The 113,132-nt window shown below is 69.1% G+C and carries 113 protein-coding genes (1 of these 113 running past the window's edge); 65 read left to right on the forward strand and 48 right to left on the reverse strand.

Annotated elements, in window-relative coordinates:
• The first annotated feature begins 197 nt into the window (after window positions 1–197).
• Entirely contained in the window at window positions 198–1,133 is a 936-nt protein-coding gene (locus tag A5773_RS03750; protein WP_066946282.1) for a lysophospholipid acyltransferase family protein, read from the forward strand.
• A gap of 47 nt (window positions 1,134–1,180) precedes the next feature.
• On the opposite strand, the gene A5773_RS03755 is transcribed toward A5773_RS03750, so the two are convergent.
• Both A5773_RS03755 and A5773_RS03760 read right to left on the reverse strand, forming a co-directional pair.
• Window positions 1,181–1,918 carry a response regulator transcription factor gene (locus A5773_RS03755; protein WP_067789520.1) on the reverse strand — a complete coding sequence of 246 codons (738 nt, stop codon included), beginning with the start codon at window positions 1,916–1,918 and terminating at the stop codon, window positions 1,181–1,183.
• A gap of 224 nt (window positions 1,919–2,142) precedes the next feature.
• Window positions 2,143–2,379 carry a CsbD family protein gene (locus tag A5773_RS03760; protein WP_066946288.1) on the reverse strand — a complete coding sequence of 79 codons (237 nt, stop codon included), beginning with the start codon at window positions 2,377–2,379 and terminating at the stop codon, window positions 2,143–2,145.
• Between the two features lie 357 nt (window positions 2,380–2,736).
• Here A5773_RS03760 and pyrH point away from each other — a divergent pair, with 357 nt between their 5' ends.
• From pyrH to rlmN, 4 genes are all read left to right on the forward strand, one after another.
• Window positions 2,737–3,507, forward strand: a complete 771-nt coding sequence (gene pyrH, locus A5773_RS03765) for a UMP kinase (RefSeq protein ID WP_082939483.1) — start codon at window positions 2,737–2,739, stop codon at window positions 3,505–3,507.
• A gap of 91 nt (window positions 3,508–3,598) precedes the next feature.
• On the forward strand, window positions 3,599–4,156 hold the full coding sequence (gene frr / locus A5773_RS03770; RefSeq protein WP_066946298.1) for a ribosome recycling factor: 558 nt from the start codon (window positions 3,599–3,601) through the stop codon (window positions 4,154–4,156).
• A gap of 32 nt (window positions 4,157–4,188) precedes the next feature.
• Window positions 4,189–5,112 (forward strand): phosphatidate cytidylyltransferase, encoded by a 924-nt coding sequence (locus A5773_RS03775; RefSeq protein WP_066946301.1) that lies wholly within the window; start codon window positions 4,189–4,191, stop codon window positions 5,110–5,112.
• Window positions 5,113–5,134: 22 nt separating this feature from the next.
• On the forward strand, window positions 5,135–6,229 hold the full coding sequence (gene rlmN / locus A5773_RS03780; RefSeq protein WP_067262691.1) for a 23S rRNA (adenine(2503)-C(2))-methyltransferase RlmN: 1,095 nt from the start codon (window positions 5,135–5,137) through the stop codon (window positions 6,227–6,229).
• Between the two features lie 61 nt (window positions 6,230–6,290).
• Here rlmN and A5773_RS26225 read toward each other — a convergent pair whose 3' ends face one another.
• A complete protein-coding gene (locus tag A5773_RS26225; protein WP_066946307.1) occupies window positions 6,291–6,545 on the reverse strand; it encodes a DUF2631 domain-containing protein in 255 nt (84 codons plus the stop codon).
• Window positions 6,546–6,623: 78 nt separating this feature from the next.
• On the opposite strand from A5773_RS26225, the gene dxr reads away from it, so the two are divergent.
• The 10 genes from dxr (at window position 6,624) to A5773_RS03835 (ending at window position 17,655) form a co-directional block, all read left to right on the forward strand.
• The gene (gene dxr / locus A5773_RS03790) at window positions 6,624–7,820 is read left to right on the forward strand and encodes a 1-deoxy-D-xylulose-5-phosphate reductoisomerase (protein ID WP_066946310.1); all 1,197 of its coding nucleotides are present in this window, start codon (window positions 6,624–6,626) and stop codon (window positions 7,818–7,820) included.
• Between the two features lie 19 nt (window positions 7,821–7,839).
• Window positions 7,840–9,063: an RIP metalloprotease gene (locus tag A5773_RS03795; RefSeq protein ID WP_067789523.1), complete on the forward strand. Its 1,224-nt coding sequence runs from the start codon at window positions 7,840–7,842 to the stop codon at window positions 9,061–9,063.
• 19 nt (window positions 9,064–9,082) lie between these two features.
• On the forward strand, window positions 9,083–10,249 hold the full coding sequence (gene ispG / locus A5773_RS03800; RefSeq protein WP_067262680.1) for a flavodoxin-dependent (E)-4-hydroxy-3-methylbut-2-enyl-diphosphate synthase: 1,167 nt from the start codon (window positions 9,083–9,085) through the stop codon (window positions 10,247–10,249).
• A 55-nt stretch (window positions 10,250–10,304) separates the two neighbouring features.
• The gene (locus tag A5773_RS03805; RefSeq protein WP_066946318.1) at window positions 10,305–11,159 is read left to right on the forward strand and encodes a GNAT family N-acetyltransferase; all 855 of its coding nucleotides are present in this window, start codon (window positions 10,305–10,307) and stop codon (window positions 11,157–11,159) included.
• A 100-nt stretch (window positions 11,160–11,259) separates the two neighbouring features.
• On the forward strand, window positions 11,260–13,077 hold the full coding sequence (locus tag A5773_RS03810; protein ID WP_067789525.1) for a penicillin-binding transpeptidase domain-containing protein: 1,818 nt from the start codon (window positions 11,260–11,262) through the stop codon (window positions 13,075–13,077).
• Between the two features lie 40 nt (window positions 13,078–13,117).
• Window positions 13,118–13,723 (forward strand): DUF1707 domain-containing protein, encoded by a 606-nt coding sequence (locus A5773_RS03815; protein WP_066946325.1) that lies wholly within the window; start codon window positions 13,118–13,120, stop codon window positions 13,721–13,723.
• A 10-nt stretch (window positions 13,724–13,733) separates the two neighbouring features.
• Window positions 13,734–14,591, forward strand: a complete 858-nt coding sequence (map, locus tag A5773_RS03820) for a type I methionyl aminopeptidase (RefSeq protein ID WP_066946328.1) — start codon at window positions 13,734–13,736, stop codon at window positions 14,589–14,591.
• A 14-nt stretch (window positions 14,592–14,605) separates the two neighbouring features.
• A complete protein-coding gene (locus A5773_RS03825; protein ID WP_066946331.1) occupies window positions 14,606–16,117 on the forward strand; it encodes a cobyric acid synthase in 1,512 nt (503 codons plus the stop codon).
• Window positions 16,118–16,260: 143 nt separating this feature from the next.
• Window positions 16,261–16,821: an alpha/beta hydrolase gene (locus A5773_RS03830; RefSeq protein WP_197505407.1), complete on the forward strand. Its 561-nt coding sequence runs from the start codon at window positions 16,261–16,263 to the stop codon at window positions 16,819–16,821.
• 99 nt (window positions 16,822–16,920) lie between these two features.
• Complete coding sequence (locus A5773_RS03835) at window positions 16,921–17,655, forward strand: gamma-glutamyl-gamma-aminobutyrate hydrolase family protein (RefSeq protein ID WP_231989170.1); 735 nt, start codon at window positions 16,921–16,923, stop codon at window positions 17,653–17,655.
• Window positions 17,656–17,663: 8 nt separating this feature from the next.
• Here A5773_RS03835 and A5773_RS03840 read toward each other — a convergent pair whose 3' ends face one another.
• The 22 genes from A5773_RS03840 to A5773_RS03945 all read right to left on the reverse strand — a co-directional run bounded on the left by A5773_RS03840 (window position 17,664) and on the right by A5773_RS03945 (window position 38,966).
• The gene (locus A5773_RS03840; RefSeq protein WP_067262678.1) at window positions 17,664–18,551 is read right to left on the reverse strand and encodes a PPE family protein; all 888 of its coding nucleotides are present in this window, start codon (window positions 18,549–18,551) and stop codon (window positions 17,664–17,666) included.
• A gap of 571 nt (window positions 18,552–19,122) precedes the next feature.
• Window positions 19,123–20,025, reverse strand: coding sequence for a PPE family protein (locus A5773_RS03845; protein ID WP_156664309.1), 903 nt, complete (start codon window positions 20,023–20,025; stop codon window positions 19,123–19,125).
• 226 nt (window positions 20,026–20,251) lie between these two features.
• Entirely contained in the window at window positions 20,252–20,698 is a 447-nt protein-coding gene (locus A5773_RS03850; protein ID WP_066946343.1) for a hypothetical protein, read from the reverse strand.
• A gap of 126 nt (window positions 20,699–20,824) precedes the next feature.
• On the reverse strand, window positions 20,825–21,967 hold the full coding sequence (locus A5773_RS03855) for an alkaline phosphatase family protein (protein WP_067262674.1): 1,143 nt from the start codon (window positions 21,965–21,967) through the stop codon (window positions 20,825–20,827).
• Window positions 21,968–22,019: 52 nt separating this feature from the next.
• Window positions 22,020–22,757, reverse strand: a complete 738-nt coding sequence (locus A5773_RS03860; RefSeq protein WP_255377455.1) for a DUF6390 family protein — start codon at window positions 22,755–22,757, stop codon at window positions 22,020–22,022.
• Complete coding sequence (gene hypD, locus A5773_RS03865) at window positions 22,754–23,884, reverse strand: hydrogenase formation protein HypD (RefSeq protein ID WP_067789527.1); 1,131 nt, start codon at window positions 23,882–23,884, stop codon at window positions 22,754–22,756. Before hypD ends, A5773_RS03860 begins: the two co-directional genes overlap by 4 nt.
• A gap of 16 nt (window positions 23,885–23,900) precedes the next feature.
• Window positions 23,901–24,173 (reverse strand): HypC/HybG/HupF family hydrogenase formation chaperone, encoded by a 273-nt coding sequence (locus A5773_RS03870; RefSeq protein ID WP_066946355.1) that lies wholly within the window; start codon window positions 24,171–24,173, stop codon window positions 23,901–23,903.
• A gap of 40 nt (window positions 24,174–24,213) precedes the next feature.
• Window positions 24,214–25,326, reverse strand: coding sequence for a hydrogenase expression/formation protein HypE (gene hypE, locus A5773_RS03875; protein WP_067262662.1), 1,113 nt, complete (start codon window positions 25,324–25,326; stop codon window positions 24,214–24,216).
• Entirely contained in the window at window positions 25,323–25,997 is a 675-nt protein-coding gene (locus A5773_RS03880) for an SIS domain-containing protein (protein ID WP_066946363.1), read from the reverse strand. The genes hypE and A5773_RS03880 overlap by 4 nt, the downstream gene beginning before the upstream one ends.
• The gene (locus A5773_RS03885) at window positions 25,994–26,713 is read right to left on the reverse strand and encodes a hydrogenase assembly protein HupF (RefSeq protein ID WP_067262659.1); all 720 of its coding nucleotides are present in this window, start codon (window positions 26,711–26,713) and stop codon (window positions 25,994–25,996) included. Before A5773_RS03885 ends, A5773_RS03880 begins: the two co-directional genes overlap by 4 nt.
• A gap of 3 nt (window positions 26,714–26,716) precedes the next feature.
• Window positions 26,717–29,062 (reverse strand): carbamoyltransferase HypF, encoded by a 2,346-nt coding sequence (gene hypF / locus A5773_RS03890; protein WP_067789529.1) that lies wholly within the window; start codon window positions 29,060–29,062, stop codon window positions 26,717–26,719.
• 1 nt (window position 29,063) lies between these two features.
• On the reverse strand, window positions 29,064–29,330 hold the full coding sequence (locus A5773_RS03895; RefSeq protein ID WP_067789532.1) for a HypC/HybG/HupF family hydrogenase formation chaperone: 267 nt from the start codon (window positions 29,328–29,330) through the stop codon (window positions 29,064–29,066).
• Complete coding sequence (locus A5773_RS03900) at window positions 29,321–29,830, reverse strand: hydrogenase maturation protease (protein WP_067789536.1); 510 nt, start codon at window positions 29,828–29,830, stop codon at window positions 29,321–29,323. The genes A5773_RS03895 and A5773_RS03900 overlap by 10 nt, the downstream gene beginning before the upstream one ends.
• A gap of 143 nt (window positions 29,831–29,973) precedes the next feature.
• Window positions 29,974–31,299, reverse strand: coding sequence for a hypothetical protein (locus tag A5773_RS03905; protein WP_066946378.1), 1,326 nt, complete (start codon window positions 31,297–31,299; stop codon window positions 29,974–29,976).
• Window positions 31,296–31,943, reverse strand: a complete 648-nt coding sequence (locus A5773_RS03910) for a DUF6084 family protein (RefSeq protein ID WP_066946381.1) — start codon at window positions 31,941–31,943, stop codon at window positions 31,296–31,298. The genes A5773_RS03905 and A5773_RS03910 overlap by 4 nt, the downstream gene beginning before the upstream one ends.
• The gene (locus tag A5773_RS03915) at window positions 31,940–32,569 is read right to left on the reverse strand and encodes a DUF5947 family protein (RefSeq protein WP_066946383.1); all 630 of its coding nucleotides are present in this window, start codon (window positions 32,567–32,569) and stop codon (window positions 31,940–31,942) included. Before A5773_RS03915 ends, A5773_RS03910 begins: the two co-directional genes overlap by 4 nt.
• Window positions 32,566–33,465, reverse strand: a complete 900-nt coding sequence (locus A5773_RS03920) for a NifU family protein (protein ID WP_082948094.1) — start codon at window positions 33,463–33,465, stop codon at window positions 32,566–32,568. Before A5773_RS03920 ends, A5773_RS03915 begins: the two co-directional genes overlap by 4 nt.
• A 2-nt stretch (window positions 33,466–33,467) precedes the next feature.
• Window positions 33,468–35,267: a nickel-dependent hydrogenase large subunit gene (locus A5773_RS03925; protein WP_066946391.1), complete on the reverse strand. Its 1,800-nt coding sequence runs from the start codon at window positions 35,265–35,267 to the stop codon at window positions 33,468–33,470.
• 78 nt (window positions 35,268–35,345) lie between these two features.
• Entirely contained in the window at window positions 35,346–36,401 is a 1,056-nt protein-coding gene (locus tag A5773_RS03930) for a hydrogenase expression protein HypE (protein ID WP_066946394.1), read from the reverse strand.
• Between the two features lie 229 nt (window positions 36,402–36,630).
• Window positions 36,631–37,401, reverse strand: a complete 771-nt coding sequence (hypB, locus tag A5773_RS03935) for a hydrogenase nickel incorporation protein HypB (protein WP_066946396.1) — start codon at window positions 37,399–37,401, stop codon at window positions 36,631–36,633.
• A 28-nt stretch (window positions 37,402–37,429) separates the two neighbouring features.
• Window positions 37,430–37,765, reverse strand: coding sequence for a hydrogenase maturation nickel metallochaperone HypA (locus tag A5773_RS03940; RefSeq protein ID WP_067789540.1), 336 nt, complete (start codon window positions 37,763–37,765; stop codon window positions 37,430–37,432).
• Between the two features lie 85 nt (window positions 37,766–37,850).
• Window positions 37,851–38,966 carry a HoxN/HupN/NixA family nickel/cobalt transporter gene (locus A5773_RS03945; protein WP_067789543.1) on the reverse strand — a complete coding sequence of 372 codons (1,116 nt, stop codon included), beginning with the start codon at window positions 38,964–38,966 and terminating at the stop codon, window positions 37,851–37,853.
• Window positions 38,967–39,135: 169 nt separating this feature from the next.
• Here A5773_RS03945 and A5773_RS03950 point away from each other — a divergent pair, with 169 nt between their 5' ends.
• Window positions 39,136–39,600, forward strand: coding sequence for a Fur family transcriptional regulator (locus A5773_RS03950; protein WP_066946404.1), 465 nt, complete (start codon window positions 39,136–39,138; stop codon window positions 39,598–39,600).
• 57 nt (window positions 39,601–39,657) lie between these two features.
• Here the strand turns inward: A5773_RS03950 and mtr are convergent, their stop codons facing one another.
• Both mtr and A5773_RS03960 read right to left on the reverse strand, forming a co-directional pair.
• Complete coding sequence (mtr, locus tag A5773_RS03955; protein ID WP_066946407.1) at window positions 39,658–41,037, reverse strand: mycothione reductase; 1,380 nt, start codon at window positions 41,035–41,037, stop codon at window positions 39,658–39,660.
• Window positions 41,038–41,041: 4 nt separating this feature from the next.
• Window positions 41,042–42,058, reverse strand: coding sequence for an alpha/beta hydrolase (locus A5773_RS03960; protein ID WP_067789547.1), 1,017 nt, complete (start codon window positions 42,056–42,058; stop codon window positions 41,042–41,044).
• Between the two features lie 110 nt (window positions 42,059–42,168).
• Here A5773_RS03960 and mqo point away from each other — a divergent pair, with 110 nt between their 5' ends.
• From mqo to A5773_RS04000, 8 genes are all read left to right on the forward strand, one after another.
• Window positions 42,169–43,671, forward strand: coding sequence for a malate dehydrogenase (quinone) (mqo, locus tag A5773_RS03965; RefSeq protein ID WP_082948081.1), 1,503 nt, complete (start codon window positions 42,169–42,171; stop codon window positions 43,669–43,671).
• Entirely contained in the window at window positions 43,668–44,192 is a 525-nt protein-coding gene (locus A5773_RS03970; protein ID WP_066946413.1) for a GNAT family N-acetyltransferase, read from the forward strand. Before mqo ends, A5773_RS03970 begins: the two co-directional genes overlap by 4 nt.
• Window positions 44,189–46,024: a VWA domain-containing protein gene (locus tag A5773_RS03975; RefSeq protein ID WP_067789550.1), complete on the forward strand. Its 1,836-nt coding sequence runs from the start codon at window positions 44,189–44,191 to the stop codon at window positions 46,022–46,024. Before A5773_RS03970 ends, A5773_RS03975 begins: the two co-directional genes overlap by 4 nt.
• 15 nt (window positions 46,025–46,039) lie before the next feature.
• The gene (gene cobO, locus A5773_RS03980; RefSeq protein ID WP_066946419.1) at window positions 46,040–46,654 is read left to right on the forward strand and encodes a cob(I)yrinic acid a,c-diamide adenosyltransferase; all 615 of its coding nucleotides are present in this window, start codon (window positions 46,040–46,042) and stop codon (window positions 46,652–46,654) included.
• Window positions 46,651–48,045: a cobyrinate a,c-diamide synthase gene (locus A5773_RS03985; RefSeq protein ID WP_067789553.1), complete on the forward strand. Its 1,395-nt coding sequence runs from the start codon at window positions 46,651–46,653 to the stop codon at window positions 48,043–48,045. Before cobO ends, A5773_RS03985 begins: the two co-directional genes overlap by 4 nt.
• 88 nt (window positions 48,046–48,133) lie before the next feature.
• Entirely contained in the window at window positions 48,134–49,339 is a 1,206-nt protein-coding gene (cobA, locus tag A5773_RS03990) for a uroporphyrinogen-III C-methyltransferase (protein WP_067789556.1), read from the forward strand.
• Between the two features lie 33 nt (window positions 49,340–49,372).
• Entirely contained in the window at window positions 49,373–50,965 is a 1,593-nt protein-coding gene (locus tag A5773_RS03995) for an MFS transporter (protein ID WP_066946428.1), read from the forward strand.
• A gap of 102 nt (window positions 50,966–51,067) precedes the next feature.
• Window positions 51,068–52,816, forward strand: coding sequence for a proline--tRNA ligase (locus tag A5773_RS04000; protein ID WP_067789558.1), 1,749 nt, complete (start codon window positions 51,068–51,070; stop codon window positions 52,814–52,816).
• Between the two features lie 20 nt (window positions 52,817–52,836).
• On the opposite strand, the gene A5773_RS04005 is transcribed toward A5773_RS04000, so the two are convergent.
• Window positions 52,837–53,283, reverse strand: a complete 447-nt coding sequence (locus tag A5773_RS04005; protein ID WP_066946437.1) for a ferritin-like domain-containing protein — start codon at window positions 53,281–53,283, stop codon at window positions 52,837–52,839.
• Window positions 53,280–53,816 (reverse strand): hypothetical protein, encoded by a 537-nt coding sequence (locus A5773_RS04010; protein ID WP_066946440.1) that lies wholly within the window; start codon window positions 53,814–53,816, stop codon window positions 53,280–53,282. The genes A5773_RS04005 and A5773_RS04010 overlap by 4 nt, the downstream gene beginning before the upstream one ends.
• Window positions 53,817–54,019: 203 nt before the next feature.
• Here A5773_RS04010 and rimP point away from each other — a divergent pair, with 203 nt between their 5' ends.
• From rimP to A5773_RS04040, 6 genes are all read left to right on the forward strand, one after another.
• Window positions 54,020–54,547 (forward strand): ribosome maturation factor RimP, encoded by a 528-nt coding sequence (gene rimP, locus A5773_RS04015; protein WP_067789561.1) that lies wholly within the window; start codon window positions 54,020–54,022, stop codon window positions 54,545–54,547.
• A gap of 106 nt (window positions 54,548–54,653) precedes the next feature.
• A complete protein-coding gene (gene nusA / locus A5773_RS04020) occupies window positions 54,654–55,709 on the forward strand; it encodes a transcription termination factor NusA (protein ID WP_066946445.1) in 1,056 nt (351 codons plus the stop codon).
• 175 nt (window positions 55,710–55,884) lie between these two features.
• Window positions 55,885–56,133: a DUF448 domain-containing protein gene (locus A5773_RS04025; RefSeq protein WP_369817312.1), complete on the forward strand. Its 249-nt coding sequence runs from the start codon at window positions 55,885–55,887 to the stop codon at window positions 56,131–56,133.
• Window positions 56,134–56,197: 64 nt separating this feature from the next.
• Window positions 56,198–58,969 carry a translation initiation factor IF-2 gene (gene infB / locus A5773_RS04030; RefSeq protein ID WP_067789564.1) on the forward strand — a complete coding sequence of 924 codons (2,772 nt, stop codon included), beginning with the start codon at window positions 56,198–56,200 and terminating at the stop codon, window positions 58,967–58,969.
• Entirely contained in the window at window positions 58,969–59,436 is a 468-nt protein-coding gene (gene rbfA / locus A5773_RS04035; protein WP_067789567.1) for a 30S ribosome-binding factor RbfA, read from the forward strand. The genes infB and rbfA overlap by 1 nt, the downstream gene beginning before the upstream one ends.
• The gene (locus A5773_RS04040) at window positions 59,411–60,421 is read left to right on the forward strand and encodes a bifunctional oligoribonuclease/PAP phosphatase NrnA (protein ID WP_156744713.1); all 1,011 of its coding nucleotides are present in this window, start codon (window positions 59,411–59,413) and stop codon (window positions 60,419–60,421) included. The genes rbfA and A5773_RS04040 overlap by 26 nt, the downstream gene beginning before the upstream one ends.
• Here A5773_RS04040 and A5773_RS04045 read toward each other — a convergent pair.
• The 3 genes from A5773_RS04045 to A5773_RS04055 are packed head-to-tail and all read right to left on the reverse strand — an operon-like array spanning window position 60,418 to window position 62,175.
• Window positions 60,418–61,014 carry a hypothetical protein gene (locus A5773_RS04045; RefSeq protein WP_067789570.1) on the reverse strand — a complete coding sequence of 199 codons (597 nt, stop codon included), beginning with the start codon at window positions 61,012–61,014 and terminating at the stop codon, window positions 60,418–60,420. The two genes, A5773_RS04040 and A5773_RS04045, sit on opposite strands and share 4 nt — an antisense overlap.
• 22 nt (window positions 61,015–61,036) lie before the next feature.
• Window positions 61,037–61,408 carry a hypothetical protein gene (locus tag A5773_RS04050; RefSeq protein ID WP_067789573.1) on the reverse strand — a complete coding sequence of 124 codons (372 nt, stop codon included), beginning with the start codon at window positions 61,406–61,408 and terminating at the stop codon, window positions 61,037–61,039.
• A gap of 17 nt (window positions 61,409–61,425) precedes the next feature.
• Window positions 61,426–62,175: an enoyl-CoA hydratase gene (locus A5773_RS04055; protein WP_067262422.1), complete on the reverse strand. Its 750-nt coding sequence runs from the start codon at window positions 62,173–62,175 to the stop codon at window positions 61,426–61,428.
• A 44-nt stretch (window positions 62,176–62,219) separates the two neighbouring features.
• Here A5773_RS04055 and A5773_RS04060 point away from each other — a divergent pair, with 44 nt between their 5' ends.
• Both A5773_RS04060 and A5773_RS04065 read left to right on the forward strand, forming a co-directional pair.
• Window positions 62,220–62,489, forward strand: a complete 270-nt coding sequence (locus A5773_RS04060) for a DUF2277 family protein (RefSeq protein WP_066950557.1) — start codon at window positions 62,220–62,222, stop codon at window positions 62,487–62,489.
• Complete coding sequence (locus A5773_RS04065) at window positions 62,486–63,046, forward strand: DUF1802 family protein (RefSeq protein WP_066950555.1); 561 nt, start codon at window positions 62,486–62,488, stop codon at window positions 63,044–63,046. The genes A5773_RS04060 and A5773_RS04065 overlap by 4 nt, the downstream gene beginning before the upstream one ends.
• On the opposite strand, the gene A5773_RS04070 is transcribed toward A5773_RS04065, so the two are convergent.
• Complete coding sequence (locus tag A5773_RS04070) at window positions 63,005–64,723, reverse strand: CocE/NonD family hydrolase (protein WP_067789576.1); 1,719 nt, start codon at window positions 64,721–64,723, stop codon at window positions 63,005–63,007. The genes A5773_RS04065 and A5773_RS04070 overlap by 42 nt on opposite strands.
• Window positions 64,724–64,751: 28 nt before the next feature.
• A complete protein-coding gene (locus tag A5773_RS04075; protein ID WP_066950550.1) occupies window positions 64,752–65,336 on the reverse strand; it encodes a DUF3558 domain-containing protein in 585 nt (194 codons plus the stop codon).
• Window positions 65,337–65,484: 148 nt separating this feature from the next.
• Here A5773_RS04075 and A5773_RS04080 point away from each other — a divergent pair, with 148 nt between their 5' ends.
• The 4 genes from A5773_RS04080 to A5773_RS04095 all read left to right on the forward strand — a co-directional run bounded on the left by A5773_RS04080 (window position 65,485) and on the right by A5773_RS04095 (window position 69,302).
• Window positions 65,485–66,462 carry a metallophosphoesterase gene (locus A5773_RS04080; protein WP_066950548.1) on the forward strand — a complete coding sequence of 326 codons (978 nt, stop codon included), beginning with the start codon at window positions 65,485–65,487 and terminating at the stop codon, window positions 66,460–66,462.
• The gene (locus tag A5773_RS04085) at window positions 66,459–67,136 is read left to right on the forward strand and encodes a 4'-phosphopantetheinyl transferase (RefSeq protein WP_067199535.1); all 678 of its coding nucleotides are present in this window, start codon (window positions 66,459–66,461) and stop codon (window positions 67,134–67,136) included. Before A5773_RS04080 ends, A5773_RS04085 begins: the two co-directional genes overlap by 4 nt.
• Window positions 67,133–68,032 (forward strand): tRNA pseudouridine(55) synthase TruB, encoded by a 900-nt coding sequence (gene truB / locus A5773_RS04090; protein ID WP_067789578.1) that lies wholly within the window; start codon window positions 67,133–67,135, stop codon window positions 68,030–68,032. Before A5773_RS04085 ends, truB begins: the two co-directional genes overlap by 4 nt.
• A 79-nt stretch (window positions 68,033–68,111) precedes the next feature.
• A complete protein-coding gene (locus A5773_RS04095; RefSeq protein ID WP_066950538.1) occupies window positions 68,112–69,302 on the forward strand; it encodes a lipid-transfer protein in 1,191 nt (396 codons plus the stop codon).
• Between the two features lie 135 nt (window positions 69,303–69,437).
• Here A5773_RS04095 and mntR read toward each other — a convergent pair whose 3' ends face one another.
• Entirely contained in the window at window positions 69,438–70,130 is a 693-nt protein-coding gene (mntR, locus tag A5773_RS04100) for a manganese-binding transcriptional regulator MntR (RefSeq protein ID WP_066950535.1), read from the reverse strand.
• Between the two features lie 101 nt (window positions 70,131–70,231).
• On the opposite strand from mntR, the gene A5773_RS04105 reads away from it, so the two are divergent.
• Entirely contained in the window at window positions 70,232–71,209 is a 978-nt protein-coding gene (locus tag A5773_RS04105) for a bifunctional riboflavin kinase/FAD synthetase (RefSeq protein ID WP_066950532.1), read from the forward strand.
• A 12-nt stretch (window positions 71,210–71,221) separates the two neighbouring features.
• Here A5773_RS04105 and A5773_RS04110 read toward each other — a convergent pair whose 3' ends face one another.
• Window positions 71,222–71,707 (reverse strand): SRPBCC domain-containing protein, encoded by a 486-nt coding sequence (locus A5773_RS04110; protein ID WP_067262394.1) that lies wholly within the window; start codon window positions 71,705–71,707, stop codon window positions 71,222–71,224.
• A 3-nt stretch (window positions 71,708–71,710) separates the two neighbouring features.
• Complete coding sequence (locus A5773_RS04115; RefSeq protein WP_067262390.1) at window positions 71,711–72,052, reverse strand: helix-turn-helix transcriptional regulator; 342 nt, start codon at window positions 72,050–72,052, stop codon at window positions 71,711–71,713.
• A gap of 167 nt (window positions 72,053–72,219) precedes the next feature.
• Between A5773_RS04115 and rpsO the strand changes: the two genes are divergently transcribed.
• The 4 genes from rpsO to A5773_RS04135 all read left to right on the forward strand — a co-directional run bounded on the left by rpsO (window position 72,220) and on the right by A5773_RS04135 (window position 77,455).
• The gene (rpsO, locus tag A5773_RS04120; RefSeq protein ID WP_066950523.1) at window positions 72,220–72,489 is read left to right on the forward strand and encodes a 30S ribosomal protein S15; all 270 of its coding nucleotides are present in this window, start codon (window positions 72,220–72,222) and stop codon (window positions 72,487–72,489) included.
• A gap of 311 nt (window positions 72,490–72,800) precedes the next feature.
• Window positions 72,801–75,065, forward strand: coding sequence for a polyribonucleotide nucleotidyltransferase (locus tag A5773_RS04125; RefSeq protein WP_197505397.1), 2,265 nt, complete (start codon window positions 72,801–72,803; stop codon window positions 75,063–75,065).
• Window positions 75,043–76,425: a pitrilysin family protein gene (locus A5773_RS04130; protein WP_066950674.1), complete on the forward strand. Its 1,383-nt coding sequence runs from the start codon at window positions 75,043–75,045 to the stop codon at window positions 76,423–76,425. The genes A5773_RS04125 and A5773_RS04130 overlap by 23 nt, the downstream gene beginning before the upstream one ends.
• A 4-nt stretch (window positions 76,426–76,429) precedes the next feature.
• Window positions 76,430–77,455, forward strand: coding sequence for a nitronate monooxygenase (locus tag A5773_RS04135; protein WP_066950508.1), 1,026 nt, complete (start codon window positions 76,430–76,432; stop codon window positions 77,453–77,455).
• Here A5773_RS04135 and ald read toward each other — a convergent pair.
• On the reverse strand, window positions 77,452–78,567 hold the full coding sequence (ald, locus tag A5773_RS04140) for an alanine dehydrogenase (RefSeq protein ID WP_066950505.1): 1,116 nt from the start codon (window positions 78,565–78,567) through the stop codon (window positions 77,452–77,454). The two genes, A5773_RS04135 and ald, sit on opposite strands and share 4 nt — an antisense overlap.
• A 100-nt stretch (window positions 78,568–78,667) precedes the next feature.
• Between ald and A5773_RS04145 the strand changes: the two genes are divergently transcribed.
• Window positions 78,668–79,129, forward strand: coding sequence for an SRPBCC family protein (locus A5773_RS04145; protein ID WP_067789580.1), 462 nt, complete (start codon window positions 78,668–78,670; stop codon window positions 79,127–79,129).
• 9 nt (window positions 79,130–79,138) lie between these two features.
• Complete coding sequence (locus A5773_RS04150) at window positions 79,139–80,599, forward strand: NAD(P)/FAD-dependent oxidoreductase (protein WP_067262383.1); 1,461 nt, start codon at window positions 79,139–79,141, stop codon at window positions 80,597–80,599.
• On the opposite strand, the gene A5773_RS04155 is transcribed toward A5773_RS04150, so the two are convergent.
• Complete coding sequence (locus A5773_RS04155; RefSeq protein ID WP_067789582.1) at window positions 80,586–81,098, reverse strand: GNAT family N-acetyltransferase; 513 nt, start codon at window positions 81,096–81,098, stop codon at window positions 80,586–80,588. The genes A5773_RS04150 and A5773_RS04155 overlap by 14 nt on opposite strands.
• Window positions 81,095–81,670, reverse strand: coding sequence for a TetR/AcrR family transcriptional regulator (locus A5773_RS04160; RefSeq protein ID WP_369817318.1), 576 nt, complete (start codon window positions 81,668–81,670; stop codon window positions 81,095–81,097). The genes A5773_RS04155 and A5773_RS04160 overlap by 4 nt, the downstream gene beginning before the upstream one ends.
• A gap of 168 nt (window positions 81,671–81,838) precedes the next feature.
• Here A5773_RS04160 and A5773_RS04165 point away from each other — a divergent pair, with 168 nt between their 5' ends.
• Entirely contained in the window at window positions 81,839–82,846 is a 1,008-nt protein-coding gene (locus A5773_RS04165; RefSeq protein ID WP_066950495.1) for a Rieske 2Fe-2S domain-containing protein, read from the forward strand.
• Complete coding sequence (locus tag A5773_RS04170) at window positions 82,843–83,925, forward strand: dihydrodipicolinate reductase (protein WP_067789584.1); 1,083 nt, start codon at window positions 82,843–82,845, stop codon at window positions 83,923–83,925. The genes A5773_RS04165 and A5773_RS04170 overlap by 4 nt, the downstream gene beginning before the upstream one ends.
• A 1-nt stretch (window position 83,926) precedes the next feature.
• Here A5773_RS04170 and A5773_RS04175 read toward each other — a convergent pair whose 3' ends face one another.
• Window positions 83,927–85,273 (reverse strand): HNH endonuclease signature motif containing protein, encoded by a 1,347-nt coding sequence (locus A5773_RS04175; protein ID WP_067789587.1) that lies wholly within the window; start codon window positions 85,271–85,273, stop codon window positions 83,927–83,929.
• Between the two features lie 103 nt (window positions 85,274–85,376).
• Between A5773_RS04175 and dapB the strand changes: the two genes are divergently transcribed.
• Genes dapB through A5773_RS04190 form a run of 3 tightly spaced genes read left to right on the forward strand, consistent with a single transcriptional unit; the run spans window position 85,377 to window position 87,029 of the window.
• Window positions 85,377–86,114: a 4-hydroxy-tetrahydrodipicolinate reductase gene (gene dapB / locus A5773_RS04180; protein WP_067789804.1), complete on the forward strand. Its 738-nt coding sequence runs from the start codon at window positions 85,377–85,379 to the stop codon at window positions 86,112–86,114.
• A gap of 7 nt (window positions 86,115–86,121) precedes the next feature.
• Window positions 86,122–86,577 carry a hypothetical protein gene (locus tag A5773_RS04185; protein ID WP_066950487.1) on the forward strand — a complete coding sequence of 152 codons (456 nt, stop codon included), beginning with the start codon at window positions 86,122–86,124 and terminating at the stop codon, window positions 86,575–86,577.
• Window positions 86,574–87,029 (forward strand): flavodoxin family protein, encoded by a 456-nt coding sequence (locus A5773_RS04190; protein WP_066950485.1) that lies wholly within the window; start codon window positions 86,574–86,576, stop codon window positions 87,027–87,029. Before A5773_RS04185 ends, A5773_RS04190 begins: the two co-directional genes overlap by 4 nt.
• A gap of 5 nt (window positions 87,030–87,034) precedes the next feature.
• Here A5773_RS04190 and A5773_RS04195 read toward each other — a convergent pair whose 3' ends face one another.
• A complete protein-coding gene (locus A5773_RS04195; protein WP_197507845.1) occupies window positions 87,035–87,868 on the reverse strand; it encodes an acyl-CoA thioesterase domain-containing protein in 834 nt (277 codons plus the stop codon).
• Window positions 87,869–87,907: 39 nt separating this feature from the next.
• Here A5773_RS04195 and A5773_RS04200 point away from each other — a divergent pair, with 39 nt between their 5' ends.
• Both A5773_RS04200 and A5773_RS04205 read left to right on the forward strand, forming a co-directional pair.
• Window positions 87,908–89,443, forward strand: a complete 1,536-nt coding sequence (locus A5773_RS04200) for a class I adenylate-forming enzyme family protein (protein WP_197507846.1) — start codon at window positions 87,908–87,910, stop codon at window positions 89,441–89,443.
• The gene (locus tag A5773_RS04205) at window positions 89,440–92,679 is read left to right on the forward strand and encodes a carboxyl transferase domain-containing protein (protein ID WP_067789592.1); all 3,240 of its coding nucleotides are present in this window, start codon (window positions 89,440–89,442) and stop codon (window positions 92,677–92,679) included. Before A5773_RS04200 ends, A5773_RS04205 begins: the two co-directional genes overlap by 4 nt.
• Here A5773_RS04205 and A5773_RS04210 read toward each other — a convergent pair whose 3' ends face one another.
• A complete protein-coding gene (locus A5773_RS04210) occupies window positions 92,680–93,027 on the reverse strand; it encodes a PE-PGRS family protein (protein ID WP_066950657.1) in 348 nt (115 codons plus the stop codon).
• Window positions 93,028–93,116: 89 nt separating this feature from the next.
• Between A5773_RS04210 and A5773_RS04215 the strand changes: the two genes are divergently transcribed.
• The 4 genes from A5773_RS04215 (at window position 93,117) to A5773_RS04230 (ending at window position 97,580) form a co-directional block, all read left to right on the forward strand.
• Entirely contained in the window at window positions 93,117–93,887 is a 771-nt protein-coding gene (locus A5773_RS04215; RefSeq protein WP_066950475.1) for an SDR family oxidoreductase, read from the forward strand.
• Window positions 93,888–93,889: 2 nt separating this feature from the next.
• Complete coding sequence (locus A5773_RS04220; protein WP_067789594.1) at window positions 93,890–95,083, forward strand: acyl-CoA dehydrogenase family protein; 1,194 nt, start codon at window positions 93,890–93,892, stop codon at window positions 95,081–95,083.
• Window positions 95,080–96,171: an acyl-CoA dehydrogenase family protein gene (locus A5773_RS04225; protein WP_067789596.1), complete on the forward strand. Its 1,092-nt coding sequence runs from the start codon at window positions 95,080–95,082 to the stop codon at window positions 96,169–96,171. Before A5773_RS04220 ends, A5773_RS04225 begins: the two co-directional genes overlap by 4 nt.
• 194 nt (window positions 96,172–96,365) lie before the next feature.
• Window positions 96,366–97,580, forward strand: a complete 1,215-nt coding sequence (locus A5773_RS04230) for a glycosyltransferase (protein ID WP_067789809.1) — start codon at window positions 96,366–96,368, stop codon at window positions 97,578–97,580.
• Here A5773_RS04230 and A5773_RS04235 read toward each other — a convergent pair.
• Entirely contained in the window at window positions 97,569–98,318 is a 750-nt protein-coding gene (locus A5773_RS04235; protein ID WP_066950465.1) for a dienelactone hydrolase family protein, read from the reverse strand. The genes A5773_RS04230 and A5773_RS04235 overlap by 12 nt on opposite strands.
• A gap of 42 nt (window positions 98,319–98,360) precedes the next feature.
• Here A5773_RS04235 and A5773_RS04240 point away from each other — a divergent pair, with 42 nt between their 5' ends.
• The 9 genes from A5773_RS04240 to A5773_RS04280 all read left to right on the forward strand — a co-directional run bounded on the left by A5773_RS04240 (window position 98,361) and on the right by A5773_RS04280 (window position 107,580).
• A complete protein-coding gene (locus A5773_RS04240; RefSeq protein ID WP_067789598.1) occupies window positions 98,361–99,161 on the forward strand; it encodes a thymidylate synthase in 801 nt (266 codons plus the stop codon).
• Entirely contained in the window at window positions 99,158–99,655 is a 498-nt protein-coding gene (locus tag A5773_RS04245) for a dihydrofolate reductase (RefSeq protein WP_066950459.1), read from the forward strand. Before A5773_RS04240 ends, A5773_RS04245 begins: the two co-directional genes overlap by 4 nt.
• Window positions 99,656–99,741: 86 nt before the next feature.
• The gene (locus A5773_RS04250) at window positions 99,742–100,443 is read left to right on the forward strand and encodes a DivIVA domain-containing protein (protein WP_066950456.1); all 702 of its coding nucleotides are present in this window, start codon (window positions 99,742–99,744) and stop codon (window positions 100,441–100,443) included.
• An 18-nt stretch (window positions 100,444–100,461) separates the two neighbouring features.
• Window positions 100,462–101,709 (forward strand): winged helix-turn-helix domain-containing protein, encoded by a 1,248-nt coding sequence (locus A5773_RS04255; protein WP_197507849.1) that lies wholly within the window; start codon window positions 100,462–100,464, stop codon window positions 101,707–101,709.
• A complete protein-coding gene (locus A5773_RS04260; RefSeq protein WP_067789605.1) occupies window positions 101,709–103,085 on the forward strand; it encodes a type I restriction-modification system subunit M in 1,377 nt (458 codons plus the stop codon). Before A5773_RS04255 ends, A5773_RS04260 begins: the two co-directional genes overlap by 1 nt.
• Entirely contained in the window at window positions 103,082–104,137 is a 1,056-nt protein-coding gene (locus tag A5773_RS04265; RefSeq protein WP_067789608.1) for a restriction endonuclease subunit S, read from the forward strand. Before A5773_RS04260 ends, A5773_RS04265 begins: the two co-directional genes overlap by 4 nt.
• Window positions 104,138–104,147: 10 nt before the next feature.
• The gene (gene thyX / locus A5773_RS04270) at window positions 104,148–104,900 is read left to right on the forward strand and encodes an FAD-dependent thymidylate synthase (protein WP_067789814.1); all 753 of its coding nucleotides are present in this window, start codon (window positions 104,148–104,150) and stop codon (window positions 104,898–104,900) included.
• An 81-nt stretch (window positions 104,901–104,981) separates the two neighbouring features.
• Window positions 104,982–105,884 (forward strand): 4-hydroxy-tetrahydrodipicolinate synthase, encoded by a 903-nt coding sequence (gene dapA, locus A5773_RS04275; protein WP_067789611.1) that lies wholly within the window; start codon window positions 104,982–104,984, stop codon window positions 105,882–105,884.
• Between the two features lie 19 nt (window positions 105,885–105,903).
• A complete protein-coding gene (locus A5773_RS04280; protein WP_067789613.1) occupies window positions 105,904–107,580 on the forward strand; it encodes a ribonuclease J in 1,677 nt (558 codons plus the stop codon).
• A gap of 6 nt (window positions 107,581–107,586) precedes the next feature.
• Here the strand turns inward: A5773_RS04280 and A5773_RS04285 are convergent, their stop codons facing one another.
• From A5773_RS04285 to A5773_RS04295, 3 genes are read right to left on the reverse strand one after another with little or no spacing between them, the layout of a single operon-like run.
• A complete protein-coding gene (locus A5773_RS04285; protein ID WP_066950441.1) occupies window positions 107,587–108,459 on the reverse strand; it encodes an SAM-dependent methyltransferase in 873 nt (290 codons plus the stop codon).
• A gap of 4 nt (window positions 108,460–108,463) precedes the next feature.
• On the reverse strand, window positions 108,464–109,285 hold the full coding sequence (locus A5773_RS04290; protein ID WP_066950641.1) for a mycofactocin-coupled SDR family oxidoreductase: 822 nt from the start codon (window positions 109,283–109,285) through the stop codon (window positions 108,464–108,466).
• A complete protein-coding gene (locus A5773_RS04295) occupies window positions 109,282–109,596 on the reverse strand; it encodes a putative quinol monooxygenase (protein ID WP_066950438.1) in 315 nt (104 codons plus the stop codon). Before A5773_RS04295 ends, A5773_RS04290 begins: the two co-directional genes overlap by 4 nt.
• Before the next feature lie 177 nt (window positions 109,597–109,773).
• Between A5773_RS04295 and A5773_RS04300 the strand changes: the two genes are divergently transcribed.
• Window positions 109,774–112,254 carry a DNA translocase FtsK gene (locus tag A5773_RS04300; protein ID WP_156744715.1) on the forward strand — a complete coding sequence of 827 codons (2,481 nt, stop codon included), beginning with the start codon at window positions 109,774–109,776 and terminating at the stop codon, window positions 112,252–112,254.
• 10 nt (window positions 112,255–112,264) lie between these two features.
• On the opposite strand, the gene A5773_RS04305 is transcribed toward A5773_RS04300, so the two are convergent.
• A complete protein-coding gene (locus tag A5773_RS04305; protein ID WP_197505395.1) occupies window positions 112,265–112,780 on the reverse strand; it encodes an amino-acid N-acetyltransferase in 516 nt (171 codons plus the stop codon).
• Window positions 112,781–112,836: 56 nt separating this feature from the next.
• Between A5773_RS04305 and pgsA the strand changes: the two genes are divergently transcribed.
• Window positions 112,837–113,132: the start of a CDP-diacylglycerol--glycerol-3-phosphate 3-phosphatidyltransferase gene (gene pgsA, locus A5773_RS04310; RefSeq protein WP_067789619.1), read on the forward strand. Its footprint extends 304 nt past the window's final position; 296 of the gene's 600 nt are visible here — the first part of the coding sequence; the start codon lies at window positions 112,837–112,839; its stop codon lies beyond the right edge, outside the window.

Here is a 113,132-nt window from a genome sequence, read left to right on the forward strand (position 1 = left end):
CCCCCCCCCCCCCCCCCCCCCCCCCCCCCGCCCCCCCCCCCCCCCGCCCCCCCCCCCCCGCGCCCCCCCCCCCCCCCCCCCCCCCCCCCCCCCCCCCCCCCCCCCCCCCCCCCCCCCCCCCCCCCCCCCCCCGGGGAGGTGCGTTTTCGGCCCCTCGGTGGTGCGTCGTGCGGGCATGAATCGGGTACACCGTACCCATGGGTAACCCGGATCACAGGCCAGCCGAAGTACGCGAACAAGCGCAGCTGAACGCCGAGCGGGCGCGGGCGGCGATGGAGGATCGGCGCAGCGGTCAGGGCGGAGGACTGAGCGGCTGGGTCGCCGAGCGCGCCGGTCGGTGGGACCTCCGCGGCCAGGAAGAGGCCAGCCTACAGCGGCAGAAGTATCTGTGGAATGTGCTGGTGGACTATTGGTTTCGCATGGAGATCGACGGCTGGGAGAACGTCCCGGAGCCGCCGGTTCTGCTCGTGGGGATCCACTCCGGCGCTCCCTTCGTCTGGGATGCCTGGACCGTCGGCCTGCAATGGTGGCGGCGCTTCGGGCAGGAACGCCCCCTGCACGGCACGGCCCATGACGCGTTGATGGCGATTCCGGTGATCGGCCGGTACTTCCGGTCGATGGGTGTGCTTCCGGCGGCCCCGGACGCGATCGCCACGGCCCTGGCCGAAGGACGCGACGTTGCGCTGTGGCCCGGCGGGGAAGTGGACTCGCTGCGCCCGTGGACCGAGCGCGACCAGGCCAACCTGGCGGGCCGAAAAGGCTTCGTGAAGATGGCGATTCGGGCCGGGGTGCCCGTCGTGCCGATCGCGACGGTCGGCGGCGCCGACGCCATGCCCGTGCTTATCCGCGGCGACAAGCTGTCGAAGGCCTTGCAGCTGGACCGCCTGCTGCGCCTCAAAGTGTTTCCCTTGGCGATCTCGCTGCCGTGGGGGATCGCGCCGGCGGCGCTTCCGCAGCTGCCGCTACCGGCCAAGATCAGGACCCGGTTCATGCCCGCCGTGGAGCTCGACCACGATCCCGCACGCGCGGAGGACGAAGCGTACATCGATCGCAAGTACCGCGAGATCCAAGACGCGATCCAAGACGGCATGGACGCGCTCGCGCGAAAGCGCGCCTTCCCGCTCTTCGGCTGATCAATCCCCGAAGTCCCTCTCGGACAGTGCGATTCGGGCTCAGTGCGTCACTGCGCGACCGGGTCCCAGGCGGAATCCGTCGGCACCGATGTCAGCGTCGGCTCGCTGATGATCCATTCCGGATGCGGTGGGGTCGCGGCCATGTAGCCGACACCGCGGACGGTGTCCACCATCGACTGATGTCGGGGTCCGAGCTTGGCGCGCAGGCGCCGGACATGGACGTCGACCGAACGGACTCGGCCGTTGCTGTCATAGCCCCACGCCTCATGCATCAGGCGGGTCCGGGTGAATGCCCGACCGGCATGCTGCACAAGGAAACTCAGCAGTTTAAACTCGGTCAGCGTCAAACCCAGGTCCTTGCCTTCCAGTGATCCGGTGAGGCTGGTCGGGTGCAAGAGCAGGGCGCCGAACCGCAGACTGCCGTTGATTGCCCTGCGCCGCAACGCAATCGCCCGCTGCAGCCGCTCCTGCAGCTCGTCGAAGTCGGTTCCCGGTGGTATGACGTCGTCGACATTCCAGTCCACGTCTGCCGGTACGCCGTCGGCCGGCGCCACCAACGCCACCACTGCGGTGGCGGGGGCATTGGTTGTCAGGCGCCGGCAGGCCGCCGCCGCGGCCGCGAGGTTGCCGCGAGCGTCGACGATGGCGACGTCGCCGGCTTCGCCCGGCCCCTGGCCGTCGCCTATCAGGGGCGCGCGCCGCATGATCCGCCCGAACGAAGTCAGGGGCGGCAGGGCGCGCTCGAAGTCCTCCGCGTCGGTCAGCAGCAGAACGTCCAACGACATCTCCCGAAGAACATGGGTCCGTTTTCGGCCTCGGCCCGTAGGCATCTCCTGGGGAGATGTCAGCCAGCGCAGCGGTGATTACCCACTCGCGGCGAAAGTATGCAAACGATTTTTGTGCGGCTCGCGGACCGCGCCGGCCCTGCTAGCCGGACGGGATCGTCTTGACCCGGAAAAGTCGATGGGCCCGGTCCGTTTCCACAGACCGGACCCATCCTCCCAGCAAGCTACTGATTGTCCTTCTGGCGCTGTTCAGCGGCTTCGGCGCCGCCGCGGGCCGCCTCGGCCTCGGCTTCCTTCTTCGCCGCGTCGCGCTGCGCTTCCGCCTTGTCCTGCTGGGCCTGGCCCTCGCGGGTGAGGTCGTCTTGACCCGTCACCGCACCAACGGCCTCCTTCGCCCTGCCTTTGACGTCCTCGACGACGCCCTTGACGGCTTCTGCAGGTCCCGAGTTGTTGTCCGCCATGGATTCAATTCCTCCTCGTAGGCGTACCTGAGCGATTCGCGCTCACCACCGATCGCCAACGCGATCGATCCGGTCATACGGCGACAATGGGCCCTTCTTTCTCAAGACCGTGAATTCCCGCCGCGTTGGTGCGGATTCCCCACTACGGTCATGCCTCAAACATGCGTAGCGACAAGCCGACGAGGCGTAGCGCCGCCGCTGGACACATGGGTCGATCGCCGCGAAAGATCGTCCGCATCGCCAACTCGGCGCATAACGCACCCCACCGACGCCGGCGTGTGCTGCGATGAGGCAGGATGTGAAATGCCGTTCCGGAGGAGTTAACCCCCGGGATGGCACTCTCATGCGAGGAGCGTGATGACGGAGTCCAGGGAGCCCACGGCACCGGAGAATGGATCAGCTGCCGGGCAGCCGCGGACGCGGCCCAAGTACTCCAGGGTGTTGCTCAAGCTTGGCGGCGAGATGTTCGGCGGTGGCCAGGTCGGGCTGGACCCCGATGTCGTGGCGCGGGTGGCCCGCCAAATCGCCGAGGTGGTTCGCGACGGTGTCCAAGTCGCGGTCGTGATCGGCGGCGGCAACTTCTTCCGTGGCGCGCAACTGCAGCAGCGCGGCATGGAACGCACCCGCTCGGACTACATGGGCATGCTCGGCACGGTGATGAACAGCCTGGCGCTGCAAGACTTCCTGGAAAAGGAAGGCATCGTCACGCGCGTCCAGACGGCGATCACCATGGGACAGGTCGCCGAGCCGTATCTGCCATTGCGCGCCGTCCGCCACCTCGAGAAGGGCCGGGTGGTCATCTTCGGGGCCGGCATGGGGCTGCCGTACTTCTCCACCGACACCACGGCCGCGCAGCGGGCACTGGAGATCGGGGCGGAGGTGGTCTTGATGGCGAAGGCGGTCGACGGGGTGTTCTCAGCGGACCCGCGGCAGAATCCGCACGCCGAGCTGATCGCCGCGATCAGCCATCGCGAGGTCATCGACCGGGGGCTCCGAGTGGCCGATGCCACGGCGTTCAGCCTCTGCATGGACAATGGCATGCCGATCCTGGTGTTCAACCTGCTGACCAATGGCAATATCGCCCGCGCGGTCGCCGGTGAGAAAATCGGGACACTGGTCACCACCTGAGGGGAAGAGCGAACGATGATTCGCGCTGGCGACGATGCAGAACGCAGTGATGTGGGGGTACCTCCCGCTTGCGGGGGAGAGGAGCGGCGCAATGATTGACGAGGCTCTCTTCGACGCGGAAGAGAAAATGGAGAAGGCCGTAGCGGTGGCCCGCGACGACTTGTCAACCATCCGGACCGGCCGCGCCAATCCCGGCATGTTCTCCCGGATCGTCATCGACTACTACGGTGCCACCACCCCCATCACGCAGTTGGCCAGCATCAACGTGCCCGAGGCGCGGCTCGTCGTCATCAAGCCCTACGAATCCAGTCAGCTCGGCGCGATCGAGACGGCGATCCGCAACTCCGACCTGGGTGTCAACCCGACCAATGACGGCACCCTGATCCGGGTGGCGGTGCCGCAACTGACCGAGGAGCGGCGCCGCGAGCTGGTCAAGCAGGCCAAGGGCAAAGGGGAGGACGCCAAGGTTTCGGTGCGCAACATCCGCCGCAAGGCGATGGAAGAGCTGCACCGCATCCGCAAGGACGGCGAGGCCGGCGAGGACGAGGTCGGTCGGGCCGAAAAAGACCTGGACAAGGCCACGCACCAGTACGTCACCCAGATCGAAGAGCTGGTCAAGCACAAAGAAGGCGAGCTGCTGGAGGTCTAGCGGCCGCCCAGCAGCTGAGTTCACCCAGGTCCGTGGCAACCACCGGCGCAGCCAGCACGCCCGACGAACCGGCGCGTGACGCCGAGAACATCGTGCAGCAGCCGGCCAAGACGACGTCCCGCGCGGGACGCGACCTGCGGGCCGCCATCGCGGTGGGCGCGGGCATCGGCGGCGTGCTCATCGTGACGCTGATTTTCGCGCCCCGCTTCTGGGTTGCCATCGTCGCGATCGCCATCCCCGTCGCTACCCATGAGGTGGTACGGCGGCTGCGCGAGGCCGGATACGTCATCCCGCTGATCCCCTTGCTCCTCGGCGGTCAGGCCACCGTCTGGCTGACGTGGCCGTTCCACGCCGCCGGCGCCCTGGCCGGCTTCGGCGCCACCGTGGTGGTGTGCAACGTCTGGCGGCTGTTCATGCAGGACAACAGCAAGCGGCCCGAGCCGTTCGCCGGGTCTCCGTCGGCCAACTACCTGCGCGACGCCTCGGCGACGGTGTTCCTGGCCGCGTGGGTGCCGCTGTTCGCCTCCTTCGGCGCGTTGCTCGTCTACCCGAAGGACGGCGCGGGCCGGGTGTTCTGTCTGATGGTCACCGTCGTCGCCTCCGACGTGGGCGGGTACGCGGTGGGCGTGCTGCTCGGCAAGCACCCGATGGTTCCCGCCATCAGCCCGAAGAAGTCGTGGGAGGGCTTCGCGGGTTCGCTCTTCTTCGGGATCACCGCGGCCATCCTGACGGCGACGTTCCTGGCCGGCAAACCGCCGTGGATCGGAGCGCTGCTGGGTGTGGTCCTGGTGCTCACCGGTACCCTTGGCGATCTGGTCGAGTCCCAGATCAAGCGTGACCTCGGCATCAAAGACATGGGCCGCTTGCTGCCCGGCCACGGCGGTCTGATGGACCGGCTCGACGGGGTGCTCCCGTCGGCGGTCGCCGCGTGGACGGTGCTGACACTCGTCCCCTGAGGGGGCCGATACTGGACTGGTCATGGTCCAAGAACTGGTTTTCACCGAACCCCGCCCGAGCAAGCCGCCGCGGCACCTGGCCGACCTCGACGCGGAAGGCCGCGCGTCGGCCGTCGCCGAGCTGGGGCTGCCGGCGTTCCGCGCCAAGCAGCTCGCCCATCAGTACTACGGTCGCCTGATCGCCGACCCCCGCGACATGACCGACCTGCCGGCGGCCGTGCGCGACCGGGTCGCCGAGGCGTTGTTCCCGCCCCTGCTCACCTCGGCCGCCGACGTCACCTGCGACGCCGGGCAGACCCGAAAGACGTTGTGGCGCGGCACCGATGGGACGACCTTCGAGTCGGTGCTGATGCGCTACCCGCAGCGCAACACCGTGTGCATCTCGTCGCAGGCCGGCTGCGGCATGGCCTGCCCGTTCTGTGCGACCGGGCAGGGCGGATTGACCCGTAACCTGTCGACCGCGGAGATTCTGGAGCAGGTCCGTTCCGCCGCCGTCGCCCTGCGCGACGAGTTCGGCGATCGGCTCTCCAACATCGTGTTCATGGGCATGGGCGAGCCGCTGGCCAACTACGCCAGGGTGGTTGCCGCGGTGCGCCGCATCACCGAAGCGCCGCCGCACGGCTTCGGCATCTCGGCCCGCTCGGTCACGGTCTCGACCGTCGGCCTGGCTCCGGCCATTCGCAACCTGGCCGACGAACGGCTCGGGGTGACGCTGGCGCTGTCGTTGCACGCACCCGACGACGAACTGCGCGACACGCTCGTGCCGGTCAACAACCGGTGGAAGATCGCCGAGGCGCTCGACGCCGCCCGCTACTACGCCGACGTCACCGGTCGCCGCGTATCGGTGGAGTACGCGCTGATCCGCGGCGTCAACGACCAGCCGTGGCGGGCCGATCTGCTCGGCAAACGCCTGCATCGGGCGCTCGGCCCGCTGGTGCACGTCAACCTGATCCCGCTCAACCCGACGCCGGGCAGCGAATGGGACGCCAGCCCCAAGCCGGTGGAGCGGGAGTTCGTCCGGCGGGTTCGGGCGCAGGGGGTTTCCTGCACGGTCCGCGACACGCGCGGCCGCGAGATCAGCGCCGCCTGCGGACAGCTGGCCGCCGAAGGCGGGTAGCTGGAGCGCGGGCGAATCAGCGGGGGCCTGCGGACAGCTGGCCGCCGCGAAGAAGTAGTGGCTACCTGATCCAGCCGCGCCGGCGGCCCCACAGGTCGCGGACCAGGGCGACGAGCACCAGCGCGGCGAACCCGATCAGGAACCAGTTCTCGATGTGGCCGACGTGGTTACCGCGCAGCATCGCCAGCAGGAACACGATGATGACCAGGCCGGTGATGTGCCACGTGCGGTGATTGATCCTGCTCCAGCCCCACGCCGCGGACGGCACCTCAACGGTGTCGACGCCGGTGAACTGTTCCACCTCGGTACTGGCCACGGTGAATCCCTTTCGTGATCGGCTGGTACGGAGATTCTGGCACACCCCCTCGCGAGACCGAGCGGGCACAATGAGTGAGTGACAATCGCGACACCCGAGGGCCGCCTGCGCGTGCTGGTGCTGGGCAGTACCGGCTCGATCGGCACCCAGGCCCTGGAGGTGATCGCGGCCCATCCGGACCGCTTCGAGGTGGTCGGCCTGGCCGCGGGGGGTGCGAACCTGGACACCCTGCAGCGCCAGCGCGCCGAGACCGGGGTCACTAACATCGCCGTCGCCGACGAACGCGCGGCGCAGGCCGCCGACGTCCCCTACCGGGGTCCCGACGCGGTGACCCGCCTGGTCGAGGACACCGAGGCCGACGTCGTCCTCAACGCGCTGGTGGGCGCGCTGGGCCTGCGCCCGACGCTGGCCGCTCTGGAATCGGGCGCCCGGCTGGCGCTGGCCAACAAGGAATCCCTGGTCGCCGGTGGTCCGCTGGTCTTGCGGGCGGCGCGGCCGGGTCAGATCGTGCCCGTCGACTCCGAACACTCCGCGCTGGCCCAGTGCCTGCGCGGGGGCTCCCCCGAGGAAGTCGCCAAGCTGGTGTTGACCGCCTCCGGCGGGCCGTTTCGCGGCTGGACCGCCGCCCAGCTCGAGGGTGTCACCCCGGAACAGGCCGGCGCCCATCCGACCTGGTCGATGGGCCCGATGAACACGCTGAACTCGGCCTCGCTGGTCAACAAGGGGCTCGAACTCATCGAGACGCACCTGCTGTTCGGCGTCCCGTACGACCGCATCGAGGTCGTCGTGCACCCGCAGTCGATTGTTCATTCGATGGTCACGTTCGTTGACGGCTCGACCATCGCCCAAGCGAGCCCCCCGGACATGAAGCTGCCGATCTCCCTGGCGCTGGGCTGGCCGGACCGGGTTCCCGGGGTGGCCGCCCCCTGCGACTTCAGCACCGCGTCTAGCTGGGAATTCGAGCCGCTGGACGGCGACGTTTTTCCCGCCGTGGAACTGGCCCGGTATGCCGGCCAGACCGGCGGTTGCATGACCGCGGTCTACAACGCGGCAAACGAAGAAGCCGCGGCGGCGTTCCTCGCGGGCCAGGTGGGATTCCCCGTCATCGTGAAAACCATCGCCGACGTGCTGCACGCCGCAGACCAATGGGCGGTTTCACCCGCTAACGTGGATGAGGTACTAGACGCGCAGCGCTGGGCGCGGGAGCGAGCGCGACGCGCCGTCGCACACGCGCGGCCCACCGAGGCCACCGTCAACGCCTCCGGAATGGTGTGAGAAAGGTCCTGCAGCGGAGATGATGTTCGTTATCGGCATTGTGCTGTTCGCCCTTGCCATCCTGATCTCGGTGGCCCTGCACGAGTGCGGCCACATGTGGGTCGCCCGCGCCACCGGCATGAAGGTCCGTCGCTATTTCGTCGGGTTCGGGCCCACGCTGTGGTCGACGCGGCGTGGTGAGACCGAATACGGCCTCAAGGGCGTGCCGCTGGGCGGCTTCTGCGACATCGCCGGGATGACCTCGGTCGAGGAGCTGGCTCCCGACGAGACCGACCGTGCGATGTACAAGCAGGCCGTGTGGAGGCGGGTCGCGGTGTTGTTCGCCGGTCCGGCCATGAACTTCGTCATCTGCCTGGTGCTGATCTATGCGATCGCGCTGGTGTGGGGGTTGCCCAACCTGCACCCCCCGACCAGGGCGGTGATCGGCGAAACCGCCTGTGTCGCACCGGAAGTGGCTCCGGGTAAGGTCGCGGACTGCACCGGCCCCGGTCCGGCTGCGGCGGCCGGCATCCGCGCCGGCGACGTCGTGGTCAAGGTCGGCGACACCCCGGTGTCCACCTTCGAGGACATGGCCGCCGCGGTTCGCAAGGTGCACGGCACCGTCCCGGTCGTCGTCGAGCGTGGCGGCAACGCGATCACCACCTACGTCGACGTCACGCCCACCCAGCGCTTCCTGAGCACCGGCGCCAACGGGCAGGGCGGTCAGCCGGCGCCGTCGACGGTCGGTGCCATCGGCGTCGCGGCGGTCAAACTCGCACCCGCGCACTACGGGGTGCTCTCCGCGGTGCCGGCCACCTTCGCGTTCACCGGTGACCTGACCCGTGAGGTGGGCAAGGCGCTGGTCACCATCCCGACCAAGGTGGGTGCGCTGGTGCACGCCATCGGGGGCGGACAGCGTGATCCCCAGACCCCGATGAGCGTGGTGGGCGCCAGCATCATCGGCGGCGACACCGTCGACCACGGGCTCTGGGTGGCGTTCTGGTTCTTCCTGGCCCAGCTGAACCTCATTCTGGGTGCCATCAACCTGGTGCCGCTGCTGCCCTTCGACGGCGGCCACATCGCCATCGCGGTGTTCGAGAAGATCCGCAACCTGGTCCGGTCGGCCCGCGGCAAGGTCGCGGCCGCACCGGTGAACTACCTCAAGTTGATGCCCGCCACCTACGTGGTGTTGGTGTTCGTGGTCGGGTACATGTTGCTGACCGTGACCGCCGATCTGGTCAATCCGATCAGGCTCTTCCAATAGCAAGTAAGGAATTAGAACAGTGACCATTGGCCTGGGCATGCCGGACGCACCGGTGCCCACGCTCGCCCCCCGGCGTAAGACGCGCCAACTGATGGTCCGCGACGTCGGGGTGGGCAGCGACTATCGGATTTCGGTGCAGTCGATGTGCACCACCAAAACCCACGACGTCAACACGACGCTGCAACAGATCGCGGAACTGACCGCCGCCGGCTGCGACATCGTGCGGGTGGCCTGTCCCCGTCAAGAGGATGCCGACGCGCTGGCCGAGATCGCCCGGCACAGCCAGATCCCGGTGATCGCCGACATCCACTTCCAGCCGAAGTACATCTTCGCCGCGATCGACGCCGGGTGCGCTGCGGTGCGGGTAAACCCGGGCAACATCAAGGAATTTGACGGCCGGGTCGGCGAGGTGGCCAAGGCCGCCGCCGCCGCGGGCATCCCGATCCGCATCGGCGTCAACGCCGGCTCGCTGGACAAGCGGTTCATGGAGAAGTACGGCAAGGCCACGCCCGAGGCGCTGGTCGAGTCGGCGCTGTGGGAGGCCTCGCTGTTCGAGGAGCACGGCTTCGGCGACATCAAGATCAGCGTCAAGCACAACGATCCCGTCGTGATGGTCGCCGCCTACGAGCAGCTGGCCGCCCAGTGCGACTACCCGCTGCACCTCGGCGTCACCGAGGCCGGTCCGGCCTTCCAGGGCACCATCAAGTCCGCGGTCGCCTTCGGTGCGTTGCTCTCGCGCGGCATCGGCGACACCATCCGGGTGTCGCTGTCGGCCCCGCCCGTCGAGGAGGTCAAGGTCGGCACCCAGATCCTCGAGTCGCTGAACCTGCGGCCACGCGGGCTGGAGATCGTGTCCTGCCCGTCGTGTGGCCGCGCGCAGGTCGACGTCTACACCCTGGCCAACGAGGTCACCGCTGGCCTGGACGGTCTGGACGTTCCGCTGCGGGTTGCCGTGATGGGCTGCGTGGTGAACGGTCCGGGCGAGGCGCGAGAGGCCGACCTGGGCGTCGCGTCGGGAAATGGCAAGGGGCAGATCTTCGTTCGCGGCGAAGTCATCAAGACCGTGCCGGAAGCCCAGATCGTCGAGACGCTCATCGAGGAGGCCATGCGTCTCGCCTCGGAGATGGGGACCGATCACGGTCCTGACACAACATCAAGCGGTTCGCCGATCGTGACCGTAAGCTGATGGGGGCCGTTTCCCGCTTGCAAGTCCGTTAATCGCATCACAGAGAGTTCGCCAGATGTCGGCTCCGCCCCTCTTCCGCCTTGTCGGTGAGCGACGGGTTTCTGTGGTGCGCGACGCCGCGGCCGTTTGGCGGGTTTTCGACGAGGATCCCGTCGGATCCTGCATGGTCGCGGCCCGGGTGGCGGACCACGGCATCGACCCCAATTCCATCGGCGGGGAACTGTGGACCCTGCGCGGCGCGGAAGAGTCGCTGTGCTTCGCCGGCGCCAACCTGATCCCACTGCGCGGCGCACCGCAGGACATGGACGCCTTCGCCGACGAGGCGATGAGTGGGACGCGCCGCTGTTCGTCGCTGGTCGGCCGGTCCGATCTGGTGATGCGGATGTGGGAGCGGCTCGAGTCGGCGTGGGGCCCGGCCCGGGACGTGCGCGACCACCAGCCGTTGCTGTCGCTGTCGAGGCACCCCAACTGCGAGATCGACCCCGGGGTGCGCCAGGTTCGGCCGGACGAGCTGGACGCCTATTTGGTGGCCGCCGTGGACATGTTCATCGGCGAGGTGGGCGTCGACCCGCGGATCGGCGACGGCGGTCGGGGTTACCGGCGCCGGGTGGCCAGCCTCATCGCGGCCGGTCGCGCCTGGGCCCGCTTCGAGCACGGCCAGGTCGTCTTCAAGGCCGAAGTCGGCTCGCAGTCGCCGGGCGTCGGCCAGATCCAAGGGGTGTGGGTGCATCCCGAGTGGCGCGGCCTGGGGCTCGGTACCGCCGGCACCGCGACCGTTGCCGCCGTCATCGTCGGGAGCGGGCGCACCGCCAGCCTGTACGTGAACAGCTTCAACACCGTGGCCCGCGCCGCATACGCCCGAGTCGGCTTCGCCGAGGTCGGCACCTTCGCGACGGTGCTGCTGGACTAGGGGTAAGGCGCCCCCCGCTCGGGGCGCCCTGTGCACGTAACGGCTCGGTCTCGGAGTGTCTGCGCAGGTGTTGGCCCCGCAGTTCATAACATCTGTACCGATGGTCACAAAAGCCTCATTGGTATCAACCGCTTCCGGCCTGCTGCTCGTCGGCGTCGTCGCCCTGTCCGGATGCACACCGCGGCCCGACGGCCCCGGTCCCGCGGCCGAAAAGTTCTTCGGCGCCCTGGCGATCGGTGACACCGCCACGGCCGCCCAACTCAGCGACAACCCCAACGAGGCCCGCGAAGCGTTGAACGCGGCCTGGGCGGGCCTGCAGGCGACCCACCTGGACACGCAGATTCTCAACGCCAAGTACGCCGAGGACACCGGCACGATCGGCTACCGCTTCACCTGGCACCTGCCCAAGAACCGGACCTGGGCCTACGACGGCCAGCTGAAAATGGCCCGCGACGAGGGGCGCTGGGAGGTCCGGTGGACCCCCACCGACCTGCACCCCAAGCTGGGCGAGCACCAGACGTTCGCATTGCGCGCGGATCGACCGCGGCGCGCCTCGGTCAACGAACTCGGCGGCAGCGACGTCTTGGTGCCCGGCTACCTGTACCACTACACGCTGGACGCCACCCAGGCCGGATCCGGAGCAGCCCTGAGCGGGACGGCGCACGCGATCGTGGACGTCCTGCACCCCTTCAACGGCACGCTGAACGACCCGCAGTTGCTGGCCGAGCAGGCCAGCTCGGCGACCCAGCCGGTGGACCTGGTGACGCTGCATCCCGACGACAACGACAAGGTCTTCCCGGCGATCGGCCGGCTGCCCGGGGTGGTGGTCACGCCCCAGCCCGAGATGCTGCCGACGGACCCGCATTTCGCGTCGGCGGTCATGTCCGAGGTGAAGAAGGCCGTGGTCGACCAACTCGACGGCGAGGCGGGCTGGCGGGTGGTCAGCGTCAACCAGAACGGGGTCGAAGTCGAAGTCCTGCACGAGGTGCAGGGATCACCGGCGCCGTCGATCTCCATCACGCTGGACCGGGTGGTGCAGAACGCCGCCCAGCGCGCGGTCGACAACAAGGGCGGCAAGGCGATGATCGTCGTGATCAAGCCGTCGACCGGGGAGATCCTTGCCATCGCGCAGAACGGGGGCGCCGATGCTGACGGCCTGCTGGCGACCACCGGCCTGTTTCCGCCCGGGTCGACGTTCAAGATGGTCACCGCCGGCGCCGCCGTCGATCGCGACATGGCCACGCCCAACTCGATGCTGGGCTGCCCGGGCCATCTCGACATCGGGCACCGCACCATCCCCAACTACGGTGGCTTCGACCTGGGCGTGGTGCCGATGGCGCGCGCTTTCGCCAGCTCGTGCAACACGACATTCGCGGAGTTGAGCAGCCGGCTGCCGCCTCGGGGTCTGACCCAGACGGCCGCCCAATACGGGATCGGGCTCGACTACGCGGTGGACGGCATCACCACGGTGACCGGGTCGGTGCCACCCACGGTGGATCTGGCCGAGCGCACGGAGGACGGCTTCGGCCAGGGCAAGGTGCTGGCCACCCCGTTCGGCATGGCCCTGGTGGCGGCGACCATTGCCGCCGGCAAGACCCCGACGCCGCAGCTCATCGCCGGTCGGCCGACCGCGGTCCAGGGCGATACCACGCCGATCAGCCCGAAGATGGTGGACGCGCTGCGGCCCATGATGCGGCTGGTGGTAACCAACGGGACCGCCAAGGAGATCGCCGGCTGCGGCGCGGTCTACGGGAAGACGGGTGAGGCCGAGTTCCCGGGCGGATCGCACTCATGGTTCGCCGGATATCGCGGCGACCTGGCGTTCGCCTCGCTGATCGTCGGGGGCGGTAGCTCAGAGTGGGCCGTGCGGATGACGAAGTTCATGTTCGAATCGCTGCCGCCGGACTTCCTGGCCTAGCGCGCGATCCGTGGGGCCGCTTCGGCGGTAAATTGCGAACATGACGGATACCGGCGGCGACATGGTGGCATTACGGGTCTCCGACGCCGACCGCAACGGCACGATGCGGCGACTGCACAACGCCGTCGCGCTCGGGCTGATCGATATCGACGAGTTCGAGCAGCGCTCGTCGCAGGTGTCCTACGCGCGCACCCGGGGAGAGCTCGACGGGCTGGTCGGCGACCTGCCCGGTCCTGGCGCGATCGTCACCTCCGCGGCCGACCGGGTCGAGCTGCGCGGCTGGGCCGGCTCGCTCAAGCGCCAGGGCGAATGGACGGTGCCCACCCGGCTGGCGTTGGTCCGCCGGCTGGGCTCCATCGAGCTCGACCTCACCAAGGCCCGGTTCGCGGGCCCGGTCGTGGTCGTCGAACTCGACATGCGGTTCGGCTCGGTGGAGATCCGGTTGCCGGACGGCGCCAGCGCGTCGATCGACGACGTGGAGGTCTACGTGGGCAGCGCCAGCGACCGCCGCAAGGACGCGCCGGGCGAAGGCCGGCCGCACGTCGTGCTGACGGGACGGGTGGTGTGCGGCTCGGTGATCATCCGCGGGCCGCGGCGCTCGTTGATCCGCGGCCGCTTCGGCGGAGCCGCCGCGCGGCGCGATTAAGCTGGTCGCCATGCCTGCTCGCACTGCGCTTTCCCCCGGAGAGTTGTCCCCGACTCTGCCGGTGCCCGGCCGCATTCCCCGTCCGGAGTATGCCTGGCAGCCCACCGTGCGGGAGGGCAGCGAGCCGTGGGTACAGACCCCCGAGGTGATCGAGAAGATGCGGGTCGCCGGCCGGATCGCGGCCGGCGCGCTGCAGGAGGCGGGCAAAGCGGTGGCGCCCGGGGTGACGACCGACGAATTGGACCGGATCGCCCACGAGTACATGATCGACCACGGCGCCTACCCGTCGACCCTGGGCTACAAGGGCTTCCCGAAGTCGTGCTGCACGTCGCTCAACGAGGTCATCTGCCACGGGATCCCGGACTCGACGGTGGTCGAGGACGGCGACATCGTCAACATCGACGTCACGGCCTACATCGACGGGGTGCACGGCGACACCAACGCGACTTTCCTGGCCGGCGACGTCGCGCAGGAGCACCGGCTGCTCGTGGAGCGCACCCACGAGGCGACGATGCGCGCGATCAACGCCGTCAAGCCGGGGCGGGCGCTGTCGGTCGTCGGCCGCGTCATCGAGGCGTACGCGAATCGGTTCGGGTACAACGTGGTTCGTGACTTCACCGGTCACGGCATCGGCACGACGTTTCACAACGGGCTGGTCGTGTTGCACTACGACCAGCCCTCGGTGACGACGGTCATGCAGCCGGGGATGACGTTCACCATCGAACCGATGATCAACCTCGGCGGCCTGGACTACGAGATCTGGGACGACGGCTGGACGGTGGTCACCAAGGACCGCAAGTGGACCGCGCAGTTCGAGCACACGTTGCTGGTGACCGACACCGGCGTTGAAATCCTCACCTCGATATAACAAGCCGTGAATCCTTGAGCGGGGCGCTGCTGGTCGCCGGCACCAGCTCCGACGCCGGGAAATCGGTGGTAGTCGCCGGCCTGTGTCGATTGCTGGCACGCCGCGGCGTTCGGGTGGCGCCGTTCAAGGCGCAGAACATGTCCAACAATTCCGTGGTCACCGTGGAAGGCGGCGAGATCGGCCGGGCCCAGGCCCTCCAGGCGCGGGCGGCGGGGCTGCAGCCCAGCGTGCGGTTCAATCCGATCCTGCTCAAACCCGGCAGTGACCGGACGTCGCAATTGGTGATTCGCGGCCAGGTCGCGGATTCGGTCACGGCGGCAAGCTATGTGCGGCATCGCGAGCGCCTGGCGGGGATCGTCGCCGACGAATTGTCTTGCCTGCGCAATGATTTCGATGCCGTCATCTGCGAGGGGGCCGGCTCGCCGGCCGAAATCAACCTGCGTGCCACGGATTTGGCGAACATGGGCCTGGCCCGGGCCGCGAACCTGCCGGTGATCCTGGTCGGAGACATCGACCGGGGCGGCCTGCTCGCCCATCTATTCGGAACGGTCGCGGTGCTCGAGCCCGACGACCAGGCACTGATTGCCGGGTTCGTGGTCAACAAATTCCGCGGCGACCCCGCACTGCTGGAACCCGGATTGCGGCAATTGCACGCGATGACCGGCCGTCCGACCTACGGCGTGCTGCCCTACGCCGACGAACTCTGGCTGGACGCCGAGGACTCGCTGTCGGTGGTCGCGCGCCGCCTCGTCGGCACCCCGGAACCGCCGCGCGGGAGCGAGTGGCTGCGGGTGGCCGCGATCCGGTTGCCCCGGATCTCCAACTCCACCGACGTGGAGGCGCTGGCGTGCGAGCCTGGCGTCGCGGTCCGCTGGAGCGCCGACCCCGCCGACCTGGCCGACACCGACCTGATCGTGATTCCCGGCAGCAAATCCACCGTCGCCGACCTGACCTGGCTACGCGATCACGGCCTGGCCGAGGCGATCACCGCGCACGCCGCGGCCGGCAAGCCGGTGCTCGGGATCTGCGGCGGTTTTCAAATGCTGTGCCGGCGCCTCGACGACCCGGTGGAATCGGGACTCGGCGAAGTCGCCGGGCTGGGGCTGCTGGACGCGGACATCGCCTTCGGCGAAACCAAGATCCTGCGCCGGTGGCCGCCGCCGCTCGCCGGATACGAGATCCATCACGGCCGGGTGTCGCGCTGCGCGGAGGACATCTGGTTCGGCGCGCAGGGCGGGCGCGACTGCCAACCGCACGGCCTGGTTCGCGGCGCGGTCTTCGGCACCCATTGGCACGGCCTGCTCGACAACGACGACTTCCGCCGCGCGTGGCTCACCGGCGTCGCGGCCGCGGCAGGCCGTGACGGGTTCGTCGTCGCCGACACCAACGTGGCCGCGCGGCGCGATGCCCAGCTCGATGTGATCGCCGATCTGCTGGCTGCCCACCTCGACACCGACGCTGTCCTCGGCCTGCTGGACGGTCCGCCGCCCCGCCGCCCGCACCTGGCAACTCGGTTGTGGCCGTAGGGCATTCGCCGAGGCCCGGCGGTATGCCGACCGAATTGACGGCGACGCAAAACGCGTCGCGCGAGCCCGCCGGGATAGCCGCTGAACGCGGGGATGTGGAGAAATCGTCGCGCGCGTGGGCCGGTCGGTTGTAGCGTGCGTAGATGCCCTCAATGATGACCACGCTCGACGGGTTCCCCGTCCCGGTAGCGGTGGCCGGTCCGGAACAGGGCGTCGTGGTCGTCATTCTGGGCGACGAGGAGCGCATCCCCGCCGCGTACGACGCGGTCTGCGAACGGCTGCACACCGCGTCGCTTCGGACGGTCGTCATCGGTCTCGATCCGCGCCTGACCCCCAAGTCGGTCGTCGGCATCCTCGACGTGCTGGGAATCGGGTGGGCCGTGGTGGTCGGCGACCGTGCCGGCGGCGAACTGGCCTGGGAACTCGCCGCGACGAAGCTGGGCCGGTTCGTCGGCCTGGTGGTGATCGATCGCGGCCATCCGCGGGCGGCCGATCGCGACGGCGCGGTTCGCGACGGGCATTGCCCGCCGGTGGAGATCGGCACCACGGTCCTGGTCAGCTCCCCGGCCGCGCGGGCGGTGGCGCGCGCCAGCCAGCAGTATGTCTACGCCGAGTACCGCGTGGTGCATTTGGGCCGGCGGACGGTGCAGGAGTCGACGGCACAGTTGGCCGCCGAGATCGTGTTGCGCACCAGTACCTGGTAATCCCGGCGGGCACGCCGAACACTAACTCGCACAAGCGGTTTGCCGCGACCTCGTGGATGGCGGGCGGTACCGTGTCGGTCGGGGAAAGGATACGCGGTTGTGAACGCCTCTGAGCGCCCGGTAGTGGGCCTGACTTCGTACCTGGAGCGGGTGCGGACCGGGATCTGGGACGTGCCGGCGGGTTATCTGCCTGCCGATTACTTCCAGGGTGTCGTGATGGCCGGCGGGGCCGCGGTGTTGCTACCGCCGCAGCCGGCGGAACCGGAGGCGGTCGGGTCGGTGCTCGACAGTCTGCACGCGCTGGTGATCACGGGCGGCTACGACGTGGATCCCGCCGCGTATGGCCAACAGCCGCATCCGACCACCGATCGGCCGCGCGCCGCCCGCGACGAATGGGAATTCGCGCTGTTGCGCGGCGCGCTGGACCGGGGACTGCCGGTGCTGGGCATCTGTCGCGGTGCGCAGGTGCTCAATGTGGCGCTGGGCGGCACCCTGCATCAGCACCTGCCGGAGGTTCTCGGGCACGACGGACATCGGGCGGGCAACGCGGTGTTCAACAGGTTGACGGTGCGCACCGCCGCCGGCAGCCGGCTGGCCGCGCTGGTCGGGGAGTCCACCGATGCGCCGTGCTACCACCATCAGGCGATCGACAAGGTCGGTGAAGGGCTGATGGTCAGCGCCTGGGACGCCGACGGCGTCATCGAGGCGCTGGAGTTGCCCGGGGACCGTTTTGTGCTTGCGGTGCAATGGCATCCGGAACAGTCCCTGGACGACTTGCGCCTCTTCGCCGCGATCGTGGACGCCGCGCGGTCGTACGCCGGGCGCGCGGGCTGACCCGCGCGCTACGCAACCGTTCCACGGTAGACGGCCATCGGCGCCGCGGCCGTCGCCCAGACCCGTGGCACCGACAACGCCCCGGCCGACGTTGCGCGGCCGACCCGCGCGGTGATTGCCGCGCCGCGAACAGCACGATGGTCGGGCGCCAGGCAGCGCAACGCCGCCGCCTTGTTGAGCGAATTCAGGTAGTCGATCGCGATACCCGACGGCGCGGTGAGCGAGCTCAGCTTTGACAGGGCGCAGGTCGCCGGCGCGAGGGAGACGTCGAACGTGGCCAGCGGCGACAGGGACAGCGCCCGCAGCGCGCCGGGCGCGGCTGCGAGCAGCTGCCGGCCCGCCGACACGACCTCCGGCCCCGACTCCAGTGCCCACGTGCCCCGGCTTGCGCTGCCGGGCGGCAACGTGAACGGCACGATGGCCGCGGCATCCGCCGACGCCGCGGCGTAGGCGTGCATGGCCGCGGCGTCCTGCGCCCACATCCGTTCGTAGTCGGCCTCGGTGGCGGCGATCGCCGGGCTCGCCAGACCCAGGGAGTTCGCCATGGTCAGCGACCTGCGCTGCACCCGGTTGGTGGCGATCGACGACGGTGGCACCGTTGCCGCTAACGCCCTTTCGTGTGCGCTCGCCGCAGCGGCGGCCTGGGTGGCCGCTTGCTCGGCGCGTATCGCGGTGGCGTCGAGCCAGGCGATGTAGGACGCCGCGGCATCGTGCCCGGGGGCGGGGTCCTCCCAGTCGGCCAGCTTCGAGGTCACCGCCCGGTAGTCCGCGACCGCGGTGTGCAGCCGAGTGGCCAGGCGGGCCCACGCCGTCGCGGCTTCGGCCATCGAGCCAGAGCCGGGGCCGGCATGCAGTTGTCCGGAAATGATTTCGGGCGGGAGCATCGTGAAATTCATCGCTATCTCTGCCTAACGACGGCGGTGGGGCCGCGGTTCGAACGGGACTCTTCTGTTGGGACGTAGGCCAGGGGGTTACAGGCCTACCTGCCAAGGAGCCCTCAGCAGCGGGCGACGCAGAGCAGCGTCAACAGATCCCGGTCTGACGGAACCGCCCCGGGCGCACGGGATGGTGCGCGGGGCAGCCGAAATACCGTGGCCGCAAACGAAGTCGGTAATGCCGACCCGATCGATGGCGGCGACGAGCGGGCCCACGTCGGCGGCCGATCCCGCGTCATCCACGCGGTCTTGGTGGTCTTGTGATGTGTCGGCGAGGAGCCGGCGGAAAAGCCCGGCGCGGCAGCGCTCGCGTTATGCGCTTGCACGTGTGTGGCATTCACGCGGGCGAGTCCGGAGACCGCGCCCCCACGCGATGCCCAACCCGCGGTGACCGCACAGGACACGCCGAGCACCGCGACGATTGCGATGACCGACCGCCATCGTCGAGTTCCACGGGTGTCGCCGACTGTCACAGTGGCCCGAACCTACAACACGAGGCTTGGCCGACAAGCCCAGCGAGCTGTGAAAACGATCAAAGTCCGGTGTGGGTTCGCGGCTGCCCGCCCAGGCGGCGTCGGGGTTCGGTTGGCTGCTTGCCCACCCCATTCGATTTCGCCGCGGGCAGCCACGCCCGCGGGACCGACAACCCGCCAATTGAGATCGCGCGTCCGAAATCCACCAGCACCGCAGCGCGATTACCCCTGCCCGCCTTCGCCGCCGCAGCACCGATGGCCACGGCGAGCGGGATGCTGGCCTGCCGGGCAAACCCGGTGCGCAGGGAACTCAGCTTGGACAGCGGCGACGACATCGACAGCACCGCCGTACGGAATCGCCGGCAAGATGCCGACGATAACCCGTCGAGCGCTGCGGGCAGCATCGAAATCAGTTCCGCGCCAGCCGATATCACATCGTCGCCGTCCTCGGCGGCGGGCGGGGACGTAAAGGGCGTCACGGTCGAGGCGGCCGCAGCGGCAGTGGCGTAGGCGTACATGGCGGCGGCGTTCTGCGCCCACAGCTGGTCGTAGTGGCACTCCGCGGACGCAATGGCCGGGGTGTTTTGGCGCAGCTGGTTCGTCGCCGCCAGCGACATTCGCAATGCCCGGTTGGCGAGGATGGTCTGCGGCGGCGCGGTCGCGGCCAACGCCCACTCGTACGCGTCGGCCGCCGCGCCGGCGCGGGCGGCGGTTTGCTCCGCTAATGCGGCGGTCGCCTGCAGCCACGCTATGTACGGCGCCGTCGTTTCGCCCATCTGCACCGCCGCGGGGCCGCGCAAGCCGTCCAGCAGCCCCGCGGAAACGAGGTACTTCGTCGCGGCCTCGCGGAGCTGGTCGGCCAGCCGCTGCCATGTTGTGGCCGCGCTCAGCAGTGATGCGGGGCCGGGGCCGCAATACATTCGCGCGGTGTTGATTTCTGGGGGTAACGCGCCGAAGTCCACCGCTATCTGCCCCCGGCGGGGGCGGGGTGGGTGGCCGCGGATCCAGCGGGCGTGCGGGAGTTGGCTGCAAACATGACTTCCTTGGGTGGGTAGCGACCGACGTTCAGCGTCGGGTCGGGAGTTGCGGGCATGCCGACGGGGTTGGCCGCTTTCGGGCTAACGCGGTCGGCTGTCGGCCGGCGCGCGGCGCCGGCCAGACATGGCTACGAGTGGCTCGGAATGCCGATCAGCGCCTGGACACGCAAAGCTTGGTCAAGAGGTCTTGTCCTGCGAGGACAGTCGAGGGTGCGCGTGACGGCCCTACGTCGAGGGGCCGCTGTGCCCCAGTGGCCGAGGCAAGTGAGGACAGCGTCCACGACCAGCGCGGCACGGACAGCGAGAAGGTCGTCGGCCGGTCGCGCTTCAATCCGGCGCTCTTGAATGCCTTGTCGTCGTTGAGGGTGGAGCCGAAGTCGGGATGGCTGCGCGGTGCGGAGCCGTCCCGGAACTCAAGGGTCCCGGTGCGGGTGGTGGTCGCCACCGACGCCGCCACGTGCTGCGGTGGGCCGGCCGCCGCCTCGACCTGCAACGCCCAGAATCCGAAGGCAGCGGCGAAAAGGGACAGTGCAGCAACTACGGCCAGAGCCGAGGGGCGTGGCCGTCGTGAAGGTCTGCCCGCACCACGGAAACTCACAGTGCTGCCACCGTAGCAGCGCGGGTGAGTGCCGGCCCTGCCAGTCCGCTTTGAAAAGGCTTAGAGGTAGCGCAATTTGGGCTGTGAGCGATTCGCGGAAGAAGCTGCGAGGCGGCGCCGCGGCGACTAGTGAGCCGCGGCAGGGGATTTGAAGGCGATCAGCGGGATGGCCATCTCGGCGGCCGTCGCCGCGCCGTGAAAGCCTATGAGTCGAGCCGTTTCCGGCGGCTCGTGCCCGGTTGCCAGCACGGCCGCATCGCCGGTGCAGACGGCGACGACGTCACCGATCCGCGTCAGGTGCGCCGGGCTGACCGGTCCGAACATCCCGGTGGCTACCGCCTGCTCGCGGCTGTAGACGTGCGCCCTGCCGCCGAGTACCTCGCTCCAGGCCGCCTGCACGTCAGCCGCGGCGCCGGGCTCGGTGTGCAGGTAGCGAACCCTCGGTTCGCCGGCGACCACGCGGACTCCCGCGGCGAGCCGCGGGTCGGTGTCGAGGTCGACCCGCGCGTCCGGTGGAACGTTGAAACCGCCGTGGTCGGCGGTCACCAGCAGCGCCGCGTTCGGCGGCAGCGCCTCGACCAACCGGCTGAGCAGCGTGTCCACCTGGGCGGCCGCTTCGTGCCAACGGGACGATCCGACGCCGAATACGTGGGCCGCGGTGTCGAGGGCCGCGGTGTAGCCGTAGACGAGGCCCGGCGCCGCGCGCAGCTCGTCGGCCACCGCCTGCGCGTTGTCGTCCGTCGGCTGGATCGGGCGAAACTCGGCGCCGCGGTATGCCGCCTCGGTCAGCCCGCTACCCATGAACGCGGCCGGCAAGACGGCGCGTGCGCTCACGCCGGCTTCGTTGAGCCGCCCGAACCAGGTGGGCAAGGGCTGCCACTCGGCGTGCGGTGGGTCGTCACGCCACAGGATGTGGTTGAGCACCCGATCGGTGCCCGGCACGTTCAGCGTGAAGCCCAGGATCCCGTGCTCGCCGGGCTGTGCCCCCGTACCCAGCGAGACCAAACTGGTCGGGGTGGTCGACGGGAAGGTGCAGGTGAGCTCCGTGAGGTGGCCGGTCTGCCCGGCGAGCACGGAGGCCAGTAGCGGGGCGCTGCCGGCCAGCTCCGCAAGCAGGTGCCAGCCCAGTCCGTCCACCAGCACCACCGCGACGCGATCGACCTGGTCCGCCCCGCCGACCCGGTCGGCCAAACCCAGCTCGTCGACGGCGCCCGGCGCGCCGAGCAGAGCGGCGGCCGCGGGCAGCACGTCGCAAAGGGAACCGGGCACGGGGGCCAGTCTGGCACGAGCCGACCCCCGATGGCGGCGATCCACTTCGCCGCTAGACGCGCGCCAGGCGGTGGCTCGTCACCCGCAGTTGACGCTCGGTTCCGTCGGCGAGGGTGCGGACCTGCGGCGGCGACAGGCGGCCGCACAGCCGCCCCCAGTGCAGCGCGACCTCGTCGCCCGCGGCGGCATCCGGCACCGCGCTGTACCCGTCGATCCAGACGTCGAACACAGCGGACGACGGTTCGGACAGCGCCAGCCCCTCACCGTCGAGCACCAGCCTTCGGCGCAGCACCTCGATCCGGTCGCGGTCGCGGGACAGCACGGTTCCCCAGGTGATGCGGCAGTTGTCGAGCACGTTCAGGGGATGTTCGTCCATACCCCGCCCCAGGAACCGGGTCCACGGGTACACGCCGAACACGTGGAAACAGTGGTTGGCGGCGGCCTCGCCGGAAAGGTCCGGCGTCAGGTGCGACCAGTAGCGGCCCGCCTGCGGGCCGATGATCGCCAGCAACGCCTTGAAGAAGTCCAGGGGGTCCAGGTCGGCGCCGACGCCGCCGCCCAGCCAGTACGACTCCACGAGCCGGTAGTCCAGGGGGTCGGCGATCCCGGTCAGCGTCGACAGCACCCGCAGGTACGGCCACGCCCCGGAGAACTTCGTCGCCGCCCGGCGTACCTCGTCGACCGAACCGTCGCGCAGGGTCGCCCCCAGCGGGGGACCGCAATAGCCCAGCGCGTTGGGCGCGTAGGCGTAGCGCGCGAACATGTCTGGGCCGTCGGTTTTACCGGTCAAGCGCGCCCCACCAGCTTGACCGCGTCGCGGTGCATCCGGCCGAAGTTGTAGTAGGCGGCGCACGCCCCCTCGGGGGACACCATGCACGTGCCGATCGGTGTCTCCGGGGTGCACGCCGTGCCGAAAACCTTGCACTCCCATGGCTTGAGCACACCCTTGAGCACCTCGCCGCACTGGCACGCCTTGGGATCGGCGACCCGCACGCCCGGCATCGCGAACCGCAGCTCGGCGTCGAATCCCGAAAAGTCGTCGTGCAGCCGCAGTGCGCTTTGCGAGATGAAACCAAGCCCGCGCCACTCGAAGTGCGGGCGCAGCGCAAAAACCTTGCCCATCAACGCCAAAGCGGCGGGATTGCCCCGCTCGGGCACCACGCGCGTGTACTGGTTTTCCACCTCGCAACGGCCCTCGCGGATCTGGGTCAACAGCATCGCGACCGCGGCCAGAATATCCAAGGGCTCAAAACCGGCCACCACCAATGGCTTTCGGTACACCTCGGGCACGAACCGGTAGGGGCGGTTGCCGACCACCGTGGACACGTGCCCGGGGCCGATGAAACCCGACAGGCGCAGGTCCGGCGACTCCAGGATGGCCTTGATCGGCGGGACGATCATGACGTGGTTGCAGAACACGCTGAAGTTGCTCAGCTTCAGGTCGCGCGCCCGGACCAGGGTGACCGCCGTCGACGGCGCGGTGGTTTCGAAACCGATGGCGAAGAACACGACGTGCTTGTCGGGATTGTCGAGCGCGATCTTCAGCGCGTCCAGCGGGGAGTAGACGAACCGCACGTCGGCGCCGCGCGCCTTGGCGTCCAGCAGGCTGCCGTGCGATCCGGGCACGCGCATCATGTCGCCGAAGCAGGTGAAGATCACCTCGGGTTGGCCGGCCAGCCACATGGCGTCGTCGATGCGGCCCATCGGGATCACGCAGACCGGGCAGCCGGGGCCGTGCACCAGCTCGACGTTGTCGGGCAGCAGGTGCTCGATGCCGTGCCGGTAGATCGTGTGCGTGTGCCCGCCACACACTTCCATGAATTTGAACAGTTCGCCGTCGGCGCCGGCCAAGCGTTCGATGGCGCCCAGCAGCTTGCGGGCCGCGGCCGGATCACGGAACTCGTCAACGAATTTCATGACGGTCCTTTCCTTCTCAGACGATCGATGAGGAGTCGAAGGCTTGGATTTCGGTGTCGTAGGCGTCGCCGAGCTTCTTGACGGCGGCCAGGGTGAGCAGCGCCTCCGTCTCGTCGATCTTGGCCATCGCGAACCCGACATGAACCAGGACCCAGTCGTCGGGTTCGGGCATGTCGTCGGCGAGCAGCCGCACGCTGATGGTGCGCTGCACGCCGCTGACGTCGACCTTCGCCAAATAGTCGGCGGGATCGGTGATCTCGACGATCCGGCCCGGAATTCCCAAACACATGTGCGGCCTCCCTTCCTTTCTGGTGGCGACGCGCTACGCCCTAGCAGATCCGCGGCAGCGGGTCGCCGACGAGCATGTCGACGATCCGTGTTCCGCCGAATCCGGTTCGCAGCACCACGCTTTCGGCTGGTTCGGTGACGATCTCCCCGACCTCGGCGGCGTCGGCACCCAACGGATGCGAGCGCAGGGCGTCGAGCCCGGCCGCCGCCTCGTCCGGCGCGACGACCGCGACGAACTTGCCCTCGTTGGCGACGTACAGCGGATCGATGCCGAGCAGCTCACAGGCGCCGTTCACCATGGGCGCCACGGGAAGTCGTTCCTCTTCGAGCAGCACCCCCAGACCGCAGGCCTGGGCCAGTTCGTTGCAGACGGTGCCCACTCCGCCCCTGGTCGCATCACGCAGCCAGCGGGTGGACGGCGCGGCCGCCATCAGCAGCTCCACCAGCGGGCTGAGGCACGCGGTGTCGGAGTGGATGTCGGCCTCGATGGCCAGGTCGCCCCGCGCCAGCATGACCGCCATGCCGTGGTCGCCCATCGTTCCCGACAGCAGCAGCTTGTCACCGGGCCGCACCGACGCCGCGGACAGCTCGCGTCCCGTGGGAATGACACCGGTCCCGGCGGTCGTGACGAACATGCCGTCGGCGGCGCCCTTGGGCACCACCTTGGTGTCGCCGGTGATGATCTGCACGCCCGCCTCCGCGGCCGCCGCCGCCATGTCGGCGACGACCTCTTTCAATTCGGTGATGGGGAAACCCTCTTCGAGCACGAACGCCGCCGAGATCCACGACGGCACGGCGCCGGCCATCGCGAGGTCGTTGCAGGTGCCGTGCACCGCGAGCGCGCCGATGGAGCCGCCCGGGAAGCGCCTGGGCTGCACCACGAATGAATCCGTGGACATCGCCAGGCGTTCGCCGCTCGGCAGAGTCAGGACCGCGCTGTCTCCGAGTGACTCCAGCAGCGGGTTGCGGAACGCCTCCACGAACACCGCGTCCACCAGCGCCGCCGAGGCCTTGCCGCCCGCGCCGTGCGCCAGCGTCACATGGTCGTCGAGCAACCGGGGCCGGCGCCTGCGGAACGATTCGATCCGCTCGATCACTTCACCCTCGGCGAATCGTGGCCCCGAGGAAAGGTATTCACCCGCCGACTTATTCATGCCGCCCCCATGCCTTGCTTGCCACCGAGCTGTTGGTGCACACTCAGCCACAGCTGGTAGCCCAGCAGCGCTTGCGATTCCTGGATCCGGTGCACGCTCTGCGAGCGAACGACGAAGCAGGCGTCCACATTCGGATTGTTCGCGAACGCGCCGCCGTCGTAGCCGGCGAATCCGATGGTGTACAGGCCGCGTTGACGCGCCTCGGCCAGCGCGGCGAGCAGGTTGGGCGAACCGCCGCTGGTCGACATGGCGATCGCGATGTCACCGGTCCTGGCGCGGGCGATCAACTGCCGGGCGAACACCAACTCGAATCCGACGTCGTTGCCCAGCGCGGTCAGGATCGCCTGATCGGTGGTCAAGGGCCACGCGGGCAGCGGCATGCCGACCGGCGGCCGGGCGAACAGCCTCGCCAAGGTGGTGGAATCGGTGCAGCTGCCGCCGTTTCCGAAGGTGAACATGCGGCCGCCCGCCGCGAAACGGCGCGCCAGCTCGGCGGCGGCCGCACCGAGCAGCGCGGCGTTGGCTTCCAGTGTCGAGCGCCGCAGCGCCAGACTTTCGGCCGCCTTCGCCTGCGCCGACGCGGCCAGGTCGGCCAGCAGCGAGGCGGGGTCGTCTTCCTGGGCGTCGATGAACGGATACAGGAAGTTGGTGGGTTCGTCGGCGGTGCTCATCGGCCCTCCTCGTCTTCCAGTCTGCCGATCGCCATGCCCGCGTGCACCAACATCAGCTCCCCGGCTTCGACCGGGTCGATCAGGGTGGTCACCACGTTTTCGATGCCTCGCGCGGTGCGCACCGTGGCGTGCCCGTCGGCCGACGCGGTCACCGCCTCGGCGGGGCGCCCCTCGTCGCTGCAGGTGACGCAAACCGACTCGGCGCATTCGGGTTTGAGCAGGCCGGGGTGCTCGAAGCACACGTGGGTCAGTTCCCACAGCACGTGATAGAACAGCACGAAGCCACCCGTCGCGGGCACGCGCGGATCGGGGTCGTCGAGCCACAGCACGTGGTCCGCCATGCCCGCGCCGGGGCGGTCGCCGCTGCCGATCCAGATGGTGGTGGCGCCCCATGCGGGGGCCCGCCGCATGACCGAGCGGACCTGCGGGTCGTCGGCTCCAGAAACCGCGACCACGATGTCGCCCGGCCGCACCGACACTCGCACCAGGTCAACCAGGTCGGGTCCGGTCAGCGCCACCGCGGGCAGGGCCCGTTTGCCCATGATCACCGGGTGCACGAACTCGACCGCGATGTGCAGGGCGTGCGGTTCCCACGACGGCGCGATGGACCACATGGTCGCGCCCGCCGCGAAGCGCTTGGCGAGCGTGAAAGCAGTGGCGGCGAGGTCTTCGGCCAATTCGGCGCCGAGCCCGCGATCGATGGCTGTGGTGGTCATGGGTCAGCCCTCCTCCCGCGCGGTCAGCATGGAGATCGCGGCCTGCCCCAGGGCGAGCCCGCCGTCGTTGGGCGGAACGACGTGGTGGGTCAGCACCTCGAATCCCGCCAGCCGCAACCGCTGACGACACGCTCTCAGCAACAACACATTCTGGAATACCCCACCGGTGAGGCCCACCAATCGGGTGGTACCGGCCACCTGACCGACCACCTTGGCGACGGCGTCCGCGACGGCCTCGTGAAAAGCCGCGGCCAGCAGCGCGGGTCGCGTGCCGGTGTAGAGCGCCGACACCAACGTCTGCACCATCGGGGCGGGATCGATCACCCCGTCGGCGCCCACCATGAGCGGTAGCGACGGCCCGGCGTTCGTGCCCGCCGACTGCGCCAGCGCCTCCAGTTCGATGGCGGCCTGGCCTTCGTAGTCGATGCGGTGCCGCACGCCGAGCAACGAGGCGACCGCGTCGAACAGGCGGCCCATGCTCGAGCAGGGCACGCATCCGGTTCCCGTCTCCAATTGCGAACGGGTCAGGCGCAATTCGTCGGGTGTCGCGGCCGCGACGGGGGCCAGGTCGGGGGTCCAGTCGATGCCGGCCGACCACAGCTGCGAGAGCGCCATCCGCCACGGGTTGCGGACAGCCGCATCACCGCCGGGCAGTGGTACCGGTAACAGGTGGCCGGCCCGGACGAATCGCTGGCTGTCGCGGCCGAGCCGGAGAATCTCCCCGCCCCAGATGGTCTGGTCGCATCCGTAACCCGTGCCGTCGAAGGAGACCCCGACGACGGGTTCGCCGATTCGCCCGTGCTCGGCCAGCAGCGACACCACGTGCGCGTGGTGGTGCTGGACGAGGTCCAGCGGTCGACCGTCCGCGCGGCGCTCCGCCCAGCTTCGGGTGTGATAACCAGGGTGCAGGTCGGCGGCCAACCGGGCCGGCTCACCGCGCATTTCGCTGAGTTGGTGCACCGCCCGCTCGAACGCGCGCAGCGTCTCCCAGGTGCCCATGTCGCCGATGTGCCCGGACAGGTAGGCGCGCGCGCCGTCGGTGAGGCAGAAGGTGTTCTTCAATTCCCCGCCAACGGCCAGCACTGCCGGGCCCGCGAAGTTCAAGTCGACCGGCAGCGGCGCATACCCGCGGGACCGCCGGATCGGCAGTTCGCATGCGGCCCCCTCGTCCTTCAACACCCGCACCACCGAGTCGTCGCACGGGACGTGGATCGGGCGGTCGTGGTCGAGCACTGCATCGCACAGCGCCGGAAGGCGCTGTGCCGCATCGTCATCGGTGAAACAGATGGGCTCGTCGGACCGGTTGGCGCTGGTGAGCACCAGCGCGTCGGGCACAAGCGCGGCAGAGGCGGGTACGGGCGCCAGCAGCAGATGATGAATGGGGGAGTACGGCAGCATCAGGCCCAGCAACGGGCTGCCGGGCGCGACGGCGTCGGCAACGGGTGCGTCCGGTCGGCGTCCCAGCAACACGATCGGCCGGGCGGGGCCCAGCAGCACGGCGGCCTCGTCGTCGTCGACGTAGGCGTAGCGGCGCGCGACGTCCAGATCACGGACCAGCATGGCAAACGGCTTGGCGCCACGCGCCTTTCGCGCCCGCAGCGCGGCGACGGCCGCGCCGTCGCTGACGGAGCAGGCCAAGTGGTTCCCGCCGACGCCCTTGACGGCCACCACCGCGCCGGCGGCCAGCGCGCGTTGGGTGGCCGCCAGCGCCGCGTCCGCTCCGTCGAGGCGTCCGCTCGCCGACCGGAACCACAGGGACGGCCCGCATTCGGGGCAGGCGATCGGCTGCGCGTGGAAGCGCCGATCCGCCGGGTCGTGATATTCGGCGGCGCAGCGCGCACACATGGGGAACCCGGACATGGTGGTGGACGGGCGGTCGTAGGGCAGCTCGCGGATGATGGTGAATCGCGGCCCGCAGTTGGTGCAGGTCACGAAGGGGTGGCGGTAGCGCCGGTCGCGTGGGTCGAAGAGTTCGGCGACGCAGTCGTCGCACGCCGCGATGTCGGGCGGAATCGGCGTCGTCTCGCCCGGGACGTCCCGGCTGGCCACGATCCGGAACCCGCGGCCGCCGCCGGCGTCGGCGGCAAGCTCGCTGACCGTGACGTCGCGGATCCGGGCCAGCGGCGGCGCCTCGGTGCGGAGACGCCGGCCGAATTCGGCGATGCGGGTGCGCTCGCCCTGGACCTCGAGGAAGACGGCGCCCGAATCGTTGCCGACAAAGCCGGACAGGCCGAGTTCGGTCGCGATGCGGTGGACGAAGGGCCGGAAGCCAACCCCCTGCACGACACCGGTCACGGTGAAGCGCTGCCGAACGTCGCGGTGTCGCAGCAGCAGGGGGGACGAGGTCATCTCAGCCGACCTCCGGAAAGTCCGTTGGGTCCGTGCGGCCCCGGCCCATCAGCTCCAGGCCCGCCAGCGCTTGTTCCGCGCCCGCGCGGTCCGTCTTCTCGACGGCGAAGCCCATGTGAATGATTATCCAGTCGCCCGGGGCGAATGTCTCCTCCGGCAGCATGCCGACGTTGACCCTGCGCGGTTCGCCTGTGACGTCGACCAGGGCCAGCTGCCCTTCGAAGCCGTCGAGCATCCGGATCACTTGGCCGGAGATCCCTAGACACATGGCTCAGTACCCCCTCGGCTGGTTGCCACCGAGTGCGTCTGCAACGCCGCGACGATCTCCTCGACGGCCCGCGCGGCGCGGGGAACCGCCTGGGCCACCGGCTCGCTGAGGCCGATGCCCTCCTCGACGCTGCCCGCCTCGCACCCGACGACGACCGTGTAGGGCGGATTGCCGCCCAGCGCCCGGAGGCCGGCGAACACCGCGGCCGGATCCATGCTGTGGCCGTCGAAACCCATTGCGGTGGGATCTGATTCATGATCGGCCTGGAACACATGCAATGTGCCGGGGTTGCCACGGCTGGGGACCGCGTCGACGAGCACCAGGGTGTCCCAGTCCTCGAGCAGGTCGTAGGCGAGGTGCATCCCGCTGATGCCGTAGTCGGTGACGCGCACGCTCGCGCCGTCCTGCGGGATCTCGGCGGTTCGGATCACTTCGGATCCGAATCCGTCGTCGCCCAGGAAGATGTTGCCGATGCCCGCTACCAGAATGCGCGCTGTCATGTCCGGGCCGGTTACATCCGCCTCAGTTTCAGGTAGCGGCGGGCATCGGGCAGGGATGTCACCCCTAGCGCCAATCCGACCGCGACCACCAACGCGATGATCGCGAGGAATATCCAACCCAGGATCTCCATCTCGGACTCCTTTCACGAGTTTGCCGGGCTGCGTTGAGCTTCCAGAGGCTCGATTTCGTCGGGGGAGAAGTACAGGTAACGGCCGTACCAGTCATGCAGGTCGGCGGCCGGGTCGTCCTCGACGACGACCGCGACGTGCTTGGTGCCCTCGACGTCCTCGTGCACCGAGGTGACGCGTGCCGTCTTGCCGGCGACGAAAATGTCCTGCGCGTCGGCGTTGCGCCTCGGCCGCAATCGGACCCGGCTGCCGCGCGCTACCCGGACCCCGTTCACCAGCACCGCATCGATTTCCGGGCGTACCGCGTTGTCGGCCAGCGGATCCCACCAATCGACCCCCTCGGGGATCTCCGGGACCAGGCCCGAGATCGCGTGGGGATCGCGCAGCACGCCGTGCAGGCGAGCCATCGCGTCGGGAGACATGGCGTCACATTGGTCGATGATCCGCGCCGCCCGTGGATCGGTGGCCCGGGCCTGCGCCTTCTCCTCGTCCGTCATGGTCATCACGCGCAGGGTGAGGATCTCGTCGATCTCGGTGCAGTCATAGAGGGCGGTGTCGCTCTGCTCGGCGACGTCCGGGTGGTCGTAGAGGATGATCGGCGAGACCAACAGCAGGTCCCGGGTGCCGGGCGGGCCGGCCAGCACCGGAAAGCAGCGGTGCTGGCTGCACCGGGATGCCGCGTCGACCGCCGCGGGCGGCGGCTCGAGCAGCGAAACGAACTGGCCGCCCTCGAGTTCGGCGATGAGGTGCGTTCCGATCATGGATCGCGCGATCGAGTCGTTCTTGTCCGCTGCACCGTCGCCGATGTTGCTGACCCGCACCGACACCCGGCGCAGATCGCCGTCCGCCTCGCTGGCGACCGTGAGCACGCCGCGAACCTCCCGTCGTTGCCGCACGAGCCGCCCGCCATCGAGGAATTCGATATCGGTGCCCGCGTCCGCCGTCACCGCCAGTGTCCACGGCCGGCCGTCGAGGGCGACAGGGCCGAAGGACCTTTCGCATTCGACCGCTTCGTCCCAGGTCAGCCACGATCCGCCCGGGGTGGCGAGCTCGTCGACCGGCTCGTATTCCCCTCGGGTGACTTCGCGCTCGGCCCGGCGATGCTGCAGCTGCAGGAATCGCACCATCAGGGTCAGCTCCCCGGCCCCGTCGACCAGGAACTGTGCCGCCAGGGTGTCGTCCTCGCCCAGGCCGGCCTCCGCGGCCCCGGGCGGGCCCAGAACGCCGAATTGCCAGCGTGACTGATTCTTGCTCGAGGTGCCGCGATAGGGGTAGAGCAGGTAGCCCTCGTAAAGCACCGCGTCTGCGACGGCCCGGGCCCGGGCCCGATCCTCGTTCACCGCGCCGTCTCCCGGTCCGTGTCCAGCAGCGCGATGATCGCGTGGTCGAGGTCGAGCAGCCCGTGCGCCGACTTGTAGGCGGCCAGGGCGGTGATGGTTTCGTGGCTGAGCCGCAGCCAGCCGGCGTTCGGGTAGTGCTGGGCCATCAGCTGCCGCCAGACCGTGACCGGCATGTCGTAGCGGCCTTCACAGTCCCACGGGACTTGCTGGACGGAGAACCCGCTTTCGGATTTGACGAAAATAGTTCCGCTGAAGAGGAATTGGAGCGGCAGCGCGCCATCGCGCAGGGCATGCAGGTATTTGGCCGCGGTGACCTCGAAGTCGTAGGTGCAGTCCAGCGGCAGCGCCACCGTCGTGTTGCCGGTGAAGCCCTGCACCATCGCCGTGCAATGCTGCCAGAGAAAGGTGCGTTGGGTGCTCGCCCAGCGTTCGCGCGGCCCGAACAGGTCGAGCAACCCCTCTGCTTCGGCGTCGGAGTAGGACCGCCGCAACGGCTCGATGCGGACCTGGCAACGCAACGCGATCGCGTGCACCGGGTCGCCCGCACTTCCGCCGGTGTCGATGGCGACTCGTGCGGTCAGCACGGGGCTGACGGTGTACGGCTCGGGAACCACGTCGAGGACCGAGAAGTCGACGTCCATCATGGCGGCGGCGTCCTCACGGCGCGCGCTTCGAGGTGGGAGAAGAACCCGTCGATGAACTCGCGCGCCTCCTGCCCTCCGTCGAACCCACGCCACAGCATGCGCAGCCGACCGACGAATTCGTAGCAGGCGTCGATCGGTACGAGATAGCTCTGCGGCGCACCGGATTCGGGGACGCGGACCAACAGCGCCTCCACGTCGTCCGTCAGCAGACCCACCCGGGCGTCGGCGCCGCTGAGCGCGTCCCAGACGTCCAGCGCGAGCTCGGATTCGCATGCGCCCGCCGGCCCGGGGTAGAAGGCGACGGTGCGCCCGAGCGCGGAGTTTCTGAAGAAGAAGGCGACGCCCACCGGTATCTGCAGCGCCTCCCAGGCGCGGCGATCCAGCGCGAAGTCCGGGAATGACAGATACCGATCGGGCACCGCGCGGTAGCGGAGTTCCGCCCGGGAGTCGGTGAACAGCAGATAGCAGGCGCGGCACACGCACATGAGCTGGCGGTCAGCCACATTGACCACGTGCTGGTGTGCGTCCGCGATCGATTCCGAGCACATCTCACACCGCTCGCCGGCCGGTTCGGGGGCCGGCCGCTCGCTGCGGATGCGGGTCAGAACCTCGTACGGGGTCGTCATGCGCCGGCGCCCATCGGTTCGGCCAGCGCTACCGATGGCACCCCGTCGCGAAGCAGCACGGGGAGCGGCTCGAGATGGGCCCCGTTGGGGCCGGCACCCGCATGCACAATGTCGAACTGCGTGCCGCAGCGCGGGCAGGCCAGCAGGGTCTCGCGCAGTCGCGCACCCGCCAACGAGTCATCACACACCGGACAGTGGTCACGATAGGCCAGTGGCAGGTCGCCGATCCTGCACACCAGCAGCGTGGTGTCCGAGACCAGGAACCCTGCCACCTCGCCGAGCTCCAGTTCGGCCAGCTCGGGTACCGGATACCAGGTCGAGCCACTCGAATGCAGATGGGACATCAGCGAATCGGCGGGTATCACGGCCGGACCGGGCGCGGATTCGGCGGTCACCACCTCGATCGAGCCGACCTCGGGTGCGGCGGCGCGCACCGCGTCCTCGACCGCCAATTCCAGCGTCACCGCCGACGACGGACAGCTCTTGCAACTGCCGGTGAACGCCAGCCGCACGGTATCGCCGTCGACTTCGATGAGATCGACGTCCCCGCCGTGCGAGCCCAGGTACGGCCGCACCCGGTCGAGTGCGTCGGACACCCGGCGGTGCACGTCGTGCGGGTGCAGACCGTGGACCAGGAGCAGGCTGGCCACCAGGTCGTCGGTGGCCAGCCGCTCGGCCAGGCCAGTGCCTTGGCCGTCCCGAGCCAGCAGCATGATCCGTTCCAGCCCGGCCCCGTAGAGCCCGACCACTTCCCGGACCAACTGCTGGGCGCGCTCCTGCGCGGCCGCCCCACCCGCCGCGCAGGAATCCAGCAGGGTCTGGATTCGATCGCCCGCCGTGCGCCATTGCGCGTCTGTGTCTGAGGTCATCAGGGGTTCCTCCGGGCGATCCGCGATCATCACTCCCCGACGGGTGACTGCGTTGGTGTGTGCAATCTCTCCAGGGTCTTGCCCTTACCCAGGTACATGTGCACACCGCAGGGCAGGCACGGATCGAAGCTGCGCACCGTGCGCATGACGTCGATCCCCTTGAAGTTCTCCCGGCTGTTCTCCTCGAAGATCGGCTGACCCTGCACCGCGTCCTCGTACGGCCCGGGCGTGCCGTAGCTGTCACGCGGGTTGGCGTTCCAGGGGGTGGGCGGGTACGGGTGATAGTTGGCGATCTTGCCGTCGCGGATCACCATGTGGTGACTGAGCACGCCGCGGACCGCCTCGGTGAAGCCGCAACCGATGGCTTCGTCGGGCACCTCGAACTTCTCCCAGGTCTTGGTGCGTCCGGCCCGGATTTCCCCGAGCGCCTTCTCGGCGAAGTGCAGCGCGCACGCTGCCGCGTAGGCCTGGAAGTAGGTGCGCGCCCGGTCGCGCTCGATCGTGTTGCTGCCGTATTTCGGGATCTTCCACTCGAACTCGACCGGACCCTTGAGCGCGGTCTTGGGCAAATTGATCTTGACGCTGTTGCCGGTCGCCTTGACGTAGCCGATGTCGACCAGGCCGGCCAGCGCGGTGGCCCACAACCGGGCCAGCGGGCCGCCGCCGGTGTCCAGCGCCAGGTGGTCCTTGCCGTCGAACCAGCGCGGCGACATCACCCAGCTGTACTTGCCGCCGTCCAAGTCCCGCTTCTGCGGGTGCGGGTTGGTGTGCTGATTCCACGGGTGGCGCCGGTCCACCGCGTTGCCCAGTGGGTCGGTCTTGACGAACATCTCCTGCTCGGTCCAGTCGTCGTAATACGAACTGCCCAACAGGATCCGGATGCCGAGGTTGATGTCCACCAGGGAGTGGGTGACCAGCTTGCCGTCGACCACCACGCCCGGGGTCACGAACATGGCGTTACCCCAGCGCTCCATGTCCTTGTACGCGAAGTTGCACACCTCGGGGTCCTGGAAGGAGCCCCAGCAGCCGAGCAGGGTGCGGCGCAGCCCGACCTTCTCGTAACCCGGCAGTGCCTCGTAGAAGAAGTCGAACAGGTCGTCGTGCATCGGCACGACCTTCTTCATGAACTCCACATACCGCATCAACCGCGTCATGTAGTCGGTCATCAGCTGGATGGTCGCAACGGTGCCGACCCCGCCGGGGTACAGCGTGGACGGATGCACGTGGCGACCTTCCATGAGGCAGAACATCTCTCGCGTCCAGCGGCTGACCACCAGTGCCTCGCGGTAGAACTCGCCGCTGAAGGGGTTGAGCGAACGCATGATGTCGGCGATCGTCTTGTAACCGTGCGCGTCGGCGTGCGGCGCCGGGGTCTTCTCCGCCAGCGAAAGCACGCTCGGGTTGGTCTCGGAGACCATCTTTTCGCAGAAGTCCACCCCGACCAGGTTTTCCTGGAAGATGTTGTGGTCGAACATGTATTCCGCGGCCTCACCTAGGTTGACGATCCACTCGCCGAGGTGCGGCGGCTTGACCCCGTACGCCATGTTCTGCGTGTAGCACGAACAGGTGGCGTGGTTGTCGCCGCAGATGCCGCAAATGCGGCTGGTGATGAAGTGGGCGTCGCGGGGATCCTTGCCTTTCATGAAGATCGAGTAGCCGCGGAAGATCGACGACGTGCTGTGGCACTCGACGACTTCGCGGTTCTCGAAGTCGATCTTGGTGTAGATGCCCAAGCTGCCCACGATCCTGGTGATGGGGTCCCAGGCCATGTCGACCAGTTGGCCGGGTTCCCGCTTGGCGTGGGTGGGCTCCGGAATGATGGTTGTCATCGCACTTCTTCTTCCCGCTGTGGGCTCTTGAGCTCGAAGGCTCAGATTTGAGACGAAGCGCGCCGACCCGGTAGCGAGCTACCAGGTCCGGCGCGCTCCGGTGGTGAGTTGGTTGCCGTTGTGGCGCCACCGCGGTTCCTTGTCGACGGTGCGCGCCGTGATACCCCTCAAATTGCGAATCACGGTGCCGTAAAGACCCGAAGCGGTGGTGGAGACCTTGCCGCCCGGCGGTTCGTCCATGAATGGCATGAACTTGTCGGGGAAGCCCGGCATCGTGCATCCGATGCAGATCCCGCCCACATTGGGGCAGCCACCGATGCCGTTGATCCATCCCCGCTTGGGCACGTTGCACTTGACGACCGGGCCCCAACACCCAAGTTTGACAATGCATTTCGGCGATCCGTATTCGGTGGCGAAGTCGCCCTGCTCGTAGTATCCGGCCCGGTCACAACCTTCGTGGACAGTGTTGCCGAACAACCATTTAGGGCGCAGCGCATCGTCGAGCGGAATCATCGGCGCCTGACCCGTCGCCATGTAGAGCAGGTAGGTCAGCGTCTCCGACAGGTTGTCGGGATGGATCGGGCAACCGGGCACGCACACGATCGGAATGCCGGCCTTGCTCTTCCATTCCCACCCCAGGTAGTCGGGAACCCCCATCGCCCCCGTCGGATTGCCGGCCATGGCGTGGATGCCGCCGTAGGTGGCGCAGGTCCCGACCGCGACGATCGCGGTGGCCTTGGGCGCCAGCCGGTCGAGCCACTCGCTGGTGGTCATCGGCTGGTTGGTGGCGGGGTTGTTGCCGAACCCGCACCAATAGCCCTCGTCCTTGATCTTCTCGTTGGGGATGGACCCTTCGACGACGAGCACGAACGGTTCCAGCTCGCCGCGGTCGGCTTTGAAGAACCACGAGAGGAAGTCGTCCGCCCCTCCGTTGGGCCCACATTCGAAATCGATGAGCGGCCAGTGCACGGCGACCTGCGGAAGCCCCGGCAGTGCCCCCAGGGCGATCTCTTCGACAGAGGGTTGGGTGGCGGCAGTCAACGCCACCGAATCGCCATCACAACTGAGCCCCGCGTTGATCCATAGAACGTGGATCAATGTTTCTTCTGCTTTGACGGCTGCTTCTGTTGGCATGCTGCAGCTTTCCGGAGCCGGGCTGAGGCTCCTGCGCCGCCGGAGTCGACCGTCGGCCCACTTGCGCAGCGCTGATTTTGGGTCTACTCCTCACCGCCGGGTGTGTCAACGATTCTGCGGTACCAAGTAATTAGACAACCGTTGCATAGTCTCTTCGCGAAGCGAGCGGCGATCGGCGGCCCGGCCGATGGCGCCGCCATCATGCAAATCCCTTGCAAGAAGGGACCCGTCAGGCCGCCGGTTCCGCCGCGAATCGTCGCAACCAGCCGAACCAGGCGCCCATCCCGGCGCCGGTGCGCGCACTGAGCGGCAGGATGGTCGCCGTCGCATTGACCTTGCGCACGTGGGCGATGTACTCGTCGACGTCGACGTCCAGGTGTGGAACCAAGTCAATCTTGTTGAGTAACACCACATCCACCGATCGGAACATCACCGGGTACTTCAGCGGCTTGTCCTCGCCCTCGGTTACGGAGTAGACCATGGCCTTGGCGTGCTCGCCGACGTCGAACTCGGCCGGGCAGACCAGATTGCCCACGTTCTCGATGATCACCAGGTCCAGCACGGGCAGGTCGAGCCCGGGCAGCGCGCGGTTCACCATCGGCGCGTCGAGATGGCATTCGCCGCCAAAACCGTTGCTGGTGTTGAGGAGTGAGATCTGGGCGCCGCGGCCACGAAGCTTGGCCGCGTCGAGATCGGTGGCGATGTCACCTTCGATCACCCCGATGGCAAGCTCGCCGGCGAGCTCGTCGAGCGTGGCCTGCAGGATGGTCGTCTTGCCCGATCCGGGTGAGCTCATCAGGTTCAGCGTGCGCACCCCGTTGCCCTCGAACGCCGCCCGGTTGGCTTCGGCGAGCAGATCGTTCTCGGCGAAGATCGCCTCCAACACGTCGACCCGCTGCTTACCGGTCCGGTACTGGCCGTGGTCGCCGTGCTCGTGATCCGGATCGTCGTGCTCGTGGGTGTGCACCGTTCCGTCGTCATGCCGATGAAATCTGCCCATGGTCAAATCCGTTCGGGGATAGCGCGTTTCACGAGACGTCCAGCGACGTCACCAGGAATTCGTTGCCGTGCAGCACCTCGACGTCGGAACTGTCGCACCGCGGGCACCAGATCGACCAGGCCGACGTGATCTCCGATCGCCGGCCGCAGGCGTGACAGCTCACCTCGGCGCCGACGCACTCGAGCTCCAGCTTGGCCTCCGGCATGTTCTCGGCGTCGCGCACCAGCGTCCAGCAGAACGAGAGCGATTCGGGCACCACCTGACGCAGCGCCCCGATCCGCACGCGCACCACATCGACGTGCCGACCGTCGGCATGTGTCTTGACCACACCGGCGATCGCTTCGCACAGCGACAGTTCATGCACCGCCGATCACTCCGGCCGCAGCGAGGCTCATGAGCACTGTTCTACACCGAAGGCCCCGGATGCGCAGCCGCTCTCCGGGCTCGCGTTAGGACGGCGTCCACTTCTGTTCGAGGCGCCCGTAGCGCCAGACGAGCAGCGCCACCGCCCAGGTGATGACGAACGCGCCGACGATGAAATAGCCGACGGCGCCCAGGTCCAGCCCGCCGATCCAGCGCCAGAACGTGCCCCGCCAGCCGAACTGCTCGGCGAACAACGTGAGCAGCTCGACGCTGCCGATCAGCAGCGCGACGACCACCGACAGCGCGGTGATGGTGATGTTGTAGTAGATCTTGCGCACCGGATTCGAAAAGGCCCAGCCGTAGGCGAAGTTCATGAACGAGCCGTCGATCGTGTCCAGGAGGCACATGCCGGCGGTGAACAGCACGGGCAGACACAGGATGGCGTACCACGGCAACCCGGCCGCCGCGCTGGTGCCCGCCAGAACCAGGAGTGCGATCTCGGTGGCGGTATCGAAGCCGAGACCGAACAGCAGCCCGACGGGGTAGGAGTGCCACGACTTGGTGACCGACTTGGTGAAGCGGCCGAGGACTCGATTCATCAGCCCCCGATTGTCCAACTGCCGTTCCAGTTCGGCCCCGTCCGTGTCCGGGTCATATCCGCCGCGGCGCACCCGCGCGAACACCCGCAGGATACCCACCAGCACGACGACGTTGAGGACGGCGATCGAATAGAGGAATACACCGGAGACGCCCGTCCCGATCAGTCCCGTGTAGTGATGCAGCTTCGAGGAGTCGTCGCGGACCGGTCCCACAATCGTCTTGACCCCGGACGCCAGCAGCACCGCCAGCGCGAAGACCACCGTGGAATGCCCCAGCGAGAAGAAGAATCCGACCGCGAGCGGCCGCTGCCCGTCGTTCATCAGCTTGCGGGTGGTGTTGTCGATGGCGGCGATGTGGTCGGCGTCGAAGGCGTGCCGCATTCCCAGGGTGTAGGCGGTCAACCCGACGCCGACCCCGAATGCCTTGCCCCCCAGGCTGAATTGCGTCGGGGCGACGAAAGCCACCAGGGTGAACCAGCCGACCACGTGCAGCGCGACGATGATCGCCGACATCGATGTCAGCCGCCCCCACTCCGCCGGTGTCAGGGCGCTGCGCAGCCTGGTCGTCCATGACGGGCGCCGGCCGAACTCAGTACTGACCACTGGGTTCCTCCAGGGTCCTTCGAGCATCGGGCATGGAACGCAACAACCGGCACGACTGTATGTGCCGTCGTCAGGCAGATGCAAGTGGGTTGCAGGAATCCCGGGGCCGGTGCGGGGCGAATTCGGCAGAAGACTGGCGCGCCCACCGCGGCGGCGCGACACTGAACGGGTGACGCCCAAGCCGCCGGCACTGGACCCGTCCGCCACCGCACGGATCGGCGATCTCCTGCGCGCCCGGGGGCTGCGGCGGATGTCCTCGCGGATCCAGGTGCTGGCGGTGCTCGAGCCGGTCGACGGCCACCTGCCGGTGGCGGAGATCCACAAGCGGGTGCGGGCGTGCCTGCCGCACGGATCACACGCTCCCGACGTGGCGACCATCTATCGCACGGTGACCACCCTGGTCGGCCAGGGAGTGCTGCACCCGTTGACCCTCGACGGCGGTGTCACCACCTACGGGATGGCCACCGCGCCACACCACCACGCCGTATGTACCGAATGCGGCTCGATCATCGAGGTGCCCGCCCGGCAGCTCAGTTCGGCGCTCGAACACGCGATGGCGGGCAGTTCGTTCGCGCTGTCCGAGGCAGCGGGTCTGACGCTGCGCGGCCTGTGCCCGCAGTGTCAAAAGCGCTGAGCTTCCGCCAATGGTGGCGATCCGCTTCGCCCGGCTTCGCCGCGCTTGCGATCGCCACTAGTCCAGGTCGAGTAGCGCGTTCTCGACCACCTCGGGCAGCGCCGGATGAATCCAGTACTGGCCGCGGGCCATCTCGTGGGCGGTGAGCCCGAAGCTCATCGCCTGGATCAGCGGTTGGATGATCGACGACGCCTGGTGGCCCATGATGTGCGCGCCCAGCAGGCGGCCGCTGCTGCGCTCGGCGATCAGCTTGACTATCCCGGTGGTGTCCTCCATGGCCCAGCCGTAGGCGACGTCGCCGTAGTCGTGTATCGCGACCGAGACCTCGAATCCCTGTGCGATGGCCTGGTTTTCGGTCAGGCCGACGGATGCCAGCTGAGGGTCGGTGAACACCGCCGACGGCACATGGCGGTGGTTGGTCATCAGCATCGACTCGGTGTCGTCCCAGTTGCAGTGCAGGTTGTGCTGTACGACGCGGGCCTCGTGGTTGGCGACGTGCTTGAGCTGGTATGGCGACGAAACGTCGCCGAGGGCGAAAACACCACGCGCCGAGGTCCGTTGGTATTCGTCGACCACCACCCGGCCGCTCTCGACCTCGACACCGGCCTGTTCGGCGTCCAGCAGGTCGGCGTTGGACACCCGCCCGGTCGCGACCAGCAGCAGGTCGGCGTCCAATGTCGACCCGTCGTCGAGCCGCAGCGCGACGCCAGAGCCGTTGTTGGTGCCGCCCACGACGTTTCGGTGCGTGCGCAGTTCCCATTTGGCCGCGACGATGCGGGTGAAGCGTTTACAGATGGTGTCGTCACAGTGCCGCAGCATCGAGCTGCCGCGGATGACCAATGTCACCCGGACGCCGAGGGCGGAAAAGATATGGGCGAATTCCGCTGCCACGAAGCCACTCCCGACGATCACCAGGTGCTCGGGCAATTCCGGGATCCGCATGATCGTGTCGCTGGTGTGATAGGCGACGCCGCAGTCGAGGATCGCGGGAGGGATGACCGGGCGGGACCCCGCCGCGATCACCACCTGATCGGCGGTGAATTCGTCACCGCCGTCCGTGCGCAACAGGTAGCGCCCGTCGGGTTGAACCGGTCCGAACCGGGTGTGCTGGTCGTACAAGTCGACGCTGGGTGACGCGCGGCGGTAGTCCTCGCCGCTCATCGAGATCGGATCGATTCGTCCGAAGATCCGCGAGACGATGTCGTCCCAGCGGATCCGGTCGACGTGCGCGTCGACACCGAAGCGTGCCGCGTCCCGGATCGTCGTGGCGACCTCGGCGGCGTAGACGAACATCTTGGTCGGGATGCATCCGACGTTCAGGCAGGTGCCGCCGAACGTGCCGTGCTCGCACAGCGCCGCACGCTTGCCGGCGAACCGATCGTCGAGAAGGGTATTGCCCGAACCGGTTCCGATGATGGCGATGTCATAGGTCTCCAACTCCTCACCCCATCCTCGAAGAGGGCTCGGTGCGGTCGGTGTGGAGGTAGCGGTCCAGCCAGAGGTCGAGCTGGCGGTAGGCCGCCCGCCGAGGCTGCGGCAGCGAGAGGAAGACGTCGTGTTTGGCGTCGCCGATCGGCACGATGGTGCTGTGATTCCCGATGCAGCCGGCCCGCCTGGCAATTTGGGTGACGTCGAGAACCGCGTCGCCGCACTGCATGGACGCCGCATCGCTGGTTTCCCGCACGGTGTGGTCCGAGCGCAGGATGAGGTTCGGCACCCCGACGTCGAGCCCGCGGTGCAGCCGGGCGTGGCCGCGGCGGATGGCGTGCAGCCATCCGACCGTGATCGGGAAGCCGCCCACCGGTTTCCACTGCAGGTTGTAGTCGAACTCGCCGTGGTAGTCGCGGTGCAGGGTGGTGCCGTAGCCGCCCTCGGTGGGCGTCCGGACCACCCTCCTGGAGCGCACCCGGGACAGGCCGGCGATCAGCGCCGAGGTCACCGAATGACGCAGCACCGCGGGGCCGTGCAGGTCCAAAAACGGGCTGTTGAGCACTAAACCGCCGATGCCGGCGTGGGCTGCGGCGTCGCGACGGCGGAGCCGGTCCAGCCATAACGACACGATGAGCCCACCGGAGGAATGGCCGTACACCAAAACCTTGGCGGGTCGGTGGTGCTCGCGGATCACCGCCAGGGCGTAGTCGAGTTCGGCGTCGTAATCGTCGAGGTTGGTGATGAAGTGCGGTGTCTGGCCGTCGCGGCGCGACCGGCCGCATTTCTGCAGGTCCAGCGCGTAGAAGGCAAAGCCGCGGTCGGCGAAGTGCTCGGCCAGCGCCGTGTTGAAGAAGTAGTCGGTGTAGCCATGCACGGCCAGCACCGCGTGACCCGCACCGGAGGGTCCGGCGGGCTCACCGCGCCGGATCAGCGTCGCGACAATCTCGCCCTCGCCGACCGGGTCGGGCCCAAGGGGGATGGTGCGCTGCCAATAACCGGGCAGGACATCGGGCACCCAGCCAGTCACGAGGCAAGCTTAGAGGTTTTGCTGGCCACAGGGAGGCGCACGCCGTCCGGGCCGGGTTTGCCTCGGGATAGCCTGGGAACCGGCACAGTCGACGGAAGGACCAGGAGCAGGTGTCATCGCTAGCCCGAACCGCACGGACGGACGTCGTGCTGGTGGGCGCGGGCATCATGAGCGCAACCCTGGGTGCGTTGCTGCGGCGGCTGCAACCCGACTGGTCCATGACCATCGTCGAACGCCTGGACGCCGTCGCCGCCGAAAGCAGCAGTCCGTGGAACAACGCCGGCACCGGGCACTCCGCGCTGTGCGAGCTCAACTACACCCCGCAGAATCCGGACGGCTCGATCGACATCACCAAAGCGGTGCGCATCAACGAGCAGTTCCAGGTGACCCGCCAATTCTGGGCCTACGCCGCCGAGAACGGGATCCTGACCGACACCGGTTTCCTCAACCCGCTCCCGCACGTGAGCTTTGTGCGCGGGGCGCAGCGCGTCGAGTTCTTGCGCCGACGGCAGCGGGCCCTGGCTCCCAACCCGCTGTTCGCCGGCACCGAATTCATCGACGACCCGCAGGAGTTCGCCCGCCGGCTGCCGTTCATGGGCGCCAGGCGCGACTTCTCCGAACCGACCGCGCTCCACTGGGCCCCCCACGGCACCGACGTCGACTTCGGTGCGCTGGCCAGACAGCTCATCGGCCACTGCGTGCAGGGCGGTGCCACCGCGTTGTTCGGCCACGAGGTCCGCGACCTGACCCGGCAATCGGACGGCAGCTGGACGCTGCTGATCCGCAATCGGCGCACCGGTGAAAAACGCCGGCTGAATGCCAAATTCGTCTTCGTCGGGGCCGGCGGCGGCGCGCTGCCGTTGCTGCAGAAGGCCGGCATTCACGAGGTCAGGGGCTTCGCCGGGTTCCCCATCGGCGGACGGTTTCTGCGCACCGACAATCCCGCGCTCACCGCCGCGCACCGGGCCAAGGTGTACGGGGTCCCGGCACCGGGGGCCCCGCCGCTCGGCGCGCTGCATCTGGACCTCCGATTCGTCAACGGCAAATCCTGGCTCGTGTTCGGGCCGTACGCCGGCTGGTCACCCAAGTTCTTGAAACACGGCCGCCTCAGCGACCTGCCCCGCTCGGTGAAGCCGGACAACGCACTGTCCATGCTCGGGGTTGGCCTCACCCAGCTGACACTGCTCAACTACTTGATTCACCAGCTGCGGTTGTCCGATCCGGATCGCATCCACGCGCTGCGCGAATTCGCCCCCAGCGCAATGGGTTCCGACTGGGAGCTGACCGTGGCCGGTCAGCGCGTGCAGGTGATCAGGCGGGACGGGCGCAAGGGAGGCGTGCTGGACTTCAGCACCACCGTGCTGGCCGCCGCCGACGGCAGCATCGCCGGGCTGCTGGGAGCATCGCCGGGAGCATCGACGGCAGTGTCGGCCATGCTCGAGGTGTTGCAGCGGTGCTTCGCCGGCCGCTATCAATCCTGGCTGCCCACGCTCAAAGAGATGGTGCCGTCGCTGGGGGTGGAGCTGTCCCGTGAGCCGGCGTTGTACGACGAGGTGTGGTCCTGGGGTACCGAGGTGTTGGGGTTGAAGTCCGATTCGGGGGTTCGGTCATGAGTGAAGCGTTGCGTCGGTCGTGGGCGAAAGACCTTGACGCCCGGACCCTTTACGAGCTGCTCAAGTTGCGGGTGGAGGTGTTCGTGGTGGAGCAGGCCTGCCCGTACCCGGAGCTGGACGGCCGCGACCTGCTCGCCGAGACGCGGCACTTCTGGCTGGAGACGCCCGACGGCGAGGTGATCTGCACGTTGCGGTTGATGGAGGAGCACGCCGGCGGCCGAAAGACGTTCCGGATCGGCCGGTTGTGCACCAAACGCAGCGCGCGCGGGCAGGGCCACACCACCCGGTTGCTGCGCGCCGCCCTGGCCGAGGTCGGCGACTACCCGTGCCGGATCGACGCGCAGACCTACTTGTCCGACATGTACGCCCAGCACGGGTTCGTCCGAGCCGGTGACGATTTCGTCGACGACGGCGTGCCGCACGTGCCGATGCTGAAGCCGCCACGCCCGCCCCCTCAGGCGGAGACCCCGACCGCATCGTCGCAGGGCGGGCCGGGCGCGGGCCTGACGGAGCTACCGTGAAGCCGTATCCGTTCAGCGCGATCGTCGGGCATGACCAGCTGCGCCTGGCGCTGCTGCTGTGCGCCGTGCGGCCGGAGATCGGCGGTGCGCTCATCCGGGGCGAGAAGGGCACGGCCAAGTCGACGGCGGTGCGCGGCCTGGCGGCGTTGCTGTCCGAGGCGACCGGTGACGCGGGCGCCGGCCTTGTCGAAATGCCGCTCGGCGCAACCGAAGACCGGGTGATCGGCTCGCTGGACCTACAGCGGGTGCTGCGCGACGGCGAGCACGCGTTCTCGCCGGGACTGTTGGCGCGCGCGCACGGCGGCGTGCTGTACGTCGACGAAGTCAACCTGCTGCACGACCATCTGGTGGACGTGCTGCTCGACGCCGCGGCGATGGGCCGGGTGCACATCGAACGCGACGGCATCTCGCATTCGCACGAGGCCCGGTTCGTGCTGATCGGCACCATGAATCCCGAGGAGGGCGAACTGCGTCCGCAGCTGCTGGACCGGTTCGGCCTCACCGTCGACGTGCACGCGTCTCGTGACGTCGACGTGCGGGTGGAGGTCGTCCGACAGCGCATGGCCTACGAGGCCGACCCGGACGCATTCGCCGAGCGCTACGTCGACGCCGAGGCCGAACTGGCCCGGCGCATCGCCGCCGCGCGGGCGCTCGTCGGCGAAGTGGTATTGCCGGACAACGAGTTACGGCGCATCGCTGCGGTATGCGCGGCGTTCGACGTCGATGGGATGCGGGCCGATCTGGTGGTGGCCCGCACCGCCGCCGCGCACGCCGCGTGGCGTGGGGCCAAGTCGGTCGAAGAGCAAGACGTCCGGGTGGCCGCCGAGCTGGCGCTGCCGCATCGGCGCCGCCGCGACCCGTTCGACGACCCCGGCATCGACCGTGACCAGCTCGACGAGGCGCTGGCGCAAGCCGACGATGACGACCGCGAGCCGGAGCCCGACCCTCCGGGCGGCGGTCGGGCCGCGGAAGACCCTGCAACGCAGCCGAACTCATCGGCGCCGTCGAAGCCGCGGCCACCGCGTCCCAGCGCGCCGCCAGCGAAGACCTTCCGCGCCCGAGCGCTGACGGTGCCCGGGGTCGGCGCGGGCGCGCCGGGGCGGCGATCGCGCGCCCGCAACTCCAGCGGCAGCGTGATCGCGGCGACCGACGGAAACGACACGAGTTCCGGCGCACACGGGCTGCACCTGTTCGCCACCCTGCTGTCGGCCGCCGAGCGCGCCGGGTCGGGCCCCCTGCGCCCGGGGCCGGATGACGTGCGACGGGCGATCCGGGAGGGGCGTGAAGGCAACCTGGTCATCTTCGTCGTGGACGCGTCGGGCTCGATGGCCGCGCGCGACCGGATGGCCGCGGTGAGCGGTGCGACGCTGTCGCTGCTGCGCGACGCCTACCAGCGCCGCGACAAGGTCGCCGTGATCACGTTCCGCCAGCAGGAGGCACGGCTGCTGTTGCCGCCGACATCGTCGGCGCACATCGCCGGCCGGCGGCTGGCCCGGTTCGATACCGGCGGCAAGACTCCGCTCGCCGAGGGCCTGCTCGCCGCGCGTGAACTGATCGTCCGGGAGAAGGCTCGCGACCGGGCCCGGCGTTCCCTGGTGGTGGTGCTGACCGACGGCCGAGCCACCGCCGGAACCGACCCGTTGCGCCGCAGTCGCGCCGCGGCCGCCCGGTTGGTGGCCGAGGGCGTGGCCGCCGTGGTCGTCGACTGCGAAACCTCCTATGTGCGGCTGGGTTTGGCCGAGCAACTGGCCCGCCACCTCGGCGCGCCGGCCGTGCGCCTGGAGCAGCTACACGCGGACTCTCTGACGCGCGCCGTGCGCAACGCGGCCTGAGAAAGGTAACCGCCGATGCCACAAGGCCGCCCACTGCAGGTCCCCGAGGATGGACTCAGCACCAGGGCCCGGCGCAACACCCCGGTGCTGGCGGTGCACACCGGCCCCGGCAAGGGGAAGTCCACCGCCGCATTCGGAATGGCGTTGCGGGCCTGGAATGTCGGGCTCTCCGTAGCGGTCTTCCAGTTCGTCAAGAGCGCCAAATGGAGGGTGGGCGAGGAGAGCGCCTTCGCTCAACTCGGTCAGGTGCACCAACAGCACAACATCGGTGGGCCGGTGGAATGGCACAAGATGGGCGCGGGCTGGTCGTGGTCGCGAAAGGCGGGCAGCGAACTCGATCACGCCGCGGCCGCGGCCGACGGGTGGGCGGAGATCTCGCGCCGGCTGGCCGATCAGCGCCACGACTTCTATGTGCTCGACGAGTTCACCTACCCGCTGAAATGGGGGTGGGTGGACGTCGACGAGGTGGTCGACGTGCTGTTGGCACGCCCGGGCCACCAGCACGTGGTCATCACCGGTCGCGATGCCCCGCGGCGGTTGATCGAGGCCGCCGATCTGGTCACCGAGATGACCAAGGTCAAGCACCCGATGGATGCGGGCCGCAAGGGGCAGAAGGGCATCGAGTGGTGAGTGTTCCCGCGGTCGTCGTCGCCGCGCCGGCGTCGGGCAGCGGAAAGACAACCGTCGCAACGGGTTTGATCGGCGCGCTGCGGCGGGCGGGCCATGCCGTCGCTCCGTTCAAGGTGGGCCCGGACTTCATCGACCCCGGTTATCACGGCCTGGCCGCCGGGCGTCCCGGCCGCAACCTGGACCCGGTTCTGGTCGGCGAGAACCTCGTCGGCCCGCTGTACGCGCACGGCTCGGGCGGTGCGGACATCGCGGTGATCGAGGGGGTGATGGGGCTCTTCGACGGGCGGATCGGGCCCGCCGCGGCCGGTCCCGCGGAAGGCTCCACCGCGCACGTGGCCGGCCTGCTGGGTGCGCCCGTGATTCTGGTGGTCGACGCGCGCGGCCAGAGCCACAGCATCGCCGCACTGCTGCATGGCTTTTCGACGTTCGATGCCGCGACCCGGGTCCGCGGTGTGATCCTCAACCGGGTCGGTTCGGCCCGGCACGAACACGTGCTGCGGCAGGCCTGCGAGCAGGCCGGTGTCGCGGTGCTGGGGTCCATTCCACGAACCGCCGAATTAGAGCTCCCGACAAGGTATTTGGGTCTGGTCACCGCGGTGGAGTACGGGCGGCGGGCGCGGCTGGCGGTCGAGGCGATGACCGACCTGGTCGCCCGTCACGTCGACCTTGCGGCGGTGGCGGCCGTGGCCGCTGTCGCCGCGAGCCGGACCGGCACGGCGTGGGACCCGGCGTCCGCGGTGGGGGAGACGCCCGGAGGGCACGCCACAGTGGCGATGGCGGCGGGTAAGGCGTTCAGCTTCGGCTATGCCGAGCACGCCGAGCTGCTGCGGGCCGCCGGCGCCGACGTGGTCGAATTCGACCCGCTGGCTGAGGAGTTGCCGGATGGCACGGACGCGGTGTTGCTGCCCGGCGGCTTCCCGGAACAGTTTACCGCGGAGCTCTCGGCCAACGACGCCGTGCGCCGGCAGATCAACGAGCTGGCGGCCGCCGGCGCGCCGATACACGCCGAATGCGCGGGCCTGATTTATCTGGCCACCGAACTCGACGGCTACCCGATGTGCGGAGTGCTGGCCGGGTCGGCGCGGTTCACGCCGAATTTGACGTTGGCCTATCGCGACGCCGTCGCCGTGGCCGATTCGCCGCTCTATTCCGCCGGGCAACGGGTGGTGGGGCATGAATTCCACCGGACCGCAATCGCATTCAGCGACGGCTACCAGCCGGCCTGGGCCTATCGGGGCAACGACGCGGATCCCGTGCGCGAAGGCGTCGTGCACGCCGGAGTGCACGCCTCGTATCTGCACACCCATCCGGCTGCCGCGCCACAAGCCGTCGCGCGGTTCGTCGCGCACGCCGCCCGCCGGCTGGGCGGCGCCAACATGCCCTCCGTCTAGGCGCTCGCGGTCGCCACTAGGCCGATGGTGGCGACCCGCAGCGCCCGGCGTTTTCCGCCGCGCTCGCGGTCGCCACTAGGCTTGCCCGGTGACCGAGAACGCCTACCTCGCCGGACTGCGCCTGGCCGGCAAGAAGGTCGTCGTGGTCGGCGGTGGCTCGGTTGCCCAGCGCCGGCTGCCCTTGCTCATCGCCAGCGGCGCGGACGTACACGTCATCTCCCGCAGCGCCACCAGGTCGGTCGAGGCGATGACCGGAATCACGTTGTCGCTGCGCGAATACCGCGACGGTGACCTCGACGGGGCCTGGTACGCGATCGCCGCCACCAACGACGCGCAGGTGAACGCGGCCATCGTCGCGGAGGCCGAGCGCCGCCACCTCTTCTGCGTCCGCGCCGACGTCGCCGTCGAAGGGACCGCGGTGACCCCGGCGTCCTTCAGCTACGAAGGGTTATCGGTCGGGGTGCTCGCGGGCGGCGAGCACCGCCGGTCCGCGGCCATCCGCTCGGCGATCCGGGAGGCGCTGCAGACCGGGGTCATCGCCCCGGACAGCGCGGTGAGCCCCGACGTCGTGCGCGGTGGGGTGGCCCTCGTCGGCGGCGGGCCCGGCGACCCCGAACTGATCACCGTGCGCGGGCGCCGGCTGCTGGCCCACGCGGACGTGGTGGTCGCCGACCGGCTGGCGCCGCCGGAACTCTTGGCCGAGCTGCCGCCACACGTGGAGGTCATCGACGCCGCCAAGATTCCCTACGGGCGGGCGATGGCGCAGGACGCGATCAACGACGTCATGATCGAACGCGCCCGGTCCGGGAAGTTCGTCGTCCGGCTCAAGGGCGGGGACCCGTTCGTCTTCGCCCGCGGCTACGAGGAAGTGCAGGCGTGCGTCGACGCCGGGATCCCGGTCACCGTCGTGCCGGGTGTGACGAGCGCCATAGGAGTGCCCGCCCTGGCCGGCGTTCCGGTCACGCATCGGGCCATAAATCACGAATTCGTCGTGGTCAGCGGACATCTGGCGCCCGGTCACCCCGAATCGTTAGTGAATTGGAATGCGCTGGCCGCGCTGTCCGGCACCATCGTTTTGCTGATGGCCGTCGAACGCATCGAGCTTTTCGCCGACGCACTCATAGCGGGCGGCCGACCTGCGGAAACGCCGGTCCTGGTGGTTCAACATGGAACGACAGCGGCTCAGCACACTTTGCGGGCCACTCTCGCCGACACGCCGGAAAAGATCCGAGCCGAAGGCATCCGACCTCCCGCGATCATCGTGATCGGGCCGGTGGCGGCTTTCGGGCTTTAAACGGATCTTAAGATTACTGTAAGGTAACCCTTTATGACGGCCCTCAACGACACAGAGCGCGCGGTGCGGAACTTCACGTCCGCGCGCCCCGATCGTCCGGCCCCGGCGCGCTCCACGCGCCCGGCGGAGACCGCCTCCACTCGCCTCAGCAAGTACTACCCGGCCTGGCTGCCTTCCAGCCGCTTCATCGCGGCCGTGATCGCCATCGGCGGTATGCAGTTGCTGGCGACCATGGACAGCACCGTCGCCATCGTCGCGCTTCCCCGGATCCAGAACGAGCTCAGCCTGTCCGACGCCGGCCGTAGCTGGGTGATCACCGCATATGTGCTCACGTTCGGCGGGCTGATGCTGCTGGGCGGCCGACTCGGCGACACCATCGGACGCAAGCGCACCTTCATCGTGGGCGTCGCGTTGTTCACCATCTCCTCGGTGCTGTGCGCGGTCGCGTGGGATGAGGTGACCATGGTCATCGCGCGGCTCTCGCAGGGGGTCGGTTCCGCCATCGCCTCCCCGACGGGGCTGGCGCTGGTCGCGACCACCTTCCCCAAGGGGCCCGCGCGTAACTTCGCGACGGCGGTGTTCGCCGCCATGACGGCCGTCGGCTCGGTGATGGGCCTCGTGGTCGGCGGAGCGCTGACCGAGGTGTCCTGGCGACTGGCGTTCCTGGTGAACGTGCCGATCGGCCTGGTGATGATCTACCTCGCGCGCACCGCGCTGCGCGAGACCAACCGCGAGCGGATGAAGCTCGACGCCACCGGCGCCATGCTGGCGACGCTGGCGTGCACCGCCGCGGTCTTCGCCTTCTCGATGGGGCCGGAAAAGGGTTGGGTCTCGATCACCACCGTCGGGTCGGGCGTGGTCGCGATGGCCGCCGCTCTCGCCTTCATCATCGTCGAGCGAACCGCCGAAAACCCGGTTGTCCCATTCGATCTGTTCCGCGACCGCAACCGGCTGGTCACGTTCGCCGCGATCTTCCTGGCCGGCGGCCTCATGTTCAGCCTGACGGTGTGCATCGGCCTGTACGTGCAGGACATCCTCGGCTACAGCGCGCTGCGCGCCGGCGTCGGCTTCATCCCGTTCGTCATCGCGATGGGGATCGGCCTGGGCGTCTCCTCGCAACTGGTGTCGCGGTTCTCGCCCCGGGTGTTGACGATCGGCGGCGGAATCCTGCTGTTCTGGGCGATGCTCTACGGCTGGGCGTTCATGCACCGCGGCGTGCCCTATTTCCCCAACCTGGTGCTCCCCATCATCGTGGGCGGGATCGGCATCGGCATCTGCGTCGTCCCGCTGACGCTGGCGGCCATCGCCGGTGTCGGCTTCGACCAGATCGGCCCGGTGTCGGCGATCGCGTTGATGCTGCAGAGCCTCGGCGGTCCGCTCGTGCTGGCCGTCATCCAGGCCGTGATCACCTCCCGCACGCTGTACATGGGCGGCACCACCGGCCCGGTCAAGATCATGAACGACCTCCAATTGCACGCGCTCGACCAGGGCTACACCTACGGCCTGCTGTGGGTGGCCGGCGTGGCCGTCGTCGTCGGCGCCGCGGCGCTGTTGATCGGCTACACGCCCGCGCAGGTGGCCCACGCGCAAGAGGTCAAGGAAGCGATCGACGCCGGCGAGCTGTAGCTCAACGGGTCGCCGACCGTCACGACAGAGTGGCGTTGGCATGCGGGCGTTGCGCTGGCGTGACGCTCGTCGCAGGTACCGACCACGCTAGGCTGGCCCGCTGTGATCACCCGGATGTCCGAGCTGTTCTTGCGCACGTTGCGCGACGACCCCGCTGACGCCGAAGTGCCCAGCCACAAACTTCTGATCCGCGCCGGCTACATCCGGCCGATCGCGCCCGGGCTCTACAGCTGGCTGCCGCTCGGCCTGCGGGTGCTGCGCAAGATCGAGGCCGTCGTCCGCGAGGAGATGAACGCGATCGGCGGCCAGGAGATCCTGTTTCCCGCCCTGCTGCCGCGCGCGCCATACGAGACCACGAACCGGTGGACCGAATACGGCGACGGCGTCTTCCGCCTGAAGGACCGCCGCGGCAATGACTACCTGCTGGGGCCCACGCACGAGGAGGTGTTCACCCTGACCGTCAAGGGTGAATACAGCTCGTACAAAGACTTTCCGGTGCTGCTCTATCAAATCCAGAACAAATACCGCGACGAGGCGCGTCCGCGCGCGGGGATCCTGCGGGTGCGCGAGTTCCTGATGAAGGACTCCTACTCGTTCGACATCGACGACGCCGGACTCAAGGCCGCCTATCACGCGCACCGCGAGGCCTACCAGCGCATCTTCAACCGGCTCCAGGTGCGCTACGTGATCGCGTCCGCGGTATCGGGGGCGATGGGCGGCAGTGCGTCGGAGGAGTTCCTGGCCGAAAGCCCGGTCGGCGAAGACACCTTCGTGCGCTGCCTGGAATCGGGGTATGCGGCCAACGTCGAGGCCGTCACCACCGCCCGCCCGGAGGCCAAGCCGATCGACGGGCTGCCCGAGGCGGTGGTCCACGACACCGGTGACACCCCGACCATCGCCACCCTGGTGGACTGGGCCAACACGGCCGACCTCGGTCGCACCGTCACCGCCGCGGACACGCTGAAGAACGTGCTGCTCAAGGTGCGACAGCCCGGCGGGGAGTGGGAGCTGCTGGCCATCGGCCTGCCGGGCGACCGCGACGTCGACGACAAGAGGCTCGGCGCCGCGCTGGAACCGGCCGACTACGCGTTGCTCGACGACTCCGACTTCGCCAAATACCCATTCCTGGTGAAGGGCTACATCGGTCCGAAGGCGCTGCGGGACAACGGTGTTCGTTACCTTGTCGACCCGCGGGTGGTGGACGGCACCAGCTGGATCACCGGGGCGGACGAGCCCGGCCGGCACGCCGTCGGCCTGGTGGCCGGCCGGGATTTCACCGCCGACGGCACCATCGAGGCCGCCGAGGTGCGCGACGGCGATCCATCGCCCGACGGCGCCGGCCCGCTGGTGTCGGCCCGCGGCATCGAGGTCGCGCACATCTTCCAGCTCGGCCGCAAATACACCGATGCCTTCACCGCCGACGTGCTCGGTGAGGACGGCAAGCCGGTGCGGCTGACCATGGGGTCCTACGGCCTCGGGGTGTCGCGGATCTTGGCGGTTATCGCCGAGCAGCACCACGACGAGCTGGGCCTGCGCTGGCCGTCTTCGGTCGCGCCGTTCGACGTCCACCTGGTGATCGCCAATAAAGACGCGGACGCCCGCACCGGGGCCACCGCGCTGGCCGCGGACCTGGACCGGTTGGGCATCGAGGTGCTACTGGACGACCGGCAGGCGTCGCCCGGGGTCAAGTTCAAGGACGCCGAGTTGCTGGGCGTTCCATGGATCCTGGTGGTGGGGCGCGGCTGGGGCAACGGCGTGGTGGAGCTGCGCGACCGCTTCAGCGGACAGACGCGCGAGCTGGCCACCGGGCCGTCGCTGGCCACCGACGTCGTGGCCGCCCTGACCGGGTAGCGCTGAAAACCCTTGCGCCGCTAGTCGTTTCCGCCGGGGAAGCTCGTCGTGATGGGCCAGGCACCCAGCACCCGGTTCCACCGGGCGGCCATCACCGCGCTTTGCGTCAGTGCCGTGGCGGCGAACGCGCGGTCGTCGGCCGTCTCGGCGTGCTCGATCACCACGCGCCAGGCCGACGCGCCATCGTTTTCCATCCGCGCCGCCAGCCGCGCCGCATCCGCGGCGCTGCCCACCAGGATCGGCAACTGGTAGCCGGGGGCCGCGACCGGCGCGTTGACCTTGCGGGCGGTCAGCATCGCGATCACGTCGTCGCGGCGCTGGCGGTGCTGGGAGAGCGCTTCCACCACCAGGCCGTTGACGCTGGGCGGCGACAACGCCGAGACCATGCCGTAGCCGTAGATCGTCGAGTGTTCGATGGCCAGCGCGTCGCAGAGCGCCGCGTTGTCCGCGTCCTTGCCGGAACTCATATCGACGGGCCCCCTGGCACCAGGGCGACGGTGTACGACGCGGTGCAGGACGCGATGATCGAGGCGAGCAACCCCGCGCGGTAGCCGGATTCGCCCGCCACCAGTCGGCTGGCGCTGTCCGCCGAGGCCCGCAGGGCGTTGATCACGTCGGACACCGGCGGGGGAGGCGGCGGCGGCCCCGCCGGCTCGGCGGGGCTCGGGCTGGGGCCCGTCGTCTCGCTGGTCGAGGAGGCGGTGATCTTGCCGGCCGCCCGCGAGATCTCCGTGGACAGGGCGCGGGCGTGCGCGGCGCGCTGACTCGCGACGACCGTCAGCGCGGCGGCGATCTGCGGTGGGTTGCCGACGGCGGCCGCGGCGGCGCCGGCCAGCGCGCTGTCCTTGCGGGCCTGGTCCAGCGGCCCCAGCAGCTCTTCGACGGACGGGGCCTTGGGCGGGGACTCGCCGCAGGCGGAGGTCACCACCCCGAGCGCAGCCAGAGCCGCGCCGCCGGCGAGCACACCCCGCCGGTTGACGACCGGAAATGCGCTAGACACAAACACATCCTGCCATCGGTTCGGGGGTGGGTACGAAGCCAGGACGCGATCCGGCCGTCAGACGCGATTCCTGGCGTATCGTTGATAGCTGCTCTCGCGGAACGGCAGCCTTCGCGTTCCGCCAGGACACTGGAGCCGCCCGCAGGGCAATAGGGTGGCGACGCCCTCCAGCTGACCGGACAACTCAAGATGAGGAGCTCGCCGTGACCACCGGGCTACCTTCGCAGACGCAGGTGATCGAGCTACTCGGTGACGAGTTCGCGCGCGCTGGATACGAGATCGAAGACGTGGTCATCGACGCCCGGACGCGCCCGCCGCGGATCATGGTGGTCGCCGACGGTGACAAAGCCCTCGACCTGGACACCATCGCGACGCTGTCGCGCTCGGCGTCGGCTTTGCTGGACGGCCTTGACGACGTCGCGGACCGCTATGTGCTCGAGGTGAGTTCGCCGGGCGTGGACCGCCCGCTGACCAGTGCAAAACATTTCCGTCGCGCCCGCGGCCGCAAGGTCGACGTCGTCCTCGCGGACGGTGCGCGACTGACCGGTCGCGTCGGTGAGACGCGCGGCGATTCCGTCGCGCTGGTGGTCCGCGCGGGACGGGACTACCGGCTGCGCGAATTGCCGCTCGCCGATATCGCCAAAGCCGTTGTCCAGGTGGAGTTTTCGCCCCCCGCCCAGGCGGAGTTGGACCTGGCGGGGCGGGCCGACAGGACGGAGGCCGGAGCATGAACCGCGCCGGCGACGATGCAGTGGGGGCGCCCCCAGCCGCGAAGCGGCCAGGGGGACGTAGCGATGTGGGGGCACCTCCCGCTTGCGGGGGAAAGGAGCGGCGCTGATGAACATCGACATGGGCGCGCTGCACGCCATCGAGGTGGATCGCGGCATCTCGGTCAACGAGCTGCTCGAGACGATCAAGTCGGCGCTGCTCACGGCCTACCGGCACACCGAGGGCCACCAGAACGACGCGCGCATCGAGATCGACCGCAAGACCGGCGTCGTCAAGGTCGTCGCCCGAGAGACCGACGAGGACGGCAACGTCATCAGCGAATGGGACGACACCCCCGAGGGTTTCGGCCGGATCGCCGCCACCACCGCCCGTCAGGTCATGCTGCAGCGGTTTCGGGACGCGGAGAACGAGCGCACCTACGGTGAGTTCTCCACCCGCGAGGGCGAGATCGTCGCGGGCGTCATTCAGCGGGACAACCGCGCCAACGCCCGCGGCCTGGTCGTCGTCCGGATGGGCACCGAGACCAAGGCCTCCGAGGGCGTGATCCCGGCGGCCGAACAGGTGCCCGGCGAAAGCTACGAACATGGCAACCGGGTCCGCTGCTACGTCATCGGCGTGACCCGCGGGTCCCGGGAGCCGCTGATCACCCTGTCCCGAACGCATCCCAACCTGGTCCGCAAGCTGTTCTCGCTGGAAGTTCCCGAGATCGCCGACGGGTCGGTGGAAATCGTGGCGGTGGCTCGGGAGGCCGGCCACCGCTCCAAGATCGCGGTGAAGTCCAACGTTCCCGGGCTGAACGCGAAAGGGGCCTGCATCGGCCCGATGGGCCAGCGGGTCCGCAACGTGATGAGCGAGCTTTCCGGGGAGAAGATCGACATCATCGACTACGACGAGGACCCGTCGCGCTTCGTCGCCAACGCGCTGTCGCCGGCCAAGGTGGTTTCCGTGTCGATCATTGACCCGAACGCCCGCGCCGCCCGCGTGGTGGTGCCCGACTTCCAGCTGTCCCTGGCCATCGGCAAGGAGGGCCAGAACGCGCGGTTGGCCGCGCGCCTCACCGGGTGGCGGATCGACATCCGCGGCGATACGCCGGGGGGATCGGAGTCGCATTCGGAGAGCCGCCCCGAACACGGCGCCACCCACGGGATGGCGCACGACCGCTAGCGGATCCCGCGCCCACCATTGGGCGGTTCTGACCATCGGATAAGTGACGCTAGACTGAGCCGTGATCCAGCGTGAGCCTTCGGCCCGGGCGCACAGACGTGTGGACGGACCTGTCCGGACGTGTGTCGGGTGCCGAAAGCGAGAGCTGGCCGTCGAACTGCTTCGCGTGGTGGCTGTGTCGGACGGGAACGGCGAACATGCCGTGATCGTTGACGCCAGGGCCAACCGGCCGGGGCGGGGTGCATGGTTGCATCCCGTACCGCAGTGCGTGCAACAGGCGATTCGGCGGCGGGCTCTCACCAGAGCGCTGCGCATCGACCGTCCACCGGACACATCCGCGCTGGTCGAGCACGTGGAAACGCTCAACCAGCACGGCAACAGAACAGGTAGCAAAGAACATGAGCACACCGTGAAGTCCCGATGACCATGCGTCATAGCTAAACCCGAGGCGCGGCCCCACGACTGTCGCCTCTTAGACAGGAGATGTAGTGGCAGGTAAGGCCCGCGTACACGAGTTGGCCAAGGAACTCGGTGTTACCAGCAAGGAAGTTCTCGCCCGGCTGAATGAACAGGGCGAATTCGTAAAATCCGCATCGTCAACGGTGGAAGCGCCGGTCGCTCGTCGACTGCGCGAATCCTTCGGGGGCGGCAAGCCGGCTCCCCAGAAAACGGCGGCCACGGCGGCCGCCAAGGCTCCGGCCAAGGGTCCGGACAACTCGCTTGACCAGGCACTCGACAAGGCCATCGGCAATGGCGAGGCCAACGGCGAAGCCGCAGGCGGGACGACGACCGCCGCCGCCCAAGCGGCCCCGGCCGCCCCGGCGGAAGCGCCGGCACGCCCCGGCCCGGTGCCCGGCCGCCCCGCACCCGGACAGCCCGCACAGCCGCAGCCGCCCGCCCCCGGTCAGCCGGCCGGCCAGCCCGGCCCCCAACCCGGCATGACGCCGGGTCCGCGCCCGGGTCCGGCGCCGAAGCCCGGCGTCCGCACCCCGCGCGTCGGCAACAACCCGTTCTCTTCCGCGCAGCCCGTCGACCGGCCGATCCCGCGCCCGGTGCCCCGCCCCGGGGCGCCCCGGCCCGGCGGGCCGCGCCCCGGCGCCTCGCCCGGCAACATGCCGCCCCGTCCCGGCGGTGCCGCAGGTCAGGGCCGCCCCGCCCGGCCCGGTGCCCCGCGACCCGGCGGTGGCCGGCCCGGCGGTCCCGGCGGCCGTGACGGCGGCGGCGGCAACTACCGCGGCGGCGGCGGCGGAGTCGGCGCCCCGCCCGGGGGCGGCGGTGCCGGAGGTTTCCGCGGCCGTCCCGGTGGCGGTGGCGGCGGCGGTCGTCCCGGTCAGCGCGGCGGCGCCGCCGGCGCTTTCGGCCGTCCCGGCGGTGCGCCCCGGCGCGGCCGCAAGTCCAAGCGGGCGAAACGCGCCGAGTACGAGAACATGCAGGCGCCGGTCGTCGGCGGCGTGCGGTTGCCGCACGGCAACGGCGAGACCATCCGGCTGGCCCGCGGTGCGTCGCTCTCCGACTTCGCCGACAAGATCAACGCCAACCCGGCCTCGCTGGTGCAGGCGCTGTTCAACCTCGGCGAGATGGTGACCGCCACCCAATCCGTCGGCGACGAGACGCTCGAGCTGCTGGGCAGCGAGATGAACTATGTCGTCCAGGTGGTCAGCCCGGAGGACGAGGACCGCGAGCTGCTGGAATCCTTCGACCTGACCTATGGCGAGGACGAGGGCACCGAGGAAGACCTGCAGACCCGGCCGCCGGTGGTGACCGTGATGGGTCACGTCGACCACGGTAAAACCCGGCTGCTGGACACCATCCGGAACGCCAGTGTGCGCGAGGCCGAGGCCGGGGGCATCACCCAGCACATCGGCGCGTACCAGGTGTCCGTCGACCTCGACGGCACCGAGCGGCCGATCACCTTCATCGACACCCCGGGTCACGAGGCGTTCACCGCCATGCGTGCCCGCGGCGCGAAGGCCACCGACATCGCGATCCTGGTGGTCGCCGCCGACGACGGCGTGATGCCGCAGACGGTGGAGGCCATCAACCACGCGCAGGCGGCCGACGTGCCGATCGTGGTGGCGGTCAACAAGATCGACAAGGAGGGCGCCGACCCGGCGAAGATCCGCGGCCAGCTCACCGAATACGGCTTGGTGGCAGAGGATTTCGGCGGCGACACGATGTTCGTCGACATCTCCGCCAAGGAAGGCACCAACATCAAGGCGCTCGAAGAGGCGGTGCTGCTGACCGCCGACGCCGCCCTGGACCTGCGGGCCAACCCCGACATGGAGGCCCAGGGTGTGGCGATCGAGGCGCACCTGGACCGCGGCCGCGGCCCCGTCGCCACGGTGCTGGTGCAGCGGGGGACGCTGCGCGTCGGCGACTCGGTGGTGGCCGGCGACGCATACGGTCGCGTCCGCCGCATGGTCGACGAGCACGGCGACGACGTCGAGGAGGCGCTGCCGTCGCGGCCGGTGCAGGTCATCGGCTTCACGTCGGTGCCCGGCGCCGGTGACAACTTCCTGGTCGTCGACGAGGACCGCATCGCCCGCCAGATCGCCGACCGGCGCAGCGCGCGCAAGCGCAACGCGCTGGCGGCGCGGTCGCGCAAGCGGATCAGCCTGGAGGACCTGGACTCGGCGCTGAAGGAAACCAGCCAGCTGAACCTGATCCTCAAGGGCGACAACGCCGGTACGGTCGAGGCGCTCGAGGAGGCCCTGATGGTCATCCAGGTCGACGACGAGGTGGAGCTGCGCGTCATCGACCGCGGCGTCGGTGGCATCACCGAAACCAACGTCAACCTGGCGTCGGCGTCGGACGCGGTGATCATCGGCTTCAACGTGCGCGCCGAAGGCAAGGCGACGGAGCTGGCCAACCGCGAGGGCGTCGAGATCCGGTACTACTCGGTCATCTACCAGGCGATCGACGACATCGAGAAGGCCCTGCGCGGCATGCTCAAGCCGATCTACGAGGAGAAGGAGCTGGGTCGCGCCGAGATCCGTGCGATCTTCCGGTCCTCGAAGGTGGGCATCATCGCGGGCTGCATGATCAGCTCCGGGGTGGTGCGGCGCAACGCGAAGGCCCGCCTGTTGCGGGACAACGTCGTGGTCACCGAGAACCTCACGATCAACTCGCTGCGACGGGAGAAGGACGACGTGACCGAGGTCCGCGAGGGCTTCGAGTGCGGTATGACCCTGGGCTACTCCGACATCAAGGAAGGCGACATCATCGAGTCTTACGAGCTCGTCGAGAAGGAGCGCGCCTGATGGCCGACCCGGCCCGGGCGCGCCGATTGGCCAAACGCATCAACTCGATTGTCGCCTCGGCGATCGAGTTCGAGATCAAGGATCCGGGCCTGGACGGGGTGACCATCGTCGACACGAAGGTCACCGCCGACCTGCACGACGCGACGGTGTTCTATACCGTGATGGGCCGCACCCTGGACGACGAGCCGGACTACGCCGCCGCGGCGGCCGCACTGGAACGGGCCAAAGGCGCGCTGCGCACTCTGGTGGGGGCGGGCACCGGCGTGCGCTTCACGCCCACGCTGACCTTCACCCGCGACACCACGTTGGACACCGTGGCGCGGATGGACGAGTTGCTGGCGCAGGCCCGCGCCGCGGACGCCGATCTGGCGCGGGTTCGCTCCGGGGCCAAGCCGGCCGGGGAGGCCGATCCCTACCGGGGGTCTAGTGACGAGGACGCCGGTGACGACGACCGACGCGAAGACTGAGCTGGCCCGCGCCGCGGGAGCCCGGGTGCGCATCGACGCCCGCGGCGCGGTCGAATTGCTTTCCGGCGCCGCGACTATCGCGGTGGTCGCCCATGTCCACCCCGACGCCGACACCATCGGCGCGGGCCTGGCGCTGGCTCTGGTGCTGGACAAGTGCGGCAAAAGCGTCGAGGTCGGTTTCGCCGAGCCGGCGATGCTGCCGGAGTCGCTGTCGTCGTTGCCCGGTTGTCACCTGCTGGTCGGTGCTGACGCGATGCGGCGCGACGTCGATCTGGTTGTCACCGTTGATGTTCCGAGCGTCAAGCGGCTGGGTGCGCTGAGCGACCTGGCCGGTCCCGGCCGCGAGTCGCTGGTGATCGACCACCACGCCTCCAACGAGCTGTTCGGGACCGCGAACTTCGTTGACGTGTCGGCGGATTCGACCACGATGATGATCGCCGACATCCTCGACGCGTGGGACAAGCCGATCGAACCGGACGTCGCGCACTGCATCTACGCCGGGCTGACGACCGACACCGGGTCGTTCCGCTGGGCGACCCCCCGCGCGCTGCGGCTGGCGGCCCGGCTGGTGGAGACCGGAGTAGACAACGCCGCCGTCAGCCGAACGCTGATGGACAGCCATCCCTTCACCTGGCTGCCACTGCTGTCACGCGTGCTGGGCTCAGCGCAGTTGCTGCCCGACGCGGCCGGCGGCCGTGGGCTGGTGTATGCCGTTGTCGGACACCAGGATTGGGTCAGTTCGCGCGCCGAGGAAGTCGAAAGCATCGTCGACATCGTGCGGACCACGCAGCAGGCCGAGGTGGCCGCGGTGTTCAAGGAGGTCGACCCGCAGCAGTGGTCGGTGTCGATGCGCGCCAAGGCCCACGTGGACCTGGCGGCGGTCGCGTCCGCGTTCGGCGGCGGCGGCCACCGGCTGGCCGCCGGCTATTCGACGAGCGGGCCGATCGACGACGCGGTCGCGTCGCTGCGCGCGGCCCTGGGCTAGAACGCCCAGCTGCCCGCCCGCTGCAGCACGAACCCGTGGTCTCCGCTGGTGGTGTCCAGGCAGGCGACGAGGTTGTCGGCTCCGACGGCGCACGTGACGTTCAGGTAGGTCAGCTTCTGTCCCGCGCCCAACAACTTGCCGCCCGGCGGCAGGGCGGCCGGGTTACCGTCGCACCCGCCGTAGGACATGCGGCTCAACTGGTAGCCCGGTCCCTTGAACTCGGCGGAACCCACCAGGCAATCGCCCGGGTGGGGGCGCCCGCCGAGAACGGGAACGTCGTCGATGCCGGGCATGTCGCCCTTGCACTTGATGTCCTGTGACGGCTGCGGCGCCGGCGCCGGGCCGCCATAGAAGTCACACACCAGGCTGTATGGGGTGGAGAAGCTGATCCGCGGCGGGGTGCTCGGGCCACTGCTGATGACGTAGCCGTCCGCCGGGACGGGCGTGAAACCGTCCAGGTTGGGAAATCCCGCCGGCGGCTGCGCGGCCGCGCGCGGCGCTATGCCCGCGATCGTTACCGCCATTGTGATCGGCGCGGTGAGTGCCACGGCACACGCGAGCAACCTCCCGAGGACGTCCACGACCAAACGCATCAGCTGATCGTATTGGTTGCCGTCAGTTCACCCATAAGCCAGCGGCGATGAGAACCGACACAACGCCGATGACCAGGCCCAACGCCGGCCATTTCCACATTCCGGCCCGACCCTGCGTGCCGGCGACCAGCGCCCCGACGCATGACACCAGCAGTGCCAGTGCAATCCCGCCCACGATGACGACGGTCCCGGCGAAGGTGCGATGGACGAAGTGTGTGACGGCTGGGCTGTCGCAGTTGTCACTGCAGATCGGCAGCATCAGCCACACCGAGGACAACAACGCCAGGGCGACTGAGACGGCGCTGAACGCCAGCTCCGCGACGAAGAGCAACACCGTCGCGACGATGTCCGCGGTCGGTCGTCGCCACGGTGCGGGCGGCGGAAATTGGATCATCGACAAGGCCGCCGCGACTAGCGGACCTGCGCCCGCCCCCGCTGCAGCACCGCCTCGCGGTTCGCGGCGATGTCGTCGCCGCTGGTCCGGAACTGGCGGGCCGCCATCGCTTCCAGCCACAGCCCCGCGCTGGTCTGCGAGTCGTCGATCCGGTGATAGGACGCCAGCAGCGCGCGCACCGCGTCCTGGTTGTTGCCGACGATCGACGCCGCCACTCCGCGGGCGGCGGGCAGCAGCTGGTCGTGCGGCACCACCTCGGTCACCAGCCCGGCGCGCAGCGCGTCGGTGGCCGACAGGTAGTCCCCGGTCATGCTCATCCGGCGGGCCAGGCCGACCCCGACCTTCTGCGGCAGCCGCACGCTCAGCCCCCAGGTGGGCAGCAGGCCGACCCGGGCGTGAGTGTCGGCGAAACGGGCGTTCTCCGACGCGATCAGGATGTCGCAGTACAGGGCCAGCTCCAGCCCGCCGGTCACCGCGGCGCCGTTGACCGCACCGATGACCGGCTTGCTCAGCGGTGGCCACCGAGGCGAGATGTCCGGCAACGCCGAGGAACCGCCCAACTCCTTGAGATCCAGGCCCGCGCAGAACACCGGGTCGGCGCCGGTGACGATGACGACGTCGACGGCGTCGTCGGTTTCCGCCTCGGCCAGCGCCCCGAAGAACCGATCCCGCAGCGCCGAAGACAGCGCGTTGCGGGAGTGCGGCCGGTTGAGGGTCAGGGTGCGCACCCGCTCGTCGGTTTCGATCAGCAGGATGTCGTCGCTCATGAGATCACCGTAATAGGGTCGCCGGCCGCGCCTATCGTTGAGGCATGTGCCGGAACATCACCGAGTTGCGCGGGCTGCAGCCGTCGGCCACCGCCGAGGAAATCGCGGCGGCGGCCCGCCAGTATGTCCGCAAGGTCAGCGGGATCACCCGACCGTCGGCCTCGAACGCCGACGCCTTCGAGGCGGCGGTTACCGAGGTCACCGAGACAACGACGCGGTTGTTGGCGGCACTGCCCCCGCGGCGTCAGCCGCCCAAGACCGTCCCGCCGTTGCGCCGGCCCGACGTCGTCGCCCGGCTGGCCGAGGCGCAGTGACGCTCACCGCGACCACGCCCGCCCTCAAGGAGTGGAGCGCCGCCGTGCACGCCCTGCTGGACGGTCGCCAGCGGGTGCTGCTGCGCAAGGGCGGCATCGGGGAGAAGCGGTTCGAGCTGGCCGCTTCCGAGTTCCTGCTGTTCCCGACGGTCGCGCACAGCCACGCGGAGCGCGTGCGGCCCGAGCATCGCGACCTGCTCGAGGCGGCCGCCGCCGATAGCGCCGACGATCGCCTGGTGATCCGGTCGGCAGCGAAAGTCGTTGCCGCCGTGTCGGTTAACCAACCCGACCGGCTAGGGGAAATCGAGGACCTGCACATCTGGACCGCCGAGTCGGTGCGCGCCGACCGGCTCGACTTCCGCCCCAAGCACAAGCTCGCCGTGCTGGTGGTGTCGGTGCACCCGTTGGCCGAGCCGGTGGAGATCACCCGCACGCCCGACTACGGCGGCTGCAAAAGCTGGGTGGAGCTGCCGATGCGGGCGCCGCTGGCCCCGCCGGTGCACGACGAGGCCGCGCTAGCCGAGGTCGGCGCCCGCGTCCGCCGCGCCGTTGGCTGACAGGTCGAGCGGGCCGACGGGCAGCAACAGCCGGGAGCGTCCGTAGCGCACGGTGTGGGTGGCAGGCTCAGACTGTCGTCCCGTCAGAATCGGTTCGTCGGTGCCCAGGTTGCGCGCGTAACGGGGAAACCAGCTCCCGGCGATCAGCAGACGGATGCGGGAGCCGGCTCGGAAGCGATGGGCGATGCCGTCGAGTTCCACGCGGACGGTCCCCTTCGACGACTTCTTGGCGGTCCGCAACCGCCGGTAGCCGTCGCTGACGTTCTTCGACCGGCCTTTGGCGTCGACCTCGCTCACCCGGACGAAGAGGTCGACGTGGGGAGTGTCGGCGCCGTGCGCCAGCTCGACGGCCGGGCTCCCGTAGACGCACAGGTCGTGAGTGAGGGTGAGGCTGGTGAAGGCCAGCACGTCGTCGCGCGACGCGAGCCGGCTGTCGTCGCGGTAGCCGCCGTTCGGCGACAGCAACGGGCCGCCCGTGGTGGGTGTCGGGTCGGTGGGGTCGTAGCGGAATGACGCCGGCACCTGCCGCGCCAGGTCCGTCGGTGCGGTCTCACCGAGGTGGCCGCCGGGCCGAAGATACAGCTCGCGCTCGGTGGTGGCGGGCGGCCAGTCGGCCACGTTGCGCCAACCCTGGCCGGTGACGTACGCGTGGACCCGGCTGGGGCGTCGCGGGGCGGGCGCGCCGCCGAGGTGGGCGCCCAGCCAGTCCAGCGACTCCCGGGTGCAGGTACTCAACCCGGTGGTGAGCAGCTGGGTGTGGGTCCAGGGGCCCATGGTCAGCGCGACGTCGACGCCGCGGCCGCGCAGCTGCTCGTATTGCTGCAGCGTCTGCCTGACGAAGATGTCCTGCCAACCGCCGATCAGCAGCACGGGCACGTCGGCCCGGTCCAGGGCGTCGCCGCAGCGCAGGGCGTCCCAGAACGGATCGTTCGGGTCGGTGTGCTCGACCCACGACTCGAACCACGGCGCGCCCGCACCGAGCAGCGCCCGGGCCGTGTCGCCCACCGGCAACCCGAGGGCCGCCTGTGTCACCCTGCTGCGGTTGCGCAGCTGGCGCAGCGCCGACCGGGCGCGCACCGGGTCTTCCTGGTGCGCGACCATGTCGCTCCAGCCCAGGAAGTCGTTGATCGCGAACGAGCCGGTGCCCCACACCGAGGCGTTGAAATCGTGCGGCCCCACGATGACGACCGCCGCGGCCAGTTCCGGCGGGGGATCGGTCATCAGCGCCCACTGGGTGAACCCGAGGTAGGACAGCCCGATGGTGGCGAAGCGGCCGGTGAACCAGGGCTGCTCGCGCAGCCAGGCCACCGTGTCGGCGCCGTCGGCGGCCTCGTTGGCCATCGGTTCGAAATCTCCGCCCGACCCGAACGTTCCGCGGACGCTCTGCAGCACGACGTGGTAACCCCGGGCCGCGTACAGCGCGCCGAACACCAGGGAGAACGGGAAGGAGCGCCCGTAGGGCCCCCGGGCCAGCAGGGTACCGGCCGGGGAGTCGGTGTTCGGCGTGTAGTGATCGGCCACCAGGTCGACCCCATCACGCATGGGCACCCGGACGCGTTCGACGGTGTACTCGGTGGTCGCCGGCGGCAGGCCCAGCAGCCGGCCCACGGCCTTCCCGCCGAGGTGTCGCAGGGCGTGCAGCGGGGGCTTGGCGGGTCGCGTCGAGATGATACTCACGGTGCCCAGGTTAAGGCCCGCGTGGACTTCAGAACTTGTAGTAAGGCGCGAGGTCGTTGGCCCGCTGCAGATTGGTGGACATGCAGTCGACCTCGGGATTGGAGTAGACGGTCGAGTAGTAGAGCGCCTGCTGCAGCACGCCGTAACTGGTCTTGAACGCGACCATGCAGGAGTAATACCAGTAGCTGTTGTGATACGTCGGCTTGAGCACCCAGTACTGCGCGGCGCGGTGGCCGGCGATGGTGGTCTCGACGGCGTCGGGAGGCAGCGTCTCCTCGTAGGTGCGCCAGATGATGGGCTCGACCGCCACCTGGTAGTTGCCCGCGTCGAAGTGGCAGCGCAGGCCGTCTTCGTGCTCGGGCGGTGTGAACCCCAGCCCGAGCCGCTGGATGACGTCGAACGGGATGTCCTCGCACGCGTCGAATGGGCGCGGGTCGGTGGTCGCCACGATCGGGCTCTTCATCGTGGTCTCCATCGGCGCCGCCGTCGAGCGCAGCTCGACGCGCCCGCCCCCGGTAGGCCCCGGCGCGGCACCCTGCCACCCGGCCGTTCCGGCGATGGCCGCCGCGACCACGGCACCGATCGCCCCGATCAGACGCACCTTGGCGAACACGACACCCCCTGACGGCTCCCTGGCTCCTGCCGGGAGTGTACAAGTCGCCTCCCGCGCGGTCACCGTTAAACGAGAACACGTTCCAATGCCGGCGAGCAAGGCGCGGCCCCAACCGGGCCCGCACCGCGGGTCATTAGGCTGGTTAATCGTGGCTGGGCAAAATGCGGGGCAGGAATCGACCAACGGCGGGCAACCCACGCTGTGGGCCGTCTCCGACCTGCACACGGGTCACCTCGGCAACAAGCCGGTCACCGAGTCGCTGCACCCGTCCTCGCCGGACGATTGGCTGATCGTCGCCGGCGACGTGGCCGAACGCACCGACGAGATTCGCTGGGCCCTCGACCTGCTGCGCCGGCGCTTCGCCAAGGTGATCTGGGTGCCCGGCAACCACGAGTTGTGGACCACGACGCGGGATCCGGTGCAGATCTTCGGGCGGGCCCGCTACGAGTACCTGGTCCACATGTGCGACGAGATGGGCATCGTGACGCCCGAGCATCCCTTCCCGGTGTGGACCGAGCGCGGCGGCCCGGCCACGATCGTGCCGATGTTCCTGCTCTACGACTACAGCTTCTTGCCCGAGGGGGCGGCGAGCAAAGCCGAGGGCCTGACCATCGCGCGGGAGCGCAACGTGGTCGCCACCGACGAATTCCTGCTGTCGTCGGAGCCGTACCCCACCCGCGAAGCGTGGTGCCAGGAGCGGCTCGCCACCACGCGGACCCGCCTCGAGCAACTCGACTGGATGACGCCGACCGTCCTGGTGAACCATTTCCCGCTGGTCCGCGAGCCCTGCGACGCGCTGTTCTACCCGGAGTTCTCGCTGTGGTGTGGGACGACCAAGACGGCCGACTGGCACACCCGCTACAACGCGGTCTGTTCGGTCTACGGTCACCTGCACATTCCGCGCACCACCTGGTACGACGACGTGCGCTTCGAGGAAGTGTCGGTGGGATATCCGCGGGAGTGGCGGCGCCGCAAGCCGCACAGCTGGCTGCGCCAGGTGTTGCCCGACCCGCAATACGCGCCGGGCTACCTCAACGACTTCGGCGGCCATTTCGAGATCACTCCCGAGATGCGGCAGCAGGCCGCGCAGTTCCGGGAACGGTTGCGGCAGCGGCAATCACGATGACGGACAAGCTGGTTTCCTCGGTACTGCCCGACATGGGCGAGCTCGCTTATTCGGAGCTGTATTCCGACCCGCCCGACCTCGTTCCCCTGCCCGAAGAGGAGCCGCTGATCGCCAAGTCGGTGGCCAAGCGGCGCAACGAGTTCGTCACCGTCCGGCACTGCGCCCGGGTCGCGCTGGGCGAGCTCGGCCTGCCGCCGGTGCCGATCCTCAAGGGCGAGAAGGGCGAACCGTGCTGGCCCGACGGCGTGGTGGGCAGCCTCACCCACTGCACCGGCTATCGCGGCGCGGTCGTGGGTCGCACCGAGGCGGTGCGCTCGGTGGGTATCGACGCCGAGCCGCACGACGTGCTGCCGGACGGCGTGCTGAACGCGATCAGCCTGCCCGAGGAGCGACACGAGATGACGACGTTGCCCGCAGGCCTGCATTGGGACCGAATCCTGTTCTGCGCCAAGGAAGCAACGTACAAGGCCTGGTTCCCGTTGACCAAGCGCTGGCTAGGTTTCGAGGACGCCCACATCGTGTTCGACCTCGACCCGCCGGACGGGGAGACCACCGGGGTGTTCGTGTCCAAGATCCTGATCGACGGGCAGACCCTCGACGGCCCACCGCTTACCGCGCTGAGGGGCCGGTGGTCGGTCGAGCGGGGACTGGTGCTGACCGCCATCGTGCTATGAGTGCGGGGCCCGGCCCGGGATTGGTCGTCGTCGACAAGCCGGCCGGGATGACCAGTCACGACGTGGTGGGGCGCTGCCGCCGTATCTTCGCCACCCGCCGGGTGGGACACGCCGGGACGCTGGACCCGATGGCCACCGGGGTGCTGGTGATCGGCGTCGACCGCGCCACCAAGATCCTCGGCCTGTTGACGGCGGCCGCCAAGTCGTACACCGCCACCATCCGGCTGGGCCAGACCACCTCCACCGAGGACGCCGAAGGGGAAGTGCTGCACAGCGTCTCGGCCGCGCACCTGACGCGCGAGGCGATCGCGGCCGCGGTCGCCGGCCTGCGCGGGGACATCCAGCAGGTGCCGTCGGCGGTCAGCGCGATCAAGGTGGACGGGCGGCGCGCCTATCGGCTGGTTCGCGAGGGCCAGAACGTCGAACTCGAGGCCCGGCCGGTGCGCATCGACCGGTTCGAGGTGCTCGATGTTCGGCACGGATCCGACGTCGACGGCGTCATCGATGTTGATGTGGAGGTCGACTGCTCGTCGGGAACCTACGTTCGCGCGCTGGCCCGCGACGTCGGCGCCGCGCTCGGCGTGGGCGGGCACCTGACCGCGCTGCGGCGCACCCGGGTCGGCCGCTTCACCCTGCAGCAGGCCCGCTCGCTCGACGACCTGGCCGAGCGGCCCGGCCTGTCGTTGACCCTGGACGAGGCGTGCCTGCTGATCTTCCCGCGCCGCGACCTGACCGCCGGGGAGGCCGAGGCGGCGGCCAACGGGCGAGCGCTCGCGCCTACCGGCATCGACGGGGTTTACGCCGCCTGCGACGCCGCCGGCCGGGTGATCGCGCTGCTGCGCGACGAGGGCGCACGCACCAAGTCGGTGGTCGTGATCCGCCCGGCGACGCTGTAACGGGCTTGGAGGGTCCCCACCGAGGGGCCGGCGGGGTTAAGTTGCACACTGGGGGTCTGGCCGTTGGAAAGGGACAAAGATGTCTAACAAGGTGTACGTCGTCGGCGTCGGCATGACGAAATTCGAGAAACCGGGCCGCCGCGAAGGCTGGGACTACCCGGACATGGCGCGCGAGTCCGGGACCAACGCGCTGGCCGACGCGGGGGTCGACTACCGCGAGGTGCAGCAGGGCTACGTCGGCTACGTCGCCGGTGATTCGACGTCCGGGCAGCGTGCGCTCTACGAGCTGGGCATGACCGGGATCCCGATCGTCAACGTCAACAACAACTGCTCGACCGGCTCGACCGCGCTGTTCCTGGCGGCCCAGGCCATCCGCGGCGGGATCGTCGACTGCGCCATTGCGCTCGGATTCGAGAAGATGCAACCCGGCTCGCTGAGCGGCGGCGCCGAGGATCGCGAATCGCCGATGGGCAAGCACGTCAAGGCGATGGCCGCTATCGACGAGTTCGCGATGCCCGTCGCGCCCTGGATGTTCGGCGCCGCCGGCCGCGAGCACATGCGCCAATACGGCAGCACCGCAGAGCATTTCGCCAAGATCGGCTACAAGAACCACAAGCACTCAGTCAACAACCCGTTCGCGCAGTTCCAGGAGTCCTACACGCTCGAGGACATCCTGGCGGCGCGGATGATCTCCGACCCGCTCACCAAGCTGCAGTGCTCGCCCACATCCGACGGCTCCGGCGCGGCGATCCTGGCCTCGGAGAGCTTCGTCGACAGCCACGGGCTGGCCGGCCAGGCCGTGGAGATCGTCGGCCAGGCGATGACGACGGACTTCGCGTCGACGTTCGACGGAAGCGCCAAGAACCTGATCGGCTATGACATGAATGTGCAAGCGGCGCAACAGGTCTACGACCAGTCCGGGCTCGGCCCGGAGGACTTCCAGGTGATCGAGCTGCACGACTGCTTCTCGGCCAACGAGCTGCTGCTCTACGAGGCGCTCGGCCTGTGTGGCCCGGGCGAGGCGCCGAAGCTGATCGACAACGGCGACACCACCTACGGCGGACGCTGGGTGGTCAACCCGTCGGGCGGCCTGATCTCGAAGGGGCATCCACTGGGCGCGACCGGGCTGGCGCAATGCGCCGAGCTGACCTGGCAGCTGCGCGGCACCGCCGACAAGCGTCAGGTCGACAACGTCAGCGCCGCACTGCAACACAACATCGGGCTGGGCGGCGCGGCGGTCGTCACCGCGTACCAGCGCGCCGAACGCTGACCGTAGCGGCGGGGCCAGCCCGCCGCTAGCCCAATGGCGGCGACCCGCTTCGCCCGGCTTCGCCGCGCTCGCGATCGCCCCTAGCCCAATGGCGGCGACCCGCTTCGCCCGGCTTCGCCGCGCTCGCGATCGCCGCTAGCCCACCACCCAGACCGCCCGGGCGGCCGGGCTGCCCAGGTCGACCGTCGTCTCCGCGCCGTCGCCGCCTTCGATCGCCACCGAGATCATGCCGGCGAATTCCCGGCGGGTCAGGACCCGCAGCCGCGAATCGAGGTTGATGCCGACGTCGGCGAAATAGCGCAGCATCTCCGGGTCGGCGTCGGAGATGCGGGCCACCGTTCCGGTGTCCCCGTCGCCGCACGCCCACAGCTGGCGGGCCGGCGGCGTGGGCACCTGCCCGTCGGAGGCCGGGATCGGGTCCCCATGCGGGTCGCGTTGCGGGAACCCGAGCTTGGCGTCGATGCGGGCCACCAGCCGATCCGACACCGCGTGTTCGAGCACCTCGGCCTCGTCGTGCACCTCGTCCCAGCCGTAGCCGAGCTCGTTGACCAGGAAGGTCTCCAGCAGCCGATGCCGGCGCACCATCGCCAGCGCCGCCCGCCGGCCCGCCTCGGTCAGGGTCACGGCCCCGTATTTCTCGTGGTCGACCAGGCCCTGCTCGGCGAGTTTGCGGATCGACTCCGAGGCCGTGCTGGCGGAGACCCCGATCTTCTCGGCCAGCATCTTGGTGCTGACCTTCTCCCGGGACCACTCCTGGGCATTCCAGATGACCTTGAGATAGTCCTGGCCGACCGCGGTGAGACCGCCACGCTCTTCGTCAGCCCTCACACCGAGAAAGTTTAGGCAACCCAAGCCTGATCGTGTGCTCCTCGACACCCCCGCGCCGGCGGATCTCCCGGCGGACCGCGGCGGGCCGTAGGCTTGCGGTCGTGCAGCGGTGGCGCGGCCAAGACGAGATTCCCACGGACTGGGGCAGATGCGTGCTCACCATCGGCGTGTTCGATGGCGTGCACCGGGGCCACGCGGAGATAATCGCGCATGCCGTCAAGGCCGGGCGCGCCCGCAACGTGCCGACCGTGCTGATGACGTTCGATCCGCACCCGATGGAAGTCGTCTACCCGGGCAGCCATCCCGCGCAGCTGACGACGCTGACGCGCCGCGCCGAACTCGTCGAGGAGCTGGGCATCGACGTCTTCCTGGTGATGCCGTTCACCAGCGACTTCATGAAACTCACGCCGGAGCGCTACGTCCATGAGCTCCTGGTGGAACACCTGCACGTGGTCGAGGTCGTGGTGGGGGAGAACTTCACCTTCGGCAAGAAGGCGGCCGGCAACGTCGAGACCCTGCGGCGCGCTGGCGAGCGATTCGGCTTCGCGGTCGAGTCGATGTCGCTGCTCAGCGAGCACCTGAGTAACGAGACCGTGACGTATTCGTCGACGTATATCCGGTCCTGCGTGGACGCCGGTGACGTGCTGGCGGCCATGGAGGCGCTGGGCCGTCCGCACCGCGTGGAGGGCGTCGTCGTCCGGGGCGAGGGGCGGGGCATGGAGCTGGGTTTCCCGACCGCCAACGTGGCGCCGCCGATGTATTCGGCGATCCCGGCCGACGGCGTGTATGCCGCCTGGTTCACCCTGCTCGGGCACGGACCGGTGACCGGCACCGTCGTCCCGGGCGAGCGCTACCAGGCCGCGGTGTCGGTGGGCACCAACCCGACCTTCTCCGGACGCACGCGCACCGTCGAGGCCTTCGTCCTGGACACCACCGCCGACCTCTACGGCCAGTACGTGGCGCTGGACTTCGTCGCCCGCATCCGCGGTCAGCGCAGGTTCGACTCGGTGAAGGAGCTGATCGACGCGATGGGCAACGACACCGACCGGGCGCGCACGATGCTCTCGGCGCAGGACTGAACCGCCGCAGCTTCAGGAAGCAACCAGGTCGTCGATCTGGTTGATCGCCGACGTGGAGCCCTCGACGACGCCCATGTCCAGCACTCGCTGAAGATCCTCGGCGGATCCGAAGGTGCACACGTAGATCGCGCGCGTGCCGCCGCCGTGCTCGGTGAAGGTGTAGGTGTTCTCCGCGACCGGCATGTCGGGGTTCGGGTTGAAGTCCAGGTCGGCAAACCCGTCGAGAAAAGAGAAGCTGTTCGGCTCGTCGACGGCGGTGATCTCCCAGTAGCCGGCGTACTTCTCGCCGTCCGGACCCGTCATGAAGTAGGTCGTGCGGCTTCCCGGCGTGAGGCTGTGGCTCACCACGGTCGCCGGATGCGACGGTGGTCCCCACACCTTCTCCAGCTGACGCGGATCGGCGTAGATCTGCCAGATGCGCCGCACCGGGGCGGCGAAGTCGGCGGTGATGGTCAGGGTCAGGGCGTCCGGGTCATGCTTGACGTCGGTCACGGGCATGGGTCAGTCCTCCTTGGTTGGGTCGGTCGAGATGAGTTCGTCGATGCGGCCGATGCGGCCCCGCCAGAGGAGCTCCAGCTCGGTGAGCATGCCGGCGACCGACCGCACCGCCGCCACGTCACCGCTGGCCAACTGCTCGCGACCGCGTCGGCGTTTGGTGATCAGGCCGGCCTTCTCCAGCACGACCACGTGCTTCTGCACGGCCGCAAAGCTCATGTCGTATTTCAGGGCGAGCGAGGAAACCGAGTGTTCCCCGGCCAGCGTCCGGCGCATGATGTCGCGCCGGGTCCGGTCGGCGAGCGCGTGAAAGAGGGCGTCCACCCGATCCTCTTCGTCTACGGCCACCCGCCAAACCTACAACCAAATGGTTGTAGGTTGTCAAGGGCTGACTGCTGGCCTGCGATTTCGGCGGACATCGCAGCCGCTGATAGACTCGCCCCCCACGGCGTGTGCTGCAGTCCGCGGCGGCCACGTACGAGATTTTTCGCGGTACCGATTGATGGAGATGTTTCGTGGCGCTGACCGCCGAGCAGAAAAAAGAAATCCTGGGCACCTACGGCCTGCATGACACCGACACGGGTTCCCCCGAGGCGCAGGTCGCGCTGCTGACCAAGCGGATCGCCGACCTGACCGAGCACCTGAAGGTCCACAAGCACGATCACCACTCCCGGCGAGGCCTGCTCCTGCTGGTCGGGCGGCGTCGCAGGCTGCTCAAGTACGTCGCCCAGATCGACGTCGCGCGGTACCGCTCGCTGGTCGAGCGCCTCGGTCTGCGCCGCTGACCCGGGCCTGCTTTCGGGCCAAGTCCGCCCGTGTAGAGTGGGAGCGTTCTGGGCCGGGTTCGGCCCGAGCGAACGGTGCGGCCACGCAGATCCGCGTGCGCCGTTCCAGCGCGTCATGACGGGAGCAGCCCAGTCTGTATCGGGCGGTCTTCGGTAGTGGCTGCCGGGCTTCTCTGGATCTGGGGCAGGTCGGCCGCTTCGATCGATGGCCGTAGCCGTATTCAGACTTTTCCTCTCGTAGGAAGCTCTCGGGTTACTCGCGCGTGACGACGCGAAATAGCTAAATACCCAGAGAGGCCGTACGGACACCTATGTCTGTCGCTGAAATTGAAGAAGGCGTGTTCGAGTCGACCGCCGTTATCGACAACGGGAGCTTCGGCACCCGCACCATCCGTTTTGAGACCGGCCGGCTGGCCCAGCAGGCCGCCGGCGCCGTCGTCGCCTACCTCGACGACGAGAACATGCTGTTGTCGGCGACCACCGCCAGCAAGAGCCCGAAGGAGCACTTCGACTTCTTCCCGCTGACCATCGACGTCGAGGAGCGGATGTATGCCGCCGGGCGGATCCCCGGCTCGTTCTTCCGCCGCGAGGGTCGGCCCTCCACCGACGCGATCCTGACCTGCCGCCTCATCGACCGGCCGCTGCGCCCGTCGTTCGTCTCCGGACTGCGCAACGAGATCCAGGTCGTCGTGACGATCATGAGCCTGGACCCCAACGATCTGTACGACGTGGTGGCGATCAACGCCGCCTCGGCCTCCACCCAGATCTCCGGCCTGCCGTTCTCCGGTCCGGTCGGCGGTGTGCGCGTCGCCCTGATCGACGGCACCTGGGTCGCCTTCCCCACCGTCGAGCAGCTCGAGCGGGCGGTGTTCGACATGGTGGTGGCGGGCCGCAAGGTCGACGGTGACGTCGCCATCATGATGGTCGAGGCCGAGGCCACCGAGAAGGTCATCGAGCTCGTCGAGGGCGGCGCCCAGGCGCCGACGGAAACCGTGGTGGCCGAAGGCCTGGAGGCGGCCAAGCCGTTCATCGCCGTGCTGTGCACCGCGCAGGAGGAGCTGGCCGGAGCGGCGGCCAAGCCGACCGCCGAGTACCCGGTCTTCCCCGAGTACGGCGAGGACGTCTACTACTCGGTCGCCTCGGTGGCGACCGACGAGCTGGCCAAGGCGCTGACCATCGGCGGCAAGGCCGAGCGCGACCAGCGCACCGACGAGCTGAAGGCCGAGGTGCTGACGCGGCTCACGGGGGACTCGGGGACGTACGAGGGCCGGGAGAAGGAGGTCGGCGCCGCGTTCCGCTCGCTGACCAAGAAGCTGGTCCGGCAGCGCATCCTGACCGACCACTTCCGCATCGACGGCCGGGGCATCACCGACATCCGCGCGCTGTCGGCCGAGGTCGCCGTGGTGCCGCGGGCGCACGGCAGTGCGCTGTTCGAGCGCGGCGAAACCCAGATCCTGGGTGTGACCACGCTGGACATGGTCAAGATGGCCCAGCAGATCGACTCGCTGGGACCGGAAACCTCCAAGCGCTACATGCATCACTACAACTTCCCGCCGTTCTCCACCGGAGAGACCGGCCGGGTCGGTTCGCCCAAGCGGCGTGAGATCGGGCACGGCGCGCTCGCCGAGCGGGCCTTGATGCCGGTGCTGCCCAGTGTCGAGGAATTCCCGTACGCGATCCGTCAGGTCTCCGAGGCGCTGAGCTCCAACGGCTCGACCTCGATGGGATCGGTGTGTGCGTCCACGCTGTCGTTGCTGAACGCCGGCGTGCCGCTCAAGGCTCCGGTCGCGGGCATCGCGATGGGCCTGGTCTCCGACGACGTCGAGGTCGACGGCAAGACCGAGCGCCGATTCGTGACCCTGACCGACATCCTGGGCGCCGAGGACGCGTTCGGCGACATGGACTTCAAGTGCGCCGGCACCAAGGACATCGTCACCGCGCTGCAGCTGGACACCAAGCTCGACGGCATCCCGTCGCAGGTGCTCGCGGGGGCTCTCGCCCAGGCCAAGGACGCCCGGCTGACCATCCTCGAGGTCATGGCCGAGGCCATCGACGCGCCCGACGAGATGAGCCCCTACGCGCCGCGGGTCACCACCATCAAGGTCCCGGTGGACAAGATCGGCGAGGTCATCGGGCCCAAGGGCAAGGTCATCAACGCCATCACCGAGGAGACCGGCGCGCAGATCTCCATCGAGGACGACGGCACGGTGTTCGTCGGCGCCACCGACGGGCCCTCGGCGCAGGCCGCGATCGACCGGATCAACGCCATCGCCAACCCGCAGCTGCCGACCGTGGGCGAGCGGTTCCTCGGAACCGTGGTCAAGACAACCGATTTCGGCGCGTTCGTGTCGCTGCTGCCGGGACGCGACGGTCTGGTCCACATCTCCAAGCTGGGCCGGGGCAAGCGCATCGCCAAGGTCGAGGACGTGGTGAACGTCGGCGACAAGCTGCGGGTCGAGATCGCCGACATCGACAAGCGCGGCAAGATCTCCCTCGTCTTGGTCGAGGAGGACAGCGCTGCCCCAGCCGATGCTCCGGTGGCCGCGCCTGCCGATGCCGCGACCGCCAGCAACTGACCTACCCCGGCCGCGCCCGACTCGTGCGGGCGCCCTGCGCCGGGGTAAGCAGATCGCCGAGGCGGAGCCGGACCGCCAATCCGCACTGCGCCGCAGCACGCTTCCGGGCGGTCTGCGGGTAGTCACCGAGTACCTGCCGTCGGTGCGTTCGGCTTCGGTCGGGGTCTGGGTCGGCGTCGGATCGCGCGACGAGGGCGCCACCGTGGCGGGGGCGGCGCACTTCCTCGAGCATCTGTTGTTCAAGTCGACCCCCACCCGGAGCGCCGTGGACATCGCGCAGGCGATGGACGCGGTCGGCGGGGAGCTGAACGCATTCACCGCCAAGGAGCACACCTGCTACTACGCGCACGTGCTGGACAGCGACCTGGAGCTGGCCGTCGACCTGGTGGCCGATGTGGTGCTCAACGGCCGCTGCGCGACCGAAGACGTCGAGCTGGAACGCGACGTGGTGCTCGAAGAGATCGCGATGCGCGACGACGATCCCGAGGACGCGCTGGGGGACATGTTCCTGGGCGCGATGTTCGGTGACCACCCGGTCGGCCGGCCGGTGATCGGCACCGCGCAGTCGGTGTCGTCGATGACCCGGACCCAGCTGCACTCCTTTCATGTCCGGCGCTACACCCCGGAACGCATGGTGGTCGCCGTGGCCGGCAATGTCGACCACGACGAGGTGGTGGCGCTGGTGCGTGAGCACTTCGGGCCGCACCTGGTGCGCGGGCGCCGGCCCATCGCCCCGCGCAAGGGCGCCGGACGGGTGACCGGCCGGCCCGGCTTGATGCTGGGCAATCGGGACGCCGAGCAGACCCACGTCTCGCTGGGCGTACGCACCCCGGGACGTAGCTGGCCCCATCGCTGGGCGCTGTCGGTGCTGCATACCGCGCTTGGTGGGGGGCTGAGTTCCCGCCTGTTTCAAGAGGTTCGCGAGTTGCGCGGGCTGGCCTACTCGGTCTACTCGACGGTGGACATCTTTGCCGACAGCGGCGCGCTGTCCGTCTATGCCGCCTGCCAGCCCGAGCGGTTCGCCGAGGTGATGCAGGTGACCAACGAGGTCCTCGAGTCGGTGGCCCACGACGGCATCACCGAGGCCGAGTGCCGCATCGCCAAGGGGTCGTTGCGCGGCGGCCTCGTCCTCGGCCTGGAGGATTCCAGCTCCCGGATGAGCCGGCTGGGCCGCAACGAGCTGAACTATGGCCACCACCGCAGCATCGAGCACACCCTGCGCAAGATCGACCAAGTGAGCGTCGAGGAGGTCAACGCGGTTGCCCACCGGCTGCTGAGCCAGCCCTACGGGGCCGCCGTCCTGGGTCCGTATGCCTCCAAACGGTCACTGCCCCAACAACTTCGGGCGATGGTAAATTAGCCCCGTGGTACTGGGCTTTTGGGACATCATGGTGCCCATCGTGGGTGCGCCGATGGCCGGCGGACCGGGCACGCCCGAGCTGGCCGCGGCGGTGTCCAACGCGGGTGGGCTCGGCTTCGTCCCCGGCGGCCACCGGAGTGCGGAGCGCTTCGCCGAGGACATCGCGGCCGCGCGCAAGGCCACCACCGGGCCGCTGGGCGTCAACCTGTTCGTTCCGCAACCCAGCGTCGCCGACTGGATGGCGCTGGACTACTACGCCGAAGAACTCGAGGAGATCGCCGACTACTACCAGGTCGAGGTCGGCCACCCGCATTACGGTGACGACGACGACTGGGAGCGCAAGCTCGAAGTGGTCGCCGACGTGCGGCCCGAGCTCGTGTCGTTCACCTTCGGAGTCCCGCCGCCCGACGTCATCCGGCGGCTGGGGGCGCTGGGCCTGCTGGTGATGGTCACGGTGACGTCGGCGTACGAGGCCGGGATTGCCGTCGCCGCGGGCGCGGACAGTCTCATCGTGCAGGGGCCCGACGCGGGCGGGCACCGGGGCACCTTCGCGCCCGACATGGAGCCCGGTAACGAATCGCTGCACCACCTGATCGATCGCATCCGGCACGCGCATGAGGTGCCCGTCGTCGCCGCGGGCGGACTGGGCACCGCTCGGGACGTCGCCGCCGTGTTGCACCGCGGCGCGGTGGCCGCCCAGATCGGCACCGCGCTGCTGCTCAGCGACGAAGCGGGCACCAGCACCGCGCACCGCACCGCCCTGAAGAATCCGGTCTTCGGCACCACCGTTGTCACCCGCGCCTTCTCGGGCCGGTACGCGCGCGGCCTGGAGAACAACTTCACCCGCCTGCTCGACAACGTCGCGCCGCTGGGCTACCCGGAGGTCAACCAGATGACCTCCCCGATCCGCGAGGCGGCGGCCGCCATGGAGGACCCGAACGGGATACCGCTTTGGGCCGGAACGTCGTTCAAGGAGGCCCAGCCGGGGCCGGCGGCCGACATCATCGCTGGCCTGGTGGAAGCCGACTAGGCCAGGACGCTCGCCGGATCGGTGAACGGCAGCCCCAAGTCGGTGGCCACCCGTTCGGACAGCAGCCCGCCGTTGTGCGTCGAAAGTCCCTTCGCCAGAGCGGGATCCGACCGACACGCCGCCTGCCAACCGCGGTCGGCCAGTTCGAGCACGTACGGCATCGTCGCGTTGGTCAGCGCCACGGTGGACGTCTTGGGCACCGCGCTGGGCATGTTCGCCACGCAGTAGAACTGCGTGTCGTGAACGGCGAACGTCGGGTCGTCGTGCGTGGTCGGCCGGGAATCCGCGAAGCATCCGCCCTGGTCAATGGAGATGTCCACCAGCACTGCACCCGGCTTCATCTGCGCGACAAGCGAATTCGAAACCAGTTCCGGGGCCTTGGCGCCCGGCAGCAGGACCGCCCCGATCAGCAGGTCGGCCCGCGTGATCGTGCCCTCCAGCTCGTACGTCGACGAGTAACGCGTGCGGACCTGTCCACCGAACTCCGCGTCAAGCAGTCGGAGCTTGCCGATGTTGAGGTCGAGCACCGTCACGCTCGCGCCCATGCCGTTGGCGACCCGGGCGGCGTTGTAACCGGCCGTGCCGGCACCGATCACCACGACGTCGGCGGGTTTGACGCCCGGGACCCCACCCATCAGCACACCGCGCCCGCCGTGGGACCGCATCAGGTGATAGGAGCCGACCTGCGCCGAGAGCCGACCGGCGACCTCGCTCATCGGGGCCAACAACGGAAGGCTGCCGTCGGCGGCCTGCACAGTTTCATAGGCGATTGACGTTGTGCGGGAAGCCAATAACGCATCGGTGCAGGAGCGGGAGGCGGCCAAGTGCAGATAGGTGAACAGCACCTGATGCTGCCGCAACAGGCCGTATTCGGCCGGAATCGGCTCCTTCACCTTGAGCAGCAGGGCGGCGTCGGCCCACACCTGTTCGGCCGAATCGGCCAGTTGGGCCCCCGCCGCCTTGAACTCCTCGTCGGGAATCGACGACCCCTCCCCGGCGCCGGCCTGGACGAGCACCTCGTGGCCGCGGCGGGTCAGTTCGGCGACGCCCGCGGGCGTGATTGCCACCCTGAACTCGTTGGCCTTGGTCTCGGTCGGTACGCCGACTCGCATGGTTGCCCCTTGCTTTAAAAGGTTCGCCCTTCAGTGTGGAGAAAGTTCGGATGGGCCGCAATCGAGGTGAAACCGCGCGAGCGCTGGCTATGATCGGCCCATGACTGACCCCTGCGTGTCGGATACCGTGCAGGTCGACGCCCGCCCGGACGTGGTGTACCGGCTCATCACCGACCTGCCCACGCTGGCCTCGTTCGCAGAGGAGGCGGTGGCGATGGAGTGGTGCAAGGGCGATGCGGCGCGTCCCGGCGCGGTCTTCACCGGGCACAACGAAAGCAGCAAACGGCGCTGGAGCACAAAGTGCACGGTCACCGACGCGGAACCGGGCCGCCTCTTCGCGTTCGATGTGCGGCACTCCGTGCTTCCGATCGCGCGCTGGCAATACGACATCGTCGCGGCCGATGGTGGTTGCCGGGTCACCGAAAGCACCTGGGATCGCCGGCCCGGCTGGTTTCGCAAGATCGCCGGCGAGGCCACCGGTGTGCCAGATCGCGTGGCCGCCAACACCGAACACATCCGGCTCACCTTGCAGCGCCTCAAGCAGCGCGCCGAGTCCGAGTAGCCGGCGACGATGCGACGCGATCCCGCCGTAGCCGTCGTCGGAGCGGGCATGTCGGGCATGTGCATCGCAATCGCGTTGCTGCGCAGCGGGATAACGAATGTCATCATTTATGAGAAAGCCGACGAGGTCGGCGGGACCTGGCGCGAGAACACCTACCCGGGTCTGGTGTGTGACATCCCTTCGCGGGTCTACCAGTACACGTTCGCCCGAAATCCCAACTGGTCGCACCTGTTCTCGCCCGGCCGCGAAATCCAGGCCTATTTCCGCGACGTCGCCGACCGCTTCGGGTTGCGCGACCGCATCCGGTTCGGCACCGAGATCTCCAATGCGCGCTTCGAGGGCGGCCGCTGGCGGCTGCGCACGGACGCCGGGGAGGAATCGAGCGTCGACTTCCTGATCTGCGCCACCGGCGTGCTCCATCACCCCCGCCTACCCTCGATCCCCGGCCTACAGGACTTCGGCGGGCGGGCTTTTCACTCGGCGCGGTGGGATCATTCCGTCGAGTTGCGCGGTCGCCGGATCGCGATCATCGGCAACGGGTCGACGGGCGTGCAGCTCGTCTGCGGCCTGACCGGCGTGGCGGGCCGGGTCATGCTGTTCCAGCGCACCCCGCAGTGGGTGCTTCGGCTGCCCAACCCCCGGTACAGCCGGCTCACCAACATCACCCACAACAGGTTCGGCTGGCTCGACCGGATGGCCTACCGCTGCTACAGCTTCGGCTTCGACCTGTTCGCCGCCGGTCTCACCAAGCCGGGCCTGCGCCGAAAGATCATGGGGGCGCTGTGCCGCGCCAGCCTGCGCGAGGTCCGCGACCCCGAGCTGCGCCGCGCCCTGACCCCCGACTACACGCCGATGTGCAAACGGCTGGTGATGTCCAATGGCTTCTACCGCGCCATCCAGCGCGACGACGTCGAACTGGTCACCGCCGCTATCGATCACGTGGAACCGCGCGGCATCGTGACCGGCGACGGCGTCCTGCACGAGGCGGACATCATCGTGCTCGCCACCGGATTCGACACCCACGCGTTCTTCCGGCCGATGCGGCTGATCGGCCGAGACGGCATCGCCGCCGACGACGTGTGGCGTGACGGCCCGCGGGCCTACCAGACCGTGGCGCTGCCGGGCTTCCCCAACTTCTTCATGATGCTGGGTCCGCACAGCCCGGTCGGCAACCTCGCGCTCACCACCGTCGCCGAATCGCAGGCCGACCACATCCTGCGGTGGATTCAGCGCTGGCGGCGCGGCGAATTCGACACCGTCGAGCCGACCGGGCCGGCGACCGACAACTTCAACGCCAAGCTGCGCGCCGCGATGCCGAACACCGTGTGGACCACCGGTTGCCAGAGTTGGTATCTGAACAAGGACGGGGTGCCCGAGGTGTGGCCCTTCACGCCGGGCGCACACCGCGCCATGCTGGCGAACACCGATCTCGAACAGTACGACTTGCGCCGTCACGTCACCGCCGGCTGAGCCGGTAGCCCAGATGGGCGACCTTGATGCCGGGCAAAGGCTCCCAGTCCATTGTGCGTCCGTCGGCGTGAAAGTCGTTCTTCTCGTAAAAGGTTCGCGCTTGGGTGTTGCGCTCCGCGCACCACAGGACGACGTCAACCGACGGGCTTTCGGCCAGAGCGGTGGCGAGCAGGCGCTCGCCGACACCGCGCCGTTGGCATTCCGCCGCGATGTACAGCGAGTTGAGTTCGACCTGCTCGGGATTGGCAGGGTCCGGTCCGAAGATGGTCATTCCGATTGTCGCCGAACCTGATTCGGCGACCCACATGCTCCAGTTGCGGCGCTGCAGGATTCGCGGGTACGCCAGCACCGCCCAGCGCCGCGGCGATCCGAGGACGTCGAGGGTGGCGTCCGGCAGGATGCCGGCCCAGGACTGCCGCCAGACCGGATAGTGCATCTCGGCGACGTTCGCGAGATCGGCCGGTCCGGCTTGGCGGATCGTGATGTCGCCCACCGTCACCGGCGGGATTGCTCCAGATAGGCGGCCAGCGCGCTGGTCAGGCCCCGCCGCGCCATGTCCAGGTCGGCGTACGAGCCGAGTTGGCGCTCGGACACCAGCCCGCGCATCGCGCCGGGGATCAGGGCGGCCACCTCGCGCACCCGGTCCGGGTCGACGTCGAGACCGGCGAAGGCATTCTGGCAGGTCTCCAGCCAGCTCTTGCCCCAGGAGAACAACTCGGCGGCGGTGCGCGGGAAGAGCCGCTCGAGCTCGTCGGGGTCGCGGGGGAGCGCCGCACGGAGGTTCTCGATCGCGCGGGAATCCGGCGACGCCAACCCCGTGTAGAGGGTGTCGATGATGGCGCCGACCCGCTCGCGCAGGGGCGCGTCCGGTGAGATCGGCGTTGACAGGGTCGAGAAGGTTGCGGCGCGACGCTCGGCGGTGCGGTGCAGTACCGCCGCCCAGAACCCGTCGGTGTCGCCGAACTGGTACTGCACGGCGCCCCAGGTCGCGCCGATCTCCTTGGCGATGCGATTGGCCGACACCGAGCCCGGGTCGCCGGAGGCCAACGACTTGAGTGCGGCTTCGAGCATGCTCTCGCGCGTGGCGTTGCCACGCCGGTTGGGGCGCCGGTTCGCGGTTCCGGCCCCGCTCACCTGCCGCGTCATCTGCCGAGCGTATCGCACCACCGTAGTTTCATAGAGGGTACTTTGATTTCGTGGGGGCGCGGCCTATCATTCGTTCTCAAGGAGGGATCCCCCATGGCTAAGCCGCCGTTGTCGATGGAACCAACCGGCTGGTTCCAGGTCGCCTGGTCCGACGAGATCGGTATGGGCGACGTGCACAAGATGAAGTACTTCGGCCAGGAGATGGTCGCGTGGCGGGCCGAATCCGGGCAGCTCACCGTGATGAACGCCTACTGCGAACACCTCGGCGCGCATCTCGGTTACGGCGGCACGGTCGTCGGCGAGGTGCTGCAGTGCCCGTTCCACGGGTGGCAGTGGAGCCAGGAGGGCCGCAACGTCCGCATTCCGTACCAGGATCGCCCCAACCGCGGTCGGCGTATTCGCACCTACCCCGTGGTGGAACGCAACGAGTCGGTCTACATCTGGCACGACGTCGAGCGCCGCGAGCCGTACTTCGATGCGCCGGACGTGTTCGGCGCGTTCAGCGACGGCAGCAACCCGGACGACTACTACCCCCAGCGGCGGTTGTACCGGCCGGCCCTGGAGCTCCATCCCCAGTACGTGCTCGAAAACGGTGTCGACTTCGCACATTTCAAGTTCGTGCACAACACGCCGATCGTGCCGGTGTTCACCCGCCACGACTTCGCCGAGCCGGTGTCGTTCGTCGACTTCACCATCACCTTCGAAGGTGACGACGGGCAGAAGATCGAGGACGTCAACAGCGGCGTCGAGGCCATCAACGGCGGGCTGGGCATCGCGGTGACCAAGAGCTGGGGGATGATCGACAACCGCACCATCTCCGCGGTCACCCCGGTCGACGAGTTCACCTCCGATGTCCGCTTCATGGTCTACATCGGCCGCACCCCGGGCAAAGATCCGGCCCGCGCCGAGCTCAAGGCGATCGAGTTCGGCCGTGAAGTGATCCGGCAGTTCGAGCAGGACATCGAGATCTGGCAGCACCAGCGCTACTCCGACCCCCCGGCGCTGGCCACCGACGAGTACGAGGGCTTCACCGCAATCCGCAAGTGGGCCAGGCAGTTCTACCCCGAGGCATTCGCAACGCAGAAAGGCTCAACGGAATGAGTACAGCACCGATCCGCGTCTTCCAAGTGGCCACCGGGAATGTCGGCTCGGAGATGATCAAGCGGATCGCCACCCAGCCCGACCTCGAACTCGTTGGCGTGCACTGCTATTCGCCGGAGAAGGTCGGGCGCGATGCCGGCGAGCTCGCCGGTGTGGCGCCCAACGGGGTGAAGGCCACCGGTTCGATCGAGGAGATCATCGCCGCCAAACCGGACGTGCTCACCTTCCACGGTGTGTTTCCCGACGAGGACCTCTACTTACAGGTGCTTGAGGCCGGCATCAATATCGTCACCACCGCCGACTGGATCACCGGCTGGCACCGCGACAAGAACCATCCGCACCCGTCGGGCAAGCCGGTGAGCCGGCTGCTCGCGGAGGCCTGCGAAAAGGGCGGCGCGACGTTCTACGGGACCGGGATGAACCCGGGCCTGAACCAGATACTGGGCGTGGTGTGTTCGGCCGACGTCGCCGATATCGAGAACGTCACCACCATCGAGTCCGTGGATGTGTCGTGCCACCACTCCAAGGACACCTGGATCGAGGTGGGCTACGGCCAGCCGGTGGACGATCCGGAGATCCCGTCCAAGCTGGAGAAGTACACCCGAGTCTTCGCCGACAGCGTGCTGATGATGGCCGACTGCTTCGACCTGACCCTCGACGAGGTGAAGTTCAGCTACGAGCTGGGCGCCTGCACCAAGGACGTCGACCTGGGCTGGTACACCCTGCCCAAGGGCTCCCTGGGCGGCAACTACATCAGGTACCAGGGCATGGTGGACGGGATTCCCCGCGTCGAGACGCACCTGGAGTGGCAGATGACGCCGCACACGGATCCGAGCTGGAACATCAAGGGCTGCTACATCACCCAGATCAAGGGCGACCCGTGCATCTACAACAAGCACATGATCTTCCCCAAGTCCGGGGTGGACCGGTCGAACCCCGACAACTTCGCCTCCATCGGGATGACCGTCACCGGCATGCCCGCGCTGGCCTCGATCAAGTCGGTAGTGGCGGCGCCGCCGGGGCTCATCACCAGCGCCGACCTGCCGCTGCGCGGATTCGCCGGGCGGTTCGCGATTTAGGTCACGGATCCGCGAGGCGCTCGGGGTGGTGATTGTCGTTGGTGCGCTGCCCGCGGTCGTTGTGCGGCGGTGGTATCCATTCGGTACGCCCGTTGGGCAGCTTCCTTGTGCGCCAGCCCTTTTCGATCAGCTTGTGGTGTGGAGTGCAGGCGAAGGTGAGCTTGTCGGCATCGGTCACACCGCCGGTGGACCAGTCGTCGAGATGGTGAACCTCGCACCAGTAGCCCGGCGCGTCGCAGCCTGGGTGCGTGCAGCCGCGGTCCTTCGCATACAGCACCACGCGCTGATCCGGTGTGGCGATTCGCCGCGTCCGCCCGAGATACAGTGGGCGGCCGGAGTGTTCGTCGAACACGGCCAGATAGTGGTAGGCATGGCTTGCCATCCGGATCACGTCGCGCATCGGCAGCACCGTACCGCCGCCGGTCACTGCCCGGCCCGTCACCGAGTTCAGCTCCTGCAGCGTGGTCGAGACGATGACGGTTACCGGTAGACCGTTGTGCGCCCCTAACCGTGGGTCGCCCAACTGGCCGCGCACCAGCGCGTTGATCGCGTCATGCTGGCGCTGCGCGTGGCTCCGCGCGTCACCGTTCGCGCGCTGCTCGCTGGGCTCCCCCTCGACACAGGGAGTTTCGTCGTCCGGGTTGCACATGCCGGGGGCCGCGAAACGCGCCAGCCAGGCGTCGAGGTTGGCGCGCAACTCCGGGGAAGCGACCAGCTTGCCGACGCTCATCCCGTCGAGCCGTTGCGCGCCCCAGCTGAAGCCGCGCTGCCGGGCGCGGTCGGTGTCGGAGAATTTCCCGTCGGGGTTGATCCACAGGGCGCACTGGTGCGCGACCTTTTGCAGCTGGTCGGGGCGCAGTTGCGCCGCCTGCGACGCCAGGAAACGTTCGGCCGCATCCACCGCCTCGGCGGGCGCGGCGGCCGGCAGGTCGCGCACGAACGCCTGAATCACCCGCAGGTGCTGCCCATCGAGAAGGCCGCTCCGCCACGCCGCTGCGGTGGCCGGCAGCTCCGGCGGCAGCTCCTGGCCGGTGAGGGTCAGGCGCGGCGAGAGTTGCCTGGCGTCTCGAACCCGACGGCACGCGTCGGCATAGCTGATCCGTAGCCAGTCGGCGACCACCTCATGAACCGGACCGCCGACGTCACCGGGATCCTCGTTCACCAAGCCGGCGATCACGTCGGTGCCGACCGCGATCTGGCGCCGGTGGGAGTTCTCCATGGCTTCCAGCACCCGCAGCCGGACGGCGGGGCTCAACCCAGCGAAGTCCAGGTTGCCGATCCTCGCGACGGCCGCATCCAGCGCATCGAGCGCGGCGCTCACGTCGGCCGGAAGAGGAATCGAATGCATGTTCGAATACTATTCGGCTCCGGAGCCTGCGGCCACGAAACTGCGGGCTGCCGTGGAGAAACACCCAACTGTGGATGAAGCGGCCCGGTCTAGGGTGAAGCTCATGCGGGTAGGCGTCTTGGGAGCTAAGGGCAAAGTCGGTTCGGCGATGGTGGCGGGCGTGCAGGCCGCCGAGGACTTGACCCTGTCCGCGGAGGTGGACGCCGGCGATTCGCTGAGCATGTTCACCGACTCCGGCACCGAGGTGGTCATCGATTTCACCCACCCGGACGTGGTGATGGGCAACCTAGAGTTCCTGATCGGCAACGGGATTCACGCCGTCGTCGGCACCACGGGCTTCACGCAGGAGCGCCTCGACCAAGTGCAGTCGTGGTTGGCCGACGAACCCAACACGAGCGTCCTCATCGCCCCCAACTTCGCGATCGGCGCGGTGTTGTCGATGCACTTCGCCATGCAGGCGGCGCGCTTCTTCGAGTCGGTCGAGGTGATCGAACTGCACCACCCGCACAAGGCCGACGCCCCGTCGGGTACGGCAGCGCGCACCGCCAAGCTGATCGCCGAAGCGCGAAAGGGCTTGCCGCCCAACCCCGATGCCACCAGCACCTGCCTGCCCGGCGCCCGCGGCGCCGACGTCGACGGCATCCCGGTGCACTCGGTGCGGCTGGCCGGGCTGGTCGCCCACCAGGAGATCTTGTTCGGCACCGAGGGGGAGACGCTCACCATCCGCCACGACAGCCTGGACCGCACCTCGTTCGTGCCCGGCGTGCTGTTGGCGGTGCGGCGCGTCCGGGAACGGCCCGGCCTCACCGTGGGCCTCGAGCCCCTGCTCGACCTGCAGTGAACCTGCGATGAACACCGCCCTGCGCACCCAGTTCCTCATCGCGTTCCTCTGCGTGGCGATGCTGGTTTACTTCGTGCTGCTGGGGCGGCTGGCCGTCGCGATGATCGCCTCGGGCCGGGCGGCCGCCGTGGGCCTGGGCCTGGCGGTGCTGATCATGCCCCTGATCGGACTGTGGGCCATGGTGGCGACCCTGCGGTCCGGGTTCGCCCACCAGAAGCTGGCCCACCTGATCGCGGCCGACGGCATGGAGCTCGACACCGCCGCGCTGCCGCGACGGGCGTCGGGCCGCATCGAGCGCGAGGCCGCCGACGCACTGTTCGCCTCGGTGCGCACCGAAGTCGAGGACCACCCCGACGACTGGCGGCGCTGGTACCGGCTGGCCCGCGCCTACGACTACGCGGGGGACCGCAGGCGGGCGCGGGAGGCCATGAAGACGGCGCTGGAATTGCAGGGCCGCCAATGACCAAGACGCTGCTGATCGTCCACCACACGCCGTCCCCGCATTGCCACGAGATGTTCGAGGCGGTCGTCTCGGGTGCCACCGACCCCGAGATCGAGGGCGTCGAGGTCGTCCGGCGCCCGGCGCTGACCGTCTCGCCGGCCGAGATGCTCGAGGCCGACGGCTATGTGTTGGGCAGCCCGGCGAACCTGGGCTACATGAGCGGGGCGCTCAAGCACGCCTTCGACTGCGCCTACTACCAGCTGCTCGACTCGACGCGCGGGCGCCCGTTCGGCTTGTACCTGCACGGCAACGAGGGCACCGAGGGCGCCGAACGCGGCGTCATGTCGATCACCACCGGGCTCGGTTGGACGAAAGCCGCAGAGACCGTGCTGGTTTCGGGCAAGCCGGACAAGAGCGACCTACAGGCGTGCTGGGAACTCGGGGCTACGGTCGCTGCCCAGTTGATGGAATGAGCCGTCTAGGCGAAAGCCGGCTTGAACGCCTCGGCCGGCTGGGCCAGGGCCAGCGCCGAGGTCGTGCCGATCGGCCCGTGCCGGTCGAACAGGGTGGCCGCGCCGGTCGCGACACCGGCCGTCCCGTAGTGGCTCTGCGCCGCCAGGCCCAGGTATTCACCATCGGGCAGGCGGCTCGCGGTGACCGTGTAGTCGGCGTTGATGTAGCGCAATCCGCCGGTGCCCCAATGGGTCAGCGAACTCGTGATGTCGCCGACGAAGGCCAGGCGGGTGAACGGGGTCAGCGGGTGGCCGTGCACCATCGAGCGAAAGATCCGCGTCCAGGCGAACTTCTGGGAATGGGACTGTTCCCACTCGCCGGCCGCGATGCCCGGGGTGCCCGCGGCGGTGGCCCCGTAGCCCCAGATCAGGAACGGCATGTCGGTTCCGAAGCCCTCGGAATCGGCCGGAAGCGGCGGCATTTGAAGGGGCGCGGACCACACCGTCCCGTCGGGATGATCCCCTCGGCGCAGGAACAGCGCGCTGGCCCGCGCGACGGTGTTGCCGTTCTGCACCAGCACCCCGTCGACGAGCTTGATCCGCCGGCCTTCCTGCTGTACCGAGGTCCGAATCTGCACCGGCTCGGGCAACGCCGGACGCAACAGGTCGACCGTGAGGCGGGCCGGCTGGAAGTCGGCTTCGATGCCGGATTGCTCTATGCCCCAACCGAGCAGGCCACCGACGATCTGGCCGCCCATCGCCGCACCCCACGGCCCTCCCGTCAACCGGCCGGGCACATAGCAGTCACCGTCGACAGTGAAGAACGCCTCGGGCATGATGGCGGGATCGTCGATCGTCACCGCTATCACGATAGGACACGCCGATAGTAAGGACCGGGCATGCCTCCAGTGATCGAAATTCCGCGCGACCATAACCCGTTCCCCACGACCGGTGTGTCCCGCGACGCCGACGGCGTCCCGCATTACGACGATTTACCCGCCACGCTGCTGGACATGCTCGCCGAACAGGTCGACCGGCGCCCGGACAGCGAGGCGCTGGTCGAACTCGGTGCCGGTCGGTTGACCTATCGCCAGCTCTGGGACCGCGCCGCGCGCGTCGCCGGAGGGCTGCGCGCCGCCGGGCTGCGACCGGGTGACCGTGTCGCGGTGCGTTACCCGGCCGGCATCGACTGGGTGCTGGCGTTCTGGGGCACCATGATGGCGGGTGGCGTTGCGGTGGCGGTCAATACGCGCTCGGCGCAACCGGAAGTCGAGTTCGTCCTCTCCGACAGCGGGGCGACGGTGGACCTCGCGGCGGACACCCCGCTGCCCGACGGCCAGCCCTACGTGACCGAGCGACTCGGCGCCGCCGACGTCGCCGCGCTGTTCTACACCTCGGGCACCACCGGCCACCCCAAGGGAGTGCCGACCACTCACCAGGCCTTCCTGACCAACACCGAGAACGGGATCCGCTGTCTCGACCAGCCCCGAGACCTGGGCGAAGCGATGCGCACGCTCATCTCGGTGCCGCTGTTCCACGTGACCGGTTGCAACACACAGCTTTTGGTTGCGGCCCGACTGGGCGGGGCCTCGGTGATCATGCCCGCCCTCAACCTGGACGCCCTGATCGCCACCCTGGGCGCCGAGCGCATCTCCGTCATGGTCACCGTTCCGGCGGTCTACGCATTGATGCTGCGGCAGAACGCCTTTGCCGACGCCGACGTTTCCAGCGTCCGCTGGGTGGGTTACGGCGGCGCCCCGATCGCCCCGTCGTTGGTGCGGGCGGTCCAGGACGCCTTCCCGCAAGCCACGGTCTTCAACGGCTACGGCATGACCGAGACCGCGTCGCTGATGACGGTGCTGCCCAGCCGGGATGCCGTCGAGCACGCCGACTCGGTCGGCTACGCGGTCCCGTCCGTAGACCTCGGCCTTATTCCGTTCGGCGGCGACGACCCGGGCGTCGGTGAGTTGGTGGTGCGCGGGGCCAACGTGACCGCCGGGTACTGGAACAGGCCGGAAGCGACCGCGGCCACCATCGTGGACGGCTGGCTGCACACCGGCGACGTCGTGCGGGTCGACGAGGCGGGCCGGGTGTACATCGTCGACCGGCTCAAGGACATCATCAACCGCGGCGGTGAGAACGTCTCCAGCGTCGAGGTGGAGGCCGTGCTGCTGGCGGCACCCCAGGTGCAGGACGCGTGCGTGCTGGCGGTTCCCGACGACGTCATGGGCGAGAAGGTGGGGGCGGTGTTGGTCGGCGGTGCGGACGGGATCGACGTGCCGGCGGTGCTCGACCACTGCCGCGAGCAACTCGCCGACTTCAAGGTGCCGCAATACGTCACGGTGGTCGACGGCGCGCTGCCGCGCAACGCCGGCGGCAAGCTGCTCAAGGGCAAGCTGCGTGAGCAGGTGCAGTGGGGAGAGCCGCTGCGATGAGCGCGACCCTGCTGGTCGCCAACCGCGGCGAGATCGCGCTTCGAATCATCCGCACGGCAGTCGAATTGGGCATGCGAGCGGTCGCGGTCTACGCCGAAGACGATGCCGAAAGCCCGCACGTGCATGCCGCCGACGAAGCGATCGGCCTCCCCGGCACCGGTCCGCGGGCCTACTTGGACCAGCCCGCCATGCTGGCCGCGGCCAAGAGTTCCGGCGCGGAGCTGATCCACCCCGGTTACGGGTTCCTCAGTGAGAACCCCGAATTCGCCCGCACCTGCGCCGGCGCCGGCTACGCGTTCGTGGGACCTGACGCCGACGCCCTCGAACTGGTGGGCAACAAGTCCGCCGCCCGCGGCGCCGCCATCGCCGCCGGGGTGCCGGTATTGTCCGCGACCGACGGGCCGAGCAGCGTTGCCGAGATCGAAGCGTTCTTCGAGGCCCAGGGCGGCGCCATCATGATCAAGGCGCTCGCCGGCGGGGGTGGGCGGGGAATGCGCACCGTGCGCAGCGCCGACCAGATCGGCAGCGCCTACCAACAGTGCGCCGCGGAGGCGCAACTGGGCTTCGGCGACCCGGCGCTATTCGCCGAGGCGCTGCTCGACGGCGCGCGGCACATCGAGGTCCAGGTCGTCGCCGCGCCGGCCGGGCACCAAACCCGCGCGCTCGCGCTCGGCGACCGCGACTGCAGCATCCAGCGGCGTTACCAGAAGCTCGTCGAAATGGCTCCCGCCCAAGGGCTTTCCGATGCATTGCGGCGCGGCTTGCATCAGGCCGCGGTCGTGCTGTGCGCGCGGGTCGGGCTGCGGGGGCTGGCCACCGTCGAATTCCTGGTCGCCGGTGAGGAATTCGTCTTCCTCGAAGTGAACCCGAGAATCCAGGTGGAGCACACGGTCACCGAGGAGACGACCGGATTCGACCTGGTGGCCATCCAGTTGGCCATCGCCGGGGGTGCCTCCTACTTTCAGCTCGGGCTGCCGGCCGGGATCGCCTCCGACGGCAACGAAATCATCGGGGAGCCCGCGGCGCATCGCGGCATCGCCATCCAGGCCCGGGTCAACATGGAGACTTTCGCCCCCGACCTCTCCGTTGTGCCCGCGGCCGGCACGCTCACCGCGTTCTCGCCGCCGAGCGGGCCGGGGATCCGCGTCGACACCTACGGCAGGACCGGCCTGGTCGTCACCCCACAATACGATTCACTGCTGGCGAAGGTGGTCGCCCATGTGCACGGGTCGTCGCCGCAGACGGCGTTGCGGAAGGCCCGGACCGCGCTCGCCGAGTTCGGCATCGAGGGGGTCCGCACCAACATCGAGTTCCTCCACGCGCTGTTGGATGACCCCGCCGTTCAATCCGGTTGCGTGAGCACCGGTTTCGTCGACGAGAGGTTGCCCGAGCTGGCGGCGGCGGCCGCGTCGCACCAGCACGACGTCCGTGCGGTTTCGGTCGAGCTCTATCCCGGCGAGGACGTGCTGCGTGCCCAGCTGGCCGGCACGGTGGTCGAGGTGGTGCCCGAAGGCGCCGAACACCCGGCGGGTAGCCAGCTCGTCGTCCTCGAAGCGATGAAGATGCAGCATGTGCTCGTCGCTCCGGACGCGCTGCGGACGGTCCGCAATCTGGTGACGCCCGGGCAGGTCGTCGGAACCGGTGACCCGTTGCTGGTGTTCGCCCGCACCGCTGCCGACGCAAGGGACGACTCATCCACGGCCGCAACGGATCTCGATCGGCCGCGCGCCGACCTCGACGAGGTGCGCAGGCGGCATCTGTTCACCCTCGACGAGGGCCGCGAGGCCGCGGTCGCCAAGCGGCACAAGCAAGGCCGTCGCACCGCGCGGGAGAACATCGCCGATCTGGTCGACCCCGGCAGCTTCGTCGAATACGGCGCGCTGGCCATCGCGGCGCAGCGCAGCCGGCGTTCGGAAGACGACCTCATCGTCAACACCCCGGCCGACGGCCTGGTCGCCGGCCTAGCCACCATCGGCGCGGACCGTTTCGGGCGAGCGGCGGCCGAGGCCGTCGTGGTCTCCTACGACTACACCGTGCTGGCGGGCACGCAAGGCATGCGCAACCACGCCAAGACCGACCGCGTGTTCGACCTGGCCGCCCGCAAACGGCTGCCGGTGGTGCTGTTCGCCGAGGGCGGCGGCGGGCGGCCGGGGGACACCGACGTCGGCGGCGCCGCCGGTCTGGACGTGCCGACCTTCCGGATGCTGGCCGCGCTGAGCGGCCGGGTGCCGCTGGTATCGATCGTCTCGGGCCGGTGCTTCGCGGGAAACGCCGCGCTGGCCGGGGTGTGCGACGTGATCATCGCGACCCCGGACGCCAACATCGGGATGGGCGGACCGGCCATGATCGAGGGCGGCGGGCTGGGGGTTTACCCGCCGGAGGCGATCGGGCCGATCGGCGTGCAGCGGCGCAACGGCGTGGTCAGCCTGGTCGCCCGCGACGAGGCGCACGCGGTCTCGATGGCCAAGCAGTACCTGTCGTATTTCCAGGGCAACGTGGATGATTGGGCGGCGCCCGATCCGCGGCTGGCCCGGCATGTGGTGCCGCAGAATCGGTTACGCGCCTATGACGTGCACCGGGCCATCGAGGCGATCGTCGACACCGGCTCCGTGCTGGAACTGCGCCCTGACTACGGCGTCGGCATCGTCACCGCCCTGGTCCGGGTCGAAGGCGCGGCCTACGGGCTGATCGCCAACAGCACGCATCACCTCGGCGGCGCCATCGACGCGGAGGCGGCCGACAAAGCCGGCGATTTCCTCGCCCTGTGTGAATCGTTTGGGCTGCCGGTGGTTTCGCTCTGTGACACCCCGGGCTTCATGGTCGGCCCCGAGGCGGAGAAGGACGCGGCGGTCCGGCGGTTCGGACGGATGTTCGTTCTGGGTGCGCGCTTGACGGTGCCCGTCGGAATGATCATTTTGCGCAAGGGATACGGGCTCGGGGCGATGGCGATGGCCGGCGGTTCCTTCCGCGCCCCGCAGTTCACCATCGCCTGGCCGACCGGGGAGATCGGCGGGATGGGGCTCGAGGGCGCCGTGCGCCTCGGGTTCAGCAAGGAGCTGGCGGCCGAGGGTGACCCCATCAGGCGCCAGGCGTTGTTCGACAAGCTGGTGGCGGCGGCCTACGAGCACGGCAAGGCGCTACGCGCGGCCACCACCTTCGAACTTGACGACGTCATCGACCCCGCGGAGACCCGGGCCTGGATCGCCAGGCTCCGGGAGCCGCGTTTCTCGGGCTGATCAGGCGTGGCCGGAACCGCAGCCGACGCCGGGCAGGCAGCCCTGGCCGCCGGGGATTCCGCCGGGTCCGGCGTTTTGGCCGCCGGAGCCGCAGCCGACGCCCGGGACGCAGCCCTGGCCGCCGGGACCGCCGCCCGGGCCGCTGTTCTGCCCGCCCGAACCGCAGTTGCCGTTGGCGTCACAGCCCCCGCCGCTGGGATCGTCCTTGAACACCACGTGCGTGGGCGCCGCGGACTGCGCAGGTGCGGAAGCCAGGGAATCGGTTACGGCGATCGGCGCAACCGCGATTGCTGCTGCCGCAGCCCCGCCCACCACCAGTCTTTTCGTGAGGGTTAATTTCGTGGACATGCGGTTCGCATACCACGCTGACACACGTGTAAACACATCCATATAGCGAACGGTAAACCGTTGGCTTTCGCGACGGAAGGCGCAGCTCGATGACCTCACTGGATCTGACCGGCCGAACCGCGATCGTCACCGGCGCATCCCGCGGGATCGGGCTCGCGATCGCCCAACAGCTGGCGGCCGCCGGGGCCAACGTGGTGCTCACCGCCCGCAAGCAGGAGGCCGCCGACGAGGCCGCGGCGCAGGTGGACGGCAACGCGCTGGGCGTCGGCGCGCACGCCGTCGACGAGGACGCCGCCCGGCGCTGCGTGGACCTCACATGCGAGCGTTTCGGCAGCGTGGACATCCTGATCAACAACGCCGGGACCAACCCGGCGTACGGCCCGCTGATCGACCAGGACCACGCCCGTTTCACCAAGATCTTCGACGTCAACCTCTGGGCCCCGCTGCTGTGGACCTCGCTCGTCGTCAAGTCGTGGATGGGCGAGCACGGCGGCGCGATCGTCAACACCGCCTCCATCGGCGGCCTGCACCAATCGCCGGCCATGGGCATGTACAACGCCACCAAGGCGGCGCTGATCCACGTCACCAAGCAGCTGGCGCTGGAACTGTCGCCCCGGGTCCGCGTCAACGCGATCGCCCCGGGGGTCGTCAGGACCCGGTTGGCCGAGGCGCTGTGGAAGGACCACGAGGACCCGCTCGCGTCGTCGATCGCGCTGGGACGCATCGGTGAGCCCATCGACGTGGCCGCCGCCGTGGCCTTCCTGGTCTCCGACGCGGCGAGCTGGATCACCGGCGAGACGATGGTGATCGACGGCGGCCTGCTGCTCGGTGCGGCACAGGGCTTTCGACCGCAGGGCTAGCCATGAGCTCCGATGAATTGGCGGCGGACCTGAAGGCGCGGGTGCAGGCGCTGCTGGACGAGCATGACCCGGCCACCACCGATCCGCGCGAATTCCTTGGCGCGCAGTACGACGCGGGCCTGGCCTGGGTGCACCTGCCGCACGGCTTCGGCGGGTTGGACCTGCCGCGAAAGGCCCAGGAACTCGTCGACGCCCGGCTGGCGGCCGCCGGCGCGCCGGTGGGAGGCACCGCGAAGAACTTCATCGGGATGGGCATGGCGGCGCCCACCATCGCGGCGTTCGGGACCGACGAGCAGAAACGAAAGTTCCTGCGCCCCTTGTTCACCGGTGAGCAAGTGTATTGCCAGTTGTTCAGCGAACCCGGCGCGGGCTCTGACCTGGCCGGGTTGGCCACCCGAGCGGTCCGCGACGGTGACGACTGGATTGTCAACGGGCAGAAGGTGTGGACGTCGATGGCGCAGCACGCGCAGATGGCCATCCTGGTTGCCCGCACCGACCCGACGGTGCCCAAACACTTTGGCCTGACGTACTTCCTGTGCGACTTGACGCAGCCCGGCGTCGAGGTGCGCCCGCTGCGTCAGATCACCGGCGAGGCCGAGTTCAACGAGGTGTTCCTCACCGATGTGCGGGTGCCCGACGCGAACCGGCTCGGCCCGGTCGGCGGCGGCTGGCGGGTCGCGACCACCACGCTCAACAACGAGCGCGTCGCGATCGGTACGCGCGCCGGAACACCGCGCGAGGGCGGGATCATCGGGAAGGTCACCAAGGCGTGGCGGGATGAACCCGGGCTGCGCAATCCCGCGATGCACGACGAGCTGATGAAGCTGTGGGTCGACGCGGAAGTCCTTCGCCTGGCCGGCGAGCGGCTGCGGCAGCAGGCCCAGGTGGGTCAGCCCGGACCGGAGGGCGCCGGCATGAAGGTCGCCTTCGCCAAGCTGGCGCAAGCCATTTCGGGCTTCGACATCGAGCTGCACGCCGAGGCGGGGCTGCGGTACGACGACTGGACCATGCGCAGGACCGAAGTCGTCGATCTGGTCGGGCGCGAGCCCGGATACCGTTATCTGCGGGCTCGCGGCAACTCGATCGAGGGCGGCACCTCGGAGATTCTGCGCAACACCATCTCCGAGCGAATTCTCGGCCTGCCGGGCGAGCACCGCGTCGACAAAGACGTCGCCTGGAAGGACCTGGACCGGTGAGTGACCTGCTGTACTCGGACACCGAGGAGGCCTTGCGCGACAGCGTTCGGCATCTGTTCGCCGACCGCTGCCCGCCCGAATCGGTCGCCCGCGCCTATGACCCCGAACCGCAAGACTTCTCAAGCGTCTGGCGGACACTGGCCGTCGAGCTCGGGGTGGCCGGCCTGCTGGTTCCGGAGTCGCTTGGCGGGGCGGGGGCGGGTGCCCGCGAGGCCGCGGTCGTCATGGAGGAGATCGGCCGGTCCGTCGCGCCGGTGCCGTTCTTGTCCAGCGCGGTGCTGGCCACCGTTGCGCTGTTGCAGGCCGGCGATACCGAGACCGTGTCCGCGCTGGCCGAGGGCGAGCTGACCGCGGCGTTGGTGGTGCCGCTCTCGACCGCGCCCGGGGATCCGCCCGGGGCGGTGGCCGGCGGCGCAGACGGGCTGAGCGGATCGGTCACCAGCGTCGCCGGCGCCGCGCAGGCCGACGTGCTGGTGGTGTCGGTTGCCGGTCCGGACGGACACGAGCTGCATACCGTCTCGCGCACCGCGGCCGGTGTGGAGGTGTCGCCATTGCTGGCGCTGGACATGACGAGGCCCCTTGCGAATGTGCGCTTTTCGGCGGTCGCCTCGTCTCGCGTCGGGCCGGCCGGCGGGTCGGTCAACGAGGCGCTGCGTACGGGGGCGGCCCTGCTCGCGTCCGAACAGCTCGGCGTCGCCCAATGGTGTTTCCAGACCACGCTGGAATATGCCAAGCAGCGCAAGCAGTTCGGCCGCGCGATCGGCTCGTACCAGGCGATCAAACACCGGTTGGCCGATCTGTATTTCGAAATCGGCGCCGCGACGGCGGCGGCCCGCTACGCCGCCGACACGTGTGCCCGCGGGGACGAAGACGCGGCCGTCGCGGCCGCCGTCGCGCAGGCGTATTGCAGCGGCGCCGCCGTGCATGCGGCCGAGGAGTGCGTGCAGCTGCACGGCGGCATCGGCATGACGTGGGAGTATCCGGCGCACCTTTATCTCAAGCGCGCCAAGAGCGACCAGTTGATCTTCGGCACCGCCTACCGTCACCGCGCCCGGCTGGCCGAATTGGTGGGCCTGCCCCCGACCTAGTTGGGCTCGGATTGATTTTTTCCCCGCGGCCCGCTGCGGAGGGCAAACTCCGTTATTTTGCCGCGGTATTCGCGGCGTCATCGGAATCTCCTTCCTGATCGACGCGGGCCACGGGCCGCCGTTTCATGCGAAGGTGTCGGTCCGCGGTGGGCGACGAGGTGGCCGACCGCACGCCGGAGGTGAAGAACGTCGGAATGCGGGTGTTGCTGTCCACTCACGATTCGCGCGGGGCGGTCGAACCGCTTGCGGCGCTCGGGGTTCAGTTGCGGGCGCTCGGCGCGCAGGTTCGGGTGTGCGCGCCGCCGGACCGGGAATTCGCGGAATTGTTGGCCGGCAGCGGCCTGTCGCTGGTGCCATTCGGCGATTTGTGGCGTGCGATGGCGGCCGGCCTCACGCCGTCCGAAGACGACCTCCGCCGGCACCTGGACGGGCTGGTGGCCGCGCAATTCGACAAGGTGGCCGCCGCGGCCGACGGATGTGACCTGCTGGTGGCCACCGGCTTCCCGCCGGTCGCGGCGGGCGCGCGGTCGGTGGCCGAGCGCCTGGGCATTCCCTACGTCTACGTGAGCTACCAACCGACCATCCTGCCGTCGCCGCACCACCTGCCCCCTACGTATGCCGGCCAGTTTCCGCCCGGCTTGATCGACAACCGGGTGCTGTGGCGGAGGGACGCCCAGCAGATGAACACGCTGCTCGGCCCGACGCTCAACGACCACCGCGCGTCGCTGGGTCTGCCGCCGGTGGATGACATCCGCGACTACGCCCTCACCGAGCGTCCATGGCTGGCGGCTGATCCCACGCTGGGCCCGTGGCCGGAGCGAAGCGGGCTCGATGTGGTCCAGACCGGGGCGTGGCTGCTGCCCGACGAACGTCCCCTCCCTGCCGACGTGGCGGAGTTCCTCGACGCCGGCTCGGCGCCGGTGTACGTGGGCTTCGGCAGCATGCCGATGCGCGCCGCGACCGACCTCTCCCGGGCGGTGGTCGAGGCCGTCCGCACCCATGACCGCCGGGCGATTCTCTACCGGGGCTGGTCCGGCCTGGCCCCGGTGGACGACGGCGACGACTGCCTCGCCGTCGGTGAGCTCAACCACCGGGCGCTCTTCGCCCGCGTCGCCGCAGTCGTGCACCACGGCGGCGCGGGCACCACGACCACTGCCGCGCGGGCCGGTGTGCCGCAGGTGGTACTGCCGCAGGGGGCCGATCAGCCGTATTGGGCGGGCCGGGTGGCGGACCTGGGCATCGGTGTCGCGCACGACGGCCCGGCGCCCACCGCCGAGTCGCTGTCGGCCGCGCTCGAGACGGCCCTGTCGCCGGATATCCGTGCGCGGGCGGGTGCCGTGGCCGCAACGATCCGCACCGACGGCGCGGCGGTGGCCGCAACGCTGCTGCTGGACGGGTTAGCGCGGTAACGCGGAACCGAAGACCTCGGTCATGGCCTGCCAGTGCCGCTCCGCCGCGGCGGGGTCATACGGCGCGTTGTCCGGAACCGCGAACCCGTGGGCCGCCGGATACCACTCGATGGTGTGCTGCACGCCGGCGGCGGTCAGCGCCTTGTCGAGCTGCTCGGCGTGGTCGTGCGTGAAGGACGCGTCATCTTTGGCGCCACCCACATACACCGTTGCGCGCATCCGGTCGGCCAGCAGGTGCGGGCTGTCCGCCGTGTCGGTCACCAGGCCGCCGCCGTGGAAGGACGCCACAGCGGCGACGCGCTCGGGTACCCGACCGGCGACCACCAAGGACGTACGGCCGCCCATGCAATAGCCACACACGCCGAAGCGCTCCCCGGACACCTCCGGCCGGGCCGACAGGTAGTCGAAGAAGGCGACGGCGTCGCCGGCCATTTTGTCCGGGGTGATGCTGCCGATCATCCCGAACAGCCGCCTGCGTTCCTTCTCGTCGGCGAACACGGTGGCCATGTCGAACGGGGCCCACTCGCCGCTGCGGTAGTACACGTCGGGAAGAAGCACGGCGTAGCCGTATCCGGCCAATTTGGCCGCCATTTGTTCGAAGGTGTGGCGCAATCCGCCGGCGTCGGGGTACATGACCACGCCGGGCCACGGAACTTGGGATTCCGGACCATCGGGGGTGAACAAGTGGACGGTGCAGGTCCCGTCAGCGGTGGCGATGGTGTCGATGATGTTCGGCATGGGACCCGTTCTACTCCTGGCCCCGGGAGCTAAGCTGGCCGCGTGCCGATCCCGACGCCATACGAGGACCTGTTGCGCCTGGTGCTCGAGCGGGGCACGGCCAAAGCCGACCGCACCGGCACCGGGACCCGCAGCCTGTTCGGCCGGCAGTTGCGCTACGACCTGTCGGCCGGCTTCCCGCTGCTCACCACCAAGAAGGTGCATCTGAAGTCGGTCATCTACGAGTTGCTGTGGTTCCTGCGCGGCGACTCGAATGTCGCCTGGCTGCACGAGCACGGCGTCACCATCTGGGACGAATGGGCAAGCGAGACAGGCGATCTCGGGCCGATATATGGCGTGCAGTGGCGGTCCTGGCCGACGCCGACGGGTGAGCACGTCGACCAGATCACCGCGGCGCTGGACTTGCTGCGCAGCGACCCAAACTCGCGGCGCATCATCGTGTCGGCGTGGAACGTCGGCGAGATCCCGCAGATGGCGCTGCCGCCGTGCCACGCGTTCTTCCAGTTCTACGTGGCCGACGGCCGGCTCAGCTGTCAGCTGTATCAGCGCAGCGCCGACCTCTTCCTCGGTGTGCCGTTCAACATCGCCAGCTACGCGCTGCTCACCCACATGATGGCCGCCCAGGCCGGTCTGTCGGTCGGTGAGTTCGTCTGGACGGGCGGCGACTGCCACATTTACGACAACCACGTCGAGCAGGTGCGCACCCAGCTCAGCCGCGAGCCGCGGCCATATCCGGAACTTTTACTGGGACACCGGGATTCGATCTTCGACTACACCTACGACGATGTCGTCGTGAAGAACTACGACCCGCACCCCGCGATCAAAGCCCCCGTCGCTGTATGACCGACCTCGGCCTGGTGTGGGCGCAGTCGACGTCGGGCATCATCGGCCGTGGTGGCGACATCCCGTGGCGAGTACCCGAGGACCTGGCCCGCTTCAAAGAGCTGACCATCGGGAACACCGTGGTGATGGGCCGGCGCACGTGGGAGTCGCTGCCTGCCAAGGTCCGGCCGCTGCCCGGTCGCAGGAATGTCGTACTCTCGCGCCGGAGGGACTTCGTGGCCGACGGCGCACAGGTCGTCGGATCGCTCGAGGCGGCTCTTGCCGGTTCCGAGACCGAGCCCGAGACGTGGGTGATCGGTGGCGAGCAGGTCTATCTGCTCGCGCTGCCCCACGCCACGCGGTGTGAGGTCACCGAGGTCGAAGTCGACCTGCGGCGCGACGACGACGACGCGCTGGCGCCTGTGCTCGACGACGCCTGGCTGGGTGAGACGGGGGAGTGGCAGGTCAGCCGCACGGGGCTGCGATACCGGCTGCACAGCTACCGTCGGGCATAGGCGTGGGCCTGCGCGCCCGTGACATACTCGGACGCGGGGGTCGGTCTCTCCGCGTCACCACACGTTGCCAGGAGGGGGAATTGGCAGTGATAACCGAACCCACGAAAGCGTTCACTCGCATGTTCAGGGGCTACGACCCGGCCGCGGTCGATGCCCACATCGAGATGTTGACCACCAAGCAGCAGTTGCTGCTCGACGATGTCGAGAGCCTGAGGTCCCGGCTGAAGGAAGCCGGCGACCAGACGGCCGCGCTGCGCAAGGAGGTCGCCGTCCTCACCGACACCTCACCCTCACCCCACGCGGTGCAGCGCCGGATGGCGAAGATGCTGCAGCGTGCGGTCGAGGAGGTTTCCGAGATGCAGGCCGAGGCGCGGAGCGAGGCGGACGCGCTGATCGCAGCGGCCGAGGCCGAGGTCGAGGCCGCGCAGCGAAAGCACGAAGAGGAGTTGGCGGCGATGGCCGAGCAGCGGAAAGCCATGGAAACCGATTACCAGGAAGCCAAGAAGCAGCTCGAAGCCGAACTGGCCGGGATGCGCGCCGACACCGAAGCGGCGATCGACAAGGCGTGGCGCGACGCCCAGCGCGAGGCCGATCACTACCGTGAGCAGGCCCGGCGCGCGGCGGACGAGGCGATCAAGCAACGGATCAACGTCCTCGAGCAGCTGATGGGCGTGTACCGCGACCTCGAAGCGGTCCCGGCCGCTCTCGAGTCGGCCTACCAGGAGCAGAAGAACGCGCCGGAGCCGAGCGTCGTGGTGCCGCTGGACGGGAAAGTCAGCACGGGCTAGCCGCGTCGCCGCCGGGCGCTGTCGCACCCGAGCGGTATTCTCGGCGCCGTGTCGATCCGGACCCCCAGGCTGTCGGCCGCGCAAGCCCGACGGATCGCCGTTGCGGCCCAAGGCTTTAGCGAGCAACGGCCCGCCGGTCCGATCACCCGCGCGCACCTGAAGCGGCTGATATCGAGAATCCAAGTGCTGCAACTGGATTCGGTTTCGGTCGCGGTGCGCGCCCACTACGCACCGGTGTTCAGCCGGCTCGGCCCCTACGACCGCGACGTGCTGGACCGCGCCGCCTGGGGGCCGCGCGCGTCGCGGCTGCTGGCCGAGTACTGGGCGCACGAGGCCGCGCTGATGGCCGTCGACGACTGGCCGCTGCTGCGCTGGCGGATGCGCCAGTACCGGCACGGCCGCTGGGGCGTGCACATCGTCAAGGCCAATCCCCAGCTCGCCGACAAGATCGTCGCCGCCGTCGCCGAGCTCGGGCCCAGCACCGCCGGACAGATCGAGGCCCATCTCGAGGCCGAACCGCGTGGGCCCAGAGGAAGCTGGTGGGGCAGCCGCAGCGACACCAAGTGGGTCGCCGAGGCGCTGTTCGCGTCCGGCGTGCTCACGACGGCCACCCGGGTGGGCTTCGCACGGCACTACGACCTGGTGGAACGGGTGCTGCCGGCGAGCGTGCTGGCGCGCGACGTCGACGACGAGGAGGCCGTCCGGGAACTCACGCTGCGGGCGGCCACCGCGCTCGGCGTGGGAACCGAGGCCGACATCCGCGACTACTTCCGGCTGTCGGCCCAGCAGGTCAAGCCGGCGGTCGCCGACCTGGTGGCCGCGGGGGAGGTCGAGCGGGTCGACGTCGAAGGCTGGCCCGCGCCGGCCTATCTCCGCACCGGGCGCGCGGTGCCGCGAGCCGACCGGGGGACCGCGCTGTTGTGTCCGTTCGACCCGCTGATCTTCTTTCGGCCCCGGGTCGAGCGGCTGTTCGGATTTCACTACCGCATCGAGATCTACACCCCGGCCCACAAGCGCCAGTACGGCTACTACGTGTGGCCGCTGCTGATGGACGGGCGGCTGGTGGCGCGGGTCGACCTCAAGGCCGATCGGGCCGGCGACACGCTGCGCGTCGTGGGCGCGTTCGGCGAACCCGACGCGCCGCGACCGCGCGTCGTCGAGGCGCTGGCCGGCGAATTGCAGTCGATGGCGTCGTGGCTGGGTCTGGGCGGGTTCAGCGTCGCCACCCGGGGCGACCTGGCCGCCGATCTGCGGGCGGCCGGCTGATGCGGGCGACGGACAAAGAGCTCAAAAACACGCTGTGGAAGGCGGCCAACAAACTGCGCGGCTCCCTATCTGCCGGCCAGTACAAGGACGTCGTTCTCGGGCTGGTGTTCCTCAAGCACGCCTTCGATGCGCAGTGGAAGTTGTTGGTGCACAACGCGGAATCGCCCGACATCGGCCGGCTCGTCGACGACGCGATGGAGGTCGCGACGCTGCCGCGGCTATACGAGAACCACCTCGACCCGCGCCGCCTCGGTGAACTGCTGGGCCTGCTGGACACCGCGCGATTCGGTGAGCGTGGCCGCGCCCGGGACGTGCTGGGCGAGGTGTACGAGTACTTTCTGGGCAATTTCGCGCGCGCGGAAGGGCGCCGCGGCGGCGAATTCTTCACCCCACCAAGCGTGGTCCGCGTGATCGTCGAGGTTCTGGAACCCTCGAGTGGTCGGCTGTATGACCCGTGCTGCGGCTCGGGCGGGATGTTCGTGCAGACCGAGCGGTTCATCGCCGAACACGACGGCGACCCCGCCAGAATCACGATCTGCGGACAGGAAAGCGTCGAGCAGACCTGGCGCATGGCGAAGATGAACCTCGCCGTGCACGGCATCGACAACTCCGGGCTGGGCGCCCGGTGGGGTGACACGTTCCGCGACGACCAGCACGCCGGCGTGCAGATGGATTACGTGATGGCCAATCCGCCCTTCAACATCAAGGATTGGGCGCGCGACGACCGTGACCCGCGGTGGCGCTTCGGTGTCCCGCCCGCGGGCAACGCCAACTACGCGTGGATTCAGCACGTCCTGTCCAAACTGGGTTCGGGTGGGAAGGCCGGCGTGGTCATGGCCAACGGTTCGATGTCGTCGAACGTGGCCGGGGAAGGGGAGATTCGCGCGCGGATCGTCGACGCCGACCTGGTGTGTTGCATGGTCGCGCTGCCCGGGCAGCTGTTCCGCAGCACGTCGATCCCGGTGTGCCTGTGGTTCTTCGACACCGACAAGGGCGAGCGGTCCGGGCAGGTGCTGTTCATCGACGCCCGCGGGCTCGGCCACCTGGTGGACCGCACCGAGCGGGCGCTGACGCACCAGGAGGTCGTCCGCATCGGCGACACGTATCACGCGTGGCGCGGATCGGAATCGGCTGCCGCGAAAGGTCTTACCTATCAAGATGTTCCGGGGTTCTGCGGCTCCGCTTCGCTCGACGAGATCGCCGCGGCTGGCTACCCGCTCACGCCGGGACGGTATGTCGGGGCGCCCGAGCCCGAGGGCGGCGGCGAGCCGGTGGAGCAGAAGATCGCCCGGCTGACCGGCGACCTGCTCGCGGCACTTGACGAATCCGCCCGCCTGGAAGGCGTTGTGCGCCAACAATTGGAGCGCCTGACTTGACCACCACACTGGGTGACCACCTGGCCTTCAGCACCGGCGGCAGCGCGCCGGCGCCCGGCGGACGCTTCCGTGTGTACGGCGCCAACGGGGCGATCGGTTACACGGCCGAACCCAACGCGGCCGGCCCGCTGATCGTCCTCGGGCGCGTCGGGTCGCGGTGCGGCAGCCTGCGGTACTGCGCCTCCGACGTCTGGGTCACCGAGAACGCACTGGTATGCCGGGCCAAAGACCCACGCGAGACGCGGTATTGGTACTACGCGCTGCAAACCTGCCGGCTGGGCGATCACCGCGGTGGATCGGGGCAGCCGCTGCTCAGCCAGCGCATCCTGCGTGACGTTGCGGTGCGCAGCGTGGGCGCGCCGCAGCGCCAGGCGATCGCCGAACTGCTCGGCTCCCTCGACGACAAAGTGTCCGCCAACGAACGGGTGATCGAGACCGCCGAGAACGTGATGGTCGCCATCGCGGAGTCGGCCCACGAACGCGTGCCGCTGTCCAGCCTGGCCGGCCGGTCGACGGTGTTCCTCGACGTGGCCGAGTTCGACGACGTGGTCGCGCACTTCAGCCTTGCGGCCTTCGACGACGGGGCGCGGCCGCGCCCCGTGGGCGGCGAATCCATCAGGAGCGGCAAATTCCTGCTGTCGGAGCCGTGCGTCTTGTTCGCCAAGCTCAATCCCCGGATTCCGCGAATCTGGAACGTGGTCAGCCTGCCGCCGCAGATGGCCGTGGCCAGCAGCGAGTTCGTCGTCCTGAAGCCGTGCGGCGTCGACGCCTCGGCTTTGTGGTCGGCCGTGCGGCAGCCCGACGTCTCCGAACGGCTGCAGCGCCGGGTGGCCGGGACTTCGGGGAGCCATCAGCGGATCCAGCCGCGCGATCTGTTGGACGTTGGGGTCCCCGACGTCCGGCGCCTGCCGACCGCGGCCCTGCAGACGATCACCGAGATGGGGGCGCTGTGCGACGCGCGTCGCACCGAGAACGCGCGGCTGTCCGCCGTCCGCGACGCGCTGCTGGCCCCGCTGATATCGGGTGAGCTACGGGTGCGGTCGCCACGTTAAGGTGAGCGCCGTGGCCGAGACCGCGCCGCTACGCGTGCAACTGATCGCCAAGACCGAGTTCCTGGCGCCGCCGGACGTGCCGTGGACCACCGACGCCGACGGTGGCGCGGCGCTGGTCGAGTTCGCCGGCCGGGCCTGCTATCAGAGCTGGTCGAAACCCAATCCCAAGACCGCGACGAACGCCGGCTACATCAAGCACATCATCGACGTCGGGCACTTTTCGGTGCTCGAGCACGCCAGCGTGTCGTTCTACATCACCGGCATTTCGCGATCGCTCACGCACGAGCTGATCCGGCACCGGCATTTCTCCTACTCGCAGCTGTCGCAGCGCTACGTGCCGGAGGGCGACTCGCGAATCGTCGTGCCCCCGGGCATGGAGGACGACCCCGAACTGCGCCGGATCCTGACCGAGGCCGCCGACGCCAGCCGGGCCACCTACGCCGATTTGCTGGCCAAGCTCGAGGCGAAATTCGCCGACCAACCCAACGCCGTCTTGCGGCGCAAGCAGGCGCGCCAGGCCGCCCGGGCGGTGCTGCCGAACGCGACCGAGACCCGCATCGTCGTGACGGGCAACTACCGGGCCTGGCGGCACTTCATCGCCATGCGCGCCAGTGAGCACGCCGACGTGGAAATCCGGCGGCTGGCCATCGAGTGCCTGCGTCAGCTCGCCGACGCCGTGCCCGCGGTGTTCGCCGACTTCGAGATCTCGACGCTGGCCGACGGGACCGAGGTAGCCACCAGCCCGCTGGCGACCGAAGCCTGAGGCTGATCGCCCCCGCCGCCCCGGCAACGCACGTCCGCGCCGTTGCCAAATACCTTGCCGCCGCCAGGTAACCTAAGGACCGTGAGCACCGTCGGATTCGACGCCCCGGCCCGGTTGGGAACCGTGCTGACCGCGATGGTGACACCGTTCGCTCCCGACGGCTCCCTCGATACCGCCGCCGCGGCACACCTGGCGAACCACCTGGTGGACGCGGGGTGTGACGGCCTCGTGGTCTCCGGCACCACCGGCGAGTCGCCGACCACCACCGACGACGAGAAGCGGGAACTGCTCCGCGTCGTGCTGGAGGCGGTGGGCGACCGCGCCCGGGTGATCGCGGGCGCGGGCACCTATGACACCGCTCACAGCGTCCGGCTGGCCAAGGCCTGCGCGGCCGAGGGCGCCCACGGATTGCTGGTGGTCACGCCCTACTACTCGAAGCCGCCGCAGAGCGGCCTCATCGCGCACTTCACCGCCGTCGCCGACGCCACCGACCTGCCGGTGCTGCTCTACGACATCCCGCCGCGCTCGGTGATCCCGATCGAGACCGAGACCATCCGTGCGCTCGCCGCCCATCCGAACATCGTGGGAATCAAGGACGCCAAAGCCGACCTGCACAGCGGCGGTCAGATCATCGCCGAGACCGGGCTGGCCTACTACTCCGGGGACGACGCGCTGAACCTGCCGTGGCTGGCCATGGGCGCCACCGGCTTCATCAGCGTGATCTCCCATGTGGCCGCGGGTCAGCTCCGAGAGATGTTGTCCGCCTTCGCTTCCGGCGACATCGCCACCGCGCGGAAGATCAACGTCTCCGTCGCCCCGCTGTGCAACGCGATGAGCCGGCTGGGCGGCGTGACGATGTCCAAGGCGGGTCTGCGTCTGCAGGGCATCGAAGTCGGCGATCCCCGGCTGCCGCAAATGCCGGCGTCGCCCGAGCAGATCGACGCGCTGGCCGCCGATATGCGCGCGGCTTCGGTGCTCCGGTGAGCCAGAGGGTGGCCCGTAAGTGGATGTAGACCTCGCCCCTCCTGGTCCCTTGACCACTGGTGGGTTGCGGGTCACCGCGCTCGGTGGCATCAGCGAAATCGGCCGGAACATGACGGTTTTCGAGCATCTCGGCCGGTTGCTGATCATCGACTGCGGGGTGATGTTCCCCACCCATGACGAGCCCGGGGTGGACCTGATACTTCCGGACCTGCGCCACATCTCCGACCGGCTCGACGACATCGAGGCGCTGGTGCTGACCCACGCGCACGAGGACCACATCGGCGGCATCCCGTTCCTGCTCAAGCTGCGCCCCGACATCCCGGTCGTCGGGTCGAAGTTCACTCTGGCGCTGGTCGCCGCGAAATGCCGCGAGCACCGGCTCAAGCCGGTGTTCGTCGAGGTCAGCGAACGCCAGCGGAGCACCCACGGCGTCTTCGAGTGCGAATACTTCGCCGTCAACCACTCGATCCCGGATGCGCTGGCGATCGCCGTGCACACCGGCGCGGGAACCGTCTTGCACACCGGCGACATCAAGCTCGACCAGCTTCCCCTGGACGGCCGGCCCACCGATCTGCCCGGCATGTCGCGGCTCGGCGACGCCGGTGTGGACCTGTTCTTGTGCGACTCGACCAACTCCGAGATCCCCGGCGTGGGGCCCTCGGAGAGCGAAGTGGGACCGACGCTGCACCGCCTGATCCGGGGCGCCGAGGGCCGGGTGATCGTGGCCTGCTTCGCCTCCAACGTCGACCGGGTGCAGCAGATCATCGATGCCGCGGTCGCATTGGGCCGGCGGGTGTCGTTCGTCGGGCGGTCCATGGTGCGCAACATGGGCATCGCCCGCGAGCTGGGGTTCCTGCGGGTGGCCGATTCCGACGTGATCGAGATCGGCGCCGCCGAGATGATGCCGCCCGAGCGGGTGGTGCTGATCACCACCGGCACCCAGGGCGAGCCCATGTCGGCGCTGTCGCGGATGTCGCGCGGCGAACATCGCAGCATCACGCTCACGGCGGGAGACCTGATCGTGCTGGCGTCGTCGCTGATCCCCGGCAACGAGGAGGCGGTCTACGGCGTGATCGACGCGCTCGCCAAGATCGGGGCGCGCGTCGTCACGAATGCCCAAGCACGCGTGCATGTTTCGGGCCACGCGTATGCCGGCGAGCTGTTGTTCCTCTACAACGGTGTGCGGCCGCGCAACGTGATGCCGGTGCACGGCACCTGGCGGATGCTGCGCGCCAACGCCAAGCTGGCGGCCAGCACCGGGGTGCCGGAGGAGTCGATCCTGTTGGCCGAGAACGGCGTCAGCGTCGACCTGGTCGCCGGCACGGCGTCGATCGCCGGGGCGGTTCCGGTCGGCAAGATGTTCGTCGACGGGCTGATCAGCGGCGACGTCGGCGACATCACGCTGGGGGAACGGCTCATCCTGTCGTCGGGCTTCGTCGCGGTGACCGTCGTCGTCCAGCGCGGCACCGGGCGCCCCGTGGCCGCGCCGCATTTGCATTCGCGCGGCTTCTCCGAGGACCCCAAGGCGCTGGAGCCCGCCGGGCGCCGGGTCGAGGCGGAGCTGGAACTGCTTGCCGCGGACAACATCACCGATCCGGGCCGCATCGCGCAGGCCGTGCGCCGCACCGTCGGCAAGTGGGTGGGCGAGGTGTACCGCCGGCAACCGATGATCGTGCCGACGGTCATCGAGGTCTGACTCGCCCTAGAGCTTCTCCGCGTAGGCCGACCATTCCAGTTGCGAGGCCTTCAGCTTGCGACCCGTGGGCTCCACGTAACGCTCGAGGAGTTCGTCGGGCCCGGCCTGCTCCAGCAGCCGCCAGCCGTATTCGCCGACGAACTCGCCGACCTCCTCGGGTTGTAACCCGAAGTGCCACAACTGCCTGCGCTGGCGGACGCTGCGATAGAGCGTGCGAGTGCCGTATCGATTCGTACCGTCGATGAAATCCCGCCGGACGTAGGTGAATACCAGACGGCTGCCCGGCGCGGCCGCGCGCAACCCCTCCAGCGTCCGGCGAACGGTTGCTTCGGTCAGGTACTGGGTGACTCCTTCGCAGATGAAGAAGGCCCGGTAATCGGTGCGGTAGCCGTGCTCGGCCAGGGCGGTCAGCAAGTCGTCGCGCGCCAGGTCCAACGCCACCTGCCGCACCGACATCGGCGGCCCGCCCAGCACCCGCCGGACCGTCTTCACCTTCCTGGCGACGTTGACCGGCAGGTCGACCTCGAAGACGGGGATGCGGACTTGGCGGGTCAGCAGGTAGGCGCGGGTGTCCAATCCGGCGCCGAGGATGACGACCGCGTCGACGCCCTCGAGCGCCTCGGCCAGCTTGTCGCCGATGAAACGCTTGCGGCAGGCCAGGTTCGCCCACAGGCCGCGGCCGGTCCACTCCGATCCGCGGACCATCAAGCGGCGCACGGGGGCCACGCGGGTGGCCGCGACGAGCCAGCGCAGCGGCGCCGGCAGAAACAGTTCCGCGAGGTCGTCGTCCACCAGGCGGCGGCCCGGTGGCTCGTTCTGTTCGACGGCGGCCAACACCATCGGGCCGAAAGCTGTCTGCGCGGCGGGATTTCGTGCCATTCGACTACTTGTTCAAAAAGCCCGCATCGACCGGCAGCGTCACCCCGGTGATGTAGCGGGCCTGGTCGCTCACCAGCCACGCCACCGCGTTGGCGACGTCCTCGACGTCCAGCACCTCCACCGGCATGGCGTTGCCCATGGCGCCCGGTGTGTCGGTCGCGGCGGCCATCTTGGCCAGCCATTCCCGGGTGAACTCGTTGTTGATCATCGGGGTCTCGACACCGGAAGGATGGATCGAGTTGACCCGGATGTACTGTGTGGCAAGCAGATTCGCGTATACCCGCATCAGCCCCACCACGCCGTGCTTGGCGGCGGCGTAGCCGACGGAACCGGCGTCCGGGCTGCCGACGCCGGCGAGTCCGGCGCTCGAGCTGATCAGCACGATCGAGCCGCCGGTGCCCTGCTTGACCATGGTCGGGATGGACACCTTGATGGTGTTGTAGACGCCGGTGAGGTTGACGTCGATGACGTCGCGCCAGCCGTCGTCGCCGGACTGCATCGGTGCGATACCTGCGTTGGCCACGACGATGTCGAGCCGGCCGAACTCGTCCAGGCCCGCCTGCAGCGCGGCCGACAGCGAGGCCCGGTCGCGCACGTCGCCGCGGGCGGCCACGATCCGGGCGCCGGTGTCCTCGACCAGCTTGACGGTTTGCGCGAGGTCGTCCTCGGTGGCCAGGGGATAGGGCACGCTGGCGATCTGGTCGCACAGGTCGACCGCGATGATGCTCGCGCCGTCGGCGGCGAGCCGCACGGCGTGGGCGCGTCCCTGGCCGCGCGCCGCGCCGGTGATGAAGGCGATCTTGCCTTCGAGGGGCCGCGTCATCAGGACCGGAGCTGACCCTTGTCCGGGTCGCCGGCGGGAACCGGCTGCAGCATCTTGATGTCCGGCGCCCCGGCGAGGTGGTCGCCGGCCGCGGTGAACATCTTGGTGACGGCGGGAGCGGTGCTGTGGGCCTTCAGCGCCTCGGGATCGGCCCACTGCTCGACGAAGACGAAGGTCTCGCCCGATTGGTGCAGCGAGTACAACTGGCAGCCGGGTTCGTTGTGCACTTCCTCCACAGCCTGCGTAAGGATGTCGCGGACTGCGTCGACCGATTCGGGTTTGACGGTCATGGTGGCAACGACGACGACGGGCATGCTGGGGCCTCCTGGGGGCTACGGGGTGGTGACGCGCATGACTTCTGTTATCTAAATCACCGGTTGCCACCCTACCCACGCGGCCGAGTGGCCCACCCGTCAGATGGCTCACATGACCAAACCGTTACCAGTGTGGCGGGTGGTGCAGATGATGGCGGTGCGACTACCCTTGCCGACATGGCTAACAAGACCGCCGCCCGCTCCAAAGCCAGAACGAGCAGGTCAAAGGCCCCTTCGCGAAGCGGGTCGGGTCGCGCGCGGCCGGCGGCGGCCCGTAAGCGGCCGAGCAGGCCCGCCAAACGGCGCAACCACTCGCTGCTGCTGGCCGCCGGGCTGACCGGTGGGCGCGCCCTGCGCGCCACCTGGCTGATGGCGGCGCGCAGCACCGGCGGCGCGGCCCGATCGATCGGCCGGGCCCGCGACATCGACCCGGGGCACCGCCGCGACGGGATCGCGCTGATGCTGCTCGGCCTTTCCGTCGTGGTCGCCGCGAGCTCGTGGTTCAACGCCGCCCGGCCGGTCGGCGCGTGGGTCGACACGCTGTTGCGCACCTTCATCGGGGCGGGGGTCCTGGCGCTCCCGGTCGTCACCGCCGCGGTGGCGGTGACGCTGATGCGCACCCAGCCCAACCCCGATGCGCGGCCCAGGCTGATCCTGGGCGCCACCCTGATCGCGCTTTCCGTGCTCGGCCTGCGGCACCTGTGGTCGGGCTCGCCCGAGGACCCGGAAGCGCGGCGCCGCGCGGCGGGGTTCATCGGCTTCGCCATCGGCGGCCCACTGTCCGACGGGCTGACCGCGTGGATCGCCGCGCCGTTGTTGTTCATCGGCTTCATGTTCGGCCTGCTGTTGCTGACGGGCACCACCATCCGGGAGGTGCCCGACGCCGTCCGCGCCATGTTCGGCGCCCGGCTGCTCGGCGATGACGAGTACTACGACGACTACGACGACTACGCGGATTCCGATGCGGTCCAGGACTTTTCCGACGACTTCTACGACGAGAGTTCGCTCGACCCCCAAGACGGGCCGCGGGCCTGGCCGGCTGACCCGGCCCCCGCCCTGCGCGACAACGAGGACGACATCCCCACCACGCCGGAGCCGGCCATCGGGAAGAGTCGCCGCCGCGACAAGAAGAAGACCGAGGTGCTGGACCGCGTCGTCGAGGGTCCGTACACCCTGCCGTCGATGAGCCTGCTGGTGGCGGGCGACCCGCCGAAGAAGCGCAGCGCCGCCAACAACGTCATGGCCGACGCCATCGGCGAGGTGCTCACCCAGTTCAAGGTCGACGCGGCCGTCACCGGCTGCACCCGCGGGCCGACCGTCACCCGCTACGAGGTCGAGCTCGGGCCGGGCGTGAAGGTGGAGAAGATCACCGCGCTGCAGAAGAACATCGCCTACGCGGTGGCCACCGAGAGCGTGCGCATGCTGGCCCCGATCCCCGGCAAGTCCGCCGTGGGCATCGAGGTGCCCAACACCGACCGGGAAATGGTGCGGCTGGCCGACGTGCTGACCGCGCCGTCGACCCGCCGCGACCACCACCCGCTGGTGATCGGGCTGGGCAAAGACATCGAGGGCGACTTCATCTCGGCCAACCTCGCGAAGATGCCGCACCTGCTGGTCGCGGGGTCCACCGGCTCCGGCAAGTCCAGCTTCGTCAACTCCATGCTGGTGTCGTTGCTGACCCGCGCCACCCCCGAAGAGGTCAGGATGATCCTGATCGACCCGAAGATGGTGGAGCTCACCCCGTACGAGGGCATCCCGCACCTGATCACCCCGATCATCACTCAGCCCAAGAAGGCGGCCGCCGCGCTGGCGTGGCTGGTCGAGGAGATGGAGCAGCGCTACCAGGACATGCAGGCGTCGCGGGTGCGCCACATCGACGACTTCAACGAAAAGGTGCGGTCGGGGGCCATCACCGCGCCGCTGGGCAGCCAGCGCGAATACCGGCCGTACCCGTACGTCGTGGCGATCGTCGACGAGCTGGCCGACCTGATGATGACCGCGCCGCGCGACGTCGAGGATGCGATCGTGCGGATCACCCAGAAGGCCCGCGCGGCCGGCATTCACCTGGTGCTGGCCACCCAGCGCCCGTCGGTCGACGTGGTCACCGGGCTGATCAAGACCAACGTGCCGTCGCGGCTGGCGTTCGCCACGTCGTCGCTCACCGACAGCCGGGTGATCCTGGACCAGGCCGGTGCCGAGAAGCTGATCGGCATGGGCGACGGCCTGTTCCTGCCGATGGGCGCGAGCAAGCCGCTGCGGTTGCAGGGCGCCTACATCACCGACGAGGAGATCCACGCCGTCGTCAACGCCTGCAAGGATCAGGCCGAGCCCGAATACACCGAGGGCGTCACCGCCGCCAAGACCACCAGCGAACGCACCGACGTCGACCCGGACATCGGTGACGACATGGACGTGTTCCTGCAGGCCGTCGAGCTGGTGGTGTCCAGCCAATTCGGCTCGACCTCGATGCTGCAGCGCAAGCTGCGCGTCGGCTTCGCCAAGGCCGGCCGGCTGATGGACCTGATGGAAACCCGCGGCATCGTCGGGCCCAGCGAGGGATCCAAGGCGCGCGAGGTGCTGGTCAAGCCCGACGAGCTGGCCGGGACGCTGGCGTTGATCCGGGGTGGCGGCGACGCCGACGGCGGCGACCCCGACTAGCGCCGAAGATTCACAGCACCAGCAGCATCCGGGAGTTGCCCAGGATGTTGGGCTTGACGTAGCTCAGGTCCAGGAACTCGGCGACACCGATGTCGTAGGAGCGGCACATCTCCTCGAACACCTCGGCGGTGACCGGCGTGCCCTCGATCTCGGTGAACCCGTGCTTGCCGAAGAACTCGGTCTCGAACGTCAGCACGAACAGCCGCTTCAGCTGCAGCTCGCGTGCGACCTCCAGCAACCGGTCGACGATCGCGTGGCCGATGCCGTGGCCCGTCATCGCCGGGTCGACCGCGACGGTGCGGATCTCGCCCAGGTCGGACCACATCACGTGCAGGGCGCCGCAACCGACCACGTCGTCGCCGCATTCGGCCACCCAGAACTCCTGGACGGCCTCGTATAGCGTCACCAGGTTCTTCTCGAGCAGGATCTTCCCCGCGTAGGTGTCGACGAGCTGTTTGATCGCGGGGACATCGGACGTTCGCGCGCGGCGCACCACCGCTCGGCAGTCCTGCGGACTTTCAGTCACGGCTAACAGTATCGGCATCGGGGACGGGTGCACTGGTCAACAGTTATTCTGTTGCGGTGTCGGGGCAGCCGCAAACGGGACCGTTGATGGGACCGCCGGGCCGCGTCCATATCGCGAACCTCGCCAACACGCTGACGCTGTTGCGGCTGGTGTTGGTCCCGATCTTCCTCCTCGCGCTGTTCGCCAAAGATGGTCACGAGATCGCTTTCCGGATCGTGGCTTTCGTGATTTTCGCGGTTGCCGCGATCACGGATCGCCTGGACGGCCTGCTGGCCCGCAACTACGGCATGGCGACCGAATTCGGGGCGTTTGTCGATCCGATCGCGGACAAGACGCTGGTCGGGTCGGCGCT

The organism is Mycobacterium sp. 852014-52450_SCH5900713 (assembly GCF_001667075.1).
In the GTDB taxonomy this organism is placed as follows: Bacteria; Actinomycetota; Actinomycetes; order Mycobacteriales; family Mycobacteriaceae; genus Mycobacterium.

Bases quoted from the DNA above. Each gene is read 5' to 3' on its own strand.
- A5773_RS03750 (WP_066946282.1), top strand. From the start codon at position 198: ATGGGTAACCCGGATCACAGGCCAGCCGAAGTACGCGAACAAGCGCAG.
- A5773_RS03755 (WP_067789520.1), bottom strand. From the start codon at position 1,918: ATGTCGTTGGACGTTCTGCTGCTGACCGACGCGGAGGACTTCGAGCGC.
- A5773_RS03760 (WP_066946288.1), bottom strand. From the start codon at position 2,379: ATGGCGGACAACAACTCGGGACCTGCAGAAGCCGTCAAGGGCGTCGTC.
- pyrH (WP_082939483.1), top strand. From the start codon at position 2,737: ATGACGGAGTCCAGGGAGCCCACGGCACCGGAGAATGGATCAGCTGCC.
- frr (WP_066946298.1), top strand. From the start codon at position 3,599: ATGATTGACGAGGCTCTCTTCGACGCGGAAGAGAAAATGGAGAAGGCC.
- rlmN (WP_067262691.1), top strand. From the start codon at position 5,135: ATGGTCCAAGAACTGGTTTTCACCGAACCCCGCCCGAGCAAGCCGCCG.
- A5773_RS03795 (WP_067789523.1), top strand. From the start codon at position 7,840: ATGATGTTCGTTATCGGCATTGTGCTGTTCGCCCTTGCCATCCTGATC.
- A5773_RS03805 (WP_066946318.1), top strand. From the start codon at position 10,305: ATGTCGGCTCCGCCCCTCTTCCGCCTTGTCGGTGAGCGACGGGTTTCT.
- A5773_RS03810 (WP_067789525.1), top strand. From the start codon at position 11,260: ATGGTCACAAAAGCCTCATTGGTATCAACCGCTTCCGGCCTGCTGCTC.
- A5773_RS03815 (WP_066946325.1), top strand. From the start codon at position 13,118: ATGACGGATACCGGCGGCGACATGGTGGCATTACGGGTCTCCGACGCC.
- map (WP_066946328.1), top strand. From the start codon at position 13,734: ATGCCTGCTCGCACTGCGCTTTCCCCCGGAGAGTTGTCCCCGACTCTG.
- A5773_RS03830 (WP_197505407.1), top strand. From the start codon at position 16,261: ATGCCCTCAATGATGACCACGCTCGACGGGTTCCCCGTCCCGGTAGCG.
- A5773_RS03840 (WP_067262678.1), bottom strand. From the start codon at position 18,551: ATGAATTTCACGATGCTCCCGCCCGAAATCATTTCCGGACAACTGCAT.
- hypD (WP_067789527.1), bottom strand. From the start codon at position 23,884: ATGAAATTCGTTGACGAGTTCCGTGATCCGGCCGCGGCCCGCAAGCTG.
- A5773_RS03870 (WP_066946355.1), bottom strand. From the start codon at position 24,173: ATGTGTTTGGGAATTCCGGGCCGGATCGTCGAGATCACCGATCCCGCC.
- hypE (WP_067262662.1), bottom strand. From the start codon at position 25,326: ATGAATAAGTCGGCGGGTGAATACCTTTCCTCGGGGCCACGATTCGCC.
- A5773_RS03880 (WP_066946363.1), bottom strand. From the start codon at position 25,997: ATGAGCACCGCCGACGAACCCACCAACTTCCTGTATCCGTTCATCGAC.
- A5773_RS03885 (WP_067262659.1), bottom strand. From the start codon at position 26,713: ATGACCACCACAGCCATCGATCGCGGGCTCGGCGCCGAATTGGCCGAA.
- hypF (WP_067789529.1), bottom strand. From the start codon at position 29,062: ATGACCTCGTCCCCCCTGCTGCTGCGACACCGCGACGTTCGGCAGCGC.
- A5773_RS03895 (WP_067789532.1), bottom strand. From the start codon at position 29,330: ATGTGTCTAGGGATCTCCGGCCAAGTGATCCGGATGCTCGACGGCTTC.
- A5773_RS03900 (WP_067789536.1), bottom strand. From the start codon at position 29,830: ATGACAGCGCGCATTCTGGTAGCGGGCATCGGCAACATCTTCCTGGGC.
- A5773_RS03910 (WP_066946381.1), bottom strand. From the start codon at position 31,943: ATGATGGACGTCGACTTCTCGGTCCTCGACGTGGTTCCCGAGCCGTAC.
- A5773_RS03915 (WP_066946383.1), bottom strand. From the start codon at position 32,569: ATGACGACCCCGTACGAGGTTCTGACCCGCATCCGCAGCGAGCGGCCG.
- A5773_RS03925 (WP_066946391.1), bottom strand. From the start codon at position 35,267: ATGACAACCATCATTCCGGAGCCCACCCACGCCAAGCGGGAACCCGGC.
- A5773_RS03930 (WP_066946394.1), bottom strand. From the start codon at position 36,401: ATGCCAACAGAAGCAGCCGTCAAAGCAGAAGAAACATTGATCCACGTT.
- hypB (WP_066946396.1), bottom strand. From the start codon at position 37,401: ATGGGCAGATTTCATCGGCATGACGACGGAACGGTGCACACCCACGAG.
- A5773_RS03970 (WP_066946413.1), top strand. From the start codon at position 43,668: ATGAGTGAAGCGTTGCGTCGGTCGTGGGCGAAAGACCTTGACGCCCGG.
- cobO (WP_066946419.1), top strand. From the start codon at position 46,040: ATGCCACAAGGCCGCCCACTGCAGGTCCCCGAGGATGGACTCAGCACC.
- A5773_RS03995 (WP_066946428.1), top strand. From the start codon at position 49,373: ATGACGGCCCTCAACGACACAGAGCGCGCGGTGCGGAACTTCACGTCC.
- A5773_RS04005 (WP_066946437.1), bottom strand. From the start codon at position 53,283: ATGAGTTCCGGCAAGGACGCGGACAACGCGGCGCTCTGCGACGCGCTG.
- nusA (WP_066946445.1), top strand. From the start codon at position 54,654: ATGAACATCGACATGGGCGCGCTGCACGCCATCGAGGTGGATCGCGGC.
- rbfA (WP_067789567.1), top strand. From the start codon at position 58,969: ATGGCCGACCCGGCCCGGGCGCGCCGATTGGCCAAACGCATCAACTCG.
- A5773_RS04045 (WP_067789570.1), bottom strand. From the start codon at position 61,014: ATGCGTTTGGTCGTGGACGTCCTCGGGAGGTTGCTCGCGTGTGCCGTG.
- A5773_RS04050 (WP_067789573.1), bottom strand. From the start codon at position 61,408: ATGATCCAATTTCCGCCGCCCGCACCGTGGCGACGACCGACCGCGGAC.
- A5773_RS04055 (WP_067262422.1), bottom strand. From the start codon at position 62,175: ATGAGCGACGACATCCTGCTGATCGAAACCGACGAGCGGGTGCGCACC.
- A5773_RS04060 (WP_066950557.1), top strand. From the start codon at position 62,220: ATGTGCCGGAACATCACCGAGTTGCGCGGGCTGCAGCCGTCGGCCACC.
- A5773_RS04085 (WP_067199535.1), top strand. From the start codon at position 66,459: ATGACGGACAAGCTGGTTTCCTCGGTACTGCCCGACATGGGCGAGCTC.
- truB (WP_067789578.1), top strand. From the start codon at position 67,133: ATGAGTGCGGGGCCCGGCCCGGGATTGGTCGTCGTCGACAAGCCGGCC.
- A5773_RS04095 (WP_066950538.1), top strand. From the start codon at position 68,112: ATGTCTAACAAGGTGTACGTCGTCGGCGTCGGCATGACGAAATTCGAG.
- A5773_RS04110 (WP_067262394.1), bottom strand. From the start codon at position 71,707: ATGCCCGTGACCGACGTCAAGCATGACCCGGACGCCCTGACCCTGACC.
- A5773_RS04125 (WP_197505397.1), top strand. From the start codon at position 72,801: ATGTCTGTCGCTGAAATTGAAGAAGGCGTGTTCGAGTCGACCGCCGTT.
- A5773_RS04130 (WP_066950674.1), top strand. From the start codon at position 75,043: ATGCCGCGACCGCCAGCAACTGACCTACCCCGGCCGCGCCCGACTCGT.
- ald (WP_066950505.1), bottom strand. From the start codon at position 78,567: ATGCGAGTCGGCGTACCGACCGAGACCAAGGCCAACGAGTTCAGGGTG.
- A5773_RS04145 (WP_067789580.1), top strand. From the start codon at position 78,668: ATGACTGACCCCTGCGTGTCGGATACCGTGCAGGTCGACGCCCGCCCG.
- A5773_RS04150 (WP_067262383.1), top strand. From the start codon at position 79,139: ATGCGACGCGATCCCGCCGTAGCCGTCGTCGGAGCGGGCATGTCGGGC.
- A5773_RS04160 (WP_369817318.1), bottom strand. From the start codon at position 81,670: ATGCTCGAAGCCGCACTCAAGTCGTTGGCCTCCGGCGACCCGGGCTCG.
- A5773_RS04165 (WP_066950495.1), top strand. From the start codon at position 81,839: ATGGCTAAGCCGCCGTTGTCGATGGAACCAACCGGCTGGTTCCAGGTC.
- A5773_RS04170 (WP_067789584.1), top strand. From the start codon at position 82,843: ATGAGTACAGCACCGATCCGCGTCTTCCAAGTGGCCACCGGGAATGTC.
- A5773_RS04175 (WP_067789587.1), bottom strand. From the start codon at position 85,273: ATGCATTCGATTCCTCTTCCGGCCGACGTGAGCGCCGCGCTCGATGCG.
- dapB (WP_067789804.1), top strand. From the start codon at position 85,377: ATGCGGGTAGGCGTCTTGGGAGCTAAGGGCAAAGTCGGTTCGGCGATG.
- A5773_RS04185 (WP_066950487.1), top strand. From the start codon at position 86,122: ATGAACACCGCCCTGCGCACCCAGTTCCTCATCGCGTTCCTCTGCGTG.
- A5773_RS04190 (WP_066950485.1), top strand. From the start codon at position 86,574: ATGACCAAGACGCTGCTGATCGTCCACCACACGCCGTCCCCGCATTGC.
- A5773_RS04200 (WP_197507846.1), top strand. From the start codon at position 87,908: ATGCCTCCAGTGATCGAAATTCCGCGCGACCATAACCCGTTCCCCACG.
- A5773_RS04205 (WP_067789592.1), top strand. From the start codon at position 89,440: ATGAGCGCGACCCTGCTGGTCGCCAACCGCGGCGAGATCGCGCTTCGA.
- A5773_RS04210 (WP_066950657.1), bottom strand. From the start codon at position 93,027: ATGTCCACGAAATTAACCCTCACGAAAAGACTGGTGGTGGGCGGGGCT.
- A5773_RS04215 (WP_066950475.1), top strand. From the start codon at position 93,117: ATGACCTCACTGGATCTGACCGGCCGAACCGCGATCGTCACCGGCGCA.
- A5773_RS04220 (WP_067789594.1), top strand. From the start codon at position 93,890: ATGAGCTCCGATGAATTGGCGGCGGACCTGAAGGCGCGGGTGCAGGCG.
- A5773_RS04230 (WP_067789809.1), top strand. From the start codon at position 96,366: ATGCGGGTGTTGCTGTCCACTCACGATTCGCGCGGGGCGGTCGAACCG.
- A5773_RS04235 (WP_066950465.1), bottom strand. From the start codon at position 98,318: ATGCCGAACATCATCGACACCATCGCCACCGCTGACGGGACCTGCACC.
- A5773_RS04245 (WP_066950459.1), top strand. From the start codon at position 99,158: ATGACCGACCTCGGCCTGGTGTGGGCGCAGTCGACGTCGGGCATCATC.
- A5773_RS04260 (WP_067789605.1), top strand. From the start codon at position 101,709: ATGCGGGCGACGGACAAAGAGCTCAAAAACACGCTGTGGAAGGCGGCC.
- A5773_RS04285 (WP_066950441.1), bottom strand. From the start codon at position 108,459: ATGGCACGAAATCCCGCCGCGCAGACAGCTTTCGGCCCGATGGTGTTG.
- A5773_RS04295 (WP_066950438.1), bottom strand. From the start codon at position 109,596: ATGCCCGTCGTCGTCGTTGCCACCATGACCGTCAAACCCGAATCGGTC.
- A5773_RS04300 (WP_156744715.1), top strand. From the start codon at position 109,774: ATGGCTAACAAGACCGCCGCCCGCTCCAAAGCCAGAACGAGCAGGTCA.